This window comes from Candidatus Ulvibacter alkanivorans (genome assembly GCF_003333325.1).
Lineage (GTDB): Bacteria > Bacteroidota > Bacteroidia > Flavobacteriales > Flavobacteriaceae > Ulvibacter_A > Ulvibacter_A alkanivorans.
Genome location: NZ_QOLC01000051.1, coordinates 1 through 115,343 on the forward strand (window position 1 = coordinate 1; position 115,343 = coordinate 115,343).

Annotated in this window: 110 protein-coding genes and 1 tRNA gene (1 of these 111 running past the window's edge); 74 read left to right on the plus strand and 37 right to left on the minus strand. The window is 41.1% G+C overall.

What is annotated here, in order from left to right; translation table 11 throughout:
* A partial coding sequence (locus DWA30_RS03275; RefSeq protein ID WP_245933855.1) for a His/Gly/Thr/Pro-type tRNA ligase C-terminal domain-containing protein occupies nucleotides 1–334 on the plus strand: 334 nt, incomplete at its 5' end.
* Nucleotides 335–408: 74 nt separating this feature from the next.
* Entirely contained in the window at nucleotides 409–2,574 is a 2,166-nt protein-coding gene (locus DWA30_RS03280; RefSeq protein ID WP_114491106.1) for a T9SS type A sorting domain-containing protein, read from the plus strand.
* A gap of 72 nt (nucleotides 2,575–2,646) precedes the next feature.
* Here DWA30_RS03280 and DWA30_RS03285 read toward each other — a convergent pair whose 3' ends face one another.
* Together DWA30_RS03285 and DWA30_RS03290 are read right to left on the minus strand one after the other, a co-directional pair.
* Nucleotides 2,647–3,012 (minus strand): hypothetical protein, encoded by a 366-nt coding sequence (locus DWA30_RS03285; protein WP_114491108.1) that lies wholly within the window; start codon nucleotides 3,010–3,012, stop codon nucleotides 2,647–2,649.
* A 194-nt stretch (nucleotides 3,013–3,206) separates the two neighbouring features.
* Nucleotides 3,207–6,623, minus strand: coding sequence for a DUF8818 domain-containing protein (locus tag DWA30_RS03290; RefSeq protein WP_114491110.1), 3,417 nt, complete (start codon nucleotides 6,621–6,623; stop codon nucleotides 3,207–3,209).
* Between the two features lie 124 nt (nucleotides 6,624–6,747).
* Here DWA30_RS03290 and DWA30_RS03295 point away from each other — a divergent pair, with 124 nt between their 5' ends.
* From DWA30_RS03295 to DWA30_RS03305, 3 genes are read left to right on the plus strand one after another with little or no spacing between them, the layout of a single operon-like run.
* Nucleotides 6,748–7,512, plus strand: coding sequence for an exodeoxyribonuclease III (locus DWA30_RS03295; protein WP_114491112.1), 765 nt, complete (start codon nucleotides 6,748–6,750; stop codon nucleotides 7,510–7,512).
* Nucleotides 7,513–7,572: 60 nt separating this feature from the next.
* Entirely contained in the window at nucleotides 7,573–8,529 is a 957-nt protein-coding gene (locus DWA30_RS03300) for an OmpA family protein (protein WP_114491113.1), read from the plus strand.
* A 31-nt stretch (nucleotides 8,530–8,560) separates the two neighbouring features.
* A complete protein-coding gene (locus tag DWA30_RS03305) occupies nucleotides 8,561–9,598 on the plus strand; it encodes an NADP(H)-dependent aldo-keto reductase (protein WP_114491115.1) in 1,038 nt (345 codons plus the stop codon).
* Here DWA30_RS03305 and DWA30_RS03310 read toward each other — a convergent pair.
* From DWA30_RS03310 to panC, 7 genes are all read right to left on the minus strand, one after another.
* On the minus strand, nucleotides 9,595–10,959 hold the full coding sequence (locus DWA30_RS03310; RefSeq protein WP_114491117.1) for an acyl-CoA dehydrogenase family protein: 1,365 nt from the start codon (nucleotides 10,957–10,959) through the stop codon (nucleotides 9,595–9,597). The two genes, DWA30_RS03305 and DWA30_RS03310, sit on opposite strands and share 4 nt — an antisense overlap.
* Nucleotides 10,960–11,023: 64 nt before the next feature.
* On the minus strand, nucleotides 11,024–12,157 hold the full coding sequence (locus DWA30_RS03315; RefSeq protein ID WP_114491119.1) for a M23 family metallopeptidase: 1,134 nt from the start codon (nucleotides 12,155–12,157) through the stop codon (nucleotides 11,024–11,026).
* Nucleotides 12,158–12,216: 59 nt separating this feature from the next.
* Nucleotides 12,217–13,575: a DNA repair protein RadA gene (gene radA, locus DWA30_RS03320; RefSeq protein WP_114491120.1), complete on the minus strand. Its 1,359-nt coding sequence runs from the start codon at nucleotides 13,573–13,575 to the stop codon at nucleotides 12,217–12,219.
* A 267-nt stretch (nucleotides 13,576–13,842) separates the two neighbouring features.
* Nucleotides 13,843–14,991 carry an alpha/beta hydrolase gene (locus DWA30_RS03325; protein ID WP_114491121.1) on the minus strand — a complete coding sequence of 383 codons (1,149 nt, stop codon included), beginning with the start codon at nucleotides 14,989–14,991 and terminating at the stop codon, nucleotides 13,843–13,845.
* A 79-nt stretch (nucleotides 14,992–15,070) separates the two neighbouring features.
* Nucleotides 15,071–16,033 carry a lysylphosphatidylglycerol synthase transmembrane domain-containing protein gene (locus DWA30_RS03330; RefSeq protein ID WP_114491122.1) on the minus strand — a complete coding sequence of 321 codons (963 nt, stop codon included), beginning with the start codon at nucleotides 16,031–16,033 and terminating at the stop codon, nucleotides 15,071–15,073.
* A gap of 1 nt (nucleotide 16,034) precedes the next feature.
* Complete coding sequence (gene panD, locus DWA30_RS03335) at nucleotides 16,035–16,382, minus strand: aspartate 1-decarboxylase (protein ID WP_114491123.1); 348 nt, start codon at nucleotides 16,380–16,382, stop codon at nucleotides 16,035–16,037.
* Nucleotides 16,383–16,394: 12 nt separating this feature from the next.
* On the minus strand, nucleotides 16,395–17,240 hold the full coding sequence (gene panC, locus DWA30_RS03340) for a pantoate--beta-alanine ligase (RefSeq protein WP_114491124.1): 846 nt from the start codon (nucleotides 17,238–17,240) through the stop codon (nucleotides 16,395–16,397).
* 104 nt (nucleotides 17,241–17,344) lie between these two features.
* Between panC and DWA30_RS03345 the strand changes: the two genes are divergently transcribed.
* The 8 genes from DWA30_RS03345 (at nucleotide 17,345) to DWA30_RS03380 (ending at nucleotide 27,072) form a co-directional block, all read left to right on the plus strand.
* On the plus strand, nucleotides 17,345–18,154 hold the full coding sequence (locus tag DWA30_RS03345; RefSeq protein WP_114491125.1) for a glycogen/starch synthase: 810 nt from the start codon (nucleotides 17,345–17,347) through the stop codon (nucleotides 18,152–18,154).
* 126 nt (nucleotides 18,155–18,280) lie between these two features.
* Entirely contained in the window at nucleotides 18,281–19,825 is a 1,545-nt protein-coding gene (gene bamH, locus DWA30_RS03350; RefSeq protein ID WP_114491126.1) for a BamH family beta-barrel-assembly machinery protein, read from the plus strand.
* 10 nt (nucleotides 19,826–19,835) lie between these two features.
* Nucleotides 19,836–21,683 carry a glutamine--fructose-6-phosphate transaminase (isomerizing) gene (gene glmS / locus DWA30_RS03355; protein WP_114491127.1) on the plus strand — a complete coding sequence of 616 codons (1,848 nt, stop codon included), beginning with the start codon at nucleotides 19,836–19,838 and terminating at the stop codon, nucleotides 21,681–21,683.
* Between the two features lie 41 nt (nucleotides 21,684–21,724).
* On the plus strand, nucleotides 21,725–22,450 hold the full coding sequence (locus tag DWA30_RS03360; protein WP_114491128.1) for a sulfotransferase-like domain-containing protein: 726 nt from the start codon (nucleotides 21,725–21,727) through the stop codon (nucleotides 22,448–22,450).
* 2 nt (nucleotides 22,451–22,452) lie between these two features.
* Entirely contained in the window at nucleotides 22,453–23,346 is an 894-nt protein-coding gene (locus tag DWA30_RS03365) for an aminotransferase class IV (RefSeq protein WP_114491129.1), read from the plus strand.
* Between the two features lie 91 nt (nucleotides 23,347–23,437).
* Nucleotides 23,438–24,868: a choice-of-anchor B family protein gene (locus DWA30_RS03370; RefSeq protein WP_114491130.1), complete on the plus strand. Its 1,431-nt coding sequence runs from the start codon at nucleotides 23,438–23,440 to the stop codon at nucleotides 24,866–24,868.
* A gap of 363 nt (nucleotides 24,869–25,231) precedes the next feature.
* Nucleotides 25,232–26,737, plus strand: coding sequence for a F0F1 ATP synthase subunit beta (gene atpD, locus DWA30_RS03375; protein WP_114491131.1), 1,506 nt, complete (start codon nucleotides 25,232–25,234; stop codon nucleotides 26,735–26,737).
* 56 nt (nucleotides 26,738–26,793) lie between these two features.
* Nucleotides 26,794–27,072 carry a F0F1 ATP synthase subunit delta/epsilon gene (locus DWA30_RS03380; protein WP_114491132.1) on the plus strand — a complete coding sequence of 93 codons (279 nt, stop codon included), beginning with the start codon at nucleotides 26,794–26,796 and terminating at the stop codon, nucleotides 27,070–27,072.
* 353 nt (nucleotides 27,073–27,425) lie between these two features.
* Here DWA30_RS03380 and DWA30_RS03385 read toward each other — a convergent pair whose 3' ends face one another.
* Together DWA30_RS03385 and DWA30_RS03390 are read right to left on the minus strand one after the other, a co-directional pair.
* On the minus strand, nucleotides 27,426–27,965 hold the full coding sequence (locus DWA30_RS03385) for a GNAT family N-acetyltransferase (protein WP_114491133.1): 540 nt from the start codon (nucleotides 27,963–27,965) through the stop codon (nucleotides 27,426–27,428).
* A gap of 13 nt (nucleotides 27,966–27,978) precedes the next feature.
* Entirely contained in the window at nucleotides 27,979–28,410 is a 432-nt protein-coding gene (locus tag DWA30_RS03390; protein ID WP_114491134.1) for an MgtC/SapB family protein, read from the minus strand.
* A 142-nt stretch (nucleotides 28,411–28,552) separates the two neighbouring features.
* On the opposite strand from DWA30_RS03390, the gene DWA30_RS03395 reads away from it, so the two are divergent.
* Genes DWA30_RS03395 through bioA form a run of 3 tightly spaced genes read left to right on the plus strand, consistent with a single transcriptional unit; the run spans nucleotide 28,553 to nucleotide 31,684 of the window.
* On the plus strand, nucleotides 28,553–29,731 hold the full coding sequence (locus DWA30_RS03395; RefSeq protein WP_114491135.1) for an aminotransferase class I/II-fold pyridoxal phosphate-dependent enzyme: 1,179 nt from the start codon (nucleotides 28,553–28,555) through the stop codon (nucleotides 29,729–29,731).
* 25 nt (nucleotides 29,732–29,756) lie between these two features.
* The gene (bioD, locus tag DWA30_RS03400; protein WP_114491136.1) at nucleotides 29,757–30,389 is read left to right on the plus strand and encodes a dethiobiotin synthase; all 633 of its coding nucleotides are present in this window, start codon (nucleotides 29,757–29,759) and stop codon (nucleotides 30,387–30,389) included.
* A gap of 20 nt (nucleotides 30,390–30,409) precedes the next feature.
* A complete protein-coding gene (gene bioA, locus DWA30_RS03405) occupies nucleotides 30,410–31,684 on the plus strand; it encodes an adenosylmethionine--8-amino-7-oxononanoate transaminase (RefSeq protein WP_114491137.1) in 1,275 nt (424 codons plus the stop codon).
* On the opposite strand, the gene DWA30_RS03410 is transcribed toward bioA, so the two are convergent.
* Entirely contained in the window at nucleotides 31,673–32,110 is a 438-nt protein-coding gene (locus tag DWA30_RS03410; protein WP_114491138.1) for a cytochrome c oxidase assembly factor Coa1 family protein, read from the minus strand. The two genes, bioA and DWA30_RS03410, sit on opposite strands and share 12 nt — an antisense overlap.
* Before the next feature lie 64 nt (nucleotides 32,111–32,174).
* Here DWA30_RS03410 and DWA30_RS03415 point away from each other — a divergent pair, with 64 nt between their 5' ends.
* The 3 genes from DWA30_RS03415 to DWA30_RS03425 all read left to right on the plus strand — a co-directional run bounded on the left by DWA30_RS03415 (nucleotide 32,175) and on the right by DWA30_RS03425 (nucleotide 35,483).
* Nucleotides 32,175–33,338: a beta-ketoacyl synthase N-terminal-like domain-containing protein gene (locus DWA30_RS03415; RefSeq protein WP_114491139.1), complete on the plus strand. Its 1,164-nt coding sequence runs from the start codon at nucleotides 32,175–32,177 to the stop codon at nucleotides 33,336–33,338.
* Nucleotides 33,339–33,384: 46 nt separating this feature from the next.
* A complete protein-coding gene (gene bioB / locus DWA30_RS03420; protein ID WP_114491140.1) occupies nucleotides 33,385–34,473 on the plus strand; it encodes a biotin synthase BioB in 1,089 nt (362 codons plus the stop codon).
* A 146-nt stretch (nucleotides 34,474–34,619) separates the two neighbouring features.
* Nucleotides 34,620–35,483 (plus strand): cupin-like domain-containing protein, encoded by an 864-nt coding sequence (locus tag DWA30_RS03425; RefSeq protein WP_114491141.1) that lies wholly within the window; start codon nucleotides 34,620–34,622, stop codon nucleotides 35,481–35,483.
* Between the two features lie 4 nt (nucleotides 35,484–35,487).
* Here DWA30_RS03425 and DWA30_RS03430 read toward each other — a convergent pair whose 3' ends face one another.
* The 3 genes from DWA30_RS03430 to DWA30_RS03440 form a co-directional block, all read right to left on the minus strand.
* On the minus strand, nucleotides 35,488–35,961 hold the full coding sequence (locus DWA30_RS03430) for a regulatory protein RecX (protein ID WP_114491142.1): 474 nt from the start codon (nucleotides 35,959–35,961) through the stop codon (nucleotides 35,488–35,490).
* Nucleotides 35,962–36,168: 207 nt separating this feature from the next.
* A complete protein-coding gene (locus DWA30_RS03435) occupies nucleotides 36,169–37,719 on the minus strand; it encodes an Rne/Rng family ribonuclease (protein ID WP_114491143.1) in 1,551 nt (516 codons plus the stop codon).
* A 331-nt stretch (nucleotides 37,720–38,050) separates the two neighbouring features.
* A complete protein-coding gene (locus DWA30_RS03440) occupies nucleotides 38,051–38,341 on the minus strand; it encodes an HU family DNA-binding protein (RefSeq protein ID WP_114491144.1) in 291 nt (96 codons plus the stop codon).
* Between the two features lie 127 nt (nucleotides 38,342–38,468).
* Here DWA30_RS03440 and mutY point away from each other — a divergent pair, with 127 nt between their 5' ends.
* The 5 genes from mutY to DWA30_RS03465 all read left to right on the plus strand — a co-directional run bounded on the left by mutY (nucleotide 38,469) and on the right by DWA30_RS03465 (nucleotide 42,924).
* On the plus strand, nucleotides 38,469–39,536 hold the full coding sequence (gene mutY, locus DWA30_RS03445; protein WP_114491145.1) for an A/G-specific adenine glycosylase: 1,068 nt from the start codon (nucleotides 38,469–38,471) through the stop codon (nucleotides 39,534–39,536).
* Between the two features lie 62 nt (nucleotides 39,537–39,598).
* The gene (locus tag DWA30_RS03450) at nucleotides 39,599–40,060 is read left to right on the plus strand and encodes a single-stranded DNA-binding protein (protein WP_114491146.1); all 462 of its coding nucleotides are present in this window, start codon (nucleotides 39,599–39,601) and stop codon (nucleotides 40,058–40,060) included.
* Nucleotides 40,061–40,101: 41 nt separating this feature from the next.
* Nucleotides 40,102–41,421 (plus strand): gliding motility-associated protein GldE, encoded by a 1,320-nt coding sequence (locus DWA30_RS03455; protein ID WP_114491147.1) that lies wholly within the window; start codon nucleotides 40,102–40,104, stop codon nucleotides 41,419–41,421.
* Nucleotide 41,422: 1 nt separating this feature from the next.
* On the plus strand, nucleotides 41,423–41,977 hold the full coding sequence (gldD, locus tag DWA30_RS03460; protein WP_114491148.1) for a gliding motility lipoprotein GldD: 555 nt from the start codon (nucleotides 41,423–41,425) through the stop codon (nucleotides 41,975–41,977).
* A gap of 53 nt (nucleotides 41,978–42,030) precedes the next feature.
* Nucleotides 42,031–42,924 (plus strand): DMT family transporter, encoded by an 894-nt coding sequence (locus tag DWA30_RS03465; RefSeq protein ID WP_114491149.1) that lies wholly within the window; start codon nucleotides 42,031–42,033, stop codon nucleotides 42,922–42,924.
* A gap of 29 nt (nucleotides 42,925–42,953) precedes the next feature.
* Here the strand turns inward: DWA30_RS03465 and DWA30_RS03470 are convergent, their stop codons facing one another.
* On the minus strand, nucleotides 42,954–45,020 hold the full coding sequence (locus DWA30_RS03470; RefSeq protein ID WP_114491215.1) for a M16 family metallopeptidase: 2,067 nt from the start codon (nucleotides 45,018–45,020) through the stop codon (nucleotides 42,954–42,956).
* A 17-nt stretch (nucleotides 45,021–45,037) separates the two neighbouring features.
* Entirely contained in the window at nucleotides 45,038–46,357 is a 1,320-nt protein-coding gene (locus tag DWA30_RS03475) for a M16 family metallopeptidase (RefSeq protein ID WP_114491150.1), read from the minus strand.
* A gap of 307 nt (nucleotides 46,358–46,664) precedes the next feature.
* Between DWA30_RS03475 and DWA30_RS03480 the strand changes: the two genes are divergently transcribed.
* From DWA30_RS03480 to rpmA, 3 genes are all read left to right on the plus strand, one after another.
* Nucleotides 46,665–47,123 (plus strand): DUF4199 domain-containing protein, encoded by a 459-nt coding sequence (locus DWA30_RS03480; protein WP_114491151.1) that lies wholly within the window; start codon nucleotides 46,665–46,667, stop codon nucleotides 47,121–47,123.
* Between the two features lie 215 nt (nucleotides 47,124–47,338).
* Nucleotides 47,339–48,052, plus strand: coding sequence for a 50S ribosomal protein L21 (rplU, locus tag DWA30_RS03485; RefSeq protein WP_114491152.1), 714 nt, complete (start codon nucleotides 47,339–47,341; stop codon nucleotides 48,050–48,052).
* Between the two features lie 36 nt (nucleotides 48,053–48,088).
* On the plus strand, nucleotides 48,089–48,352 hold the full coding sequence (gene rpmA, locus DWA30_RS03490; RefSeq protein ID WP_114491153.1) for a 50S ribosomal protein L27: 264 nt from the start codon (nucleotides 48,089–48,091) through the stop codon (nucleotides 48,350–48,352).
* Nucleotides 48,353–48,405: 53 nt separating this feature from the next.
* Here rpmA and DWA30_RS03495 read toward each other — a convergent pair whose 3' ends face one another.
* Both DWA30_RS03495 and ahcY read right to left on the minus strand, forming a co-directional pair.
* Nucleotides 48,406–49,035, minus strand: a complete 630-nt coding sequence (locus tag DWA30_RS03495; RefSeq protein ID WP_210725382.1) for a transglutaminase domain-containing protein — start codon at nucleotides 49,033–49,035, stop codon at nucleotides 48,406–48,408.
* A 251-nt stretch (nucleotides 49,036–49,286) separates the two neighbouring features.
* The gene (gene ahcY, locus DWA30_RS03500; RefSeq protein ID WP_114491216.1) at nucleotides 49,287–50,603 is read right to left on the minus strand and encodes an adenosylhomocysteinase; all 1,317 of its coding nucleotides are present in this window, start codon (nucleotides 50,601–50,603) and stop codon (nucleotides 49,287–49,289) included.
* Nucleotides 50,604–50,685: 82 nt separating this feature from the next.
* Between ahcY and DWA30_RS03505 the strand changes: the two genes are divergently transcribed.
* The 8 genes from DWA30_RS03505 to DWA30_RS03540 all read left to right on the plus strand — a co-directional run bounded on the left by DWA30_RS03505 (nucleotide 50,686) and on the right by DWA30_RS03540 (nucleotide 57,805).
* Nucleotides 50,686–51,330, plus strand: coding sequence for a 4'-phosphopantetheinyl transferase family protein (locus tag DWA30_RS03505; RefSeq protein ID WP_114491155.1), 645 nt, complete (start codon nucleotides 50,686–50,688; stop codon nucleotides 51,328–51,330).
* Nucleotides 51,327–52,028, plus strand: a complete 702-nt coding sequence (locus DWA30_RS03510) for a phosphoglycerol geranylgeranyltransferase (RefSeq protein ID WP_114491156.1) — start codon at nucleotides 51,327–51,329, stop codon at nucleotides 52,026–52,028. Before DWA30_RS03505 ends, DWA30_RS03510 begins: the two co-directional genes overlap by 4 nt.
* Before the next feature lie 6 nt (nucleotides 52,029–52,034).
* Nucleotides 52,035–52,295, plus strand: coding sequence for a thiamine-binding protein (locus DWA30_RS03515; protein ID WP_114491157.1), 261 nt, complete (start codon nucleotides 52,035–52,037; stop codon nucleotides 52,293–52,295).
* Nucleotides 52,279–52,911 (plus strand): nicotinamide riboside transporter PnuC, encoded by a 633-nt coding sequence (gene pnuC / locus DWA30_RS03520; protein WP_114491158.1) that lies wholly within the window; start codon nucleotides 52,279–52,281, stop codon nucleotides 52,909–52,911. The genes DWA30_RS03515 and pnuC overlap by 17 nt, the downstream gene beginning before the upstream one ends.
* Complete coding sequence (locus tag DWA30_RS03525; RefSeq protein ID WP_114491159.1) at nucleotides 52,872–53,435, plus strand: AAA family ATPase; 564 nt, start codon at nucleotides 52,872–52,874, stop codon at nucleotides 53,433–53,435. Before pnuC ends, DWA30_RS03525 begins: the two co-directional genes overlap by 40 nt.
* Complete coding sequence (locus DWA30_RS03530; protein WP_114491160.1) at nucleotides 53,435–54,964, plus strand: DUF4301 family protein; 1,530 nt, start codon at nucleotides 53,435–53,437, stop codon at nucleotides 54,962–54,964. Before DWA30_RS03525 ends, DWA30_RS03530 begins: the two co-directional genes overlap by 1 nt.
* Nucleotides 54,964–55,368, plus strand: a complete 405-nt coding sequence (arfB, locus tag DWA30_RS03535) for an alternative ribosome rescue aminoacyl-tRNA hydrolase ArfB (protein WP_114491161.1) — start codon at nucleotides 54,964–54,966, stop codon at nucleotides 55,366–55,368. Before DWA30_RS03530 ends, arfB begins: the two co-directional genes overlap by 1 nt.
* A 259-nt stretch (nucleotides 55,369–55,627) precedes the next feature.
* The gene (locus DWA30_RS03540) at nucleotides 55,628–57,805 is read left to right on the plus strand and encodes a TonB-dependent receptor (protein WP_114491162.1); all 2,178 of its coding nucleotides are present in this window, start codon (nucleotides 55,628–55,630) and stop codon (nucleotides 57,803–57,805) included.
* On the opposite strand, the gene DWA30_RS03545 is transcribed toward DWA30_RS03540, so the two are convergent.
* Nucleotides 57,802–58,236 (minus strand): hypothetical protein, encoded by a 435-nt coding sequence (locus tag DWA30_RS03545; protein ID WP_114491163.1) that lies wholly within the window; start codon nucleotides 58,234–58,236, stop codon nucleotides 57,802–57,804. The genes DWA30_RS03540 and DWA30_RS03545 overlap by 4 nt on opposite strands.
* Nucleotides 58,237–58,428: 192 nt before the next feature.
* On the opposite strand from DWA30_RS03545, the gene greA reads away from it, so the two are divergent.
* The gene (gene greA / locus DWA30_RS03550; RefSeq protein WP_114491164.1) at nucleotides 58,429–58,905 is read left to right on the plus strand and encodes a transcription elongation factor GreA; all 477 of its coding nucleotides are present in this window, start codon (nucleotides 58,429–58,431) and stop codon (nucleotides 58,903–58,905) included.
* Between the two features lie 2 nt (nucleotides 58,906–58,907).
* A complete protein-coding gene (locus tag DWA30_RS03555) occupies nucleotides 58,908–59,300 on the plus strand; it encodes an HIT family protein (protein ID WP_114491165.1) in 393 nt (130 codons plus the stop codon).
* A 2-nt stretch (nucleotides 59,301–59,302) separates the two neighbouring features.
* Here DWA30_RS03555 and DWA30_RS03560 read toward each other — a convergent pair whose 3' ends face one another.
* A complete protein-coding gene (locus DWA30_RS03560; RefSeq protein WP_114491166.1) occupies nucleotides 59,303–59,647 on the minus strand; it encodes a hypothetical protein in 345 nt (114 codons plus the stop codon).
* A gap of 1 nt (nucleotide 59,648) precedes the next feature.
* The gene (locus tag DWA30_RS03565; protein WP_114491167.1) at nucleotides 59,649–60,812 is read right to left on the minus strand and encodes a sensor histidine kinase; all 1,164 of its coding nucleotides are present in this window, start codon (nucleotides 60,810–60,812) and stop codon (nucleotides 59,649–59,651) included.
* Nucleotides 60,813–60,912: 100 nt separating this feature from the next.
* Here DWA30_RS03565 and DWA30_RS03570 point away from each other — a divergent pair, with 100 nt between their 5' ends.
* The 8 genes from DWA30_RS03570 to DWA30_RS03605 all read left to right on the plus strand — a co-directional run bounded on the left by DWA30_RS03570 (nucleotide 60,913) and on the right by DWA30_RS03605 (nucleotide 67,362).
* Entirely contained in the window at nucleotides 60,913–61,797 is an 885-nt protein-coding gene (locus DWA30_RS03570) for a flavin reductase family protein (protein ID WP_114491168.1), read from the plus strand.
* Nucleotides 61,798–61,809: 12 nt separating this feature from the next.
* The gene (locus DWA30_RS03575) at nucleotides 61,810–62,541 is read left to right on the plus strand and encodes a class I SAM-dependent methyltransferase (RefSeq protein WP_168421728.1); all 732 of its coding nucleotides are present in this window, start codon (nucleotides 61,810–61,812) and stop codon (nucleotides 62,539–62,541) included.
* Nucleotides 62,542–62,564: 23 nt separating this feature from the next.
* Nucleotides 62,565–62,939, plus strand: coding sequence for a DUF3127 domain-containing protein (locus DWA30_RS03580; protein ID WP_114491170.1), 375 nt, complete (start codon nucleotides 62,565–62,567; stop codon nucleotides 62,937–62,939).
* 38 nt (nucleotides 62,940–62,977) lie between these two features.
* Nucleotides 62,978–64,354 (plus strand): short-chain fatty acid transporter, encoded by a 1,377-nt coding sequence (locus DWA30_RS03585; RefSeq protein WP_114491171.1) that lies wholly within the window; start codon nucleotides 62,978–62,980, stop codon nucleotides 64,352–64,354.
* Nucleotides 64,355–64,402: 48 nt separating this feature from the next.
* Nucleotides 64,403–65,047, plus strand: coding sequence for a leucyl/phenylalanyl-tRNA--protein transferase (gene aat, locus DWA30_RS03590; RefSeq protein WP_114491172.1), 645 nt, complete (start codon nucleotides 64,403–64,405; stop codon nucleotides 65,045–65,047).
* A 68-nt stretch (nucleotides 65,048–65,115) separates the two neighbouring features.
* Complete coding sequence (locus DWA30_RS13520) at nucleotides 65,116–65,874, plus strand: agmatine deiminase family protein (protein ID WP_114491173.1); 759 nt, start codon at nucleotides 65,116–65,118, stop codon at nucleotides 65,872–65,874.
* A complete protein-coding gene (locus tag DWA30_RS13525) occupies nucleotides 65,846–66,865 on the plus strand; it encodes an agmatine deiminase family protein (protein ID WP_114491174.1) in 1,020 nt (339 codons plus the stop codon). Before DWA30_RS13520 ends, DWA30_RS13525 begins: the two co-directional genes overlap by 29 nt.
* A 140-nt stretch (nucleotides 66,866–67,005) precedes the next feature.
* Nucleotides 67,006–67,362 carry a hypothetical protein gene (locus tag DWA30_RS03605; protein ID WP_114491175.1) on the plus strand — a complete coding sequence of 119 codons (357 nt, stop codon included), beginning with the start codon at nucleotides 67,006–67,008 and terminating at the stop codon, nucleotides 67,360–67,362.
* A gap of 10 nt (nucleotides 67,363–67,372) precedes the next feature.
* Here the strand turns inward: DWA30_RS03605 and DWA30_RS03610 are convergent, their stop codons facing one another.
* From DWA30_RS03610 to DWA30_RS03635, 6 genes are all read right to left on the minus strand, one after another.
* Nucleotides 67,373–67,954, minus strand: coding sequence for a DNA-3-methyladenine glycosylase I (locus DWA30_RS03610; protein WP_114491176.1), 582 nt, complete (start codon nucleotides 67,952–67,954; stop codon nucleotides 67,373–67,375).
* 45 nt (nucleotides 67,955–67,999) lie between these two features.
* On the minus strand, nucleotides 68,000–68,722 hold the full coding sequence (locus DWA30_RS03615) for a hypothetical protein (RefSeq protein WP_114491177.1): 723 nt from the start codon (nucleotides 68,720–68,722) through the stop codon (nucleotides 68,000–68,002).
* A 61-nt stretch (nucleotides 68,723–68,783) separates the two neighbouring features.
* Entirely contained in the window at nucleotides 68,784–69,473 is a 690-nt protein-coding gene (truB, locus tag DWA30_RS03620; protein ID WP_114491178.1) for a tRNA pseudouridine(55) synthase TruB, read from the minus strand.
* Complete coding sequence (locus DWA30_RS03625) at nucleotides 69,473–70,264, minus strand: undecaprenyl-diphosphate phosphatase (protein WP_114491179.1); 792 nt, start codon at nucleotides 70,262–70,264, stop codon at nucleotides 69,473–69,475. The genes truB and DWA30_RS03625 overlap by 1 nt, the downstream gene beginning before the upstream one ends.
* 3 nt (nucleotides 70,265–70,267) lie before the next feature.
* The gene (locus DWA30_RS13620; protein ID WP_245933856.1) at nucleotides 70,268–70,528 is read right to left on the minus strand and encodes a DUF3098 domain-containing protein; all 261 of its coding nucleotides are present in this window, start codon (nucleotides 70,526–70,528) and stop codon (nucleotides 70,268–70,270) included.
* A 132-nt stretch (nucleotides 70,529–70,660) separates the two neighbouring features.
* On the minus strand, nucleotides 70,661–71,539 hold the full coding sequence (locus DWA30_RS03635; protein WP_114491181.1) for a cell division protein FtsX: 879 nt from the start codon (nucleotides 71,537–71,539) through the stop codon (nucleotides 70,661–70,663).
* Nucleotides 71,540–71,692: 153 nt separating this feature from the next.
* On the opposite strand from DWA30_RS03635, the gene leuS reads away from it, so the two are divergent.
* Nucleotides 71,693–74,566, plus strand: coding sequence for a leucine--tRNA ligase (leuS, locus tag DWA30_RS03640; protein WP_114491182.1), 2,874 nt, complete (start codon nucleotides 71,693–71,695; stop codon nucleotides 74,564–74,566).
* Between the two features lie 56 nt (nucleotides 74,567–74,622).
* Entirely contained in the window at nucleotides 74,623–75,312 is a 690-nt protein-coding gene (locus DWA30_RS03645; protein WP_114491183.1) for a zinc metallopeptidase, read from the plus strand.
* Nucleotides 75,313–75,362: 50 nt separating this feature from the next.
* Here the strand turns inward: DWA30_RS03645 and DWA30_RS03650 are convergent, their stop codons facing one another.
* Nucleotides 75,363–76,733 carry a saccharopine dehydrogenase family protein gene (locus DWA30_RS03650; RefSeq protein WP_114491217.1) on the minus strand — a complete coding sequence of 457 codons (1,371 nt, stop codon included), beginning with the start codon at nucleotides 76,731–76,733 and terminating at the stop codon, nucleotides 75,363–75,365.
* A gap of 71 nt (nucleotides 76,734–76,804) precedes the next feature.
* On the opposite strand from DWA30_RS03650, the gene DWA30_RS03655 reads away from it, so the two are divergent.
* Nucleotides 76,805–77,200, plus strand: coding sequence for a DUF423 domain-containing protein (locus DWA30_RS03655; RefSeq protein WP_114491218.1), 396 nt, complete (start codon nucleotides 76,805–76,807; stop codon nucleotides 77,198–77,200).
* A 71-nt stretch (nucleotides 77,201–77,271) separates the two neighbouring features.
* Nucleotides 77,272–78,873 (plus strand): phosphoenolpyruvate carboxykinase (ATP), encoded by a 1,602-nt coding sequence (pckA, locus tag DWA30_RS03660; protein ID WP_114491184.1) that lies wholly within the window; start codon nucleotides 77,272–77,274, stop codon nucleotides 78,871–78,873.
* A gap of 213 nt (nucleotides 78,874–79,086) precedes the next feature.
* On the opposite strand, the gene DWA30_RS03665 is transcribed toward pckA, so the two are convergent.
* From DWA30_RS03665 to DWA30_RS03675, 3 genes are read right to left on the minus strand one after another with little or no spacing between them, the layout of a single operon-like run.
* On the minus strand, nucleotides 79,087–80,418 hold the full coding sequence (locus DWA30_RS03665; protein ID WP_114491185.1) for a sugar MFS transporter: 1,332 nt from the start codon (nucleotides 80,416–80,418) through the stop codon (nucleotides 79,087–79,089).
* An 8-nt stretch (nucleotides 80,419–80,426) separates the two neighbouring features.
* Complete coding sequence (locus DWA30_RS03670; protein WP_114491186.1) at nucleotides 80,427–81,446, minus strand: isoaspartyl peptidase/L-asparaginase family protein; 1,020 nt, start codon at nucleotides 81,444–81,446, stop codon at nucleotides 80,427–80,429.
* A gap of 3 nt (nucleotides 81,447–81,449) precedes the next feature.
* Entirely contained in the window at nucleotides 81,450–84,377 is a 2,928-nt protein-coding gene (locus tag DWA30_RS03675) for a GH92 family glycosyl hydrolase (RefSeq protein ID WP_114491187.1), read from the minus strand.
* A 106-nt stretch (nucleotides 84,378–84,483) separates the two neighbouring features.
* On the opposite strand from DWA30_RS03675, the gene DWA30_RS03680 reads away from it, so the two are divergent.
* The 3 genes from DWA30_RS03680 to DWA30_RS03690 all read left to right on the plus strand — a co-directional run bounded on the left by DWA30_RS03680 (nucleotide 84,484) and on the right by DWA30_RS03690 (nucleotide 87,706).
* Nucleotides 84,484–85,710 (plus strand): metallophosphoesterase, encoded by a 1,227-nt coding sequence (locus DWA30_RS03680; RefSeq protein ID WP_114491188.1) that lies wholly within the window; start codon nucleotides 84,484–84,486, stop codon nucleotides 85,708–85,710.
* A gap of 54 nt (nucleotides 85,711–85,764) precedes the next feature.
* Nucleotides 85,765–86,061, plus strand: a complete 297-nt coding sequence (locus DWA30_RS03685; protein WP_114491189.1) for a thioredoxin family protein — start codon at nucleotides 85,765–85,767, stop codon at nucleotides 86,059–86,061.
* A 205-nt stretch (nucleotides 86,062–86,266) separates the two neighbouring features.
* Complete coding sequence (locus tag DWA30_RS03690) at nucleotides 86,267–87,706, plus strand: phage tail-like protein (RefSeq protein WP_245933857.1); 1,440 nt, start codon at nucleotides 86,267–86,269, stop codon at nucleotides 87,704–87,706.
* Between the two features lie 3 nt (nucleotides 87,707–87,709).
* Here DWA30_RS03690 and DWA30_RS03695 read toward each other — a convergent pair whose 3' ends face one another.
* Together DWA30_RS03695 and DWA30_RS03700 are read right to left on the minus strand one after the other, a co-directional pair.
* Nucleotides 87,710–88,369 (minus strand): polysaccharide deacetylase family protein, encoded by a 660-nt coding sequence (locus DWA30_RS03695; RefSeq protein WP_114491190.1) that lies wholly within the window; start codon nucleotides 88,367–88,369, stop codon nucleotides 87,710–87,712.
* Nucleotides 88,370–88,376: 7 nt separating this feature from the next.
* Entirely contained in the window at nucleotides 88,377–91,673 is a 3,297-nt protein-coding gene (locus DWA30_RS03700) for a glycosyltransferase family 117 protein (RefSeq protein WP_114491191.1), read from the minus strand.
* 189 nt (nucleotides 91,674–91,862) lie between these two features.
* Here DWA30_RS03700 and DWA30_RS03705 point away from each other — a divergent pair.
* A tRNA-Gln gene (locus DWA30_RS03705) sits at nucleotides 91,863–91,935 on the plus strand.
* Between the two features lie 533 nt (nucleotides 91,936–92,468).
* Here DWA30_RS03705 and DWA30_RS03710 read toward each other — a convergent pair.
* Nucleotides 92,469–93,731, minus strand: a complete 1,263-nt coding sequence (locus tag DWA30_RS03710; protein ID WP_114491192.1) for an NAD(P)/FAD-dependent oxidoreductase — start codon at nucleotides 93,729–93,731, stop codon at nucleotides 92,469–92,471.
* A 101-nt stretch (nucleotides 93,732–93,832) separates the two neighbouring features.
* On the opposite strand from DWA30_RS03710, the gene flxA reads away from it, so the two are divergent.
* The 19 genes from flxA (at nucleotide 93,833) to flxY (ending at nucleotide 112,616) form a co-directional block, all read left to right on the plus strand.
* On the plus strand, nucleotides 93,833–95,359 hold the full coding sequence (gene flxA, locus DWA30_RS03715) for a flexirubin biosynthesis tyrosine ammonia-lyase FlxA (RefSeq protein WP_114491193.1): 1,527 nt from the start codon (nucleotides 93,833–93,835) through the stop codon (nucleotides 95,357–95,359).
* Nucleotides 95,360–95,370: 11 nt separating this feature from the next.
* On the plus strand, nucleotides 95,371–96,102 hold the full coding sequence (flxB, locus tag DWA30_RS03720) for a flexirubin biosynthesis SDR family reductase FlxB (protein ID WP_114491194.1): 732 nt from the start codon (nucleotides 95,371–95,373) through the stop codon (nucleotides 96,100–96,102).
* Between the two features lie 92 nt (nucleotides 96,103–96,194).
* Nucleotides 96,195–97,076 (plus strand): lysophospholipid acyltransferase family protein, encoded by an 882-nt coding sequence (locus DWA30_RS03725; RefSeq protein WP_114491195.1) that lies wholly within the window; start codon nucleotides 96,195–96,197, stop codon nucleotides 97,074–97,076.
* Nucleotides 97,076–97,537, plus strand: coding sequence for a hotdog family protein (locus DWA30_RS03730; RefSeq protein WP_114491196.1), 462 nt, complete (start codon nucleotides 97,076–97,078; stop codon nucleotides 97,535–97,537). Before DWA30_RS03725 ends, DWA30_RS03730 begins: the two co-directional genes overlap by 1 nt.
* A complete protein-coding gene (locus DWA30_RS03735) occupies nucleotides 97,534–97,971 on the plus strand; it encodes an acyl-CoA thioesterase (protein ID WP_114491197.1) in 438 nt (145 codons plus the stop codon). Before DWA30_RS03730 ends, DWA30_RS03735 begins: the two co-directional genes overlap by 4 nt.
* On the plus strand, nucleotides 97,964–99,115 hold the full coding sequence (locus DWA30_RS03740; RefSeq protein WP_114491198.1) for a beta-ketoacyl synthase N-terminal-like domain-containing protein: 1,152 nt from the start codon (nucleotides 97,964–97,966) through the stop codon (nucleotides 99,113–99,115). Before DWA30_RS03735 ends, DWA30_RS03740 begins: the two co-directional genes overlap by 8 nt.
* Nucleotides 99,116–99,126: 11 nt before the next feature.
* Nucleotides 99,127–100,206 carry a methyltransferase gene (locus DWA30_RS03745; protein WP_245933858.1) on the plus strand — a complete coding sequence of 360 codons (1,080 nt, stop codon included), beginning with the start codon at nucleotides 99,127–99,129 and terminating at the stop codon, nucleotides 100,204–100,206.
* Nucleotides 100,206–100,817, plus strand: coding sequence for a 3-oxoacyl-ACP synthase (locus DWA30_RS03750; protein WP_114491199.1), 612 nt, complete (start codon nucleotides 100,206–100,208; stop codon nucleotides 100,815–100,817). Before DWA30_RS03745 ends, DWA30_RS03750 begins: the two co-directional genes overlap by 1 nt.
* Nucleotides 100,810–101,067, plus strand: coding sequence for a phosphopantetheine-binding protein (locus tag DWA30_RS03755; protein WP_114491200.1), 258 nt, complete (start codon nucleotides 100,810–100,812; stop codon nucleotides 101,065–101,067). The genes DWA30_RS03750 and DWA30_RS03755 overlap by 8 nt, the downstream gene beginning before the upstream one ends.
* Nucleotides 101,045–102,265, plus strand: coding sequence for a beta-ketoacyl-[acyl-carrier-protein] synthase family protein (locus DWA30_RS03760; RefSeq protein WP_262510096.1), 1,221 nt, complete (start codon nucleotides 101,045–101,047; stop codon nucleotides 102,263–102,265). Before DWA30_RS03755 ends, DWA30_RS03760 begins: the two co-directional genes overlap by 23 nt.
* A complete protein-coding gene (locus tag DWA30_RS03765; protein WP_114491201.1) occupies nucleotides 102,262–103,290 on the plus strand; it encodes a beta-ketoacyl synthase chain length factor in 1,029 nt (342 codons plus the stop codon). Before DWA30_RS03760 ends, DWA30_RS03765 begins: the two co-directional genes overlap by 4 nt.
* Nucleotides 103,284–104,048, plus strand: coding sequence for a polysaccharide deacetylase family protein (locus DWA30_RS03770; protein ID WP_114491202.1), 765 nt, complete (start codon nucleotides 103,284–103,286; stop codon nucleotides 104,046–104,048). The genes DWA30_RS03765 and DWA30_RS03770 overlap by 7 nt, the downstream gene beginning before the upstream one ends.
* Nucleotides 104,038–104,670: a flexirubin biosynthesis/transport protein LolA2 gene (gene lolA2 / locus DWA30_RS03775; RefSeq protein ID WP_114491203.1), complete on the plus strand. Its 633-nt coding sequence runs from the start codon at nucleotides 104,038–104,040 to the stop codon at nucleotides 104,668–104,670. The genes DWA30_RS03770 and lolA2 overlap by 11 nt, the downstream gene beginning before the upstream one ends.
* An 11-nt stretch (nucleotides 104,671–104,681) precedes the next feature.
* On the plus strand, nucleotides 104,682–105,056 hold the full coding sequence (locus DWA30_RS03780) for an ApeI family dehydratase (protein WP_114491204.1): 375 nt from the start codon (nucleotides 104,682–104,684) through the stop codon (nucleotides 105,054–105,056).
* Nucleotides 105,057–105,101: 45 nt separating this feature from the next.
* On the plus strand, nucleotides 105,102–106,271 hold the full coding sequence (locus tag DWA30_RS03785) for a DUF2062 domain-containing protein (protein WP_245933859.1): 1,170 nt from the start codon (nucleotides 105,102–105,104) through the stop codon (nucleotides 106,269–106,271).
* Nucleotides 106,264–108,741: an MMPL family transporter gene (locus DWA30_RS03790; protein ID WP_114491206.1), complete on the plus strand. Its 2,478-nt coding sequence runs from the start codon at nucleotides 106,264–106,266 to the stop codon at nucleotides 108,739–108,741. Before DWA30_RS03785 ends, DWA30_RS03790 begins: the two co-directional genes overlap by 8 nt.
* 4 nt (nucleotides 108,742–108,745) lie before the next feature.
* The gene (locus DWA30_RS03795) at nucleotides 108,746–109,627 is read left to right on the plus strand and encodes a cupin-like domain-containing protein (RefSeq protein ID WP_114491207.1); all 882 of its coding nucleotides are present in this window, start codon (nucleotides 108,746–108,748) and stop codon (nucleotides 109,625–109,627) included.
* Complete coding sequence (locus DWA30_RS03800) at nucleotides 109,620–111,311, plus strand: C45 family peptidase (RefSeq protein WP_114491208.1); 1,692 nt, start codon at nucleotides 109,620–109,622, stop codon at nucleotides 111,309–111,311. The genes DWA30_RS03795 and DWA30_RS03800 overlap by 8 nt, the downstream gene beginning before the upstream one ends.
* A gap of 6 nt (nucleotides 111,312–111,317) precedes the next feature.
* Nucleotides 111,318–112,616 (plus strand): flexirubin biosynthesis putative acyl-CoA ligase FlxY, encoded by a 1,299-nt coding sequence (gene flxY, locus DWA30_RS03805; RefSeq protein ID WP_114491209.1) that lies wholly within the window; start codon nucleotides 111,318–111,320, stop codon nucleotides 112,614–112,616.
* On the opposite strand, the gene DWA30_RS03810 is transcribed toward flxY, so the two are convergent.
* Both DWA30_RS03810 and DWA30_RS03815 read right to left on the minus strand, forming a co-directional pair.
* Nucleotides 112,613–113,215 (minus strand): hypothetical protein, encoded by a 603-nt coding sequence (locus tag DWA30_RS03810; RefSeq protein ID WP_114491210.1) that lies wholly within the window; start codon nucleotides 113,213–113,215, stop codon nucleotides 112,613–112,615. The genes flxY and DWA30_RS03810 overlap by 4 nt on opposite strands.
* Nucleotides 113,215–114,036 (minus strand): universal stress protein, encoded by an 822-nt coding sequence (locus tag DWA30_RS03815; RefSeq protein WP_114491222.1) that lies wholly within the window; start codon nucleotides 114,034–114,036, stop codon nucleotides 113,215–113,217. Before DWA30_RS03815 ends, DWA30_RS03810 begins: the two co-directional genes overlap by 1 nt.
* A 157-nt stretch (nucleotides 114,037–114,193) precedes the next feature.
* Between DWA30_RS03815 and rimP the strand changes: the two genes are divergently transcribed.
* Nucleotides 114,194–114,661: a ribosome assembly cofactor RimP gene (gene rimP, locus DWA30_RS03820; RefSeq protein ID WP_114491211.1), complete on the plus strand. Its 468-nt coding sequence runs from the start codon at nucleotides 114,194–114,196 to the stop codon at nucleotides 114,659–114,661.
* 7 nt (nucleotides 114,662–114,668) lie between these two features.
* A protein-coding gene (nusA, locus tag DWA30_RS03825) for a transcription termination factor NusA (RefSeq protein ID WP_114491212.1) crosses the window boundary here: on the plus strand, nucleotides 114,669–115,343 show its 5' portion. Its footprint extends 558 nt past the window's final position; only the first 675 of its 1,233 coding nucleotides appear in the window; the start codon lies at nucleotides 114,669–114,671; its stop codon lies beyond the right edge, outside the window.

The window sequence follows — 115,343 nt, forward strand, 5'->3', positions numbered from 1 at the left end:
AGTTCTTAAAATCCCTCCGGTATTGGCTCCCGTTAAAGTGGCTGTGTTGCCTTTAATTAAAAGGGACGGACTCCCGGAAATGGCACAAGAGATTGTCGATGAATTACAGTGGGATTACAATGTGGTATATGATGAAAAAGATGCGGTAGGAAGACGGTATCGTAGACAAGATGCTGCTGGAACACCTTTTTGTGTCACGGTAGACCATCAAAGTCTAGAAGACAGAACGGTCACACTTCGGAATCGAGACTCAATGGAACAAGAACGCATCGCTATTGATGCGTTGCAAAAAACTCTTAAACCCTATCTGTCGTATAGGCTTTTAGCACAGTAGAATAATCACATTTTTCTTTTTTTAGTCAGCAGGATTCGTTAATTTTAACGACTTTTTAACTAAAAATTATCCTAATGAAACTAAAAAATTATTTTACTGCACTATTGGTGACAGTAGTTGCATTTTCAATGCAAGCACAGCAAAATGGTGCTGGTGGCGCTAGTGACTATGGGTTCTTAGCAGATCCTATAGTTGTTCCTAGTATTGCAGAACAGCTTCGAGATGGTACGTTTATCCCTGTAGATAATAATGACATTCGTGAAGCGAGACCCAAAAGAGCCTATGGTAACACGGTTGTGCCAGGAAAAGGTTCATCGGGACCGGATGAAGCCTTACAAACTAATCCGCCAACGCGTCAAGGAGGTGGTCCATTTCTAACTTTTGATGCCGATACGACTCCACAAGCCGGTGTAACCGATCCAACTGGAGCAACGGGACCTAACCACTATGTGGCAGCTTGGAACTTCGGTTTTAGAATTTTCGACAAGAGTGGAAACCCATTAACTCCAGAAGCTTCATTGGCTTCAATCTTCCCAGGAAACAATATTGGTGACCCAATCGTTATTTATGATGAAATGGCAGATCGATTCTTAATCACAGAATTTGATAACTCACCTAACGGATTCAACGTAGCGGTATCTCAAGGACCAGACCCTGTAAATGATGGTTGGTATGTTTATACTACAGGATTTGGAACAGGACAGTTTCCAGATTACACAAAGTTCTCTGTATGGCCAGATGCTTATTACGTAACTGCAAATATTGGTACAAGACGTGTATTTGCTGTAGAGCGTGAAAAAATGTTAGTTGGTGATCCCGCACAATTCCAGAGCTTTTTCTTAACTGGTATTAGCACTTTTGGTTTCTATAGCCCTCAAGGGTTTCACCATACCGGTGGATCACACCCAGAGCTAGGGAACTTTAGCGTTGTATATATGCAAGATGATGCTTGGTCTGGTGTGGCTAATGACCATCTTAAAATTTGGACAATTAACGTAGACTGGGAAACACCAGGAAACTCATCTATCTCGGCACCACAAGAAATTCCTGTGACCGACTTTATTGGTGTATTTGATGGAGGATCGTTCTCTAATCTATCTCAGCCTGCAGGACCCGATATTGATGCACTTCAGGCAACTATAATGAACCAAGCACAGTTTAGACAATTCGACGGATATAACTCTGCAGTATTTAATTTTGTAGTAGATACCGATCCAACCGCTGGCGAATTAGCCGGTGTACGTTGGTATGAGCTTCGTCAAGACGAGTCTGGGGACCCTTGGACCATCTTCCAAGAAGGTACGTATACAGCACCTGCTGGTCGAGATGCGTTTTCAGCTAGTATGGCGATGGATATCTACGGAAACATAGGCATGGCTTATAGTTCTGTAAGTACTACCGAGATGATCTCTATTCGTTACACAGGTCGTCTTAAAGATGACACTTCTGGAGATATGACTTTCGCCGAAGAATTAATTGCTCAGAGTACTCAAAATAACCCGGGTAACCGTTTTGCAGATTACGTACACCTTACGGTAGATCCGTCTAATGCAAAAGACTTCTGGCATATCGCAGAATATTTCAACCCGAACAGAAGAGACTATGTTGGAGCATTCAATTTTGGACCAGCACAGATTCCTGCTAATGATGTAGCGATTGTAGATATCCTACCAGATAGCGGAGAACTAACGGCTGCTGAAGATATTACCATTACGATCAAAAACTACGGAACAACTACTCAAACTACGATTCCTGTAAGTTACAGCGTAGATGGTGGTGCTCCTGTTGCTGAGGTTTATACCGGTTCTATCGCACCTGGTGCTACCGATACCTTTACGTTCAGTGTTCCTGCAGATCTTTCGATCATGGATCAATTATATCGTATAGAAACACTTACCGCCTTGGTAGGTGATGAGGCTCCGGATAATGATTACTATGCTGAGAATACTAGAAATGTTGCAGTACTTTCGGTAAGTGATCTTGAATTTGACAATGCTGAATTATTGGTAACTTCAACCGATAATAAGAATTTTGATATTTTGTTACAAACTACCTATGATGACGTATTGCCTTTAAGCGTATACGACATTAACGGTAAACTGTTGGTATTTAACAACCTTGTAAATCAAGGGAACAGATTCCAATATGACCTAAACATGTCATACATGTCAAGTGGTGTTTACTTAGTAAAAATTGGTAGTGGTGAAATTGAAAAGACCGCAAAGATTATTGTAAAATAATCTTTAATCAAGCCATAAAAAATAGAGCGAAGATTTATTTCTTCGCTCTTTTTAATTTATAAGGTGTCAAAATTACTTCGATCGCTGCTGTATGCTCTCAATAGAAACAGGACTGGCACCATTACATCTGTTTGCCATTCGCAGTCTTCTATACTTCACCCAAACTTTTTCTCCGTTACTTTGAAAAGATGTCTCAAGATTAATAGGGTCGAACAGCTCATCTTCCATATTCACCATTTTCAATACATACGGGCAACCTTCTTCATTAGAGGTCATAATTTCTGCTTTTTCGAAGCCGTTGGTCATCATAGCAGACGCGGTGCTTGTTTCCACAGCAGTGCTCGAAGCTTCAGTGGTGGAATCGGTACTGTTTTTTGTGCTATTACAAGCTATTGCAAGTATAAACAGTAATGCAAAACTGGTTTTTAAAAGTGTCATAATTAGGGTTTTAGTGTTTCTGAAAGTGTAAATTACAAATAATGTGCCGTTCCAATCCCTATTCTATGAAATCCTTAACGTTTCATCCCGCAATATTTCGTCAGTCGCCAAATGTTTTAAGGATAAAGATTTAGATTGCTTCAGTGGAGTAGTATAAGTGTAAAACGTACAACTTGCCACTTATTAGGGTTTAATTAAAAATAAGCTCGAAGCTGAATGCTACCTGTGTGAACTGCCTTTGAAGTTTCGCTTTTTCTTCCGAAGTAAGACAAATTCGCATCTAAGTATTTTGTGATCCGTTTTTGAAATAGTAAGCGCCAAGTAAAATTGGTACCGGGCTGTAGTCCTTCTAAAAGCTGATAGGCTACAGGAGAAAACGCATTGCCGGTATACGCATTATCAATGTAGTTGAACTCACCGTTAATAGAGATCTTTTCGGCATTCGTATACGAAAAGGATGTCCCCAACTTTTGCTGATTCAATTGTTCCATCTCACCCAGCATATTGTCTTTGTTCAAAAACTGATAGAACAGATCGAACCTTGTGTTGTTGTTCAGTAAGTACGAAATCTTCGGATTGATCTCATAGGTGTCTAATTCATAATTCCTGTTCTCAAAATTTTCAGACATGCTTTCATTCGTTCCTAAAGCGCCTTTTAAGGTAAGCAACCAGCTTTCCCAAATTTTATGATTAAAGGTGAGTTGATGACTTTTCAACGTGTTCTCTTGAAGTCCAAGTGAGATCAAATTACTGCTCGAACTGGAAACATAGGTGTAATTTGTTGTGAAATGTTGCTTACCGCGATTAAAAAACAACGCGTTCCTGAAATTGAGAGATAAACCTAACTGCGCATCGCCACCATCTTCAAACGGATTGATATTAAAGGCATCGTTCTCTCTTCGCACTTTACGATCTATGATATAGGAGGTCTGGTTATAGAATTTAGACAGCACTTTTAAAATGCCTGTTTTCGAATTCCATGATTGTGGATTTAAGGTGAGAATCTGGCTAAATTTATTCTCGCGTATCTTCAAGAAGATCTGGTTAGGTAATAAGATACGAACATATTCTGCTTGGTCTTGAAATTGGGCTACTTCAAACTCATCAAGCTCTTGTACGCCATTGTTGTTATAATCGATCCAAGTAAAAACACCTTGCCCGGGTTCAACCTCGATAAAAGTATATTCCTGTTGGGGAATAACACCGTTGTTCGATTCTAGTACGGTATTAAGACGCACGCCATTTTGCCATATCGATTGGTTGTATAAAAGACGCGAATTAAGCGATTGTTCATCGGGATCATCTCCGTCCTCATCCTTAAGCACCCTATAATTGGCAAATATGGCGAGCTGAGCTGTACTCGAATTTAAAAGTTTAGATTTAATATAAAAGGTGTTCGATGAATTAACACGTTGTAACGATTGCGAACGTAAACTATCTGTAACCCGATATTGATAGCCTCCCTCCACGAATACGTTTGTACTATCTCCAATTCCTGAAAATACTTCATAGGCACTAAAACGCTGACTTACCGGTGTAAGACTATCGCTTTTCATGCGCAATACTCTATTGTTTTCGGCCGCTATCTTTACCCCGGCCCATCCTTTTTTAAAGGAGTACGCACTTCTGTTATTTATTCTGAAAAACTTAGAGTCTAAAGAATCCCCTTTGCTTTCCAAATAACTTCCATAGGTTGCGATATTAAAGCGTTTCAGATTTACTTCGGAAGCCAATACATGACGTGTGCCGTTGAAGTTTTCAGAAAAATTCAAATGTTGGAATGCATAGCGACCCCCGCCATTTTTTGGCGATCTTACCTCGAGTCCGCCAATTAGAAATCGTTGATTACCCATAGGGTTGATCAAATTCCAATCACGTGCAAATTCCACATTGTACAAGCGCTCGATGGTCCTAAAATCTCTATTGATAAAATCTAATGAAGTAAAACCGTTTATCGTCAAGGTGTCGGCCGTAGTTAGCAACCGTTGCTGAGCCGCTAGCCTTCCTGCAAAACCACTATTGTTATTATCGTCAAGTTCAGAAAAAAGATTTAGGTCATTCTTACTTCCGGCCACCTCAAAATCGATCGTTGTCTTTTCTGAAGGATGATAACGCCCGTTTAATCCGCCAATCTGTAATTTTGTAGGAGCCTGCAATTGAATAATAGGTGCATAATTTCCTTGGGGTATGCCATTTAAGGGAGGTACATATTCAAAAACGCGACTAATCGCATTGTTGGTGCTAATAACATAATCTCCATTGTTCTCACCCACTAAAGTAAAGCGAACATTGAATAGCTCATCCTCAGGATTTGTAGAATACACGAAAATCTCCTCGCCCAATAAGATCTCCTTTCGATAGAGTACCTTATTCTCGTCGAAGGTATCTGGCACGGCAGAAGGGGCGGTCATTTGCTCCATATCATCTCCGGCAGCTTGTAGTATTGCTACTTGCTCTTCAGATAGGTTCTGCTGTAACGGCTGATTCTTAATATCATTTTCTGAATACACATAGGTACCAAGATCGAGCGTTTCACTTCGGTAGTTTCCGCCGCCATAACCAATAAATCGCGTAAAATTTCTGTCGGTAAATTGATATTCGACCGTAATTCGCATATTGGCTGTTATAGGATAGGTAGGATTAAATTTGATCTCCCCGGCATTGTAATCGATCACATAATCATTGGCTTCGCCTCGCTCGAGCAATAAGCCATTCACATAAACTCGTTCGCTGCCCGAAACAATTAGAATAAAAAGTTCTCCGTTAGGGCCTACCAGTTTATAAGGACCTTGATTGCCTTCTTGTCCAATAAATTCGCTACGTTGAAAAACGCCGCGAACCAAAGCTCCGGAAGCAAACGCACTTAATGTCGAACCGTCTTTATTGTTGAGCGTTCCTCCTAAAGAGATTCCTTGCACTTTTTTTGTAAAGTTGGCAAAGTAGCTGTTCGTGTTTTGAAGGTCCACATCTCCTGCCCGTATATTCCAGTTATCACTAAATAGTTCGATAAAGATTTGATCGAACTCATCTAAACTTTGCGAATAACCGCCTTCCTGGGTGGGAATATTAGCATCCTGTATGGAAGCTCGAATGGATACCTTATCGCTTAGCTTCCCTGTAATTTGTAGATCGAGTTCAGAATTTACCACGGCATTTTGGTTGTTACCTATGGTTACACCTCGCGAAATACTCCCAACCGTATTCAGCCCTTCGAAAGGAGTAAATCGATTTTCGGTATTGCGCTCTTGTAAAGAAATTAGTTTATCTGCAATCCCATCGCCCGCTACGATCACACTTGGATCGATCGCATAATAATCGCGCGTAAGAAAATTGGGATATCGCATATAATTAATAACGATCGAATCATTTTCTTGTTGAATGGCTTCGGAAAGTAGTACCGTTCCATTTTTATAATCTACGGTGTACAATAATGAATCGATGGCCCGACCCGAGCGATCGGTAATTGTGAAACGCGCCGGATTAATACTTACACTGTCAATGCGAATGGTATCCTGAACCAATACTCGCTTCGTCCTTAAGTTTGAAGAAACCTCCTGTGCATAACCGAGACTGGTTAATAAGAATAAAAGGAATAAGAGTTTGATCTTCATTATCTATACAACTTACGCGAATGGTATTTATTTTGTTGATTTCTTATGGAAAACCTTTCGCCATAAGGTAAACGTAAAAATACAATGTTATTTACTTTAGTGCTTTAAATAAAAACAACACATTTTGAAGATCATATCATACAATGTAAATGGAATACGAGCAGCCATACGAAAAGGTTTTCTCGATTGGTTACAGCAGGCAGATCCCGACGTAATTTGTATACAAGAGACCAAGGCAACAAAAGATCAAGTTGAAGTAGCCGAAATAGAAGCCGCCGGCTATCCCTATCACTACTGGTTTAGCGCACAAAAGAAGGGCTACAGTGGGGTGGCTATCTTTAGCAAGATAGAACCCAATAATGTTGCTTATGGTACCGGTATCGATTATATGGATTTTGAAGGGCGTAACATTCGTTTGGATTTTGAGGACGTCTCGGTCATGAGCTTATACCTTCCCAGTGGCACTAACATCGCTCGTCTAGACCACAAATTGGGTTATATGGCCGATTTTCAACAGTATATCGATGAACTTAAACAAGAAATTCCAAACTTGGTTATCTGTGGTGATTATAATATTTGTCATCAGCCAATAGACATACACGATCCGGTTCGCAATAAGAATGTATCCGGCTTCTTACCTGTAGAACGCGAATGGATTGGTAATTTTATTGATAGTGGCTTTATAGATTCGTTCCGATATTTCAACAAAGAGCCGCATCAATATACGTGGTGGAGTTATCGCGCCAATGCCAGAGCGAATAACAAAGGTTGGCGAATCGATTACAACATGGTTGCCGAACCGTTACAAGAAAATTTAAAACGCGCCGTTATATTACCCGAAGCCTATCACAGTGACCATTGTCCTTTGCTGGTAGAATTAGAATTTTAATGCAGTAGCGAGCTACTTTAAACAATTAAATTTGTGAAATAATCCAAATTCAAAACCAATATGATCGTTAAGAATATTTTCTTCGGAATGCTTATCGCTGTACTTTCAACTTCCTGTGTATCCTCAAAAATTTATGAAGATTTGCAGAAAAGATATGATACACTTGATGCCGAAAATAAAGACCTAATGTCACGCCTAGATGCCCTTGACGGGAATGCAGTAAACTACAGTCAGGAAAAACTTCAAAGAGAAATTGAACAGGCAAAAGCAGAAAACAGCAGACTTGCGATGGATTTAGATGCAGCCGAAAACAATTACAAGCGGTTAAAAAGTTCGTATGATGCATTGGAAGCAAACAGTTCTTCGGCCCTATCTGAAAACCTAGAACGAAACCGAAAATTACTAATTGAATTAGAAGAAAAAGAACGCGCGTTGGCACTAGAAAATAAACGTTTGCAACAACTTCAAAAAGACTTGGCAGCAAGATCGAAAAGAGTAGAAGAACTAGAAGGCATTATCGCAGCTAAGGATGCACAAATGCGTAACCTAAAAAATGCAATCTCGGCTGCACTCACCAATTTTGAAGGTAATGGTCTAACCGTAGAACAGCGCGATGGAAAAGTCTATGTGTCTATGGAAAACAAATTATTGTTCGATAGTGGTAGTTGGGCAGTGAATTCACGTGGTAGAGAAGCTGTAGTAGCGCTAGGAGAAGTGTTGGCAGACAATCCGGAGATCGCTGTACTCATTGAAGGTCACACCGATAATGTTCCCTATGGTGGAAATGGTAATATCAAGGATAATTGGGATCTGTCTACTAAACGGGCAACTGCTATAGTATCTATTCTTACCGAAAATGCCGGGATCCCAAAAGACAATCTAACTGCAGCCGGACGTGGTGAGTATGCGCCAATAGCTCCTAATACCACTTCCGAAGGAAAAGCAAAGAACAGAAGAATTGAAGTGGTTCTCACGCCAAAATTAGACGAAATAAATAGGCTGTTAAACGAAATATAACAGCCACAATGCACAGTAGCAGATACCTTATATGACCTATACCAACCTACCAAACACCAATTTAGATGTAAGTGAAATTTGCTTAGGCACCATGACTTGGGGCCAGCAAAATTCAGAATCTGAAGGACACGATCAACTAGACCTAGCGTTGGCTAATGGCATTAACTTTGTCGATACCGCCGAGATGTATTCGGTTCCGGGAAAGGCCGAAACCCAAGGAAGCACAGAACGCATTATTGGAACATGGTTTAAAAAAACCGGAAACCGTAACAAGATCGTACTTGCATCAAAAATCACAGGTCCTGCGCGTAATTTCGATCATATACGTACACCTTTAGACTTTAGCAAAGCGTCTCTTGAAGACGCCTTGAACAAGAGTCTAAAGCGCTTGCAAACCGATTATATAGATCTTTATCAGTTGCATTGGCCAGAACGTCCCGTAAATATATTTGGTGTGCGTGACTATCCGCATCATAGTGCGAACGAGACAGAGGATCGTTTTGCAGAAACGATAGAAAATTTAGAATCTTTTATTAAAGCAGGTAAGATTAGACATATTGGGGTATCGAATGAAACACCGTACGGACTTATGCGCTACATGGAAGAGGCGCGAAAGGGAGCTACAAAAATGGTTTCTGTGCAAAACGCATATAGTTTATTGAACCGTCGTGATGAAATTGGATTGACCGAGGTGCTTTTACATGAAAACGTGGGGTATCTTCCCTATTCACCGCTTGCTTTTGGTCAATTAACAGGAAAATATTTAAACGGTGCGAAACCGGCCAATGCACGAGTAACCTTGTTCCCTAATTATTCGCGTTATCAAGGGGAAGCTTCTTTTAAGGCTACAGAAAAGTACCAACAGATCGCATTAAAATATGACCTTAGTTTGACACAAATGGCACTCGCCTTTATCAGACAACAGCCATTCGTAACATCTACAATTATAGGAGCTACAACTACAGCCCAACTCATGGAAAACATACAAAGTGTGCATCTAACGCTTTCCGAAGAAATCCTAAAAGAGATCGAAGCGGTGCACGCAGCAATACCAAACCCGGCACCTTAGCTTACAAAGGCACTATACCCTGTGATCGCACGACCAACGATCAATGAGTTGATCTCCTTGGTGCCCTCATAACTGTAAATAGCTTCAGCATCGGCAACAAATCTAGCGACATCGTAATCGAGTAATATACCGTTGCCACCCATTACCTCGCGGGCGCGACTTACAACATCTCGAGTTCGCATGCTACAAAATACTTTAGCCAGTGAGGCATGCTCATCGGTTAGCAACTTTTGGTCCTGTAATTCTGAAAGTCTAAAGCAAAGTGTTTGCATTGCTGTTAGATTGGCAACCATTTCTACCAAATGATTTTGAATTAATTGGAATGAGGCTATGGGTCTTCCAAACTGCTCGCGTTTCTTGGTGTATTTTAAGGCACTTTCATAGGCCCCTCGAGAACAACCAACCGCTTGCCACGCCACGGCTGCACGAGTCATTTTTAGTACTTTGGCGGTATCTTTAAACGATTCACATTTTTGAAGTCGATCGCTTTCGGGGACGCGACAGTTGGTCATAGTGATCAAGGCATTTTGCACGGTGCGTAATGCCATTTTATCTTCCATTTTTTCAGCCTTAAACCCGGGATTCCCTTTTCGCACTAAGAATCCTTTAACTTGGTCGCTGGCTTCATCTCGCGCCCAAATAACGGTCACATCACTAAAGGTTGCATTTCCTATCCACTTTTTTTGACCGTTAAGCACCCATTCATCACCCTCTTGTCGGCATGTAGTACCTAATCCCCCGGCAACGGCAGAACCTACTTCGGGCTCGGTAAGACCGAAGGCACCGATAACCTCCATACGTTGCATCTTTGGCAACCACTCTTGTTTTTGAGCTTCGCTACCACACACGTAGATAGAGCCCATGGCTAAGCCACTATGTACCCCAAAGAAGGTGGAGATCGACACATCGATACGTGCTAATTCCATGGCGATGATACCTTCCATTAAAAAGGTTTGTTGGGTGGGTCCTACACCGTCGTACGCAATACCGCAGATATCTAATTTTGCCATCTTCGGAATAATCTCGAAGGGAAATTCGGCTCTGTTCCAATACTTGTTGGCAATAGGTTTTACTTCATCTTCCATAAAGTTGCGAACTTTTAACTGAAGCTCACGTTGTTCCGGACTTAATTTCAGACTAAGATCGTAAAAGTCCCCATCGATGGGCGGTAACTTGTGTTGTCCTTTCTTGCCTTGACTTTTAAGCATTTTCATCAATCCTTTTAGTTGACGATCGTCAAGTTCACCTACTGCCGCCATTACTTCCGGCAGGTCAATTTTTTCTGAGATCTTTCCGAGGGCATCCAGATCCACATCACGCATTAATGCAATAGTTTGTTTTATTTTTTTAAACAATGACATAACAGCTATTTTAGTTGATTACTAAAGGTAACTGCTCTTGTTGTTATTGATACACAAAGAAGTGTTAATTTGATGGAACTGGTGAAAGTAAGGATGTGTAAATAAACCCCTTAATAGCAGTAGTTGTGCTTATGTGATACCAATTCTGGTGTTTCCCTAAGATGAAAACCGTATCATTTTTTGGTAAAGAGGCCAATTGCTCGAAGCCAGTCGCCGGTCCGCTACGTAACTCCGATTTGTTCTTAAGAACGGTGCCTTTGCTTTCATTGAAAGGTGAATCTACTTCCGGGATTTCGGTCATTTTTATATAGGGCAACGGATTTACCGCTCCTGTATACCCTTTGTAAATGCCGAAATGAAGATGCGGTTTGGTGGTAACAGCGTTACCCGAATTCCCAACGAAACCTAAGGTATCACCGGTCTTCACTCTAAGTCCGTTAGTAGCGACAATACTGTCTAAGTGCGCATAATATAAGGACTTGCCAAACAAACCATCGCGCAGCCAGACTTGTTTGCCTCCCTTACCCCGTTCGCCCACCGAGGAGATTCTTCCATCGGTGACCGCGACTACCGGAGTACCGCGTTCGGCAAAAATATCGACTCCTTCGTGAAATCGTTTACCGCCTTCACGCGAATCGCCCCAGACGCTTTGAATGCTACTGTTATCTACGCCGCTAACAGGAAATTGATATACCGGCTTGGTATAAATTTTCAGAATATAGGAACCACTCACCCTTATTTCAGGTTGTACAGTGATCTTATAAGTGGTATACTCTTCGATCTCGTGAATGAGTTCTTGTGAATCGGGTTCTGAACTTTTAAGTAATTTTAGTTCTGTAATCGAATCGTTTACTGTTTGGAATAGATCGATAAAAACTCGAAGTGAATCGGGACTTGTAGTGGTTTCCACAAACAATCGCTGTCCTTCTACTAATTGGACGTTATAACTATGAACCAGTTGTTTTTCCGAGGTAAAAACTCCGCTTTCTGAATATGGCAACGTAATTTGAAGACTGTCTTGTAGGGCTATATCAAAAGTCTGATTCCAAGAAATAAACAGAGAATCTTCTTTACTAAATTCACGTGCATACACTTCTCTTGCCGACGGCTTGGTGACGACATCGGCTGCCTTTTGGATCTGATTACATCCGGAAGTGATAATAATTAGACAAAGAAAACAGAGGTGCAGCGGTTTCATAGCTACTAAAGATAACCCAAAATGTCGCAATAAAATGTTAGGGTGTTCCTTAAGAAGCGTTAAAACAAGTGGTGTACCACATCGTGCACTTTCGCTACCTTAATGATATTAATTGTGTATTGTTGTTTGGGCAGCTTACAATATTTAGAGATTACAATATTGCTAAAACCAAGTTTTTCGGCTTCCAATATTCGCTGATCGACTCTCGTCACTGGGCGAATTTCACCTGCCAATCCAATTTCTGCAGCAAAACAGGTGGTTTTGTCGATCGCAATATCTATGTTCGAAGAGAGTACAGCAGCAACCACTGCTAAATCGATGGCTGGGTCGTCTACGGTAATTCCGCCTGTAATATTTAAAAAAACATCCTTGGCCCCTAGTTTAAATCCGGCGCGTTTTTCTAAAACTGCCAAGATCATATTGAGGCGTTTGGCATTGTAACCGGTGGCACTGCGTTGAGGGGTGCCGTAGACCGCGCTGCTCACCAAGGCTTGTATCTCGATCATCAACGGTCTCATACCTTCGAGTGTTGCCGAAATTGCGGTGCCACTTAGGTCTTCTTCATTCTTCGATATCAAGATCTCCGAAGGGTTGCTCACTTCTCGTAAGCCGCCGCCTTGCATTTCGTATATGCCCAATTCGTTGGTGCTTCCGAAGCGATTCTTATTTGCACGTAAAATACGATAGATATGATTCCTATCCCCTTCAAATTGTAGCACCGTATCGACCATATGTTCTAGAATTTTAGGCCCGGCAATATGTCCGTCTTTGGTTATATGTCCAATCAAGATTACCGGAGTGCCTGTTTCTTTCGCAAATTTGATCAACTCGGTTGTAGTTTCACGTATTTGTGAAATACTGCCTGCGCTACTCTCGATATAATCGGTATGTAAGGTTTGTATAGAATCGATCACCACGATATCGGGATGTATATCGGAAATATTTCTAAAGATATCTTGGGTCTTGGTTTCGGTTAATATATAGCAGTGTTCGGCGTCTGGTTGGATTCTGTCGGCGCGCATTTTAATTTGCTGGGCGCTTTCCTCACCGGATATATATAGGGTTTTATAAGGCAATTGTAAGGCAACCTGTAACATCAAAGTGCTTTTTCCAATGCCCGGTTCGCCGCCTAATAAGGTTAATGACCCCGGTACCAGTCCGCCACCCAAGACTCGGTTCAATTCATTGTTCTTGGTGTTGAGACGTGCCTCCGATTGGTAGGAGATCTCTGAGATCTTTTGAGGTTTAGCTGCTCTTTTTGGGGTTGCTTCGGAAGTGTTCCAGCTCTTTTTTTCAGCTTTTTGAATTACTTCTTCGGCAATGGTATTCCACTCTTTACAGGAAGTACATTGGCCTTGCCATTTTGAGAATTGCGCTCCGCAATTCTGACAGAAGAATGTGGTTTTGGTCTTAGCCATAGGACTGCTAAATTATAAATAATTGATGGGAATGTAGCACGATTCTTCAGTAATAAAAGTAACAAATAATAAGTTGTTCTAAAGTGAACAATTTTGAAATTTTATTGAAAAATACGTTTTTCTACGTATTGAATATTTAGTGGTTGTGTGTTACATTTGAGGTTCTAAGAGCAAAAATAAAGGTTAAGATTTAGGGAGAAAATTTAACCATAAAGAACCCTCTAAAATTCATTTTTTAGAGGGTTTGTTCATTTATAAAGATTTCTTCTAATAGCCAAAATCGGTTTTGATCTTGTCGGCCCGGTCTAGCATGAGATCGATAGTAATAAAATCGACTTCTTCCTTGTCGAATGCACCTTGAAAAGTTCGCATTGCTTTTTTGGGATCACCGGTCTCTTCGTAATACCGTCCTAAATAATAATCACCGAGCACGGTATCTGGATAATCGCGTTTTGCCATAGTGGCGATTTCGCGTAAGGACTCCCATTGTTTTTTCTTTTCTGAAGCGGTTGCGGTAGCAATATAATCGTTGACACGTATCGGATTTGTCAATCCGAAGAGATTCTCTATGGTAGCGTATTTATCGATAAGGTATTGCGAAATTGGGGTGTCCAGCTTTAATAGAACGTCGTTGTATTCTTGTTTACTAATGGGTCGATACACAGAGAATATCTTCTCCATGGCATTTGGGATCCCTCGCCCAACCAAGGAGTAATGGGTAGCTCCCGGAAAATTATCGTACGAATAATTAAAAGTGTCGCTTTCGAGTCCGGCCAATCCTTTATTAAGCTCTTCACTTATTTCCATTAGATCTTTAATGTCGTCGGTTCCGGTAGCCAGATAATAAAAGATCTTGCTTTCAATTTCCGGTACACGTTGCGGTAGGCGTTCTGTCATCATAGGCGCGAGATCGGGACTAAAATTGATATAACCGTTAAATAATGGTGGGTCTTTGAATAGATAGTAGTTTATAAAGTTAGCCGTAAAATCATGTCCAATAGCGATAATAAATTTTGCGGTTCGATAGGAGTTATCGATATATGGGATCAATTCTAATCCAATAAACTCGAAGAAATCGGCGCCTTTATCGGCCGGTAAAAAGTTGGTGTCATCGTATTCGCAATCTTCATAGCGTTTATCGCCTTGCATGATTCCAACAACGATAGATTCGGGCATGTCTTCCCAATAACTGAAATAATCTACATTTCCTGCTACCGGTTCAAACAGGTAATCGGCGTCTAGCACCAATACGATAGGGTATACTTTTTCAGGATTTGCGTCGTAATTTCGGGGAAGTTGAATTTTCAACCTTCGACTTTCGCCTAATTTTGAAGAATTGAACTCTTCATAAATTATTTGAGCCGAAGCGGATATACTAAACAAGAAACAAACAGTGAGCAGTAAGATTTTTTTCATGAGTAGGATTTTTATGAAGCGAAAGATACTAAAATTTTAAAGCAGCAAATTCTTCCGAAGAAAAAAGCGTGACAATAAATTACTTCGATCTATTATAGATAGGTAAAAATAGAAATGACAACAGACCAAAGAACACAATGGAAGCAATATTAGAGGTCCAAACGATCCAACCAAAAGCCGTGCCGGTAGTTTCCGGAATACCAAAGACGAGGAGTATGCCCATAATTGCCGCAGGGTAGGTCCCGAATCCACTATTGGTAAAAGCAAAGGTGAAGCTTCCCACCACGAACGTAATTAAAATGGTGCCAAATGCAATGTTCGACGTCTCCTCAAGCGCAAAAAGAGCAGTATAAAAAGACAGTAAATAAAGCCCCCAAATAATAAAGGTTTGAAGAATAAATGCGCCTTTCTTCTTCATGGTGAGTATGCTTAGCATTCCATCCTTTAACCCAAAAATGAACTTTTTAATCCGTTGATTAATATTCGATCTGGAGTACTTAACAAATATCCCAAAAAACAACGGCAACAGGACCATAATGGTTAAACCAACATAAAGCACATTAACCGGTATGACCTCTTTTAGGTAAACGAATAATTCGTCAAATCGCATAAATAATGCAGCTACTGTAAAGATGAGTAAAAACAACAGATCGACCACTCGTTCTGAGATAATGGTGCCAAATCCTTTTTCGAATGGTACTTTCTCGTATTTATCTAAGATGATTCCTCGGGTTACTTCTCCACTCTTAGGGATAAAAATATTCATAAAATAGGCGATGGAGATCGCCATAAAATTATTGGCCAATTTTGGAGTATATCCCAAGGGTGCAAGCATAAAATTCCATCGGTATGCTCTAAAAAAGTGACTGGTAACGCTTAATAGCACAGAGAGCAGCACAAAAATGTAGTTCGCATCTTTGAAATGCTTCTTTACCTCCTCGATCTGCTCGGGGGTAAACGAATTGTAGGTATACCAAATTAGAAAAATCCCCAACCCCAAGGGGATGGCAATCTTTAAGAACTTGGCGAGGGATTTGTTCAAATTAAGTTAGTAAATTATCATCGTTAGGAAATACCAAGGCAGGCTTAAAAGATTTTGCTGCTTCCATTTCCATTATTGCATAGGTAATTAAAATAAGAATATCGCCTGGAGCTACTTTGCGTGCGGCGGCGCCATTTAGGGTGATCTCTCCACTTTTTCTAGGGCCTGGGATCGCATAGGTTTCAAGACGTTCGCCATTGTTGTTATTGACGATCTGCACCTTCTCTCCTTCAATTATATTTGCGGCATCCATAAGGTCTTCATCTATGGTGATACTACCAATGTAGTTGAGATCGGCCCCTGTTACTTTAACTCTATGGATCTTAGATTTTACAACGTGTATTTGCATGGGGCAAAGGTATTAATTTAAGGCTATATTATCAATTAATCTTACGTCTCCTGCGAAGGCCGCAATAAATGCTCGATACTTGTTTCCTGATCGCCTGCGTTCAACCGTTTTTAAGGTCTCGGCATTTGCAATTTCGAAATACTCTAAAGACAGTACCGAACTATCGTTAAATTGTTCGGATACCCATTGGTTTATTTGGTCGATAGATTGCTTTTTAAACCGTTCTTTTGCCTCGAACAAGGTCTTGGAGATTAGACCGGCGGCTTCAAATTGCGCTTTGGTAAGCCGTTTGTTTCGTGAACTCATGGCAAGACCATTGTTTTCTCGCACTATAGGACAGCCAACGATCTGCACCGGGAGTTTTTCAATTTGCACGAGTTTTTTTACAATTTGTAATTGTTGGTAGTCTTTTTCTCCAAAATAGGCCGCATCGGGTTGGACTATTCTGAATAAAATATTTAGCACCGTTCCCACGCCATCAAAATGACCCTGGCGATGCTTTCCTTCCATTTCATTGGCGATGCTTCCGAAGCGATACGTTTTAGCTACCACATGGTCGTTGTATAATACCGATGCTTCGGGAGCAAAGACGAACACTTTTCCTTGAAGGGTGTTAAGTAGATCGACGTCGACCTCTAACGTTCTGGGGTATTTGTCTAAATCGCCGGTGTTGTCGAATTGTGTCGGATTTACAAAAATGCTTACCACCACACAATCATTGGCCTCTAAGGCGGTCTTTACCAAGGACAGATGTCCCGAATGCAAAGCCCCCATGGTGGGTACAAAACCAATTCTTTTATTCTTTCTAAAGGGGAGCAACGCTTGAATTAACGATTCTCTCTTGGTATAAATACCCATAAAAGTGAATTAACAGGAAGCAAAATTAATATATTCACGACAATCTTCATAAAATTTCGTAATTTTGCGTGTTTTTAATTTCAACGCCAATAAAGTACAGTTTTATGAAAGATAAGAGAGTCTTGTATGTGTCATCTGAAGTAATTCCTTACCTGCCAGAGACCGAGATTTCTTCCATGTCGTTTGAAGCACCGCGAATGGTAAACAACAATAACGGGCAAATTCGAATTTTTATGCCTCGTTATGGTAATATTAATGAACGCAGACATCAATTGCACGAAGTAATTCGTTTAAGTGGGATGAATTTGGTCATTAACGATCTTGATATGCCTTTAATTATCAAGGTGGCGTCTATTCCTAAGGAGCGTATGCAGGTGTATTTTATAGATAATGAAGACTACTTTAAGCGCAAAGCAACCTATGCCGATGAAGACGGGAATTTGTTCCCCGATAATGACGAGCGTGCTATTTTCTTTGCAAAAGGAGTGATCGAAACCGTAAAAAAATTGAATTGGTCACCCGATATCATTCACGTGCATGGTTGGTTAGCTTCTTTTTTACCGTTATATCTTCGGAATTACTACGGAAACGAACCACTTTTTGAGAACAGTAAGATTGTCACTTCGGTGTATGGAACTGGTTTTGAAGGTGCCTTAGATGAAAAGGTCGTGGATAAGATCATGTTCGACGCTATCGATGAAGAAGCTGTTGCACACCTGAAGAATCCAAATTACGTGAACGTAATTAAAACGGCGGTCGATAATAGTGATGCTGCGATTATTGCTTCCGAAGAAATCCCTGAAGAACTAGAGTCGTACTTAAACGATATCGATAAACCGGTGCTAAAATACCATACGCTAGATGAGACTGAAGAAGCCTATTTAGACTTCTATCAAACCAAAGTATTATCCTAAGGAGACAAATTTTCTTCAGTAATTTTGAAATAAAAGGGCATTAATTTCGTCCTTATTAACAATATCACCTCTTTTATAAAATAAACACCTTGTTTTAAGGTTATAAGAAAGCTAATAGAACATTTAATGAACAGTAAATATATACTTCCAAAGATCGCTGTAGTTTTTGCCATGATATTGGCACTGTCTTCTTGCGAGGAGGATTTTTCTTCGATTGGAGCAGATGTTATTGGACTGCCCGACCTAGATGCTGAACCGGATATCGTAAGTTCAGTGGTAGCGTATAGTCGAAAGATGGCACCGGTACAAACAAACAACTTACCGGTTTACCAATTAGGAACCTATAACGATCCTGTTTACGGCAAGTCTACAGTAAAATTGTTAAGTCAGCTTACTTTAGAAGATGAAGGTCCAAGTTTTGGTTCCGATCCTATTATCGATAGTGTAGCGTTGTACATTCCATTTTTTAGCGAAGGTACACAGACTGCAGATGGCGTTAACTATGCGTTAGATTCTGTCTTCGGAAACGATAAAATAAACATTCGACTTTTCGAGTCGGGTTATTTGTTGCGTCAACTCGATCCGAATACGAATTTTGAAGAGCCTCAAAAATACTATTCAAATCAAGGGGATCTTTTTGAAAGTTTCTTACAAGAAGAGATCGCATTGATCGAAGATTTTCAGCCTAGCGAAGAAGGAATCATCTTCAATGCAGGTGTAGAGGGTGAAGAAGAATTATTGGCTCCGGGATTACGCGTATTATTGCCTACCGAATATTTTAAAGAGAAGATATTCGATCAAGAAGGAGAAGAAGTGTTATTGAATAATAATAACTTCGCTAATTACTTGCGAGGGCTCTATTTTAACATCGAATCTGATCTGGACGACACAAACTTATTTTTGTTCGACCTAGAAGATGCGAATATTACGATCTACTATACTATAGATGAACTCGATGACGATGGAAACCGTGAAGAACGCGAGTTTGAACTTAATTTCAACGGAGTAAATGTAAATGTGTTCGATAACGAACTAGCTCCACAAGTAGCGTCCGATCTCGAGAACCCAGATTTTAACAATGGAGAAGAAAAGTTGTATGTACGCGGCGGCAGCGGTGTATTCTCGATCATCGAACTATTTGGTGAAGACGCAGACAATAATGGTGTTGCAGACGAATTAGAACTGTTGCGAGAAAGAGAATTACTAATAAATGAAGCCAATCTTATTATTTATGTAGATCAAGATCAAGTAGAAGGAGGAGAAACCGAACCGGAACGATTACTAATTTACGATGCTAACAACAGTACAGTGTTGGTAGATTTTAATCAAGATCTTACTTCTTCCGAAGAACCATTAAATGCAGTAAATGTGCATTTAGGTCGATTGGACCGCGGTACCGATGAGAATGGCGACTTTTATAAACTTAGAATTACCAACCACGTTAGTAATTTAATAAATAGAGATTCTACCAATGTGCCGTTAGCACTTGTGGTATCTCAAAATGTGGTTCAACCCGGATTTCAAGACTTGAGAACCTCACAAGCACCAGGAATTTTTGAAATCCCTGCAAGTTCGGTCATTTCTCCCGAAGGCACTGTATTAATTGGAAACAATACTGCCAATGAGAATAAAAGATTAAAGCTCCAAATCTATTTTACAGAACCTAATTAAATAATCGCCTATGTGTGGTATCGTTGGATACATTGGAAACAGAGAAGCATATCCCGTAATCTTAAACGGATTAAAACGTTTGGAATACAGAGGATATGACAGTGCAGGAATAGCTTTGTACGACGGTTCTGATATTCAATTGTGCAAGACCCAAGGAAAGGTTTCCGACTTGGAAGCTAAAGTTGAAAAGTCCATTACTTCAAAAGGAAGCTTGGGAATAGGTCATACAAGATGGGCCACACACGGTGTGCCTAACGATGTTAATTCACATCCTCATTACTCGAACAGTGGAGACCTTGTTATAATTCATAATGGGATCATCGAAAATTATGGTTCTATTAAAAAAGAATTGATAAATCGAGGGTATACATTTACGTCAGATACCGATACAGAAGTATTGGTGAATTTGATCGAAGAGATCAAAAAGCAAGAAGATGTAAAGCTGGGGAAAGCAGTTCAGATCGCTTTAAATCAAGTAGTTGGTGCTTATGCCATTGCGTTGTTCGACCGAAACAAACCCGATGAGATCGTTGTAGCCAAGCTTGGCAGTCCCTTGGCCATTGGTATTGGTGAAGACGAATTTTTTGTGGCTAGTGACGCTTCTCCTTTTATCGAATTTACGAACAATGCCATCTATCTTAAAGATGAGGAAATGGCGATCATTCGTCGTGGTAGAGAGGTGAAGGTTAGAAATATCAAAGGTGATAAACTAGTTGCGCCTTACATTCAAGAATTGCAACTTAACCTTGAACAGATCGAAAAAGGGGGCTATGATCATTTTATGTTGAAAGAGATCAACGAACAGCCTTCAGTAATAAAAGATACCTATCGTGGTCGTCTATTAGCCGATCAAGGAATAATAAAATTAGGTGGATTAGAAGATTATATCTCAAAATTTACCAATGCAGATCGAATTATAATCGTAGCCTGTGGCACCTCTTGGCATGCAGGCTTAGTAGCAGAATATATCTTTGAGGATCTGGTGCGTATCCCCGTTGAGGTGGAATATGCATCTGAGTTCCGTTATAGAAATCCGATTATTACCGAAAAGGATGTGGTTATTGCAATCTCTCAGAGTGGAGAAACAGCAGATACGTTGGCGGCCATTAAGCTTGCCAAAGAAAAAGGCGCTTTTGTGTATGGAATATGTAACGTAGTAGGGTCAACGATCTCTCGCGAAACACATAGTGGAACTTACACCCACGCCGGTCCCGAAATTGGAGTGGCATCTACCAAAGCATTTACTACACAGATCACGGTACTTACTATGATCGCACTTAGGTTGGCAAAAGTAAAAGGGACTGTTTCACAAAGCGATTATATGCTTCACCTTCGTGAACTGGAGATGATTCCGTCTAAGGTTGAAAAAGCACTTCAAGAAGAAGACAATATTATCCAGATCGCCGAGATCTTTAAAGCAGCTAAGAATTTTCTTTACCTCGGAAGAGGTTATAATTTCCCGGTGGCCTTGGAAGGCGCATTGAAGTTAAAGGAAATCTCCTATATACATGCCGAAGGATATCCGGCGGCCGAAATGAAACACGGTCCTATAGCACTTATAGACGAGCAAATGCCGGTTGTTGTGATTGCAATAAACAGTAATCACTACGAAAAAGTGGTTAGTAACATTCAAGAGATCAAATCACGTAAGGGTAAGATCATCGCCGTAGTGACCGAAGGAGATACTGTTGTAAAAGAAATGGCCGATTATATAATGGAAGTGCCGGCAACACCCGAAGCACTTACGCCACTTGTTACGACAATCCCACTGCAATTGCTTTCGTATCATATCGCAGTTATGTTGGGTCGCGATGTAGACCAACCGCGAAATTTAGCGAAATCGGTTACTGTAGAGTAATTTACTTTTACACCTTCGTAAATTGATGTACTTTTATTCGAATGAATAAGGTCATCAATCTTATTTCCGGACCTAGAAATTTATCTACCGCTCTAATGTATTCCTTTGCACAACGCAAAGATTGTAATGTGTTGGATGAACCGTTTTATGGGTATTATCTAAACAATACGAGCGATCGAGTAGAACACCCTGCTCACGACCAGATCATTCGTACGATGGAGCTAGATGAAACTGCTATTGTCGAAGGCATCAATGCCTTGGCAGCGGTAAAGCATGTCTTTGTAAAAGGAATGGCACATCATTATTTGGCTGAGGATCCTCACTTTATTTTAAATTGGGATACTATTATCTTACTGCGTCATCCTAAAAAATTAATTGCTTCTTTTGCACGGGTTATTGATGCCCCGCAGATACAGGATATAGGCACTCGAAAAATAGCAGCCTTGTTTTCTTTTCTGAAAGCAAACGGAAAGATCCCTATAGTCATCGATAGCGATGAACTGCTGAAAGACCCTAAAAATTATCTAAAAAAGATATGTACACGATTGGATCTCCCATTTTCCGAAGCGATGCTTCAGTGGGAAAAGGGGGGGTTACCAGAGGATGGAATTTGGGCTTCGCATTGGTATAAGAACGTGCATGAATCCAACGGATTTAAGGTGCAAAAAAGTAGTTCGCAAGAATTGCCGGAACATCTAGAGCCCTTGTTGGCAGAGGCTATGCCTTATTACAACAGTTTAAAAGAACATATATTAAAAAACGATTAGCTATGCTTCAAAAATTTGATACTCGAAATAATGAAATTCAAGTGTATGTAAAAGACCGTTTGTACCCAAGGGCAGAAGCTAAAGTTTCGGTATTCGACAGTTCGGTGCAAGGAGGTGATGCCGTTTGGGAAGGCTTGCGTGTCTACCCGGAGGGTATCGTTTGCTTAGATCAACATTTAACCCGCTTGCAAGAAAGTGCAAAAACTTTAGCGTTTGTAGACATTCCTTCTAAAGAGGAGATCAAAAAAGCCATTAAACTAACGTTAGAGGCCAATGAAATGAATGATGATGTACACATTCGTCTCACATTAACACGTGGAGAAAAGATCACCAGTGGGATGGACCCAAGACTTAATCAAAACGGATCGTGCCTTATCGTATTGGCCGAATGGAAACCGCTAGTCTACGATAATTCTAGTGGTATAAAAGTGCTAAGTAGTAGTCAGCGTCGCAATGCTCCTCAATTCTTAGACAGTAAGATCCATCACAATAATTTGCTTAATAACATCATCGCGAAGATTCAGGCGAATGTGGCTGGAAAAGATGCGGGGCTTATGTTGGACGAGCGTGGTTTTGTTGCCGAATTGAACGGTAGCAACCTCTTTATGGTAAAGAATGAGAAGGTGTATACACCCTTTGCACATGCTTGCTTGCCCGGTATTACAAGGAGTACCGTGATCGAAATGTGTCAAGAAATGGGCGTTGCTGTTCAAGAAGCAGATTTGTCGTTGAGTGAGTTGATAAACGCAGATGGTGTTTTTGCTACGGGAACCATGGGCGAGCTTACACCGGTAGTGGAGATTGACGGTAGAGAAATATCTAAAAATGCTCCCCTTATGGAAAACGTATTAAGCTACTTCAAGCAGCAAATACGATCGCGATGTGAATCGCTTTAACAATGCTAAAATTTGGGTAGGGTTACTTTCTTCCTTTAAAAAGAAGTAGATTTACCTAAATCAATTATATCATATACTAGAAGCTCATTTTATGAAACAATTTTTCCTCCTTTTACTATTTTCATTTTCAATTAGTACTCAAGCTCAAACACCTTGTGTTGGTAATACGGCCGATGGTTTTCCGTGCGACGGTTACCTATTACAATCCAACCTACCTCTTACTACATTTAGCGCATCTTCAGGGAATGATTCATGGGGTTGGACAGACCCTTCCGACGGAAAAGAATACGTGCTTATGGGCTTAAATAATGGGACGGCCTTTATCGATATAAGTGATCCTGTAAATCCGGTGTATTTAGGAAAACTTCCTACCCACAGTTTTGACAGTCAGTGGCGAGATGTAAAAGTTTATAATAATCATGCTTTTATAGTGAGCGAGGCAGACAATCATGGGATGCAGGTATTCGATCTTACCCGACTGCGAACGGTCGTTAATCCACCTGTGGTCTTTACCGAAGATGGACATTACGACGGGTTTTTACGAGCGCATAATGTGGTGATAAACGAAGCTGAAGCCTATGCCTATGGTGTGGGTACTCAAACTTTTTCGGGGGGTCCTCACTTTGTAGATATTAGCGATCCCACCAATCCGGTGGCAGCCGGCGGTTTCTCCGGTTATGGATATTCTCACGATGCTCAGGTGGTTACCTATAACGGTCCCGATACTGATTATGCAGGACGAGAGATCTATGTTGGTAGTAATGAAGATGAGGTGGCCATTGTGGATGTGACCGACAAGAACAATCCGGTGGCAATTGCAAGCATAGGGTATTCGAATATCGGGTACACCCACCAAGGCTGGTTTACCGAAGATCAGCGATACTTTATTGTTGGGGACGAGTTGGATGAGTTGTTCTTTGGATTTATGACCCGAATCATCATCATGGATTTTACCGATCTTGATAATCCGCAGTTGCATTTCGAATACACCGGTACCACACAGGCGTCCGATCACAATTTATACGTGTTAGGAGATACGATGTACTTGGCCAACTACAGAGGGGGTATGCGCGTGTATGATATTTCGGATATCGAAAACCAGAACATTATCGAAACCGGTTATTTTGACACTTACCCACCCAACGACAATGCAGGTGCAAGTGTCGGTGACCCCGGTGCGTGGAATGTGTATCCCTACTTTCAGAGCAGCAATTTGATCGTTACTAATTACTCGGATAATGGTGGTATGTTCGTGGTGCGAGACGAGAGTATTTTAAGTGTTAATGAATCAGCAGCACTAAGTGCGACTATTTTTCCAAATCCAACTACAGATGCCTTTAGTATTCGATTAGATGCTATGCCTATTACCAAGGTGGTGGTGTATGATCTCTTCGGAAAGGTCTTATATGAAAATGACCAGATTAACGCTGCTTCTTATACCGTGGATATTGCCTCGTTCGCTTCAGGAATATATATGGTTAGGATCAATGATACCATTAGTGCCAAGATAAGCAAACAGTAGCCACGGAAGCGGTAGTGAGGGTTCGAGATCTTGAGCGTTCTTCTTAGTTACTTCCTACACAAAAGGAGTCGGGGCAGCGATTGCAGCTAGCTACCCTGCCCATGCCTGACCGATTTGGCAGGCAGGCTTGTAGCGCGAAAAGCGCGGTTGACTAAGACGAGGCGGTGAAGTATTCAAGAATTATTGAAGTTTGGGACGGCTTAGGCAAGCCCCCAAGATAAGGGTCGAGAATGGTTCAAAAAAAGCCATTAAAATATTCGTCATTTCCATTGTAAAATTTGAATAGAAAAAACTATCTTTGCACCGTTCAAAAACGGGGTAAGGAACAAAGCCTTATCCAACTAAAAATTAAACACCTACAACATGTCACAAGTTACAGGAAAAGTTGCACAGATAATTGGCCCGGTAGTGGACGTTGAGTTCGCGAATGGTGCTGAACTTCCAAAGATCTACGATTCTCTTGAAGTAGATAACAATGGAAATTTATTGATCCTTGAAGTACAATCTCACATTGGTGAAAACACGGTACGTACCATCTCTATGGACTCTACCGATGGTTTGAGCCGTGGTGTAGATGCAGTTGCAACCGGAGCGCCTATACAAATGCCAATTGGTGAAGAGGTATACGGTCGTTTATTTAACGTGATTGGTGATGCAATCGATGGAATTGGAAACTTGCCGAAATCTGGTGAGAACGGACTTCCAATTCACCGTGAAGCACCAAAATTTGAAGATCTATCAACTTCTACCGAAGTATTATTTACCGGTATTAAAGTAATCGATTTGATCGAGCCGTATGCAAAAGGAGGTAAGATTGGATTATTTGGAGGAGCCGGAGTAGGAAAAACGGTATTGATCCAGGAGTTGATTAACAATATTGCAAAGGGACACGGTGGTTTGTCTGTATTTGCAGGAGTAGGAGAGCGTACTCGTGAAGGAAATGACCTGCTTCGTGAGATGTTAGAGTCTGGAATTATCAAATATGGTGATGATTTCTTACACTCTATGGAAGAAGGCGGATGGGACTTGTCTAAAGTAGACAAGCAAGCGATGAAAGAAAGTAAGGCAACCTTCGTATTTGGACAGATGAACGAGCCTCCTGGAGCACGTGCTCGAGTGGCGTTATCTGGTTTGACCATTGCAGAATATTTCCGTGATGGAGCAGGTGACAGTCAAGGAAAAGATGTACTTTTCTTCGTTGATAATATTTTCCGATTTACACAAGCAGGTTCTGAGGTATCGGCACTATTAGGTCGTATGCCATCGGCGGTAGGATATCAGCCTACATTAGCAACCGAGATGGGAGCCATGCAGGAACGTATTACTTCTACCAAGAAAGGATCGATTACTTCGGTACAGGCGGTTTATGTACCTGCGGATGACCTTACCGATCCGGCACCGGCGACAACCTTTGCTCACTTGGATGCGACAACAGTATTGTCTCGTAAGATTGCAGAGCTTGGTATTTATCCTGCGGTAGACCCGTTAGATTCTACCTCTCGTATCTTAACGAAAGAGATCTTAGGTGATGAGCACTATGCCTGTGCACAACGCGTAAAAGAGTTGTTACAGCGCTATAAAGAATTACAAGATATTATTGCTATCCTTGGTATGGAGGAATTATCTGAAGAAGATAAAATGGCGGTAGGACGTGCACGTCGTGTGCAACGTTTCTTATCACAGCCTTTCCACGTAGCAGAGCAGTTTACAGGGATACCGGGTGTACTGGTAGATATTAAAGAGACCATCAAAGGATTTAACATGATCATGGATGGTGAACTAGATCACTTACCGGAAGCCGCTTTCAACCTTAAAGGGACTATCGAGGAAGCGATCGAGGCCGGTGAGAAAATGCTTGCTGAAGCCTAAGAAAATAAATTTTAATAGATTCTGAAACAAGTTCAGAACGACAAATAAATTTGTCTATGTACTTAGAAATTGTAACTCCTGAAGCATCTATCGTATCCGGCGAAGTTGAGTCGGTAACCGTACCTGGTGTGGAAGGACCTTTCCAGATGTTGAACAATCACGCAGCCATCGTCTCTTTATTGGGGCCCGGTTCGGTGAAATTCCGTGGAAACCCTACTATCGCCGAAGGCTTTGAAAAGAAGTTCGTAAAAGATGCCGATGGAAAATGGGTGATGGACATTCAAGGTGGAACAGTGGAATGTAAGGACAACAAAATTATAGTGCTAGCCGATTAAGGACTGCACTGTACTTATAAGAATAATCCCGAGCTATATGGCTCGGGATTTTTTTTTGGAGAAATGCTTCGCTTCGCTCTGAATGACAGAGGTATGTCATCTCGATCGTATGTGAGAGATCTTTTGATTTGTGCTTGTTATTGCTAGATTCTTCGCTACGCTCTGAATGACAAAGAGATTCTTCGCTACGCTCTGAATGACAAGAGATGCTTCGCTGTGCTCTGAATGACAGTGGTATGTCATCTCGAACGTATGTGAGAGATCTTTTGATTTGTGTTTGTTATTGTTAGATTCTTCGCTGTGCTCTGAATGACAAAGAGATTCATCGCTTCGCTCTGAATGACAATGTAGTGTTAATTAAGATAAATCAACCACCAGTTCTTTCCTTCTGCCCTATAACGCGATAGGGTCTTAAAACCAATGGCATTATGGGCTGCTAACGAACGCCGATTGTCTGTGTCTACTTCAGTGATGATCGTTTCAAATTTTGGAATCACCGCTATTCGCATCATTTCATAGAGTTTCCTGAAGATCCCTTGTCCGCGATACGCTTTCGCAATACAGATCTGTCCCATGATGATATAGTTGTTAATCGTGTCGTCTAATGCTATTACACGTTCAATCTCTTGGATCATGGGTTTAAGAATCTCGATCTCTTCGCCAAAATCTTTATGCATACATAGTGCATACCCCACAACCGTATCACCATCTTTTGCCAAAATATGAGCACAGCGCTCGTTCATTCTAGTTAGCAGGTCAAGTGTATGGTGAACAGTTACAAAGCCCTCTTGTTGCTTTTCTTCGGAAGAAAGCGCGGTAGGTAAATTTTCCTGTTGCAGTTCTAGTATTTGTTGCAGTTCCTCCGGATTAGTAACGCGCACGTAGTGTATCATGGTTACAAGCTATTTAGGACTCATCATCTTTATTTCTACTGATCTTATCATCTATAATTCCAAATAAATAATTGATTATCACGACCACCACGGTGAGTATGGCCAGCTCCCAATAGAGTCCGAAACCTGCCAAACATCCTGCCCCAGCACTGCACCAAATAGTGGCTGCTGTTGTAAGTCCGTGAATGTCTTTACCTCGTTGAATAATAGTTCCTGCACCTAAGAACCCTACGCCTATCACCACCTGACTTAATACACGGGTGCTGTCTACATAATCATCACCTATAAAGCGAACTGAAATCGCTACAAACACAGCTGCTCCCAACGCCACTAGCATATTAGTTTTGAGTCCGGCACTTTTGTTTTTAAACTCACGCTCTATCCCTATAAGTATTCCGGCCGCAATCGCACAGCCAATACGCAGCGCGAATTCGTACACTTCCATAATATTCTAATTTTAATTAAAGTTACTAAAAATCAATTGAAAATATACGCGTAGATCAAGTTGTGCCGAGCACTAAAAAAAAGCATTTTCAAAATGTTGTAACAGTATTAATGCTTACAATTAGCTTCACTATCTTTGAAATATGCTTCCGAAGAAACTTCAGAAAAAATTAGAAGAACGTAAAACAAATAATTCGTTACGCGAGTTACGTGCTCAAAGTGATCTAATTGACTTTTCCTCGAACGACTATTTGGGTTTTAGCAAATCGAAAGCGATCTATAAACGAGCTGCCACTTTATTAAAAGAGCACGATTTAAGGTGTAATGGCGCTACCGGTTCACGACTGCTCACAGGAAATCATGCCCTATACCGCAAGGCGGAAGAATTCATTGCAAACTTTCACGAGAGTGAGGCGGCCCTAATCTACAATAGTGGCTATGATGCGAACGTAGGATTTTTTAGCAGTGTCCCCCAACGGGATGACCTAATTTTGTTCGACGAGCTTTGTCATGCATCAATTCGGGACGGAATTAGAATGAGTGCGGCAAAAGCTTTTAAATTTAAACACAACGACCTACAGCAGTTGCAGCAGTTGCTGGCACAGCAGGGCTCTAAAGAAAAAACTGGGCTTAACCAACGAGAGACCTACGTGGTTACAGAATCTATTTTCTCTATGGATGGTGATGCGCCCGATCTTAACGCATTGGTTTCTTGTTGCAATGAATACGATTGTAAATTGATACTAGATGAAGCGCATGCAGTTGGGGTGTGTGGGGAAAATGGTGCTGGCTTGGTCCAACAGTTACAATTGTCGCAAGCTGTTTTCGCTCGTATAATTACCTTCGGAAAGGCCTTAGGTTGTCATGGAGCAGCTGTACTGTGTAATTCGCATTTGAAATCGTACCTCGTTAATTTTAGCAGAAGTTTTATATACTCTACCGCTCTGCCTCCACATTCGGTGGCTACTATATTAGCTGCTTATGAAGCATTGAAAACAAGCAAAGCACATACCAACTTACAACAGGTATTAGGGCTATTTAGATCGAAATTAAACGAAAACGGACTCTCACCTTATTTTATCGAAAGTTCGGCTGCCATTCACAGCTGTGTGATACAAGGCAATGAGCAGGTCAAACAAATCGCGTTGCAACTTCAAAATGATGGTTTCGATATCAAGCCTATAATGAGTCCTACCGTACCTAAAGGACAAGAGCGACTTCGAATTTGCTTGCATAGTCATACAACCGAAAGTGAGCTCAACGCCTTGTTTAAAGCGCTGAAAAGTGCATTAAAAAACCTTGCTCCAATTCAATTAGATTAAATGTTGAGCCTGTATCTTTGCAGGTATGAATACAACTTATTTCATAACCGGAATTTCGACCGAAGTAGGTAAAACAGTTGCTTCGGCCATACTTACCGAGGCCCTTCAAGCAGATTACTGGAAGCCGGTGCAAGCAGGGGAGTTGGACAATACAGATACCAATAAAGTGCAACGATTGGTTTCTAATTCTAAGACCGTTTTTCACGAAAGTGCGTTTAATTTAACTGCACCGATGAGTCCGCACGCAGCTGCCGAAATCGACGGCGTATCACTTTCAGCAAAAAAAATAAAACGCCCAAAGACCGAGAACAACTTGATCGTGGAAGGAGCCGGCGGATTACTAGTGCCTTTAAATGCTTCGGAAACTATCATGGACCTTATTCATCCGGCCGATCGAGTGATAGTGGTGTCTAGACATTATTTAGGAAGTATAAATCATACGTTATTAACGGTCGAACAACTCAAGCAACGTAATTTTGATGTCTTCGGAATTATTTTCAGTGGTGATGAACATCCTAGCAGCGAATCGATCATTGCCAAAATGAGTGGTGTAAAGATCCTAGGACGCATTTCAGAAGAACCTTATTTTGATGAGAATGTGATTCGCGAATATGCCGAACTTTTTAGATCGAAGTTTAGCAAGACCAAAGACAAATAAATTTCTAGAAACTCAAATAAATGGCGAGCAAAAGTTTACAGCAGCGCGATCAAGCACATATTTGGCACCCTTTGACGCAACATCAAACCAGTGATGCACCTATTGGGATCGTTCAAGCGAAGGGAGCAGTGCTTTATGATGAGGAAGGAAATGAATATATAGACGGTATCGCGTCTTGGTATACTGCTATGTACGGCCATTGCAATCCGCAGATCACCTCTCGGGTATCACAGCAGTTGCTCACATTAGATCAGGTTGTTTTTACCGGTTTTACTCATGCCCCTGCGGTCGAACTATCTGAAAAACTTATTGCAATTCTTCCATCGGATCAACAAAAAATATTCTTTAACGATAATGGATCTACGGCAGTGGAGGCTGCTATTAAGATGGCATTGCAATATCATTTTAATCAAGGGCAAAAGCGAACTACACTTATTGCTTTCGAAAATGGCTTTCACGGCGATACATTTGGCGCAATGAGTGTTTCGGGCCTTTCGGTGTATAACGGTCCGTTCGAAGACTTTTTTTTAGAAGTAGTGCGAATTCCTGTTCCTACTAACCATAATGTGAAAAAAGTAGTGTCTCAATTAAAGCATTTGATCGACACTCAACCGTGTGCGGCCTTTGTTTACGAACCGCTGGTACAAGGTGCCGCAGGCATGAAATTTCACGAGGCGGCAGCACTAGAGGAGCTGTTAAAGGTGTGCAAAGCAAATGACGTTTTATGTATAGCCGACGAAGTAATGACCGGGTTTGGAAAAACCGGCGTGCATTTCGCGTCTAACGTTTTGAATACTCAACCCGATATTATGTGTTTGAGCAAGGCTCTAACTGCCGGCATGGCCGCTATGGGAATTACAAGTTGCACGCAGGCTGTTTATGATGCGTTCTTAGATGACGCCGTTGAAAAAGGGTTTCTTCATGCGCATACCTATAGTGCAAATCCGTTAGCCTGTTCGGCTGCGATCGCGGGGATCGATCTGTTAACTTCGGAAGACATTCAAGATGCAATTCGACGGATAGCAGGACGACATCGCTCATTTTCAGAAAAAATAAAAGCACATCCAAAGGTTGAAGGCGTGCGTTGTAAGGGAGTCATTCTTGCGTTGGAATTAGACGTTAGTATGGAGCGCTATGGTTCGGTACGAAATCAATTGTTTCGGCATTTTATGGATGCAGGTGTGTTTTTACGACCGTTGGGGAATACCATCTATGTACTCCCACCTTATGTTATTACCGATGCACAATTAGATAAGATCTACCAGAGTATAGAGCAGAGCTTTTTATTGTTCTAAGGCCGGAGTTTCTTCTAATAGATCGACAGTTTCGCCTGTACCGGCTGCTTCGAAGCGTAGTGTTTCATATTCCCAATCATCGTTGGTCGTGCTGCCTAACACATGTATAATTCCGGCACCATTTGGGCCTTTAACCGGAATTTCGAAATCGGCCGTGCCATCTCCATTCGTATAATTAATATTGCCGCGAATCATTCCGTCTGCTTCAATGGGTTCTCCCAAAATTTCGACGGCTCGTTCATTTTGAGCTATTCTAGTAAAGGCTTCCTGATAAGGCTCAGATTCAGAAAAGATAGAAGTGACTCCAACAAAGACGGTGCCTACAAAAGCGATTATCAACACTATAAATAATAGGCAACCACTAACAGGAACAGCCCATTTCCAGTTTCTACCGAACCAATTTTTGCGACGAATATTTTCTTCCATTTAATGAAGCTTAGACTCGGTTCTAAACGGTAGAACCGTTATTTTTGCTCCAAAGTACAAAAAATTGCAGCATAAAATATCAATTAACGGCATTGGCAGTATTTCTGCTTTAGGAACCAGTTCGCGTACCGTGTGGGATACGTACAAGAAAGGGCAGCCGTTATTTCATAAAAAAGCACTGCAAGATGACATTAGACCGGTTTGGGTTTCTGAAATTACTTCGGAAGCAACCTCGGAGCTCTTAAAACTTCAGCAAAAAAATACGTCCTACAGCAAACTAGATCGGTCGGTGTTATTGGCAATGCTCGCTACGAACAACGCCATTGGTTCTTATGATTTTCAAAATAAGAACGTGGCGATCAACATTGGTTCCTCACGTGGTGCTACAGGTCTTTTTGAAAAATATCATACCGATTATCTCACGAATAAACAAGTGTCTGCCTATACCTCTCCTACAACTACATTGGGAAATATATCTTCCTGGGTGGCACAGGAGCTTGGAGTGGAAAGTCTTCATATAGATCATTCGGTAACTTGTTCTACCGCTATGCATGCACTGTTAAACGGGATAGCATGGTTGCAATCTGAAATGGCCGATGTCTTTATTGCAGGCGGAAGTGAATCGGCATTAACTCCGTTCACTTTAGCCCAAATGCAGGCATTGAAGTTATATTCGAACCTAGCACATGATTTTGCGTGCGAGTCGATGCGTTTTCAGAAAAAGAAAAATACCATGGTACTGGGGGAAGCTGCCGGTGTAGCTGTTCTAGAAAGAGGGGTATCTGATGCTAGTATGGCAGTCATAGAAGGCTTCGGATTTGCTTCGGAAACCTTAGAACATGGAAGTTCGATATCGAAGAATGCCGATTGTTTTCAGCGATCAATGAAACGAGCCCTCGACAAAGCGGAACTTGAGACCGTAGATGTCGTCATCTTACATGCACCAGGAACGGTTAAAGGTGATATGGCCGAAAAAAATGCGATCGAGAATGTATTTGAAGCTAGGTTGCCATTACTGACCTCCAACAAGTGGATGTTGGGGCATACATTTGCAGCTTCAGGAATGATGAGTATAGAAATGGGGATACATATGTTACAACATAATTCATTTATAGAGAACCCATTTTATGCAAATGCCAGGCACCTTCCGAAGGAATTAAAAACCATCATGATCAATGCGGTTGGATTTGGTGGAAATGCTGTTAGTATAATTCTCTCTAAACCTTAAGGGGAAACCGTTATTTTAATTATTTTTGAAATCATCACACGATTCTATGAGTACGATAAAACACAACTGGACCAAAGAAGAAATACTAGAAATTTACAACAAGCCAATGATGGAGTTGCTTTACGAAGCAGCATCTGTTCATCGCGAATATCACGACCCTAATCAGGTACAGGTATCTACCTTGTTGTCTATAAAAACCGGAGGCTGTCCCGAAGATTGTGGGTATTGTCCGCAGGCCGCACGTTACCACACCGATATTGAAGGGAACGATCTAATGACCGTTTCGCATGTAAAAGCACAAGCATTACGTGCAAAGGCATCGGGAAGTTCGCGTGTTTGTATGGGCGCTGCCTGGCGAAATGTAAAGGACGGGGAAGAGTTCGACCAAGTCTTGGAAATGGTGCGTACCATCAATAAATTAGATATGGAAGTGTGTTGTACCTTGGGGATGATCACCGAGAATCAAGCGCAACGTCTAGCTGAAGCAGGATTGTATGCTTATAATCACAATTTAGATACCTCAGAAGACTATTACAAAGATGTAATCTCAACACGAGCCTATCAAGACCGTATGGATACCATTGGAAACGTACGTAAGACCAATGTTACTGTTTGTAGCGGAGGAATTATAGGAATGGGAGAAGCCGTGGAAGATCGCGCTGGAATGCTGGTAGCCTTGGCGTCCTTAAGTCCGCAACCCGAAAGTGTACCCATTAATGCTTTGGTAGCTGTACCCGGAACACCAATGGAGGAAATAGAACCGATATCGATTTGGGAAATGATTCGTATGGTGGCTACTACCCGTATTGTTATGCCGCAAACCCAAGTGCGACTTTCTGCCGGAAGAACCGATATGAGCCGTGAAGGTCAGGCAATGTGCTTCTTCGCAGGGGCTAATTCGATCTTTGCAGGAGATAAATTGTTAACGACTCCTAATCCCGATGTGAACGAGGATATGGAGATGTTCAAATTACTTGGACTACAACCTCAAAAACCTTTTGTGAAAAAGTCGCAGCCGGAAACGGTAGAAGCACAAGATTCGAAACACCTACCCTTGGGAGAAAAACCTCGCTGGTCACGACCCGGTCATGTAATTGAACGTAACGAGGCTGCCAAGGTAAAAGCAAAAAGATAATATAAGTTAAATAGCGTCGTGTACTATAAAAGTTGGCCGCCGCCAACTTTTTGTATTGAATTGGTGTCTGGATTGGTTATAATGCGATATTCATTCAATGGAACTAAATTGTTTAGTTTTGTACCTTAGATTTGTTACACAATTGCATGCAATTACAGGAGATAGACAGAGTAGAGACCATTAGTAAGGAAGATTTTCTTACGAAGTACTTTAAACCACAAAAACCGGTAGTGATTGAGCGTTTTGTGGAGGATTGGCCTGCTGTAAAGAAATGGGATCTTGACTATATGGCCGAGGTAGCAGGCGATAAGGAGGTACCGCTCTACGACGATCGCCCGGTAACACATGAGGACGGATTTAACGAGCCGCATGCTAAGATGAACATGCGGGATTATATCGCGTTGTTAAAGCGAGAACCCACCAAGTATCGTATTTTTCTTTGGAATATCCTTAAGGAGGTTCCGAAGTTACAAAACGATTTTTCATATCCCGACTTTGGCATTAGGCTTATGAAAGGGCTTCCTATGTTGTTCTTTGGGGGTACCGATTCGTATACTTTTATGCACTATGATATTGATCTTGCCAATATCTTTCATTTTCATTTCCACGGAAAGAAAGAGGTGATCTTGTTCGATCAAGATCAAAACGATTATCTATATAAGATTCCACATTCGTTAATAACGCGAGAAGACATCAACTTTGCCGATCCCGATTACCAGAAATGGCCGGCACTGAAGCAGGCGAAAGGTTTTAAAACACACCTTGAACACGGAGAAGTCTTGTATATGCCGGAAGGTTATTGGCACTATATGCGCTATATTACCCCCGGTTTTTCTATGAGCCTTAGAGCGATTGCCCGCAACCCTAAGAATTTAGGGAAAGCGATTTATAATATATTCTGGATGCGTCATTTCGACAACTTGATGCGACGTTGGAAGGGCCAAGAATGGATAGATCGTAAAAATGAAAAAGCGATCACAAGAACCCATAAGAAGTTAGGTCTTTCGTAAACGATTACCTAATTTCACGTACCGTTTCGTATACCATTTCCGATTCCCATCCGCGATACAGCAGATAATCGGCTAATTTTTTCTTTTTCTTCTGAAGGTTCTTCTCGGTAACTAATTGACCAAGTCGTTTCTTAACTAAGGCATCGAACGTTGCGTAATACTCGCTTTCCGGAATTTCTTTTAGCGCCAATGAAATATTGTACTTAGAAATATCACGAAATTTCAATTCTCGAACAATGCGTCGCTTGCCCCATTTCTTTGTTCGGAACTTACCACGAGCAAAGGCTTGAGCGAAACGCGTTTCGTTGAGGTAGTTATTAGTAATAAGGTGATGGATGATCTGGTCGCACGCTTCGGGGATCATGCGTAATTGTTTTAATTTTTGAAGCACTTCTTTATGGCAGCGCTCACGATAGGCACAATAGCGTTCCATTCGCGCTTTGGCTTCATCTACCGTATATGTTTTATGCGTTTGCATGTAGCGAAGATAGCTAATCTCATGACTTTTTGCAGCTGATATGTGCAGATGAAGTTTGCGTTAAGGAATGAGGGAAGCTATCGTGTAGCCCCGAATGCCTGACCCGCCAGTGGCGGGTAACGCCCAAAAAAACAAAAAGAAGATTGCCAAAATTTGGACATAAAAAAACCCTCTTTAGCTACAAGAAGTAACTTTGGAGGGTTTAATTTATTTGATCTCCTCGCCGCTTTTGTCGACAAAGTGATACTCAAGATACGTGTAAGCATCGCGTGGTTGAATTTTTACCCATTTTTTGTGCTCCATAAACCATTTGGTGCGCACAGATGGAAAACCTTTGGTTAAAAAGGCCGCTATAAAAGGATGCGTATGTAACGTGATCTTTTTATAGTCTTTTTTGAAGATCCTTTTTAGATCTTCGGTAATGCGTTGAACAACGATAATAGGCGCTTCGATCTCTCCGGATTCTCCAATAACGTTATTAGGATCCTCTTCTCGAGTTTTGATATTCATCTCGGGCCGTACCCGTTGTCTGGTAATTTGAATTAAGCCAAATTTACTTGGCGGCAAAATTTTATGTTTTGCTCTATCGTCTTTCATTTCATCGCGAAGATGATTGTACAGTTTCTTGCGGTTTGCAGCGCTTCCCATATCGATGAAGTCTACTACAATGATCCCGCCCATGTCTCTTAGTCGCAATTGTCTCGCTACCTCAGAGGCTGCGATCAAATTAACTTCTAGGGCAGTGTCTTCTTGATTCTTAGATTTATTGCTACGGTTACCACTGTTCACGTCTATAACATGCATGGCTTCTGTATGCTCTATCACCAAATAGGCACCTTTGCTACCTGAGACGGTTCTTCCGAAAGAAGTTTTTATTTGACGTTCAATTCCAAATTTTTCAAAAATTGGAACTTTCGAGTCGTAATGTTTAACGATATTATCTTGATTAGGTGCAATTTCTTGCACATAATCCTTTATTTGCAAGTAGAGTGTTTCATCGTCGATATGTATTGCCGAAAATGAATCATTGAATACATCTCTAATAATCGATGCTCCTCTGTCTAACTCGCTTAGCACCTTGCTTGGGTGGTGCGCTCCCTGTAGCTTTTTACACATCGCTGTCCAGCGATCCATGAGATTTTGTAAATCTCTATCCAGTTCTGCTACTTTTTTGCCATCTGCTACAGTGCGTATAATAACGCCAAATCCTTTGGGCCGTATGCTTGTGATCAAGCGTTTTAGCCTTTCTTTTTCTTCTTTAGATTCGATCTTTTGAGAGATCGAAATACGATCAGAAAAGGGAACCAATACTATATAACGTCCGGCTATAGAAAGCTCGGAGCTTATACGTGGTCCTTTAGTGGAAATAGGTTCTTTTACAATTTGTACCAGAATAGATTGATTGGATTTTAATGCATGGTTAATGCCTCCATTTTTATCAATCTCTTTTTCAAATGGGAATTCTTTTAAAGAATAGTCTTTAAGTTTACCTGTGCTTACACGTTTTACGAATTTCAACAAAGAAAGAACTTTGGGGCCTAAGTCGTGATAGTGCAAAAATGCATCTTTCTCGTAACCAACATTAACAAATGCGGCATTTAGACCAGGAACAGTTTTTCGGATCTTGGCGATAAAAATATCACCTACCGTAAACTTGTTATCCTCTTCTTCTTTGTGTAATTCAAGTAGTTTTCCATCTTTAGTAAGGGCAAAATCAACTTCTTGTGAACTGGATCTTATGAATAATTCGTAGCTCACTTGTCATTAATTTTTGTCCGCCTGAGGCGGATGGATTAAACAATATTTTATCACAGGTTTTTTGTTATTCCACATTACTGCGGAAATAAACCCGTCGAAATCATACTAGTTTTAAGGTATTAAACCAAATGATCTCATTTTCAAAGAACGTTTTTTGAATGCTACCAACAAAAAAAGTAGTTGGAAACTACTTTTTCTTGTGGCGGTTCGCGCGTCTTCTTTTCTTGCGCTTATGCGTTGCTACCTTATGTCTTTTTCTTTTTTTACCACTAGGCATATTAATTTTTGTTTAAATGTCCCGCGAAAAACGCGGGACGGATTATTATTCTAATTATTTTACTTCGACGTTCGTCTTAACTCCTTCTACAAAGATTTTTGCAGGCTTAAATGCAGGGATGTTGTGTGCAGGAATCTTGATCGTTGTGTTTTTTGAAATGTTACGACCGGTTTTTTCAGCTCTTTTCTTGATAATAAAGCTTCCAAATCCTCTTAGGTATACATTATCACCACCTTCTAATGAGTTTTTTACTTCTTCCATAAAGGTTTCTATAGTAGCTTGAACATCTCCTTTTTCCATTCCTAATTTTTCTGAAATATTCGCTACGATATCTGCTTTCGTCATTCTTCTTTTTTTTAATTAATACTAAATAGGTTTATTTTTTTCAAGAGGGCAAATATAAGAATTTTAAAATCAAATACTCAAACCTTAATTGGTTAAATGATAAATAGATAAGTATTATTTTTGGCCTATGACAAAAAACAGTGGTTTTTTTAGTAAAAAACTCATAATCTGGTACTTAGAGCACAAAAGAGACTTGCCTTGGCGTGAAACTAAAGCCCCGTACTTTATTTGGCTTTCAGAAATTATGCTTCAACAAACCCGTGTAAATCAAGGGTTGCCGTATTATTTAAAATTTATTAAGGCGTTTCCTACAATTAAAGCGTTGGCAGACGCTTCTGAAGATCAAGTTTTAAAACTTTGGCAAGGACTGGGCTATTATTCACGGGCAAGAAACCTGCATAGTACCGCAAAATATATTGCCTATGAGTGCGATGGGGTCTTTCCACAAAACTATGACGACTTATTGGCACTAAAAGGTGTTGGCGATTACACGGCCAGTGCAATTGCTTCAATTTGTTTTGACGCACCAACAGCAGTAGTAGACGGGAACGTGTACCGAGTGCTTTCAAGGGTCTTCGGAATTGAAACTCCTATTAATACGACCCAAGGAATAAAGGAATTTAAAACCTTGGCCCAACAGCTGTTAGATTATAACGATCCGGGAACTTATAATCAAGCGATCATGGAATTTGGTGCGGGCTACTGTGTGCCTCAAAATCCCCATTGCGACCAATGTATCTTTGCATCAAACTGTGAAGCTTACAGCGCAAAAAAGGTGTCGCAACTACCGGTCAAGTTAAAGAAATCTCGTGTTAAAAAACGATACTTTAATTATATTGTTTTGCTTTCTGAAAACGAAAAGACCCAATTAGAACAGCGAAATCAAAAAGGAATTTGGCAGCAGTTATTTGAATTTCCCTTGATCGAAACAACTGCTGAAGCTACGGCAGAAGCGTTAATGGCCACGAAGCGTTATAAAGAACTGTCTAAGAAGTATAATATAGAATCGCTATCGCTGTATAATGAGGAAGTGGTAGTGCACAAATTATCGCATCAGCATTTATACACCCGATTTTGGATCGCAGAAGTTTCAGAAGAAATTGAATTGAACACAGCTATTTCGAAGGTTACAGATTATGCCGTCCCGGTTTTGATCGCTAATTTTATTTCAGAATTTTCAGTCTTTAAAAATTGAAAAATTAGCTATATTTAAAACACATAGTATACATTTGTATAAACAGATAAATTTCTATTAACATGAGTGGAACATTAAATAAAGTGATGCTAATTGGGCATACGGGAGATGAAGTGAAAATGCATTATTTTGAGGGAGGTGGCAGTATTGGAAGATTCCCCTTGGCAACCAACGAAAGCTATACCAATAGAACCACAGGTGAACGTGTAACCAACACAGAATGGCACAATATCGTAGTTCGTAATAAAGGTGCCGAGATCTGTGAAAAATATTTAAACAAAGGTGATAAAGTTTATATTGAAGGAAGATTAAAAACCCGAAAGTGGCAAGACGATCAAGGAAACGACCGGTATAGTACCGAAGTGCATTGCACCGATTTTACCTTCTTGACCCCAAAAAGCGATAGCGGAATGGGACAGCAAGAATCGACAGGCAATGCAAATACATCGCAAGCGAAGCCTGCTACTCAAAATGAGCCGGCAGAAAGACCTATTGGCGATGAAGATGACGATCTGCCATTTTAATGTTTAACCTGCGCACAAACAAGTACGCATAACAGACCATTTTGGATACGGAACCTCCGAGTTTATTATTTACTGCATTATTTACGTATACGCAAATTACGAGTAGCGTCGTATTAGTTATATTGTTGGCGTGTTCTGCCATGATCTCGGGTGCCGAGGTCGCATTCTTTTCATTGACTTCATCCGATTTTGAAGCAAATGGTGAGCGTACACGATCCAAAAAATTAGAGATCGTTCAAAAGTTGCTTGCCAGACCAAAGAAGTTATTGGCCACTATCTTGGTGTCTAATAACTTTATCAACATTGCGATCGTACTGCTGTTCGACTCGTTGACCGATGTGTTATTCGCAACTATCGATTCTGTTTTCTTCGGAATCAGTCTCCGATTTATCCTAGAGGTTGGTGTTGTGACCTTCCTCATCTTACTTTTTGGTGAAATACTGCCAAAGATTTATGCCAGTAGAAATAAAGTGCTGTTTGCGACTTTTATGGCATACCCACTTAATGTACTCGATTATTTACTAAGTCCGGTGAGTCTGCCCATGCGCTCGGTGACGCTGTATATGCAAGGAAGGTTCGGGAAGCAAAGGTCGAATATTAGTGTCGATCAATTATCGCAAGCCCTAGAGCTAACTTCCGAAGAGACGACAACTCTGGAAGAACAAAAGATTCTACAAGGTATTGTTACGTTTGGAACCATGGATACCAAGCAAGTGATGAAACCACGTATGGATATCTTCGCGCTAAATGAAGAAATGGGTTATAAAGAAATTTTACCCGAAATCATCGCTCATGGCTATTCGCGCATCCCTGTTTATAAGGATAATATAGATTCTATTACGGGAATCTTATACGTAAAGGACCTTATGCCCTATATCGACCGGAAGAACCTCGATTGGCAGAATTTGAAACGCGAAGCGTATTTTGTTCCTGAGAATAAAAAACTGGACGATCTTCTAAATGAATTCAAAGACATGAAAATGCATCTCGCTATTGTTGTGGATGAGTATGGAGGGACTAGCGGACTTATTTCTTTGGAAGACATTATTGAAGAGATCGTGGGTGAAATAAGTGATGAGTTTGACGATGAAGATCTTATCTTTTCCAAACTGGATGATCAAAATTATATTTTTGAAGGAAAGACGCCTCTAAAAGATTTTTATCGCGTTATTAAATTGGAGGATCCTCAAGACTTTGAAGATGTAAAAGGTGAGGCCGAAACCTTGGCAGGGTTCCTCTTGGAGATTAGCCGTGGATTTCCGAAGAAAGACGAGATAATAAGCTTCCACCAATATTCGTTTACCATTGAAGCGTTCGATAACAAACGCATTAAACAAATTAAATTATCGATAAATCTATAATATGCGGCTACTCCTTATATTATTCATAATTATTGGAGTCTCATCTTGTAAAGAAGAGACAGTTGTGAAACCCAGTGCGCAGTTACGTCTCGAGTATCCCGTTCAAGAATATGAAATGATCGATAGCGATTGTGCCTATGGTTTTATGAAAAATGTACATGCAGCTATTGAAATGAAGGCCAATTGCGGGATGAACATTAGCTATCCCAATATGAGTGCTACCATATATTTATCGTATCGTGAGATTGATGATAATTTAGACTCGTTGTTGTACGATGCACAAAAACTTACCTACGACCACACCATAAAAGCCCAAGGAATTATCGAGCAACCACGAGTGGATTCGGTGAGTAATGTCTTCGGAATGCTTTATATGATCAACGGAAATGCCGCCACCCAATCACAATTTTATGTAACCGATAGTGTGCAGCATTTTGTGAATGGCGCGGTTTACTTTGAAGCCAAACCCAATTTCGATTCGCTCTATCCGGCTGTGATGTATCTACGCGAAGATGTTCGCCGAATCATGGAAACCATTCGTTGGAAGAATAAATAACCTTTTTTTAAGAGGTCACTGTAATTATATTTCACATTTTTGTGCCTTCTACAATGAAAGGCATCGAAAAAAAGTGGATCTATCTTATCATTCTCTCCATTATATGGGGAAGCTCGTTCATACTTATTAAAAAAGCACTTGTAGGGTTAAGTCCGTTACAATTGGGTGCTTTGCGCACTATTTTTGCCGCTGTTTTCCTACTAGTTATCGGTGCTTATAAGCTAAAGCAAATCCGGAGGCCTGAGTGGAAATGGATTGCTATTTCTGCCTTCGTTGGTACGTTTATCCCAGCTTTTTTATTTGCTTTTGCTGAAACTGAGATCGATAGTGCAATTGCTTCTGTACTTAATTCAACCACACCCATTATGACATTGCTTTTAGGGGCGTTGCTGTTTGCCATTGGTTTTACAAGAAGACAGTTGTTGGGTGTTATTGTAGGATTGTTGGGTAGTGTCGTATTAATTTGGAGTGGTGCTGAAATGAATGAAGGACAAAATTATTGGTATGCAGCACTTATTTTGGCAGCCTCGGTTTGCTATGCTATTAATGTAAATATCATTAAAAGATATTTGCAGGAAGTACCTGCCATGGCGATTACCGTAGGACATTTTATAGTCATTCTTTTTCCGGCAATTGGAGTGTTGCTCTATTCCGACTTTTTTTCCGAAGCAACCTTTCAAAAACCTCAATTGTACGAGTCTATTGGTTATTTGGCCATACTCGCAATTTTTGGGACGGGATTGGCAAAGATCGTTTTTAATAGTTTGGTTCAGATGAGTACGCCGGTATTTGCTACTTCGGTAACGTATACAATTCCTATTGTGGCATTGCTCTGGGGATTGTTAGATGGAGAACGATTTAACCTTTGGCAACTACTGGGAGCCTGCCTTATTATTCTTGGTGTGTTTCTTTCTAACAGACGCAATAAAAAAGCCCGACCAAATTAGCCGGGCTTATTTACTTTTTAAACCTTCTATTATTCAAAATCGGCGTCGGTAACACCTTCATTTATTTTAATAGCGGTTATTGTAAATTTTAACTCTTGTGGTCCAAATGACTGTGAAATGGTATGCGGGAATTTAATGCCCTCCACCTCGTTATAGTTAGAATAATTGGTTGAAGTTGTTACTTCATTGCCATTTTGTGACTGTGTCGTAGTTTCTTTCACTTTAAGACCGGTCTCTACATCGTAGAAAGCCGATTTAGAGTCACCGAAAGACACGACATATGCGTCTTTTCCGTCTACTGCTTCAATTCCTTCTAACTTAGCGTTGGTCGCTTTCAACTCCATAAACGGTTGTGATTCTACCAGTGCTGCTTTGTTTTGATCTTCCGTATAATCAATTCGTTGGCCTTGTGCCATGATATACCCTTTTTCACCGTCAAAAATGATCTTTTGCATTGGGTTACCGCCAACAGATACCACTAAAGACGATTGACTCTTGGTCGTGTTTTTCATCTCTAGTCCAAGCTTCATTCCTTGCATTTCTGCGGAAGCTTGATATAGTATTGTTTCTACTGCTTTCACCTTGTCACGGCCTCCAATAGCATCTATGTACTTGTTGATCACTGTTTGTGCGGTTAGACTTGGGTCCAATTGCTTATTGTAGTCCGGTTCCGGGATCGGATTACCAAATTTATCGAAATAGTTGATCGGGATCGATTTACCACTAGGACCTTTAAGATTCTTTAAAGAAGGAATGACTTCGCTACCCTTACCAACGATGACAATACGCAGGTTCTCATCCTTAAAATATTTATCGGCCGCACGTTTTACATCGGCTGCTGTTACCGCATTAATATTTTTAAGATAGTTCTTGTAAAAATCTTTAGAAAGGTCTTGTGTTTTCGTTTGTAGTGCGTAGTTAGCTATAGTTTCCGGACGCTCTAAGGCCAGAACAAAATCTCCCGTGAATTTCGCCTTAGTATTTACCAGTTTTTGGCGATCTACTTCATTCTCGGTCATGTACCTGATCTCACGAATTAGTTCTACCACGGCGCTGTCGGTCACTGCATTTCGCACGCTGGCCGTAGCCGCAAATCGAGTAATGTCCTTATCTGCACCAATGCTTGAATAGGAGCCATAGGTCCATCCTTTGTCCTCTCGTAGGTTAAGGAACAATCTGCCTTCACCGCCACCACCAAGGATCTTGTTGGCAACCAATGCTGCAAAATAATCTGGGTCCGACATTTTAAGGTCCACCAAGTTCTCAACAGTAATTTCTGACTGTACTGCGTTCGGCATATCGATAAAGTTTACCTGTGTGTACTGAACGTTTTGAGGTGTTGTGTAACTAATGTTTGGAACAACGCTCGCATTCCAGTCGGCAAAATGAGTATTCACTAACCGTTCTACATTGTTCTTCTTAACATCACCCACCACTACTAGGTAGGCGTTGCTTGGTGAAAAGTAATCGGAATAGAAGTTTTTAACATCGTTCAAGCTCAATTTCTCGACTTTTTCGATGGTCGTAAATTCTCCCTTTGGATGATTGCTTCCATACAAAAGTGCGGCTGTTACTCTTCCTGAGACATTGGTAACACTTTTTTCCTGCGATCGCAAATTTTCGAGTAACAGGTCCTTTTGTTTTTGGAATTCTTCTTCGGTCAATAACGGATTCTTGATCGCGTCTGCCATTAACTCCAAAATACGAGGAAAATATTTTGACAACGAACTAGCGAATGCACTTTCGGAACCAAAACTGATGTTAGCTCCTAAATAATCGATCTCTTCGTTAAATTCATCTTTAGATATCGATGATGTCCCATTTCCCATCATCGAGGCAAACAGAGAGGCGACGCCTGCTTTTTCTCCAGAGGCATGCATTGGGTTGTCTAGCAACAATTGTACTCTTACTCGAGGTAATTTGTTGTTCTCTACCACTAAAACCTCCATGCCGTTATTCAACTTAAAAGTTTGTGGCTTTTGCAAATTAATTGTAGGTGCAGGGCCGGGTTTCGGCTGCTTGCTTCGATCTATTTGAGCGGTTGCAAGTGTCGTTAAAAAAACAGTTGCAAATAGTAAACTTATATATTTTTTCATTGTTCTCTTTTTCAATTTTATTGTTTAGCAGATTCCGGTAAATATTCCAAACGCAAACGTTGGTTTGGTTGTAAATACCGCTGTGCTACTTCTTGAATTTCTTCTCTGGTAATACTTCTATAGATATCGTTGGTCTTATTTATAAGGCTCGTGTCTCCATAGAACACGTGATAGTCTGCCAATGAATTTGCGATACCGGCAAGTGTCGAATTCGCATTCACGAATCGGTTCTCGTAGATATTCTGAAGTTTTTCATACTCTCGTTCAGAAATAAGTTCGGTTTGAAGCCGTACGATCTCTTCATCTATTTCCTCGGTCAGTGTTTCGAGTGACGTATCATTAAGCGGTAAGGCTAAGGTGATATAGGTTCCATAGTCTTCCTGACTAAAATTAATTGCCCCAACTTGAAAAGCCTGTTTTTGATCATCGACTAATTTCTTATACAAGCGAGAACTCTTTCCATCGCTTAAGATAGAAGAAATCATATCTAGCACGTAGGCATCGCGCTCGGTCATTCCGGGTGTTCGATATGCGTGGATCAACATCGGAATTTGAATGTTAGGATCGTAGTACTTGGCATTGATTTGCTTTGTTATAGGCGGTTCTTCAATATCAATTTCCGGAACCGGAGCTCCTTTAGGAATGGACCCAAAATAATCATTGATTAATTTCTTGACATTGCTTTTATCGATATCGCCTGCTACGACAAGTGTCGCATTGTTAGGAACATAAAACTTATCGTTAAAAGCACGGAACTCTTCCAACGTTGCAGCATCCAGATCCTCCATAGAACCAATGGTCGTCCATTGGTAAGGATGCACTTTAAACATATTCTCTTTTACTGCTTTTAAGACATTTCCATAAGGCTGGTTGTCTACTCGCAGTCGTTTCTCTTCCTTTACCACTTCATTTTGAGTGTCTACCCCAATCTGATTGATAATGGGATGCAACATACGTTCGCTTTCCATCCAAAGGGCTAATTCCACATTGTTCGACGGAAATATTTCATAGTAATAAGTGCGGTCGTCGGTAGTGTTCGCATTATTGCTCCCTCCATGGGAAGAAACAATTTCAAACCACTTTCCTCTTTCTATGTTTTCGGTACCTTCAAATAACAGATGCTCGAAGAAATGAGCAAATCCTGAGCGTCCCGGTGCTTCGTTCTTGGCACCCACATGGTACATTACAGAGGTAACAACCACAGGTACGGTATTGTCTTGATGTAAGATAACGTGTAGTCCATTATCTAGATCGTATTCTTCAAATTCTACTTGCTGCGCTTGTATTCCTAATACAAAACTGCATACAGCCAGTAAGCTTAAAATTGTGTTTTTCATGTATGGTTTTTATTAAATTTTTATGTTAGACATCTTTTTGTCGAGATTGTTACGTTATGCGGTCTTAAATTACGAATTTGGTAGCGTCTGTTCAAGCCATAGTGCTACTTTAAGAAGGATTTAGCATTTTTTCTATTGCTTCGGAAGCAGTCGTCGAAGCGATTATAAGATGATTAAAACCAGTAGATTGATTTTTTTAGAATCATTTCTGAAGCTGTATACGTGCTTTTAGAAAATAAAAGTTAACAAACTCTTTAGAGGGGACAAACTATTATTTTGTAATTTTAACATAATAAAACCAACAACAATGATTAAGATTTATACCAAATACGGAATTATTACCGCCATATTATTAATAGCTTATTTTCTAATTTCTAAATTCGTAGGATTACACGAGTATCCGGTGTTTAGTGCTCTTAACGGTGTTATTTTCGGTGTTGGTATTTTGTGGGCAATGAAAAAGTACAAAGGTGAAACCGCTCGATTCAAATATCAAAAAGGATTTCAAACAGGACTGTTTACCGGAGGTATTGCGACTGTTCTCTTTGCCATATTCATGGCGATCTACATCTTTATGATCGATACGCAGTTTGCGAACTCGGTACTCGATTCTTACGGTTTAAATTATAATAAAGGATCCCTTATCATGATCATTTCATTGGTGATCATGGGCTTTTCTACCTCCTTGGTACTTTCGTTAGCGTTTATGCAGTTGCTTAAGCAATCGTGGAATACGCCCGAAGGAAAACGAAATACAATGAAGTAGATTCCACCACGGCAAATCGAATAAAACTTCTTTTAGCTTGTCATTAACACAAGCTGTGTGCTTTACAGTTAAAAATAACATTCTAAACACTTTGCTGTTTCCCTTTTTAAAATTATATTTGCACCCCTCTTACGCAAATTTTTTTGTAAAGAGTTAGTGGTTGTCTGTAATAGGGCAGTCTTTTATAAACAAAACATTTAATTAAACGTTACGCTATGTATGCAATTGTAGAGATAGCAGGGCAGCAATTTAAAGTTGCGAAAGACCAAAAAGTCTTTGTGAATCGTTTAGCTACTGAAGAAGGTAAAAAGGTCGAATTCGACAACGTTCTTTTAGTAGGTAATGGCGATGACATTACTATTGGCGCCCCGGCTATAAGCGGCGCTCTTGTTGGAGCAAAAGTCGTTAGACACCTTAAAGGTGATAAAGTAATCGTTTTCAAGAAGAAACGAAGAAAAGGGTATCGAGTAAAGAATGGTCACAGACAAGCATTATCTGAGATCGTAATTGAAAGTATTGCAGCTTCCGGAGCAAAGAAATCTACTGCTTCTAAAGAAAAAGCAGCACTGGCTAAGAAAGCTGAACCTAAAAAAGCAGCTCCAAAGAAAGAAGCAGCTGCAAAGCCAAAAGCGACCGAAACTAAAAAAGCACCTGCTAAAAAGGCAAGTCCTAAGAAAGCAGACGATCTTAAAAAGATCGAAGGTGTAGGACCTAAGGCAATGGAAGCGATGGTAGCCGCAGGATTAGATACTTTTGCTAAGGTTGCGAAAGCAACTCCCGAGGCAATTGCTACTATCTTAAGCGATGCTAGCTCACGCTTGGCGCATTTAGTAACCGATACATGGCCCGAACAAGCACAACTTGCTGCCGATGGTAAGTGGGATGAGCTTAAGGACCTACAAGAAAAATTGGACGGCGGAAGAAAATAATTCTGCTGAAGTTTAATCATATAAAACCGAAACAAGATGGCTCATAAAAAAGGAGTTGGTAGTTCTAAGAACGGTAGAGAATCAGAATCGAAACGCTTAGGTGTGAAGATCTTTGGTGGACAAGAAGCTGTTGCTGGAAATATCATCGTAAGACAACGAGGATATACGCATCATCCAGGTGAGAATGTATATGGTGGAAAAGACCATACATTACACGCCAGAGTTGACGGTGTAGTACAATTCACAAAGAAAAAAGACAATAAATCGTACGTTTCTATTATTCCAAACGCAGAAGCTTAAGATTGTATTGAACCGATACTAAAAGCCCTTACCAATTTTGGTTAGGGCTTTTTTTATGGCAAACTTTCAAATCTTGCCCTGGAAATTGGCGATTCTAATAGCATCCACTTAGGGTCCTGCGGGTAGTGAGTATACACAAAATAGGCAGGGTTGGTCTTAAACCAATACATGTCGGGTTCGCTGCCTTTTGCATGACTTCTCGCATAGGTAATATCCAATAAATACCAAGTTCCGTCGAGTCGAACGGCATTCCACGAGTGATCCGGTTGTTTCTTAATGCTTTTTTGGTTGCCGTATTTTTTACTATATCCGTGAATGACCTTACTTTCTATATTGAGTTGTGCACATAGTTCGCTAAATAGAAAGGCATACCCGCCACACAGTGCTTTTTTTCGGGAGACCACTTGCTGTATCAATTGGGTTTTTGAAGCGTAGAACTTTTTTTGTAGCTCGGGGTTGTGGCGCAATTCATGGTCGTATGCAATATGTTTTGCGATCCAAGTATAGAGCGCACGTGCTTTCTCGGTGTCGGTACGGCTATTTTTGGTAATTCGTTTGGCCAGTTCTTTTGTCGTTGTTCTTACTTCGGAATGGGTCGTATTTCGATGTTTGGTTATTTGGGCCGAAACGGAAGTCCCTAGTAATAACAAACATAACATCACTACAAATCTAATAGAAATCACTATCGCTAAATTTATTAGATAACGCAGCAGTGTTTTATTTATTAAGTGGCACTGTGTTAAAATAGTATGCGATAGCGATAGCAGCGGCATCCTCGCTTGGCCGTAGCGACCAAGCGTGATATAGCGAATAGCGCGGTCGCCAAGGCATTTGGCCTTGGCGAATTGCCCAAGAACAAAAAACCCCACCAAAAGGCAGGGTTCGTTTGTTTTTAATGGTTTCGCAAGGATGTTTCCTATGGCGCTACCACTATCTAGTATCTGTAATACTCAGGTTTATAAGGTCCTTCCACTTCTACACCAATATATTCGGCTTGCTCGGGGCGAAGTTCGGTAAGCTCAACACCAATGCGTTCTAAGTGTAATTTTGCCACTTTTTCATCTAGGTGTTTTGGCAACATATATACTTTGTTTTCGTAATTGTCGCTGTTCTTCCACAATTCGATCTGCGCCAAGGTTTGGTTGGTAAACGAGTTACTCATTACAAAACTTGGATGCCCGGTGGCACAACCAAGATTTACCAAACGGCCTTCTGCCAAGAGGATAATATCTTTGCCATCGATGGTGTATTTGTCTACTTGCGGCTTGATCTCAACTTTAGATTCACCGTAGTTGTCATTAAGCCAAGCTACTGCGATCTCATTGTCGAAATGACCAATGTTACACACGATGGTCTTGTCTTTCATTGCTTTAAAGTGCTCTCCGGTTACTATGTCTTTGTTTCCGGTAGTGGTGATCACGATGTCTGCTTTATCTAGTACTGTTTCCAGGCGTTTTACTTCAAAGCCGTCCATGGCAGCTTGCAATGCACAAATTGGATCGATCTCGGTTACGGTTACGATAGACCCTGCTCCTTTAAAAGAAGCGGCAGTTCCTTTACCTACATCTCCATACCCACATACGACTACGCGTTTTCCGGCCAACATGACATCGGTGGCACGTCTTACGGCATCTACTGCACTTTCGCGACATCCATATTTGTTATCGAACTTAGATTTTGTCACACTGTCGTTCACGTTTATTGCCGGCATTACCAAGGTGCCTTTTTTCATACGTTCGTAAAGACGGTGTACTCCTGTTGTGGTTTCTTCGGAAAGGCCACGGATGCCCGAAGCTAGTTCTGGGTATTTGTCGAACACCATATTGGTAAGATCACCACCATCGTCTAAGATCATGTTAAGTGGCTTGCGCTCTTCACCAAAGAAGAGGGTTTGTTCGATACACCAGTCGAATTCTTCTTCTGTCATTCCTTTCCAGGCGTACACAGGAATACCTGCGGCTGCGATAGCGGCTGCCGCTTGATCTTGTGTAGAAAAGATATTACATGAGCTCCACGTAACTTCGGCACCCAGTTCGATCAAGGTTTCGATAAGCACTGCGGTTTGAATGGTCATGTGTAAACAACCGGCGATACGAGCTCCTTTTAAAGGCTGCTCGTTCTTGTATTCTTCACGCAAGGACATTAGACCCGGCATCTCTGCTTCTGCCAGTTCAATTTCTTTACGTCCCCAGTCGGCCAAGGAGATATCTTTTACTTTATATGCTGTGTAAGGCACTGTTTTAGTTGACATATTCATATATTTGAATTTATAATAATTGCTGTTCCGAATTTTATTTCGGACTGCAAAAGTACGGAATATCCATCACATTTATATGCCACTTTACAAAACTATAACAGTAAATCCTACAACTAAAGTCCTCATTTGGAAGATAGAAGAATCGTATGACGCACTTTCTGAAGGAATCGAGCTAACTTCGCATTGTAGGCAACGGGTAGATGGTATGAAAAGTGACCTGCATCGCCGCGGATTTATGAGCGTGCGTCATTTGCTTGCTTCGGAAGGCTATACCGATCACGACCTTTATTACGATCGTGATGGAAAGCCGCACTTAAATGGTGATAAACATATTTCGATCACGCATTCGTTTGTTTTTTCGGCCATTATTATTAGCGATATAGAGGTTGGAATCGATATTGAAAAGCAGCGTTCTAAGATCTTAAAGATCGCACATAAGTTTACACCTATTGAAGAGTATCGCACCATTGCCAATGAAGACGCGCTTATGCGAAAATTGACCATGGTTTGGGGTGCGAAAGAATCGTTGTACAAGAGTTTTGCCAAACCAGGTGTGAGTTTTCTACAGCATATTTATGTAGAAGACTTTCGGTTGGACGATATGCGCTCAACGGCAGAGGTGTCGTTCGAAGATGTGTCGCTGTCGTACGACATTTATTTTTTAGAGTTTGAAGAGTTTACGTGTGCCTATGCCCTTATTTCTGAAGATGCAGCGGTATGAGAGAAACGCATTACCAACACATCTACAGTTTAGTTTCCGAAGGAAGAAAAGGACTTGCTATTTTAATAGATCCCGATAAGTTCAATGCTTCGGAAACCGCCGAATTCTTAGCGCGTATCCCGACAGAAACCACTCATTTGTTTGTAGGTGGCAGCACCGTTGCCAACGGGCAAACAGAAGCTACCGTAACTGCATTGAAAGGGCATTCGAAGCTTCCTGTATTTCTATTCCCCGGTGATCATACACAAATCACCGCAAAAGCAGACGCCCTTCTATTCTTATCGCTATTATCGGGCAGGAACGCCGAATATTTGGTGGGTCAGCAGGTAAAATCAATTTCACGAATCAAGCGGTCTCAATTGGAAATTATCGCAACCGGTTATTTGTTGTTGGATGGTGGGAACGAATCGGCCGTGGCTAGAGTAAGCAACACGCGGCCTATGCCGCAGGACGATATAGATACTATTGTGAACACTGCTTTGGCCGGACAGTATATGGGCGCTAAACTTATTTATTTGGAAGCCGGTAGTGGAGCTCATGTCCCGGTTTCTGAAAACGTTATACGCGCGGTCAAGAAAGCACTCACCATTCCGTTGATCGTAGGCGGAGGAATTAGAACAAATTCGCAAAAGCACGTGGCCTACACTGCCGGAGCCGATCTGGTAGTCATGGGAACCGCATTTGAAAAAATGAATTAACATACTATGAAAATTTCAGTAGAATTAACACTCACACCCATTCAGGACGATTATGAGCCTGTAATAATCAATTTTATAAAATCGCTACGAGCCTCCGGACTAACGGTGTTAGAGAACCCATTGAGTACCCAAGTATTCGGTGACTACGATGCAGTAATGAAGGTGTTACAAACAGAAATGAAAACGGCTTTGGTAGCCATGGACCGCGGATTGTTATATATGAAGATTGTATCATCGGATCGCAGTGACTATGAGCCCCATTTTTGAGTATTTTTTTGGACAATATGCCGAGTACGAGACCTATCAGATCGTATTAGAGATCGTAGCCGTACTTTTCGGGATCATATCGGCATGGTGCTCGAAACGTAACAGTATTTGGGTGTATCCTACAGGTATTGTTAGTACCTCGATATTTGTTTACTTGTTGTGGCAATGGGAGCTGTTGGGTGATATGCTCATCAACGTCTATTATTTTACAATGAGTGTGTACGGATGGTATGTATGGACACGAAAAGTGAGTCCGAATTCGTATACCCCAATCACTTGGGCGACGAAACGAGAACATGCCATATCCTTAGGGATCTTTTTTGGTGCGATCGTATTTGTATATGTGGTGTATGAGCTGTTCGAAAAATGGACGAGTTGGACGGCCTATGTCGATACATTGACCACTGGACTTTTCTTTGTTGGAATGTGGTTGTTAGCACGAAGGAAAGTTGAAAATTGGTTGTACTTGCTCGCGGGGAATATAATTAGTGTGCCGTTGTATTTTTATAAAGGGTACACCATAAGCAGTATGCTCTACGTTATTTTTGTAATCATATCGGTGTTAGGCTATTTTGCATGGAAGAAAAACTTACACAAAGACACAGTAATTGCATAAAGGTTGTGCTTTTTGGTCCCGAATCGACCGGAAAAACTACGTTGGCCAAACAATTGGCTCAGCATTTTCAAACCGAATGGGTGCCCGAATATATGCGTGAATACCTTCAGAAGAAATGGGATGAATCTAAAGAAATATGCGCCATTGAGGATCTAATCCCTATTGCTGAAGGGCAAATGCAAGCGGAGAACTGTGCGGCTACTCGAGTAAACGAGCTTTTAATTTGCGACACTAACTTACTGGAGCTGAAGGTGTATTCTGAATATTATTACGATGGCTATTGTCCTAAACCCATTGCTGAAGCTTCCGAAGCTAACAACTACGACCTCTATCTTCTTACTAATATTGATGTGCCTTGGGAATTCGATGATCTGCGCGATAGACCCGATGACAGGTCAACGCTATTCCGTATTTTTGAAGCCGAACTAAAAAAAGGGAGAACCCCTTACCATATTATTAGCGGTTCTAAACAAGAACGTTTCGATCTTGCTGTGAACCTCATACAAAAGTTGCTATCTAAATAATGCTAACGAAGAAAGACCTACGACAAATAAAAGAGCACGGACTTAAAGTAGATACGGTTGTTAAACAACTGGAAACATTTCAACGAGGCATACCGCCAGCCCATATAGTTACCGCAGCATCTGTTGGCAACGGGATAGAGGTTATTCAAAAGAACGATCAGAACAAGCTGGTGGATCTTTACGAAAAAGAGAAAGAGTCGCTAGAGATCGTAAAGTTTGTGCCTGCATCGGGAGCCGCGACCCGTATGTTCAAGTTCTTACATGAGTTTCTGAATGATTTCGACCCTAAGGAGGAATCGCTGTCAAAATATCTTAAACGAAAAGACAACGATGCGCTCAACACTTTTTTCAACTCCTTAAAAGAATTTCCATTTGTAAATGAGGTGCGGAAAAAGATCCGTGAGAATTATCCGGATTATAAAAAGTCGAACAAAGGACAGCGATGTTTTTATTTTGTGTCGACATTATTGGAGTCCCAAGGGCTCAATTTTAGTAATCTGCCCAAGGGATTAATTCCGTTTCACAAATACAAAAAGTATTACACGACGGCTTTCGAAGAACAGTTGTATGAAGCTGCCTTTTATGCTGCGACTCGAGGAGAGGCCCATTTACATTTTACTTTTTCTGAAAAACATGTACCGTATTTTAAGGAAGAATTTGAGTCCATCAAAAATCGTGTTACAAAAAAAACCAAGACCGAATTTCATATTTCGTATTCCTTTCAGAAAAAAGAAACCGATACTATAGCAGTAAATACCAACAATAAACCCTTTCGAGATGCTGATGAAAATTTGATCTTTAGGCCCTCGGGACACGGTGCTTTGTTGGAAAACCTAAACGATGTTGACGCCGATATTGTTTTTGTAAAGAATATTGACAATGTCGTTGCTGAAGACTATGTGGAAGAGATGGCTTTCTACAAAAAAGTGTTGGCAGGTAAATTACTGTGGCTTCAGAATAAGATCTTTACGTATCTGGAAAAATTGGAACTGGAAGATGTTGATGTTGCGCTATTAAAGGAGGTAAAATCGTTCTTATGGAATGAATTAAGTATTAAGGACATCCCAGAAGAACGTACCCAACTCATGTATATTCTAGTTCGTCCATTGCGAGTGTGTGGCGTCGTTAAAAACACAGGAGCCCCGGGTGGTGGGCCGTTTTGGGTAAAGAATGAGTACGGGAACACGAGCTTGCAAATTGTAGAGATGTCTCAGATCGATACTTCAGATCCGCACCAACGCGCTATCGTAAATGAGGCTACGCATTTTAATCCGGTCGATATAGTTTGTGGTGTACGCGACTGCAATGGGGAGGCATTCGATCTTAAAAAATATAGCGATCCTCACAGCGGATTTATTACCGACAAATCGATAGATGGAAAACCGCTAAAAGCACTCGAATTGCCCGGATTGTGGAACGGAGCTATGGCAAAGTGGAATACGGCTTTTGTAGAAGTACCCCTAAAGACCTTTAATCCGGTGAAGACGGTGAACGACCTTTTAAAACCGGCACACCGACCTAAAATGTAATGCAAACATCCACCATTATTCGAGAACTCACCTTTAAAGGGATTCGTAGCAGCGGTCCGGGTGGTCAGCATGTTAATAAGACTTCATCTAAGGTGGAGGTTCGATTTAATATAATGACTTCGGAAGGCTTACAGGATTCTGAAAAAGAACGATTACTGTCCAAATTATCCTCACGACTAACTTCCGAAGGGGAGTTAATAATGCAATGCGGAGAATCTCGCAGTCAACACAGGAATAAGGCCATAGTGATAGAGCGCTTGCTCGAACTGCTAAAGGAGCAACTTACCGTTAAAAAGAAACGCAAAAAAACGAAACCATCGAAGCGGGCTATCGAGCGTCGGCTTCAGAATAAAAAAAAGAACGCCCTCAAAAAATCGAATCGTAAGCCTCCTTCTATCGATTAAAAAATTTGTGATTTAATAGTGCTAGATTGACCAAATTTGTATTTTTGCACCACATCTCAAAGGGGTGCCGTAAAAAGCTGAGATTATACCCAATGAACCTGGGCAGGTAATGCTGCTAAGGGAATACGATGCTCACAAGCATCTTCGTTGTTATACCCCTATTGCGTCTTAAGGATCCAATAGGTTTTTTTATACAACTATTTTAATAACCAAACTCAAGAATAAGACCCCTTTTATTCGTAACAAAACCAATGTACGAATGAAACGTATTTTTTTATCCATCTTATTTTTAGCAGCTACAACTTGTACGCTAGCGCAAGAGAAAACAACAGACAGTACTAAAGTAGAAGCATTAGAAGAGGTGCTTATTAAATCGGTACGCGTAGATGCCGATTCACCTATCACGCATTCTAATCTTGACAAAGAAGAACTGGAAAAGCGTAATTTGGGACAAGATATCCCGTATATGCTTTCGTATTTGCCCTCGGTAGTTACAACCAGTGATGCCGGTGCGGGAATTGGATATACCTATATTCGAGTTCGAGGTAGTGATGCCTCACGAGTGAATGTAACTTTAAATGGAATTCCATTTAACGATGCTGAAAGTCAAGGAACTTTCTTTGTGAATCTGCCCGATTTTACATCATCGGTTCAAAATTTACAACTGCAGCGTGGCGTAGGGACCAGTACGAATGGGTCTGGTGCTTTTGGAGCCAGCTTGAACATTCTTACCGATGGTGTTTCTGAAACGGCCTATGGTGAGATTTCAAATGCTGTGGGCTCCTATAACACTCGAAAACACAATGTGAAATTTAGCACAGGCTTGTTGAACAACCGTATTGAAATTGCCGGGCGATTGTCTACCATTCAGTCTGATGGGTATATAGACCGGGCGAGCTCCGATCTTAAATCCTATTTTTTACATGCTGCTTACTTAGATAGAAATACGTTGATAAAAGCATTGGCCTTTGGCGGAAGAGAAGAAACCTATCAAGCCTATTTTGGGATTGACGCCGAAACGTTGGCCAACGACCGCACCTTTAATCCTGCCGGGATGTACACCGATGAAGACGGTAATGTAAAGTTCTATGATAATGAAGTAGACAATTATGCACAAGATCATTATCAGTTGTTGTGGAACCAACGATACAACAATAAATGGAGCTCGAATGTGTCCTTAAATTATACCTACGGAAGAGGATATTTTGAACAATATAAAGAGGATGAGGATTTTGAAACCTATAATTTCGATCCCATAGAAATAGGTGGAGAAACGATTAATACCACCGATCTAATTCGTCGCCGTTGGCTAGATAATGATTTCTATGCTGTAAATGCCAATGTAAACTATAAAGATAACGATGTTGAGGTAAGCAGTGGTGCGTTTTTTAGCACTTACAGTGGCGATCATTTTGGTGAGGTGATCTGGGCACAGTTCGCCGGTGGGAGTGAGATTAGAGATCGCTATTACTTTGGTGTAGGTGATAAGAATGAGTTTACCGTTTTTACAAAGGCCACATGGCGTATTGATGACCAATGGAGTGTTTTTGGAGATTTGCAAGGACGATTTATTAGTTATGAAACCAGTGGAACTACTTCCGATCTTATTACCTTGAATGTAGACCAGTCGTATTCGTTCTTCAATCCGAAGGCGGGAGCATCGTTTCAGTTAAATGAAAAGAACCAATTCTATGCTTCCTACGGAAGAGCAAATAGGGAGCCGCGACGTAGCGATTTTGAACAAGGCATCTTTACTGCCGAAAAATTAGATGACATTGAGTTGGGGTGGCGCTACGCTTCCGAAGCAACCAATATAAGCACCAACTTGTTCTACATGGATTATACCGATCAATTAGTGCTTACGGGAGCGATCGATGATGTTGGTGCACCAATTCGAGAGACAAGTGGAGAGAGCTACCGAATAGGACTAGAAGTAGATGCTGAAATTCGTTTGAGCCAATCATTTACAGTGCGACCTAATATAGCATTAAGCAGTAATAAGAATGTAGATTTTGTATTTCAACGTGATGGAGAACTGGTGAACTTAGGGAATACCAATATTTCGTATTCACCCGAAATCGTTGCCGGAAATATAGTTGAATATAGACCTATTCCTAATCTGCAATTCGCTTTGTTGTCTAAGTATGTTGGAGAGCAGTTTATGGGGAATATAGACAGTGAGGTATCTAAATTAGACAGCTATTTTATTAATGACCTCAATATAGTTTATGAGTTAAGAGAAGTGCCGTTCGTCGACTCCATCTTGTTAAACGGTTTGGTAAACAACCTCTTTAATGTGGAGTATGTGTCTAACGGATATTTCTTTACGTTCGATGATGATTTTAGCGAGCCGGGGACCATTACCACGATTGAAGGTGCCGGATTCTACCCGCAAGCTACTATCAACTTCTTGGTGGGAGCCACTGTTCGGTTCTAGTTAGTAATACGAACTGTATTGCCCGTGCGTACCGCACGGTATTGCTGCATAGGGTATTTTGAAGGATCTGTTCTATGTTCACCGGTGACGATGTTGTATTCGTTGTCATCGGTGGTACAGGGACACGTTGCAATTGGAGCTTCAATTTCCATACGAGAACAATTATTTGGCGGGTGATTAGGATCGGTGAGATCGAAGGCCGTATAGAGTTCATTGTTCACGTTGTAAACCACTATTCCTCGAATTCCTTGCTGATTTATAATCACGCTATTACCGGGAAAATTTAACGGATTGTATTGTGGGAGATTTAGATTTAGGGTAAGGCTCACCAACGGATCGATGAGATTTGGGTTGTCTTCACGGTCATCGTCATTATTAGAGCAGGCTGTTAAAACGAGTGCCGCCACCACTATTAGGTATCTAATATTCATATTTTAAAAGAAATTTCGGTCAAAAGTACGATAAAATGTACAACAACTAATTTTTTGTATATTTGTGTAACGAAATCCCGTCACGCATGGGATTTTTTGTGTTTTATTCTGAAGTAGCCTCGTCGTTAAAAGGAGCATTCTTCAGAACTAAAAATGAAATGGAATGCTGTTTAGCATATAAACGATGAAGTTATGAGTAAAGTATCTTATTACACAGAAGAAGGACTAAAAAAACTACGTGAAGAATTAAATCAGTTAAAAGATGTAGAACGTCCTAAGGCGTCACAAGCTATTGCTGAAGCTAGAGATAAAGGAGATTTAAGTGAGAATGCTGAATACGATGCCGCTAAAGAGGCGCAGGGTATGTTAGAAATGCGCATATCTAAACTTGAAGAGGTAGTTGCCAATGCCAGAGTGATAGACGAGTCTCAATTAGATACGTCTAAGGTCTTGGTGCATTCTAAAGTAAAAATCAAGAATTTAACCAATAATGCCGAAATGATCTACAAGTTAGTAGCCCAAAGCGAAGCCGATCTCAAATCGGGAAAAATTTCGGTAGACTCTCCTATAGGAAAAGGATTGCTTGGTAAAAAAGTAGGGGAGATCGCAGAGATCCAAGTACCTAATGGGGTAATGAAGTTCGAGATCCTAGAAATTTCAAGAAGTTAATTATGGCGACCGTATTTACAAAGATCATTAACGGAGAAATTCCCAGCTATAAGATAGCTGAAGATGAAAATTTTATTGCCTTTCTGGATATTAATCCAAACGCAAAAGGCCATACGCTATGTGTACCCAAACAAGAAGTAGATAAAATTTTCGATCTGGGAGAGCACGTGTATCTTCAATTGATGCAGTTCTCGAGAAAAGTCGCATTGGCCCTTCGGAAAGCAGTGCCATGTGAACGTGTTGGAATGGCTGTTATCGGCTTGGAAGTTCCTCATGTGCATGTGCATCTAATTCCAATCAATGAAATGAAAGATATGACCTTCGATCATAAGGTCACCTTAAGCGAAGCCGAGTTTAAAGAATTGGCAGCCGAAATTTCAAGTCATATTTCCTAGTCTTACCTAAGAATAACAAAATAAACGATCGCAATTAACACGAGAAGATCGGCTACAATGATCACGTAGGCGAGTGGCTTTAATTTGATCCCTTGGTGTTCGGGAACAGCAAGCTTTTTATGATAGTCGTTTACACGCTCAATATCTTCGGTCCAGTTAACCGGGTAGACCGCAGAATTACAATTATGGCAATACAGTGATCCGTTTACATTCTTTTCAGATTTTGAATATAGCGGAGTATCCTTGATTTGTTGCGTAAACGTAAATTCGAGTCCGTCGTTCGCATAACAAATTGGACAATTATTTGAAATAGTGGCCGTATGTACCACTTTTGAGGTTGCTTCCATATTATTGTTGTAATCGTAAGGCGATTTCCATAGTGGTTCCTTTTCCGGGGGTACTTCTAAGAACGCGGATTTTACCGTTATGGTATTCTTCAATAATTCGTTTTACAAGTGAAAGACCTAATCCCCAGCCTCTTTTTTTGGTGGTATAGCCCGGACTAAAGACACGTTTAAAACTACGTTTAGGTATTCCTTTTCCTGTGTCGCTAACTCGAATCAAGGCATTCTTCGAAGTATGTTCTACCGTTATCGTAATGGTTCCTTTTCCCTTCATCGCATCGATCCCGTTTTTAACCAGGTTTTCAATCGTCCATGAATACAATTGTGGGTTGAGATCGACATACAATGGTTTGTCTGTTAATTCCAGTTGAAATTCAATTAGTTTAGAACTGCGACTTTGTAAATAGGAAAATGCTTCTTTGGTTTCGTCTACGATGTTGGTTCGTTTTAAGGTGGGTAAAGACCCAATCTTCGAGAATCGTTCGGTAATGGTTTCGAGTCGAGCGATATCTTTTTCCATCTCTTGTATGTACTCTTGGTTTACTTGCTCTGTTTTTAGGATCTCTGTCCATCCAACTAAGGAAGAAAGTGGCGTACCAATTTGATGAGCCGTTTCTTTGGCCATACCTGCCCAAAGTTTATTTTGTTCTGCCGATTTAGACGTTTTGTAGAAAAAGTATAACACGGCCGCAGAAAGCAGTAAAATTAAAATAAGGACAGCAGGATAGTATTTAAGTTTATTGATAATGGGTGAGTTTCCGTAGTAAATAGTAGTGAGTATCTCACCATTATAGGTTAATTGTAACGGTTTGTATTCTTTAGCAAATTGATTGGCATAAGCAATTCGTTTGTTTCGCAACTTGACAGAGTCATTTGTTTTTTCTACGATATTCCTAGCATCATAGCTGTCTGAACTATGCGTATACAATATCATTGGGGTAGTTGTATTGCTCGAAAGCGCTTTGAGAACGGTCTCGCTTACCTCGGCGCTATTACTGAGATGAATAGCTTCCAATTCTTGTTGCGCGCTTGCCCATACTTGCATCTTATCACGTTCGTTCTGTTTTAACTGATTAAAAAACGCATATGTATTCCACAGTATAAGCGTGATTATAAAAAGAAATAGAATAATAAAGAGCCAGCGATTAACAGCCTTTTTGTTTTGCATGTAGTGTTTTCGTTTTCAGATTTAAATATAAAGGAATTATGTTAATATTATTGTGTGATCAAATTTTTAAACCCATGATACTTTGGGTACATTTGCAGCTATGATTTCTATCGACCCTAAGGATATTAGTACTGGTAAACTTCATGGCTATCTGCTTGGCGCCGTTTCTCCTAGACCCATTTGTTTTGCGAGTACGATCGACGGTAAAGGCAACGTGAATTTGTCACCGTTTAGTTTCTTCAACGTGTTTAGTGCAAATCCGCCGATCATGATATTCTCTCCGGCGCGGAGGGTGCGAAATAATACGACCAAGCATACACTTGAAAACGCTTTGGAGACCAAAGAAGTTGTGATCAATATTGTAAGTTACGATATGGTACAACAAATGTCACTATCATCGACCGAATACGATAAAGGAATCAACGAATTTACAAAAGCGGGCTTTAATGCAATCGCTTCCGATCTTGTAAAACCCCCACGAGTTGCCGAAGCACCTGTTCAATTCGAATGTAAGGTGAACGAAGTGGTCGCACTTGGTGATAATGGAGGAGCCGGGAATTTGGTAATATGCGAGGTAATAAAACTACATATAGCTGAATCTATTTTAGATGGAGATGGCAGGATCGATCCTGAGAAACTCGATGCCGTGGCGCGTATGGGAGGCAATTGGTACAGCCGTGCGAAAGAAGGAATGTTCGAAGTGCCAAAGCCACTGTCTACGATAGGAATTGGAGTTGATGCACTGCCGGAACGAATTAGGAACAGTAGGGTGCTTACCGGAAATGATCTTGGTATGCTAGGAAATATAGAGGCACTACCAACAGCAGCAGTTGTTACTGATTTTTTAAATGCTTCGGAAGAAAACAAGTCGTTGATAGCATCAGGAAATACAGAGCAAATACATAAAAAAGCGCAGCAATTGCTTTGCGACGGAAATCTGTCCGAAGCATGGAAGCTGCTAGCAGCTCACGAAAGCAATACGTAACAAGCCATGTATGTGCAACTTAAAAATTGGGCTAAGAAAATAGTTCCAAACCAATGGCTTCGAAAGCACGAAGGATTTTTAAGAGGCTTGATCGCGCTACAATATAAAGGCAAAACCTACCAATGTAATGTGTGTGGATATGCCTTACGAGCGTTCATTGAATTAGAAGATAAGGGTAAATTGTGTCCCAATTGTGGGAGCTTGGCGCGTACGCGTTATTTGTGGCAATTCCTCTTAGATGCGATCGGACTAAAAGATAAGGTCGTCTTGCATTTTTCACCACCGAAGAAGATCTCACAACGACTTAAAAGAAGTGGTGTGAAGGAGTATGTCACGACAGATTTTGAAAATGAATTTACAGCCGATAAACAGCTTAATATTGAAGAAATTGATGAGCGTGACGCCGTTTACGATCTTATTATTTGTTTTCATGTTTTAGAACATATCGAGAACGATCGTAAAGCGATGGCCGAATTATATCGAATTCTGAAACCCGGAGGTAGGTGTTTGGTGCAAACCCCTTTTAAAGAGGGAGCAATATACGAGGATGCCGATATAAGCACTCCGGAAGCACGATTGAAGCACTTCGGGCAAGAAGATCACGTTCGGGTCTATTCGGTTAACGGATTGGAACAACGGCTACAGTCGGTCGGATTTAAAGTAACCCGTCATACAAATACGGCAGCGGCAACCAATTTTCATGGGTTTCCGAAGCAATTAACACTATTAATAGCAGAAAAATAATACATAAATTAAATTAGAATCGAATGGAAGTACAAGGAAAGATAAAAATGATAGATGATACTAAAACTTACGGGAACAATGGTTTTAGAAAAAGAGAGATGGTGGTGACCACCGAAGAACAATATCCGCAGCAAATCATGATCGAGTTTGTTCAAGATAAAACAGATTTGCTGAACAACTTTAAAGTGGGCCAAAATGTAAAGGTGAGCATTAACCTAAGAGGTCGCGAATGGACTAATCCGCAAGGAGAAACTAAATATTTTAATTCCATTCAAGGATGGCGCATAGAAAATATAGATCAGTCGGTTTCTTCCAATATGCCACCAATGCCCCCAGCCGATGCATTTGAGCCTGCAAACGACTTGAACGAAGAAGATCACGACGATCTGCCATTCTAAAAATCTGAAATTGCCAGCATACTGGCTACATTAGATAGATGAATATCACCAAAGCCATTGAAACGGTCTTTAATCGATTTTTGCCATCACCATTCGCGATCGCAATTATCTTAACGATGGTTACAATGGCTTTGGCATTGTGTTTTACGAACGCTCCTGCCGATCAAAATCATTTTCTGGCCATACTGTCGTTCTGGGAAAACGGTATATGGAACAACGCCTTGCTTGTTTTCGCCTACCAAATGATGCTCATCTTGGTACTTGGCCACATTTTGGTGCTAAGCAAACCAATGAGCAAGGCGATAGAAAAGCTTACCAATTTGGTAAGTAATACTTCGAATGCCGTCTTGCTCGTGAGCATTACTACCTTGCTCGTTTCCTTCTTTAATTGGGGACTTGGATTGATCTTTGGCGCGATCATGGCTCGCAAAGTTGCAGAAGCAGCACAATTGCGTAATTTCAGTATAAATTATCCATTGGTAGGTGCTTCAGGATATGTTGGTCTAATGATCTGGCACGGGGGCATTAGCGGGTCTGCTCCATTAAAAGTGGCCGAGGCAGGACATCTCGCCAGTTTAATGTCGGGCATTAGCGATCCTACTATTCAAGCACAATTGCCTACGGCTATTTCATTTAGTGAGACAGTTTTTAGTGTACCCAATTTACTGTTGTTCGGAGTATTGCTAGTGCTAATCCCGGGATTTCTATACCTGCTTTCTAAAAGAGTAAGTGTATCAAAAATAAACTTGCCAATTTACAACAACACAACAGAAGAGAAGCAAACAGTTATTGGCGCCGACCGATTAGACCATTCAAAATACTTGGGAGCGATCTTCGGAATTCTTATCCTAATTGCGTTTGCCTATCAATATGCCGGAAACCTTACAGAGCTTGCTATCACCCCTAATCTTCTTAACTTTTTTATGTTGGGATTAGGACTCTTGCTACACGGAAGCTTTGCTTCATTTCTTAGAGCACTCCAAGAAGCGATATCGGGTGCTGCAGGAATCTTGATCCAATTTCCTTTATATTTTGGTATCATGGGAATCATGCGCGATAGCGGAATGGTAGTTCAAATATCCGACTTCTTTGTTTCGATCGCCACGCCACTTACTTTACCAATCTTTACTTTTTTTAGTGCTGGCCTTGTAAACGTATTTGTGCCAAGTGGTGGAGGACAGTGGGCCGTCCAAGGTCCTATTGTGGTAGAGTCGGCATTAAAGCTAGGCGTGCCGCTGCCAAAGGCGATCATGGCCTTGGCCTATGGAGATCAGATCACCAATATGCTGCAGCCCTTTTGGGCATTGCCATTGCTCGCTATAACCCGATTAAAAGCCAAAGAAATTTTGCCGTATACCGTTCTTATTATGATCTTAGGAGCGATCGTCTTTCTTAGTGGTTTATTAATTTTTTAATTGTAATGGTTGTTTCTGAAAGACCCTTGAATTACCAATTTTAAATAAATGCATTTTCTCAGTTCTTCTGAAATTTATTTTCCTTCCCCTTCTGAAGCTTCAGAAGAAGGTCTGTTGGCCATTGGTGGTGATTTGTCTGAAGCACGAATCCTACTCGCATACCAATCGGGTATATTTCCATGGTACGAGGCGACACAACCTATTTTATGGTGGAGTCCGGATCCGAGAATGGTACTGTTTCCGAAGCAATTCAAGGTATCTAAAAGCCTTCAGAAAAAAGTAGACAAAAACTATTTTAAGGTCACTTTTAATACACAGTTCGAGCAGGTAATACGAAAGTGCGCAAGTGTTCCGCGCAAAGAACAAGACGGTACGTGGATCTCAGAAGCCATGATAAAGGCATATATTAAGCTACATCGTAAGGGACATGCGTATTCGGTTGAGGTATGGCGTTCGTCGAAGTTGGTAGGAGGGCTTTACGGTATTGATCTTCCCAAACAAGGCGTATTTTGTGGAGAGAGTATGTTCAGTGAAGAATCGGATGCGTCTAAAGTTGGTTTTTATCATCTTGTAGCGCAGTTACAAGAAAAAAACTATTCGTTGATCGATTGTCAAGTGTACTCTGAGCACTTGGAACGACTGGGAGCGAAAGAAATTTCCCGTGATCGATTCTTAGCGTATTTGAAGTGTTAAGTTTTTAAATAAGCAAGCCTAAAAGGCTAAAAATAAGTATATTCGTTTCCTCAAATCCAGTTTTTACGATGAAATTACATTACACTAAAGTGCTACTTGTCATGTTATTGACGGTATGTACTACTTTTTCTTTTGGGCAGCAAAATGAAATATTGCCTGCAAATCTAACTCCTTCCGAAGAAGGAATCCTTACCCAATACGAGTTTACAAACTCACGCATTACGCCACCACCGGCCGGACCGGTACGAACAATGGCCGAATGGGAAGAAGTAGAATATCTAGTACTTACATGGCAACCAAGTTTTCCAAATATATTACGTCAAATCGTTGCAGCTGCCGTAAATGAGTGTAATGTGATTATTGTTACTCAAAATGAAGCTACAGTTTCTTCCTACCTAACTTCTAACGGAATCGATATTAGCAATGTTACTTTCTTGGACGTTCCATGGAACAGCATTTGGATTCGTGATTATGCAGGAAATACGGTGTATAGCGATGACGTTGGGCAACGCAACTTGGTAGATTGGATCTATAACAGGCCTAGACCCGATGATGATGTAATTCCTGCCGCACATGCCAGCTTATTGGGCCTTCCTTTTTATGCAACCGACTCGGGCACCAACGATCTGGTGAATACCGGAGGTAACTTTATGTCGGATGGCCTCGGAAATGCCTTTGCATCAGAATTAGTATTAGATGAAAATGCTGCGGGCAATCCTTATGGTGTTTCTGCAAAGACGGAAGCACAGATAGACGATATCATGTTCAACTATATGGGCATAGAGAACTATATAAAAAATGACCCCACTTCCCTACGATGTAATTAATCATATCGACATGCATATGAAGTTGTTGGACGAAGAAACGTTATTGGTGGCCGAATATCCTACTGGAGTAGCCGATGGCCCACAGATAGAAGCCAATATCGACTACGTACTATCTAATTTTCAGTCGGCATTTGGAACTCCATTTAAGGTGAAAAGAATTGACTCACCACCAAGTGAAGGCGGTAATTACCCGGATAATGGAGGATATTATCGAAATTATACCAATGCGGTATTTATTAATAAAACAATTCTTATTCCAACCTATCGGCCGGAAGTCGATGGGCCTGCACTGGCGCAATGGGAAGAAATGATGCCGGGATACAATATTGTGGGAATAGATGTGGATAATCAAGGTGAAAACTTGATCTCTCAAGTAGGGGCGATACACTGTATAACACACACCATTGGCGTAGCCGATCCATTATTGATCGTGCACCAACCTATTGCAGAAGCAGGCGCAGGTAGTAATGTGTCCATAGACGCTTTGATTAAACACGAATCGGATATTAGTGAAGCGAGTGTTTTCTGGAGACAAGAAGGAGATACCAACTTTTCGGAAGTTGCGATGAGTTTTGTAAGTGAAGACAATTGGACGGTCGATTTAAGTATTCCTTCGGAAGCGATAGACATTGAATATTATATTACTGCCGAATCAAATTCGGGTAAGACCATGAGTAGACCTATGGTAGCGCCGGAAGGATTCTGGACCATGAACGTTGCCAATCTTGGAGTTAACGACCTTGCAGCACAATCGATCTCAGCACCATATCCTAATCCGACAACGGGAGAAGTGCGATTTGATCTGGACCAAATCGACGGACCGGTACTTGTCACGGTTCACAATCTGTTGGGTCAAAAACTAGATGAGATAACTATAGATTCAGGAAGAGGAACAATGAAATTGCAATTAAATCGAACTTGGCAAGGAACTTTATTTATAACCTTTGAAGGTGATTTTGGTCGTGTTACTAAGAAAGTAATTAAAATATAATTGTTTAAATTAGATATAATAATTAAAGATTTTAGCAGTTTTAAGACACTGTGCCGCAGATATTTGTATTTTATCGAATATTTTTGGTACTTAGCTACTGATAAACCATCTTTGGTAAGATAATTCTTACAATTAATAGTATGAAATTAAAGCACCTACTTTTCCTTTTCGCCCTAGTCATTTTCACATTTTCAAGTGTCGCGCAGGTTCAAACCAAAACTTCTACCGATGTCAATAAGGACGTAGACGTAACAAAGGTGTACGAGCAGGTGGTAAAAGAAGGCTATGGAACGCCTCTTATTTATAAAGATCTGGCAAATGCTTATTATTTTAAAAGCAATTATGCCATGGCTAGAAAATGGTATGAAAAATTGTTTTCGGTGGAACCACCGACTGACGAAACCTTAAAGTTTCGATACAAGCAGTCACTAAAGGCATTGAACGCAAATATTGAAAAGAATAAATACCTATCGGCGCCAGCTGTAGGAACTAACTAGAATACTAGCACTAATGCAATTGCGTACCCGTTACTTCCTTATGTCGAAAACAACTAGTTAAATGGTCGTTCACCATGCCCGTGGCTTGCATATGTGCATAAATAACGGTCGAACCTACAAATTTGAATCCGTGTTTCTTAAGATCCTTACTAATGGCATCACTTAAGGGTGTGTTTGCCGGAACGTCTTCCATTTTTTTGTAGTTATTCTGAATGGGTTTTCCATCTACAAAATCCCATATGTATTTACTAAAACTACCAAACTCCTTTTGAATATGTATAAAGGCTTGTGCATTGCTTACGGCCGAGCGTACTTTTAACTTGTTTCTAATGATACCGGGATCTTGAAGCAAACTAGCGATCTTGGGTTCATTGTAGGCTGCAATTTTCTGATAGTCGAAATCATCAAAGGCCTTTCGGAAATTCTCCCGCTTTCGTAAAATAGTGATCCAACTAAGTCCGGCTTGGAAGGTTTCCAAGAGTAAAAATTCGAATAATGTAGCATCATCGTATACCGGTACTCCCCATTCGGTATCGTGATAACTAACATACAGTGGATCATCTCCACACCACGGACAGCGTTCTCGTTTCATATTTTATGTTCGAATTCCGAAGGTACTAAGATTTGCAGCATTTGCTTAATACTGCCCCGGAAAATTGTAGGTAATAGTACCTAATTGTTTGTCTTTAGCGCTATTGGTAGTAAAGCGAGCGTCATTGGCATATTCTAATGCGCTCTCGATCAAGCAGCCATTGGTGGTCGTAGATAGGTTCTTGTTGTAGGTAGCCCTTGTGATCTTTCCCAAAGCGTTCACTTCTATAGAAATAACGATCTTTCCGCCACCTTCGCAAGTATATACGGGATTGGGCAGATCGATAGCAGTACGGCCAACAAGCCGATAACTTATAGTTGTTCTGCGATTGGCACCTCGGTTTATAACGGTTTCATTAGAAGATTCGTCTCCATTAGAAAGTCGTTCACGGGTTTCAATAATTTTTTCTTTCGCTTTTTCTATGCCCGCTTCGTTATTTGTTGCATTCGATTCGGCGATGGCTCGGTCGATCTCGGCTAACTTTCCTTCGATAGTTTCGGTAGGATCTTCCCTAAGATTTTCAGCATCATTTATAAATTCCTCCGCTTCATTGTACGCACGATTGGTTTCAACGGTCGTCTTTTCCGGAGTCATTATGGCCAGTTCTTCCTCTTCCAAGAGTAGCTCTTCGGCTTTATATACTACATCGTAGTTCTCTAGTGGTACTTCTTCATAATTTCCCAATTTTATACTGTAAAGCACTAAGAAAAGAATTCCGAAGAGAAGAGAAGTGATTAGAAATGCTCGATATGAATAGTTCCAATTCATGATTGCAAGTACTGAAATTTTAGCGGAAAAACCTTACAAACTGCTGAAAATTAAGGCTTTTTTAACTGGATAATGCGTTTTCGAAGGCTTCTATGGTCGTGCTGTCGGCTACATGGAAACTACCAATTTTAGTGCGTCTTAGACTTGACAGGTGCCCTCCATTATTTAAGGCGCGACCCAAATCATGTGCTAGGGATCGAATATAAGTTCCTTTACTGCACACGACTCTAAAATCGACTTGCGGTAGTTCGATCCGTGTGATCTCAAAAGAGGATATTCGTACGGTTCGCTTCGGAATGTCAACATCTTCGCCTGCACGTGCAAATTCATACAATCGTTTTCCGTCTTTTTTTAATGCAGAAAACACCGGCGGTTGTTGTTGTATCTCGCCTACAAACTGTTGGGCGGTTGATTTAATTTTCTCTGAAGTCACTTCGGAAAGTGAATAGGTGGCATCAATTTCGGTCTCTAGATCATAACTGGGAGTCGTAGCGCCCAAGGTAATAGTGCCGGTGTATTCCTTTTCTTGCGCTTGAAAGCTTTCGATCTTTTTGGTGAACTTTCCGGTACATAAAATAAGTAAGCCGGTAGCCAACGGATCTAAAGTACCGGCATGTCCTACTTTAATTTTTTTAATGTCAAATTGTTTTCTAATTAACCACCGAACTTTATTGACCACCTGAAATGAGGTCCAACCCAAAGGTTTATCGATAAGGAGTACTTGCCCCGATTTGTAGTCATCTGCTGTCATTATAAAATACTCACTAAAATGGCAAGCATGCCTATGAATACACAATATACTGCGAAATAACGCAGTTTACTCTTCCTAACCAGTGCGATCATCCAAGTACAAGCGATCAAGCCGCAAATAAATGCGGCTGCAAATCCAAGTCCGAGCACCGTAAAATTTGTAGATACGGTTGTGAGTTCTCCGCTTAGAAGGTCTTTTGCGATCTTTCCGAAGATCAAAGGCACGACCATAAGGAACGAAAATCGCGCAGCCTTACTTTTGTCGTTTCCAAGCAACACCGAGGTCGATATTGTCGCGCCGCTCCTGGAAATTCCGGGTAGCATGGCGATTGCCTGTGCGATACCAATAATAAATGCGTTTCCATAGCTAACATGTTTGCCTGTATTCTTTGCACGATCTGCCAGCCAAAGTAATATGGCGGTCACGATCAACATGGCGCCAACAAAAGCAATGTTCCCGCCAAAAAAGGCTTCTAATTGGGCCTCGAACAGCAAACCGACAATCACAGCCGGCAGCATAGAAACAAGAATCTTAACGGTAAATTGAGTTTCTTCGTTCCAAGTAAACTTTAGAAGTCCGCCCACAATCGCTACCACATCCTTTCGGAATACGACAATGGTACTTAACGCTGTAGCAAAATGGAGCACTACGGTAAATAGAAGGCTTTCTTCGGGCAGGGAGGTATCTCCCAAGATCGCTTTTCCTAATTCGAGATGTCCACTGGAAGAAACCGGTAGAAATTCGGTAAACCCTTGAATTATTCCAAGGAGAATGGCTTCCCAAGCATCCATGTGTTAATCTTTCTTTTTTGGATTGAGCAAGATCGCGTAGACCTCAATACCGAAACCTATAAGCACCAAAGCCGGTGCAAGACGAATACGGCGCCAACTGTAAATTTCCGGATTGAATACTGTAGGATCGTCACTGCCACCACCGGTCATTAGTATAAATCCGAGAGCAATAAAAGCAATTCCTATAAGCATGAACTTATAGTTTTCTCGTTCAAAAATAAATTCTGTTTTCTTCGCTTCTTCTCGTCGTTTCTTTTCTCCCAAAATATAAATTTTACGAATTTAAAAGTATAGTTTTTTAGGCAATGTATTTACAGCTTCCTCCAAACTAATAGGAATAAGTGCAAGGTAGCTTTTTTATTTAAATGCGCATTTCCTAGTACGCTTTGAATGCTATTAATAGTACAGCTCATCGGTTCTCAGATTTAAGAATCGTTGAGTTGCAAAAAAGGTGCTTATCCAAGTAATAACAAATCCCATTAAAAATATGAATGCGAACAGAACGATTAGTAACACCTTGTCTTCTAGTAATTGCAATTCGGAAAAATTCTGGTTTAAATAATACAGGACAATCCCCATTCCAATCATTGCTATGACCGCTCCTATCATCCCTAACTTTACACTTTTCCAAATAAACGGTAGTCGAATAAACCGTTTGGTCGCGCCAACCATTTGCATGGTCTTAATCGTAAACCGCTTGGCGTAAACCGATAAACGAATAGAGCTATTAATTAAGAGTACGGCAATAAAGGTAAATACCCCACTAATAATGAGTATCCAGAGGCTGATCTTTTTTACATTGTCGTTCAACAGCTCGATCAAGGGTTTGTCGTACACCACTTCGTCAACAAAATCTTTGGTCATGATCTCATTACTGATCTCTTCCAATTTTGCCGGAGACACATAATCGGCCAAAACATGCACGTCTATGCTGTTCTGCAAAGGGTTATACCCAAGAAACTCCATATAATTCTCGCCAATGGTGGCGCTGTGTTCTTCGGCTGCTTGTTCTTTCGAAATAAATTCAGCCGATTTGGTATATTCGGCTAAAGCTAAGCTTTGTTTTAGTTGTGTGATCTCTACTTCTTTCGCGCTATCTTTTAAGTATACCGTGAGCGCTATCTTCTCTTTGAAATGGTCTCCTACTTTCTTAGTGTTTAATACCAACAGCCCCAAAAGTCCTAGTAAGAATAAGACTAATGAGATACTAATCACCACCGAAAAATAGGAAGAGATCAATCTGCGTTTTTGGTATTTTTCGAAAGAAGACGCCATAGGTTTTGTTGAATTACAGCTGTAAAAATACAAGGAATTTTACACCTAATACATAACAACGTTTAAACTTTTGTCTTTCGTACAATAGCCGTAAATTTGCCCCCGCACTTCTTCTCCCGTTGTAAGCGGTGCTTTACTTTTAATTTTTCTTTAATGAGTAGTTATCACTTTAACGATATTGAGGCCAAATGGCAAGCAAATTGGGCTAAGAACAACACGTTTAAAGCAAAAAATCCATCCGATTCCAATGCTGAACTTCCACCTAGTTACTATGTGCTAGATATGTTCCCCTATCCCTCGGGAGCCGGTTTACATGTAGGCCATCCCTTGGGTTATATTGCCAGCGATGTGTATGCCAGATACAAGCGACATAAAGGATTTAATGTATTACACCCTATGGGCTACGACAGCTTTGGGTTACCGGCAGAACAGTATGCCATTCAAACGGGACAGCATCCGGCCGAAACTACGAAGGTAAATATTGAAGGCGGTGTCGATAAAAGTGGAAAACAGATAGAAGGATACCGAAGACAATTAGATAGAATTGGATTTTCGTTCGATTGGAGTAGGGAAGTGCGCACCTCCAATCCGGAGTATTACAAATGGACGCAATGGATCTTTATTCAGCTTTTCGAGAGCTGGTACGACGAAAAACAAGACAAGGCTAGGCCTATTTCTGACTTGATTTCTATCTTTTCTTCGGAAGGAAACACAACGGTACAAGCGACCTGTGATGCCAATACCGAATCCTTTACTGCCGAAGAATGGACAAATCTTTCCGAAGCAGCACAACAAAAGATATTACTTAAATACCGACTTACCTACTTGGCGGAAACAGAAGTGAATTGGTGTCCACAATTAGGAACAGTCCTGGCAAATGATGAGATCGTAAATGGTGTGTCAGAACGCGGGGGATATCCTGTCGTTCGTAAGAAAATGAAGCAATGGAGCATGCGAATTACAGCCTACGCCCAACGCTTGTTAGACGGATTGCAGACCATAGATTGGCCACAGCCGCTAAAAGATTCTCAAACCAACTGGATTGGTCGAAGTGAAGGAGCTAGTGTAACTTTTTCGGTAAAAGATCACGATGCCACCATCGATGTTTTTACCACACGTCCCGACACTATTTTTGGAGTGAGTTTTATGACTCTTGCGCCCGAACATGAGCTGGTTGGCGAAATCACTTCCGAAGCACAACAACAAGCCGTTAACGAATATATCGAAGCTACAGCTAAACGTAGCGAACGAGAACGTATGGCCGATGTAAAGACCATTAGTGGTGTTTTTACAGGCGCCTATGCGATCCACCCTTTTTCCGGAAAGGAAATTCCTATTTGGATTGGCGACTATGTTTTGGCAGGGTATGGGACCGGAGCGGTCATGAGTGTTCCATGTGGCGATCAACGTGATTACGATTTTGCCAAACACTTTGCTATCGAGATCCCGAATATTTTTAAAGGGGTCGATATTTCCGAAGCAGCCTTTGCAGATAAAGAAAATACGATAATTACCAATAGTGACTTTCTAAACGACCTTTCGTACAAGGAGGCGACAAAAAAAGCGATTGAAGCCTTAGAAGCCAAAGGCCATGGAACCGGCAAGATAAACTATAGATTGCGCGATGCCGTTTTTTCAAGGCAGCGCTATTGGGGAGAGCCATTTCCCGTGTATTACAAGAATGGACTGCCACAAATGATCGCATTGGAACATTTGCCGCTAACCTTACCTGAGGTCGAAAAATACCTACCGACCGAAGATGGGGAACCACCACTGGGTCGAGCTGATGTATGGGCTTGGGACACCAAGGCGAACAAGGTTGTGGCCAATACACTCGTTGATGATGAGACAGTATTTCCACTAGAATTAAATACCATGCCGGGATGGGCAGGGAGTAGTTGTTATATGTTTCGATATATGGATCCAAACAATTCTGATGCCCTAGCCGCAACCGAAGCGATGAGGTATTGGGATAGTGTCGATTTGTATGTAGGCGGAAGCGAACACGCAACCGGCCATTTATTATACAGTCGTTTCTGGGTAAAATTTCTTTACGATCGTGGACATCTGCTGGTAGACGAGCCTATTAAAAAATTGATCAACCAAGGGATGATCTTGGGTGAAAGTGCCTTTGTGCATAGAGTGGAGGGTGAGCATAAATTGGTTTCGGCAGGTCTTGCGAACAACTATAATACACAACCCATTCATGCAGATGTTTCGTTAGTGAATACTTCAAACGAGTTGGATGTAGCTGCCTTCAAACAATGGCGCACTGAATTTGAGGATGCGGAGTTTATAACCGAAGGAGAGGGTACATTTAAAGTGAGCCGCGAGGTCGAAAAAATGTCAAAATCGAAATACAACGTGGTAAGCCCCGATGAGATTTGCGACCGATATGGAGCCGACACCTTGCGAATGTACGAGATGTTCTTGGGGCCATTAGAGCAAGCGAAGCCTTGGAATACCGCTGGGATCACAGGGGTGCATAGTTTTCTTAAAAAATTATGGAAATTGTATCACAACGGTGCAAACAATAGCTTTCAAGTAACCGACAAACCTGCTTCAAAAGACAGCTTAAAGACCTTGCATAAAACGATTAAAAAAGTAGAAGAAGATATAGAAAACTTTAGTTTTAACACTTCTGTGTCTACTTTTATGATTGCGGTTAATGAACTTGGTGCGCAAAAGTGTAATTCGAAAGAAGTTTTACAGCCTTTATTGGTGCTTATTTCACCGTATGCGCCCCATATAGCCGAAGAACTTTGGAACAAGCTAGGGCATCCCGAGAGTATTGCCACAGCACAATTTCCAGTATTCGACGAGAAACATTTGGTAGAAAGTAGTAAGGAGTATCCAATTTCTTTTAATGGAAAGATGCGATTTACACTCGAACTACCGTTGGATATGAGCAAAGATGACATTGAGGCTGCCGTAATGGCACATGAGAAGACTGCCCATTATCTCGAAGGTCGCAGCCCGAAAAAGGTAATTGTAGTGCCCGGAAAGATTGTCAATATCGTGGGATAACTTTAGCATACTTTTTGCATTTCAATTTGTACTTTTAATTTTCAAATAAAGAACAAATGATAGGGTATTATATATTAGCGGGAATCATCTTTTTGGTGAGCATGTACGTAAGCAACAGACTAAAAAGTAAGTTTAAGAAGTATTCCCAAACTCATTTACAGAACGGCATGAGTGGTAAAGAGATCGCAGAGAAAATGCTTTCTGATAATGGAATCCACGATGTAAAAGTAATCTCGGTGCAAGGAAAGTTGACCGATCACTACAATCCGGCAAATAAAACAGTAAACCTTAGTGAGCAGGTTTATATGCAGCGTAATGCTGCCGCTGCTGCCGTGGCTGCTCATGAGTGTGGTCATGCAATACAACATGCCACAGCGTATAGTTGGTTAAAGCTACGATCGGCCATCGTGCCTGCAGTAAGTGTTTCGAGCAAGCTGTCTAATTTTGTAATTATGGCAGGATTGGTATTGTCGGTATCCGGTTCACTGCTGGGAAATACGATATTCTTAATAGGAATTATATTATTTGCAGCGACCACCGTTTTCGCGTTTATCACCTTGCCGGTAGAATTTGATGCAAGTAAAAGAGCGTTGGCATGGTTAGAAACCGAAAATATGGTTACACCACAAGAGCACGCCGGTGCCAAAGACGCACTAAAATGGGCGGCCCGAACCTACGTAGTTGCCGCAATTGGATCCTTAGCAACACTCTTATATTTTATAAGTATCTTTTTAGGAAGACGCTAATTGCTTCAGAAACAAGAATAAAATAGAGCCGCTTCCTAGAAGCGGTTTTTTTATCCGGCTACGTTATCGGGATTGTATCCTAAATAAGGGACTTCGGTCTCGTTAAAAGAAATGCCAAAGCTTTCTAACTCCTTGAGTATTGGGGTATATACCTCTTTAGTAATTGGAAGTTGTACGCCCGGCGTGGTTATTTCTTCATTTAATATTTTGAGTGCCGCAATGGCGACGGGAAGCCCAACGGTTTTTGCCATTGCCGTATGGGTTTGGTTTTCACCTTTAATGACCATATTACTGTCTATCTGTTTTTTCTCGCCATTTATTTCGTAGCCAAATTTATGATACATAACAATCATATCTTTATCTTCTTGTTGTAGTGTCCATTTGTCCTCAAGAATTCGCTGTAACGCTTTGGCCGGGGTTGCATCTTTTATTCCAATCGTTTTTTTGGCGTTAAAGATGTCTAGTTCTAACAGCTTTCCCCACATTAGGTCATCTTGATCGATTTTTAGATTATGACGTAGTTTAAGTTCTACGGAATCGGTTGGAGAATAGGGTAAGAATAGGTTTACAAAGTCACGATACGATAAGTCTTCAGAATTCGGAATGGTGTAGCTGTCATCGGTCATGCCAAGTTGCACGAACATATTCCATGCTTTACTGAAGCCCACGCGTCGAATGGTTCCGCGATATAAGGTCAATACATCTTCGAGCCCGTAAACGCTTCTGTACTTCAATGAATTTCGATTGGCATAGCCTTCAAACCGACCGTGGCCTTCAATCTCTAGGAACTCAGTTCTTCTAAAGAGTCGGTGATACGGTATGTATTTATACGTACCCTCTTGTATAAATTCGGCTGCGCCCCCTTGACCTGCCAGCACTACATTTCTTGGGTTCCAGGTAAACTTGTAATGCCATAAGTTGTCATCGCTTTCGGGCGCGACAAGTCCGCCGGTAAACGACTCGAACAACAACATTTTTCCCCCGTTATCGCGAATACGATCTATTAGTTGCATGGCGCTCATGTGGTCGATCCCAGGATCGAGTCCGATCTCGTTCATAAACACCAGTCCTTTTGCGGTTACTTTAGTGTCCAGCGATTGCATCTCGTCACTTATATAAGAGGCGGTCACCATATGTTTTCCAAATTCCAAACAATCTTTGGCTACTTCAATATGATAACGTGCGGGTAACATCGAAATTACCAGGTCACTGTTCTCGATAGCCTCCCGGCGTTGTCTTGAATTGAAAACATCTAATAGAATTCCGCGTCCGTTCGGGTGTCCTTCGGTAAATTTTTGCGCTTGTTGTATTGAAATATCACCAATGGTCAAGAACAGATCTTCGGCTTCCGATTTATCCAGTAAATAACGGATTAAGCTTGTGGCTGAGCGTCCTGCTCCAATGATCAAAATATTTCTCATACGTAGGTTTTTTGGTATCTTTGTGAAGGTTCGTTTACTAGGACGAAAATACAAATTTGAGTGCGGAACTTATGAAGATAAGCGAAAAAAAAATCATGCTATGGGCTGCTGTATTGGCAGCCACGACCATTGCTATAGGAGCTTTTGGAGCCCATGCGTTAGAACGTTTGGTTCCGGAAGATGCTGTAGCAAGTTTTGAGACCGGCGTGCGTTATCAAATGTACCACGCATTAGCATTGCTCGTAGTTGGAGTTGCTTCGCACATCTCGGTAGCCACCAAAAAATGGGTGTTCTTTTTCTTTGTCTTCGGAATACTATTATTTTCAGGATCTATCTATATATTGTCGTTAAAAACCGTGCTACCCTTTTCTCCTACTTTTTTAGGTCCGGTGACACCAATAGGGGGATTGTTGTTTATAGTAGGCTGGATACGATTGGCCTACGGATTGTTAACAAATAAGCGATAGAATTAAGGTTTTTTAACGGTGCTATCTATTTCAGATTTATTATTTTTGTGTCGCAACTATTAAAACAAGTTATGGTCGATAAAAACCAAACTGCGAAAACGATTTCAGTAGAGAACTACGGGATCAAGAATGCCACGGTTAAATACCAACTCTCCTCTCAAGAATTACACAACGAAACCCTTCAAAAAGGACAAGGAAAAGAAGCCAGCAGCGGTGCTCTTGCGGTTCATACCGGCGAGTTTACAGGCCGTTCTCCTAAAGATAGGTTTATTGTTAAAGACGATGTAACTCGAGATAAAGTGTGGTGGGGGAATATCAACATTCCCTTTCCTACCAATATGTTCGACGATCTTTACGACAAAGTTGTCGATTACTTAAGTGGAAAAGAAATTTATGTTCGCGATAGTTATGCCTGTGCCGACGATGACTATCGTTTAAACATTAGAGTGATCAATGAGTATCCTTGGTCGAATATGTTCGCGCATAATATGTTCCTACGTCCGACCGAAGCTGAATTAGCAAGTTTCGATCCGGAATGGACCATTATAAACGCGCCGGGCTTTATGGCCAACCCTGAAGTGGACGGAACACGTCAACATAACTTCGCGATTCTTAATTTCACTAAAAAAATCGCCTTGATCGGCGGTACAGGGTATACCGGTGAAATTAAAAAGGGAATCTTTTCAGCACTTAATTTTATACTACCTGTCGATAAGAACACTATGCCTATGCATTGTTCTGCAAATGTTGGTGAGAATGGAGAAACTGCTATTTTCTTCGGATTATCGGGAACCGGGAAAACAACATTGTCTGCAGACCCGAATCGTAAATTAATTGGTGATGATGAGCATGGGTGGACTAAAGACAATACCATTTTCAACTTTGAAGGAGGATGCTACGCCAAGGTGATCAATCTTTCCGAAGAGAACGAGCCGGATATCTATAAGGCTATAAAGCCGGGAGCTATCTTGGAGAATGTGATCATGGATGAAGATGGCAATGTAGATTTTGAAGATACTTCTATTACACAAAATACCCGAGTAAGTTACCCAATCTACCACATCGATAACATTCAAGAACCATCGATAGGGAAGAACCCAAAGAATATTTTCTTTTTAACTGCCGACGCGTTTGGTGTACTGCCTCCAATTTCTAAGCTTACACCGGGACAAGCGGCCTACCACTTTATTAGTGGTTATACTGCAAAAGTAGCCGGAACGGAAGAAGGGATCAATGAGCCTACACCTAGCTTTTCAGCTTGTTTTGGTGCACCATTCATGCCACTACATCCTACTAAATACGGTGAGATGTTAAGCAAGAAAATGAAAGATTCGGGGGTGAACGTTTGGTTGGTCAATACAGGATGGACCGGCGGACCTTATGGCGTTGGGAACAGAATGAAACTGAAATTTACGCGTGCCATGATTACAGCGGCACTTGAAGGGGAACTAAAGGAGGTATCCTATTTGGAACATCCGGTATTCGGACTTCAAGTACCACAATCTTGTCCAAATGTACCCGATGAGGTGTTGAACCCTAAAGATACTTGGAAGAACAAAAAAGCGTACGATATCCAAGCACAAGAATTGGCAAGCTCATTTAAAGACAACTTCAAAAAGTTTGAGGAATTTGCTAATGACGAAATATTGTCTGGAGCACCTCTTAAAGGATAGTCAATACAGATATTAATTAGAAAAAGGCTTCGTTAATCGAAGCCTTTTTTGTTGAAAATGACTTATATAAAATAGAAAAGCCATCACAGATGTGATGACTTTTCGCCCCAAATTTGATTAATACCCCCGAGGGTATCAACCTACTTATGTCCTACAAAAGTACAAAATTTATCGGTTGTTACTAAATTTAATTGTAAATACTGTACAACCTTATTATTTTCTAACGTGTCGTAAATTATTTGTTTTCAGTTTTTTATAACCAAAGTATAATATATACGCGTAACATGCTACTAATAAAAAGAGTGCGATCTTAAATCCGGCAACATCGCTAAAATATCCGTATAGAGGAGGAACGATTGCCCCACCCACAATGGCCATACACAAGAGTCCCGAGGCTTGTGGTTTTAAATCGCCCAGCCCTTCCAATGTGAGCGTAAAAATGGTTGGGAACATGATAGAATTGAACAAGCCCACACCTAAAATAGAAAGCATCGCTGTTAGTCCGTTTGTGTTCATCGAGATTAGAAGTAATGAGATGGCTAATAATGCAAAGGCTCCCAATACTTTAGCCGGAGCTAGGATCTTGGTTAAATAGGCTCCTATAAAGCGTCCTATCATTGCGCCTCCCCAATAAAATAGCACGAAGATGCCAACTAATGATTTAGGGTCGGAAGTTGAAAATTCTAATGTAAAGAAGGACGCAATGTTATTCGCAATGGTCATCATACTGCTATTTTCCGTAATAACGGCTGCCATGTTCATATCCATAAAGTACAAAACTAAATAGCTGCCTATGGCAACTTCGGCACCTACATATACAAAGATTCCGAAGAAACCCATCAAAGCGAACTTATTCTTCAATAAGCTGCCGTAACCACCTTTTGGTGCTTCTTGTAATAGCTTCGGAAGCTGTATAAATAGAAAGAGTAGCGCCAATAATCCAATAAAGGCAGCAATAAATAGAAATGGTTTTTGAACCGTGGCTGCTTCAGCAACAAAATAAGCCATCCTGTCGGCATCAGAAAGTACCGAAAGCTCTTCCGAAGTCATTATAGTATCACTCAACAAGAACACAGCACCAATCACCGGAGCAATGGTAGTTCCCAAGGAGTTAAATGCCTGCGACAAATTAAGTCGACTCGAAGCGCCGGCCTCTGTGCCTAAAACTGCGACGTACGGATTTGCCGCTACTTGTAAAACCGTTATCCCGGCCGCCAAAGTGAAATAGCCCAAAAGGAACACCCAAAATAAGCGATAGGACGCAGCCGGATAGAATAGCAAACATCCAATTGCCATGGTCGTTAACCCTAAAATAATGCCTTTTTTGTATCCAATCTTACTTAGTAAGGAACCCGCAGGCAGGGAGAATACGAAGAATGCGATAAAGAAGGCAAACTGCACCAATCCCGATTGAAAATTTGAAAGTTCAAAAACATCTTTTAATCTGGGAATTAAACTGTCTACCAAAACGGTGATAAATCCCCATAAAAAAAAGAGGACAGTGACGATAATAAATGCAGAACGATACCCTTTAGAAGTTGACATAGGCGGGATTATGATTTTTTATAGAAGTCGACGGCCACATTCTCATTCTTTCCGTCTTGATAGCGCATCATGGTAAACCCTTCGTGTATACAATAGGCACCGGTTTCACCTGCTTTGTTCATCGCGATATAGGCGACTTGAAAATCTTTGTAGCGATCATTTTTTTTAACGATGCGGTGTACAGCTTCTTCGCAAGCTTCTTGAGGCGACATTCCATTTCGCATTAATTCGACGATCAAGAAACTACCCACTGTTTTTAAAACCTCTTCTCCCATTCCTGTAGCCACGGCGCCACCTATTTCATTGTCTAGAAAAAGTCCGCTTCCTATGATGGGGGAATCGCCTACGCGTCCCTTCATTTTGTAGGAGAGACCGCTGGTGGTGCAAGCACCGGCGATGTCGCCGTTACCGTCCATAGTAAGCATACCAATAGTATCGTGATTTTCAATATTTATTAACGGTTTGTATTCGCTGGTCTTTAGCCATTCCTGCCAAGCTTCTTTAGATGCTTCGGTGAGCAGGTTTTCTTTTTCGAATCCGTTCGCTAAGGCAAATTCTTCCGCGCCTTCACCGGCTAGGATCACATGAGGCGTTTCTTCCATGACTTTGCGAGCCAATGCAGCTACATTGGTAATATGTGCTACACACAATACAGCCCCACAATCACCACTAGGGTCCATTACACAAGCATCAAGTGTAACATTACCTTCACGATCTGGGGCGCCCCCTTTACCCACGGTGGTGTTTTTTAGGTTTTCTTCCTCTACACTTACTCCTTTAATGGCAGCATCTAGGGCAGGATCACCATTTTTTAACGCAATACCAGCTGCTTCATTGGCTTTTGTAAAACCCCAGGTACATATAGCAATGGGTGTCGGTTTTTCTGTGTTTTTCATGGTGTCGACAGGGTTTTCTTTTGAATTTGCTTCGGAAGTTGATGAGGTATTATTACAAGCTAAAACTGTTGTGCCGGCTACCACGCCTAAACCGGAAAGCGATGCATTTTGAATAAAGGTTCTTCGTTTCATAGCTTAGTTGATTTCGATTTCGTCTATAAAGATCCATGCTGTACCGTCGTAAGGGGCTCCCAAATGCCAATCGGGAAGGTCTCCTAAGTTTTTCGCTATGATCTTTATATAGCGATACGGAGTCGTTGGTTGATCAAATTGTATCGTTTTAATACGTGTTTCTTCGGAAGGGGTTTCTGCTGCTATGCTACGTTCTCCCAATAGGGTAAAATTGGTGCCGTCATTAGAGACCAAACATTGTACTTGAGTAGGGTAGAAGATCCAGCTTCGCTGATCTTGCAAGAAATTAACGGCTATCGAGTTAATAGTTTTCGTAGTACCTAGATCTACTGTTGCGATCACATCGGTGTCTTGATATCCTTGCCAAGCACCGGTCCTAAAATCCTTCGCACCGCGAATTCCATCGATCAAGGCATCGTTCCCCCCACCGTTGTACTGATTGGCGTAGTTGGTTTCAAGAGATATACTTAGATTGGGATCGATCTTATAGAATTGAGTGCTAATCTCTGCACTTTTTGTATCCTCTTTTTTCGCAAACACGGTTAATTCGGCAGTTTCAGTAATAGTGATAGGCGATTCATATTTTTTGAATTCTGAATTATCTATGCTGTAAAAAATATCGGTCGCTGCAGTTGCAACAGCCAACGTTACTTTGGTTGTTTCCTTAAATGCCACTTCGCCGGAAGCAATATATGGAGCAGGAACAATTGTGTGATCTACAATGGCTGTTACCGGTTCTTCTCCTTCCGAAGTACCCCAAGAACTAGGTGAATGGGTCATAAAGAACTCCAAGGTCCCACCTTCCATTATTTCTGAATGTTCTAGATACGTTCGGGACAATTCGCTGCCATTAAGTTCGACCTTTTCGATATAATGGTTGGCATTAGAACGGTTATGGGCGACTATTGTAAACTGGGCTCCATTCTCCAAATTGATAGTGGCACGGTCTAGTAACGGACTTCCAATGATGTACTGGTTGCTTCCCGGTGTGACAGGATAAAAGCCCATGGCACTAAATACATACCAAGCGCTCATTTGTCCGCAATCCTCATTACCGCTAATTCCGTCGGGTTCGTTGGTATAAAGTTCGGTAAGAATTTGATGTACTTTTTCCTGTGTTTTATGCGGTTTGTTTACAAAGTTATAAAGATACGCCATGTGATGACTAGGTTCGTTCCCATGTGCGTATTGGCCTATTAGACCCGTAATATCTGCCTGATCACGACCAGAAGTTTGTGTTGCGGCGGTAAATAAGGTATCTAAATGCTCTTCCAATTTATCTTTTCCGCCCATAAGCGACATTAGTCCGCTAATATCCTGCGGAACGTACAAGCTGTATTGCCAGGCATTGGCTTCGGTATAATTAAAATTTACCTCATAAGGATCAAATGGTGCAAACCAAGTGTTTCTAAATCGGCCTCGCATAAACTTGGTTTCAGGATCGTAACTATTCTTGTAATATTGAGCTCTTTCAGAAAAAAGTCGGTAATCTTCATGCTGCCCCATTTCCTTGGCCATGGCCGCAATGGTCCAGTCGTCGTACGCGTATTCTAAGGTCTTAGAAACCGACTCGCTTTCCTCTTCTACCGGGATGTATCCAAATTTTTTGTAGGACGCTAGTCCTAAGTGCTGCTGCATGGCACTGTGTTTCATGGCGTTTAATGCTTTGTTTGCATCGTAAGACCTAATGCCTTTTAGGTACGCATCGGCGATCACAGGCACCGCATGATAACCAATCATGCAACCTGTATAATTGGCAGATAGGTCCCAAATAGGCATAATACCACCCTCATCATACTTAGCCAAGAAAGTGTTTATAAAATCGTTGGTTCGTTCGGTTTCGATGATCGTATACAATGGATGCGCTGCGCGATAGGTATCCCATAAAGAAAAGACAGTATAGTAGTCAAACGCAGTGGTGGAATGTACTTCCAAGTCCATGCCTCTATAGCGTCCATCCACATCTTGATACAAGTTTGGCGCCAACATAGTATGATACAAGGAAGTGTAAAAATTGATCTTGTCATCGTTAGATTGGGTTTCAACAATGATCTTTTCGAGTTGTCGTTCCCAGCTATTTTCGGCGGCTATTTTTAACTGCTCGAACGAACTATCTCCAATTTCTTCTTCTCTGTTTTTTTTAGCTCCTGCTTCGTCAACCGCCGAGATACCGATACTAACGTAAATAGGCTCGTTAGTCGGGTTGTCGAAAAGAAGACCTATTTTGGTAGTTTCTTCAGAAAAGGTTTGAGTGTTTTGCCCAAGTATAGTAAATGGTTTCGATGTCTTTAAATTAAAATAGAGTTGCTGTTCTTTGGCCCAAGCATCAGAAAAACGATAGCCTTGAACTTCGGTGTTAGACACTAGGGTGATGTTATGCTGAAGCAGCTTATCTCGATGTTCTAGGTCTAAGATCACAATTTGATTGTCGGCAGAGGGGTACACATACTTGTGTATACCGGCCCTTTTGGTAACGGTGAGGCCAACTTCAATATGGGTCGAATCTAAAGTGACTCCGTAGAATCCCGGCGTAGCAATTTCGTTATCGTGAGAAAAATGGGCGCGATATCCTTGCTTGCCATCTGCGCCATTATTGAATAACAAAGCATTGGTGGGCATTAATAAGATATCACCATAATCACTAACCCCGGTACCACTTAAATGCGTATGCGAAAAACCATAGATGTACGAATCGCTATAATGATATCCGCTGCATCCATCCCAACCATCTAGTCTAGTGTCCGGACTTAATTGCATCATTCCAAATGGAAGCGTTGCTCCCGGATAGGTATGTCCGTGGCCACCTGTACCTATAAACGGATTTACAAAGGATGTAAGTGATTTATCTTTTTGAGCAGGTTCTAGCCTTTGTTTTTCTGAACAACCTAGTAAAAGACCGAACAGTACTAACAAAACAAGGGTGTTTCTCATAATCTAAAAGTGAGCTCAAAAGATACAAAAACCGTTAAATAAAAGTGAATGTGGCCTACAACTTTTTAAAACCCCCTATCTTTAAAACCGTCAAAAATTTACCTGAATGCTTCGTTGGATCATTTTTATTGTTATTTATATTTTAGTAGACGTATATGCGTTTCAAGCGGTACGTTCCTTAACACGTAATAGTTGGTTACATGGCCTATATGTGTTAGTCTCCGTAGGGATTTTAGCCTTGTTCATTTATCAACTTAGTTATGGAAGCTCGCGTACAATGACACCGGAACGAATGTATATTTTCGGACTGTTCCTAGCTGTATTTATTCCGAAGCTAATACTCATCATTTTTATGTTTGGGGAAGATATTATTCGATTGTTCGTTGGGGTGTTCTCTAAATTAGCAGGCAGCGATGAAGGCTTCTATGTGCCATCTCGGAGGAAGTTTATTAGTACCATTGCGCTTGGTGTCGCGGCCATTCCTTTCGCCTCCTTGTTGTACGGCATGTATAAAGGAAAGTATAATTACAAAGTTTTAAGTTATGCGTTAGCGTTTGATGATCTGCCGGAGGAATTCGACGGATTTACACTTACGCAAATAAGTGATATCCATAGTGGAAGTTTTGATAATGCAAAAAAAATAGAATACGCTGTAGATCTTATCAACGAACAAAAAAGTGACATTATAGTATTTACGGGAGACCTCGTTAATAATGTAGCCGACGAGATGAACGATTGGAAAGCGCTCTTCGGAAGCTTACGCGCAAAAAACGGTGTGTATTCGGTCTTAGGGAATCACGATTATGGCGATTATGTGAATTGGGAAACAAAAGCTGAAAAAGAAGCGAATCTTTCAGCATTAAAAGACCTACAACAAGAAATGGGCTGGGACCTATTACTTAACGAGAATAGAACATTGACGCGCAATGGCGCTACCATTAAACTTATTGGCGTCGAAAACTGGGGCGCTGGAGGTTTTAAGAAAGCGGGAGATCTTGATAAAGCATGTGAGGGTGTTTCAGAAACCGATTTTAAAATTCTTATGAGTCATGATCCCTCCCATTGGAAAGAACAAGTAAAACAAGATCCTAGGAACATACAGCTCACATTAAGTGGTCATACACATGGAATGCAGTTTGGAATTGAAATTCCGGGTTGGTTCAAGTGGAGCCCGGTGAAATATAGATATGAAAATTGGGCAGGAATCTATGAGGAGTTTGGACGCTATATTAATGTAAACCGGGGCTTCGGATTTCTTGGTTACCCAGGTAGAGTGGGAATCTGGCCCGAGATCACTGTTATTAAACTGAAAAAGAAGACGAATACCGCATAATTTGTGGGAAATGCTATATTTGTAATTCCATTGTTCAAGTAACACTTTAGATAGATGTCAAAATTTGGAGAATTAATTGAAACCAAGGTTCCTGTACTGCTCGACTTTTATGCAGAATGGGATGAAGCTTGTAAGGGGATGCACCCGGTGCTACGCGATGTGGCAGCTGCCTTGGGTGATAAAGCTCGAGTAATCAAGATTGATATTGAGAAAAACAAAGAATTGGCCGAAGCGTTACGCGTAAAAGGACTCCCCACATTGATGATCTACAAAGGGGGTGAAATGAAATGGCGCCAAAGTGGTGAACAAGATGCTAATACGCTTATCGGCCTCGTTAAAGAATACGTATAACACCTCGTTATCCATAAATCCCTAAGGTTTAGGCATTTTATTTTAAAGCTGTGTCGAGAGCGACCTCATAGTCTTCTCGCAATCAGAGGGTTGTAGGAAATTCTTACACTTTAACACTATTTAGCCCTGATTTCTTCGACAAAAGTTGTATTTTTTAGATTAAATGTATTTATTTCGCACAAATTTTAATCTCACAAAAACAGCTATGAAAAAAATACTCCCCTCACAATCAGTGCCTAATATGGCGGTGCTCTTGGTTGTTAGTTTATTTCTTATCTCTTTTTCTACATTCGCTCAAGTAGGTATTGGAACAACAACACCAGACGCCTCATCAGTTTTAGATGTTTCATCTAACACCCAAGGGTTATTAGCACCAAGAATGTCTACTACCGATAGGACCAATATTTCGTCACCGGCCGAAGGATTGCTAGTCTTCGATACCGATGAAGATGCTTTCTTTTATTACGATACTACTTCTGGTTCTTGGATCGAAATGATCGCTAGTAAAGAAACTCGCGATAATTTTGTACTCGTTAAAAGTGAAGCCGACTTCCCGACGCCTTCAGGAGGTGTTATCACCTTAGACCCAAATACCTATTATGAGATCAATGGTCTTGTCACATTAAGTAACCCTATTAACTTAAATGACGCATATCTAGCCGGGCTAGACGCTAATGAAGATATACTGTTCTCTGCTGGAACCGTCTTTTCGGGCAACATGGGAGGAAGTATACGTAACATTACCATCGCCGGAGGCGGTACAGCGTTTAATATCACCGGTGGTTCCTCACTTTTATTGCAAAACACCATAGTTAGCGGAATGGCTAATGTAGGGACTATTTCTAATGTCGGACTCTATTTTTCAAACATAGTGCAGTATGTAGGCAATACGAATGGGATTACCTATAATAATATTGGTAGTTTACTTTTGAGCAACCAAGGCTGGTTTGGGAATAACGCAGGAACCTTCGAAACTTTTACCGGTTCGTTCGATCTTATTCAAAAGGTAAGTGGATTTAGTACTGTAAACGGTTCGGCTGTTGGTATAGATGTAAGTAACAATCCGGCTGTGACCGATGGTGTGATCATTGGTACCGCGTTCTCCGGTACTAGTACCACATTTATCGATAAATACACCACCAACACCTACCCGGGCTACAGTTTTACTAATAAATGGACGGTAGACTGCCCCGGTATCTCTAAAGAAAGTGATGACGATGCCACAGGAAATGTATATTATACCGCTGCTTCAGTTTATACAATTAGTAACAACAACGCGGCCAAAGTACAAGTAACAACAACGCCTACACGAATGCTTAGAACCTCTACCGATAACGGTTCCGGGGCGATGAGTAATCGATTGGTGTATGAAGGGTCTAAAACGCGTAATTTCATTGTAAATGCCGCACTTTCGTATACGGCCACAGGTGGAAGTCAATTCCGGTTTTCTATTTTTAAGAACGGTGTTGAGGTTCCGGGAACGAGTGTACTAATAAACACTTTGGTCACTAACCAAAACCAATCGGTAGCGATCTTAGGAACGGTAGACCTTAAGCCGAACGATTATATAGAAGTGTATGTTCAAAAAACATCTTCAGGAAACGAGAGTTTCTTAATACAGTCTTTTAGTATGTTGCTTATGTAGTACCTAGAGGCAGACAGCGTCCCATTGCTGCGACCCAATATAACTTAAAACCTTCGGTAATGTGTACTGAAGGTTTTTTTGTGCTTTTAGACTATCGTGAAAGACGATGATACTTCCGGGTTTAATGTAATTTTTTACATTCTCAAGACATTGTGCTTCGGAAACTTTTGTGCTGTAATCCATCGATAGTACATCCCACATTATGACCTGATACCCGTTTTTCCGAAGTAAAGAAACTTGCGCACTTGTAATTTTACCGTATGGCGGACGAAAAAGTTTAGTGGTATCTGAAGGCTTTAGATTGTCATTTGCTTGTATTACTTCTTTAAAAGTAGCTTCCGCTTTGTTTACATCTTCTAAATATGTATGGTTCTTCGTGTCCCAACCTTTAAGATGATGATATGTATGGTTTCCAATGCTATGGCCTTCAGAAATAATACGCGAAAAAAGTGCAGGTTGTTTCCGCACATTATCTCCAATACAAAAGAAGGTCGCTTTGGCATCCCATTCTTTGAGCTGATCCAGCACCCAAGGAGTGACTTCGGGTATGGGGCCGTCATCGAAAGTGAGATAGACCTTGTTCTCATTATTAGGAAGCGCCCATGTCACTTTAGGAAATAATCGTTGCAGTGCTTTGGGCGGGTGTACCAATAATTTTTTCAAGACATTTTTATTGTTCTAATTCAACATTTACATTGTCTTGAGCCACCGTGTCGAGTGGAAGATCGACATCGGGTTCTTCGATGACCTCTCTATCGAGGTCCATACCTTCATCGGGTGAATAGAAGTGTCTAAACAATTTTAAATAGTCATTGAACTTAGCAGCTTCGGCACGTGCGTATTCTTCAGAATCCATTACAATTAAGATGTCCACAAGACCGCGATAGCGTTCCATATCGCTAATAATTTCATCGGCAATTTCATACTGCTTTTGTACTTTCATACCGCTGTAGTACAACAGGTGTTCCTGATAGATTTGAGAAACTTCTTCATACAAGGCTCTTGCTTTTTCATTTTTACCGATCTCGTAATACCCTAATACGTATGGCTCTAACAACGAATAGAATGAGAAATACTTCACCGGCATTTTTTCCATGGCGAGATCGAAAACCTGTTCGGCCTTATCGTTCTTGCCTTCATTAATTAGTTTTTCTGCCAAACGAGCGAGATTGCTACGGTAGGTAATACCGTTTCTTCGCGTTTCTATATCGTGGTAAATATCCGGGCTACCGCTATTACCCCAATCCCAATTCATTACGATCTCAAACATTTTATCGCTATCCACACGTCCCATATCAAATGGGTTTCGTTGGTCTACAGGAGTTCTAATAGGTACGAGTTTATAAGTGACACCATCGAGTTGAAGATAATCCTTCATCCATAGATAGTCATCATCCCCAAATGCACCTCCACTAAAATATATGGGTCGCTCCCAGTTGTTGTTCGCGATCACGTCCAACATCGCCATTCGATTCTTGTACAAGATATTGCCGTTCAGTGTAATATCGATATACGGTACGATCTTGTCTGCATCCTTTTCAGGGACGATTCCGTTTCTAAGTACTGCTTCTTTATCTACTGGGATTCGTATCACTTTAGAAGGGAACGTATGTGCCATCTGACCGCTTTCAAGCTCTACTTGCGTAACTGGGCTGTCATTGGCCACCCAGTTCATCCAGGTCTTAATATCGATAGTGTCCTGTTTTGTTTGCTGATAGAAAAGGAAATCCCGAGTTCCGAAGGTATACTTATCGTGGGTTAATTGCATAGGCAACGGGTCGCTGTCGTACTGTTTGGTCTTCATATCATCGATATACCAATCGGTTTGGAACAAACTTGTATTTACAATACGAACGTCTTGTCGATAGCCTTCAATTCCTTGTGCATACCAAAGTGCAAACGTATCATTATCTCCAATGGTAAAGAGGATGGCGTTTTCATCTACCGAATCCAGATACATTTTTCCCATCGAATTTGCGGTATATCGGTTCGACCTGTCGTGATCGTCCCAATTTTGGGTCGCCAATAGCACTGGAGCGGCTAAGGTAGTTGCCGCCATAACAATAGGTAGGGCTAACTTGGGCTTTATGTACTCCTTTAGCATTTCGTACAGCGCATACACCCCAAAACCTATCCACATGGCAAACACATAGAAAGATCCAACCAAGGCATAATCCCGTTCTCGCGGTTCGAACGGACGCTCATTTAGATAAATTTTTAATGCCAAACCTGTAAATAAGAAGAAGACCAGCAACACCCAAAAATTCTTAGGATCGTTCTTAAAATGAAACACCAATCCTATGATACCAATAATTAGTGGTAGCATATAATAGGTATTGCGAGCTTTGTTGTTTTCTATATCGCTGGGTAGGTTTTCTTGAGACCCTAATCGTAGGCTGTCTAAGAAATTGATCCCACTAAGCCAATTACCGTGCAGATCGGTATACTGCCCTTGAATATCGTCTTGTCGCCCGGCAAAGTTCCACATAAAATAGCGCCAATACATATATCCAAATTGGTATTCGAACATAAACTTAATGTTCTGTGCGAAGGAAGGTTTCTGAATATCTAAATACAGCCCAAAATTCTTTAAAAAGGCATCGTAATCCTCTCCACTAACCAACCCCTCTTCGTAGGCCTGTTTAAACTTTGCGACCTCTTCCATCAAGCGAGGTTCACTTCTGTAATCGCTTTTTACAGAGAATTCTAAGCCATTGGTAAACTCTAAATAATTTGCGTTGTTCTCTATACTCCACATACGAGGCAAAAATGCTTTATGAGCGTCATCGGTATTCTGACTCGCATTTTTGTAATCGTTAACTATTACATATTTACCGGTTTTCTCGTCTTGCTCGTATTTTGGTTTGTCGTCCTTATAAGGGTTGTCCGGATCTAATCCTGCGTAGGCTTCGGTGAACAACGGTCCGTAGAATAAGTGTGTTTCAGGATATTGCTCTCGGTTGTAATAGGCGAGAAGTTCGCGTGCATTGTTTGGATTGTTCTCATTAATCACCGTACCTGCGTTAGCTCTTATGGGTAACATTAACCAGCTCGAAAAACCAATAAAAATAAAGAGGATGCACAGAATCAAGGTGTTGAATTGTGCATAACCACGCTTACGTGTGTAGCGTAAACCGTAATAGAACAAGGCAATAAAGACAAGACCGGCGATAATGGTACCCGAATTGAACGGCAACCCAATACTATTAATGAAAAAGATTTCCGAAGCACTAAAGAACTTCATGGTCATTGGCAGTAATAGCTTGAAAATGAAAAGCAAGATGGCAACCACGACCACATTCGCCACTATAAAATTTTTGAAGGTCACCGTTTTGTAATTCTTGAAGAAATACAAAAAGCCCATGGCCGGTATGGTAAGCAATCCCATAAAGTGAATTCCAAACGATAAACCGATAATAAAAGCTATTAAGATCACCCATCTATTGCCACGCGGATTGTTCATATCTCGTTCCCAACGCAAGGCGGCGTAGAACAAAACTGCCATCATAAAGGCGGCGGCGGCATATACCTCGGCCTCAACCGCATTAAACCAAAAACTATCGGTAAACGTAAAGGCTAACGATCCAACGGCAGCGCTACCCAAGATGGCCACGGCATTGTTGGTGTTGAGTTCTTGATTTTTGGCAACTAGGTTTCGCAGTAAGATGGTTAACGACCAAAACATAAACAGGATCGTAAATGCGCTGGCAAAAACAGACATGAGGTTAATCGTTAGTGCAATATTGGTTGGTTCCATTGCGAAAATGGAGAAAAAAGCACCAAGTAACTGATAAAGAGGCGCTCCCGGCGGGTGCCCAACTTCCAAATTACTGGAAGTAGTGATGTATTCTCCCGCATCCCAGAAGCTTGCAGTAGGTTCTACTGTGAGCCAATACGTTAGTAAAGCGATGGCAAAAACCGACCAGCCTAGGATATTATTCCATCTTGAAAAGTTAAAAGAACCCATATAAATGTCTTATTTTGGTAGTGCGAATTTAATAATAATATGTGGAGTCTGGCTATGAAATATTGCTAACGTATAATTTTAAAGAGTAGTATCTTATAAAAAGCCTTAAATTAGCATAGTTGTATTTTTTGCCGAAAAATGTTTGTACAACAGAAACTTTGTTTTAAATTTGCACCCGCATTATAGTATTGGCCTATGGTGTAACTGGCAACACGTCTGGTTTTGGTCCAGAAGAGTCTAGGTTCGAGCCCTAGTAGGCCAACAACATTGAAATCCCGATCCTTATCCGATCGGGATTTTTGTTTTATATGGTTACCACTTGTCCCTCATGGCCTACGGGACTGTAGGTGCCCGATTCAAAAAAGTTGTAATTTTTTAGACAACTTTTTTGAATCGGGCGTTCCCCACACTTTATCCCGATTGTACATTTTTTGAATCTGTGGTTCCTCGCTGCTTTTCCAAGTTGAGTTTTTTTGTATTGCTAAAGGTTGGGTTCGATGGTCCCTAATTCCCGAAGACTTTTTTGAATCGGGCGTTCCCCACCTACAATCTCGATCCTGCGTTTTACTTAGACCTTTGGGTCCGCGGTGCAATTGCCATTCAATTATTGTTATTTGTTGCTAAGATGGGTGGTAGTTCGTTATCAGGATCCGATTGCTTTTTGTCTGGGCGATCCCCGCTTTCGGCGGGTCGGGTCTTCGCTACTCGCTCTGCCGTTTACTTCCGGCAGGAGCTTATACAGGCCGCTCAACCCCTATCGCGCTTGACTGGCTATCAAAATTCTAAATATGGGTGCTAGGTGTTGTCCTTATTTGCAGCCTGCTCGAGATCGATCACATGAGCCACTGTTTTTACCAAACGGTGGTGATTCTTAACAAATGGATTGGATTGGTCCCATACATAGCCCGCCAAGACAGCACAGATCTGTCGTTTGATCTCCGGATTGCTATTGGATTGAAAAAATATTTTCTGAAGATTCCCGGTATACCATTCTGCTACATAGGTGCCGAAAACAGTTATTCCTTCTTTGATATAACCGCTATACTCCTTTTCCCAGTCTACCGTTATGCCTTGTAATTCTTTGGTAATAAGTTTCGCTGCCAACAAGCCCGATTCGGTGGCAAAGGTCACTCCGGACGAAAATACCGGATCTAAGAATTCGGCACTATTGCCGGTTAAAGCATAGCCATTGCCGTACAATTGTTTCACCGACTTCGAATAATTTTGAATCACCTTTGGCTCAAATAAAAAGTCCAACGCTTCAAAGCGGTCGTGATAGTGATTGGACATTTTTAACAGGGATCGTAATTTTTCCGAAGCACTTTCCGAAGTAGCCATAATAACATCCGTAGGGCCTACAAACCCTATGCTGGTAATTCCATTCGAAAAAGGAATCACCCATAACCAGGTATCGTCGGTAACCACATCGAAAGTGATCAAGGTGCCTTCGGTACCTTCAGGGCGTTCGGGTTCTTTTACATGGGTAAATATAGAACTGTGTTTAGGAAGACTCGAAGGGGCATTCAGATCAAGCATGCGAGGCAGCACCCTTCCGAAGCCACTGGCATCGATAATAAATGTAGAATGAATGGTTCGAGTAGTACCTTTTTCGTCTAAAACGGTAGTTGTAGAACTTCCATCTTCAGCAAATACAACATCGACCACTTCTGTATTAAAGTGAATATCCACACCTTTGGCTTGTAGGGTGTCGGTTAGTGTTTTATCGAAATGAGCTCTGGGAACTTGCCAGGTCCAATCCCAACCTTGCGTGTATTTGTCGCTAAAATCGAAATGGCACACCACATCTTTTTTAATAAATCGGGCGCCTCGCTTGACCTCGTATTGTTGGGCCTTTAGACTGTCTAACAACCCTACTTCTTCAAAATGGTCCATACAACGTGGTAACAAACTTTCGCCTATCACAAAACGAGGAAATACCGATTTTTCGACGACAGCTATCTCAATACCGTGGTTGTGTAGATACGCCGCAGCAACGCAGCCCGAAGGACCGGCTCCTATAATTAGCACATCGATTTTTAGATCTTTGTTCCGATTCAAAATAAAGCTGCTGAATTTATGTTAAATTTGCCATTCAAAATAACTACTTTACTTTTAGTTATAAATTATAAATTGCCAAAACTTTTTAGAAAACAACATACATGCTAAAAGACAAGGGGAACTTACAATTAGAAGATTTTTATGAAGTTGTTTTCAATAACGCCCAAGTCACTATTCCTTCAGAAGTCCTCAAAACAGTACAAGAGAGTTTCGATTTCCTAACAAGATTTTCAGAAAATAAGATCATTTACGGTGTCAACACAGGTTTTGGGCCTATGGCACAATACAAGATCGAAGACGCCAAACGTATCGAACTGCAATACAATTTAATTCGAAGCCACTCGTCGGGAAGTGGTAACCCAATACCGGCTAGCTATGTAAAAGCGGCTATGTTGGCACGATTAAATACACTAAGCATTGGTAATTCGGGTGTGCATACCTCTGTGATCGAGCTCATGACACAATTGATAAACCGAAATATTATTCCGGTGGTCTATGAGCATGGCGGAGTGGGAGCCAGTGGTGATCTTGTACAATTGGCGCATATCTCTTTGGTGTTAATTGGCGAAGGAGAAGTTTACTATAAAGGCGAACAACGAAAGACAAAAGCTGTTTTCGAAGAAGAAGGACTTAATCCTATCACCATCGCATTGCGCGAAGGCTTGGCATTGATGAATGGAACTTCCGTAATGAGTGGAGTAGGGATCGTTAATGTAATTCGTACGCGTAAATTATTACATTGGATGGTTTCTTGCGCTTCGGCAATCAATGAAATAGTGAAAGCCTACGACGACCATTTGTCGGCACCCTTGAATCAGGCGAAAAAACATTTGGGCCAACGGCAAATCGCACAAATGATGCGCGAGCATCTGGCCGACAGCAAACTAACTAGAAAGCGCGAGCATCACCTGTACAAAGATGTGGGTGATCATGCCGTATTTGAAGAGAAAGTTCAAGAATATTACTCGCTGCGCTGTGTTCCTCAAATTTTGGGTCCGGTGTTAGATACCCTAAACAATGTAGAAAAGATCTTGATCGAAGAAGTAAACTCTGCCAACGATAATCCTATTGTCGACATAGCGTCACAACAGGTATATCACGGCGGAAACTTCCACGGTGATTACGTCTCATTAGAAATGGATAAGCTTAAATTAGTGGTGACTAAAATGAGCGTGCTTGCCGAACGACAACTTAATTACTTGCTAAATCCGAAACTGAACGATATACTCCCTCCATTTGTAAATCTGGGCGAATTAGGATTAAATTTCGGTATGCAAGGGGTACAATTTACGGCAACTTCAACAACAGCCGAAAATCAGATGTTGTCAAATTCGATGTATGTGCATAGCATTCCAAATAATAACGACAATCAGGATGTGGTGAGCATGGGTGCCAATGCCGCACTCATTACAAAAAAGGTCATCGAGAATGCTTTTGAAGTTGTCGCAATAGAATTAATTACCATTACGCAAGCCATTGAATACTTAAAGGTCCAAGACAAGGTGTCTTCAAAGACCAAGCTCATGTACGACCAAATTCGCGAATTGGTGCCGGTACTTAAGAAAGATGTGGTCATGTATCGGTATGTCGCCAAGGTAAAGGCGTTTATTATGGCTTCGGAAAGATAACGATTCAAACTATGAAATACGCATTAGTTACAGGCGGTTCTAGAGGTATAGGTCGAGCAATTTGTGTTCAAATCGCAAAGGACACCTCTTATCATGTCCTTATCAATTACAACAAGAACAAAGAGGCTGCATTAGAAACGTTGGCTGCGGTAAAATCGGTTGGAGGCTCCGGGAGCCTGCTGGCCTTCGATGTAAGTGATGCTAGTTCGGTAGAAAAGGCGTTAAACGATTTTGAACAACAGCAGCCGGAGGCGATCATAGAAGTGTTGGTAAACAATGCCGGGCTAACCAAAGACGGACTCTTTGTTTGGATGCCTTCCGAAGATTGGCACAGTGTGATCGATACCAGTCTGCATGGTTTTTACCATGTAACACGTCAGCTTTTAGAAAAGATGGTGTTAAATCGCTTCGGAAGAATTGTAAATCTGGTTTCTGTTTCGGGATTAAAAGGAACCGCCGGACAAGCAAATTATGCTGCGGCCAAAGCCGGAGTTATTGGTGCAACGAAATCATTAGCCCAAGAAGTGGCCAAACGCAAGGTTACAGTAAATGCGGTTGCACCCGGATTTATCGCTACCGATATGACTGCTTCCATAAATGAAAAAGACGCAAAGAAACTCATTCCGGCAAACCGTTTTGGAACCGCCGAAGAAGTGGCTCATCTAGTATCCTTCTTGGTTTCAGAAAAGGCATCCTACATCACCGGTGAGGTGATAAATATTAACGGCGGACTCTATTCGTAACGAAGTTTCCGAAGTCATAAAAATTCCCGTAAGTTTGTGAGATCACACAAATTCACCTTCCACAACGGAAAATTAACTAAGGAATTCAACGCATGGCGGCAGAGTGGGACGGCAAATCGAGAGGAACAGTCTTTGGGTTCAAAGTGTTTGTATTCTTTATTAAAAATTTCGGAATACGCGCGGCCTATACATTAATGCATCTTCCCATCCCTTATTTTTGTTTGTTCTCCCGCAAAAATGTGCGCGGACTGTATTACTACTTCCATAAACGTCGCGGCTATTCTTGGTTAAAAAGCTCGATAAGCATCTACAAATCGTATTACGTCTTCGGCCAAACCTTAGTGGATAAGGTGGCAATTTCTTCAGGCTTACGAAAATCCTACACCTTCGAATTCGATGGAGAAGAGGTGTTGAACGAGGCCCTTGCACAGCAACAAGGAGGAATCCTAATAAGTGCGCATGTAGGTAATTTTGAATTGGCACAGTATTTCTTTGCCGAACGTCTTACAAATGCCTCAGTTAGTATCGTCATCACCGATCAGGAACATCAGGATATTAAGGAATACTTGGATCAATATTTAAAAAGAGAACGCACGCATTTTATCATTATTAAAGAGGATCTTTCGCATATCTTTGAGATAAATGCCGCACTTTCAGAAAATAGAATTATCTGTATTACCGGCGATCGTTATCTCGATGGCGCAAAATGTATGCGATCTACCTTATTGGGAAAAGAAGCAAAATTTCCTGTAGGTCCTTTTCATTTAGGGGCTAGATTACGTGTTCCGGTGCTGTTCGTGTATGTAATGCGGGAACCAAAACGACATTACCATTTATACGCACGACGTGTGGAAGTAAAGCCGAAAGATGCACAAGATCTTTTAAATAAATACACCGATCATGTGTCACGCGTATTGAATAAATATCCGTTACAGTGGTTTAATTTTTACGATTTTTGGGACGATATAGACTAATGGATCAACTCAATAACATACTAAAACTACCGCTTCAAGGAAAAGCACACATGGAACAGTTGCTTCCACATCGCGACCCTATGGTATTGGTCGATACGTTGGTCGAACATTCTGAAAACCGTGCCTTAGTGCACTTAACAGTTATGAATTCAACCCTATTTGTTTCCGAAGGAAAATTGGTGGCATCAGGCCTTATTGAACATATGGCCCAAGCTGCAGCGCTGCACGCCGGGTATACCAAGTATCAGCAAAATCTTCCTGCGCAAGAGGGCTATATCGCGGCGATTAAAGAAGTTGAAATCACTAAGGTGCCAGAAGTTGGTAATCGAATAGAGACCGAAGTACAATTGACCTTCTCCGCTGCAGAATTGTCCCAAGTGCAAGTTACAAGTCGTGTTGGTGATAACGTATTTGCCGCCGCAACTATGACCGTGATTACCAAAAAACAAGATGACCTATGAAAACAACCAAAACACAACTAACCGTTTCACATCCGATAAGGGTACGCTTCAACGAAACAGATTCGTTAGGCATTGTGTGGCATGGTAATTATTTGAGTTATTTTGAAGAAGGTCGCGAAGCATTTGGTCGGCAGTACGACCTAACCTATTTAGACATTCAAAACAAAGGCTTTGCGGTGCCTATAGTCGAGTCCACATTGTCTCACAAGAAACCATTACGATACGGTGATGTAGCCACCATAGAGACCACTTTTCTCGATTGCAAGGCTGCCAAACTAATGTTCAACTATACCATTTTTAATGCGTCAAAAGAAGTGGTGTGCACCGGCAAAACCACCCAGGTCTTCACCCGAACTTCAAATGGGGAACTAGCACTCCTAGTCCCTCAATTTTTAACCCAATGGAAGAAAAAAGTAGGTTTGTTACATGGGTAAGGTATATTTATCATACAACAACATTATATCGCCACTGGGTAGCGATAGTGTATCGGTTGTCGATGCTGTTCAGCAAGGCAGGTCCGGTTTAAAACGTATTAATGATCCTCGACTATCTCCAAACCCTTTTTATGGTTCGCGTATTTCTTCGGAAGAATTAAAAGATCATAAAAGCATTCCATCACCGTCGAAGTCATATACGCGACTGGAGACGCTTATGATCGCAGCTATCGATTCGGTATTGAAAGCTTCTAACTTAGAGCTAACGGACAGGGTAGGCCTCTTTATTGCTACTACTAAAGGAAACATCGATGTGTTAGACAAAGCACATCCCTTTTCCGAAGATAGGGCTTACTTAAATACGCTCGGAAAGGTCATTCAACATCACTTTAAATTTACCAACGAAGCACTTTTGGTGTCTAATGCTTGTGTTTCGGGTTTGTTAGCTGTGGTAATGGCAAAACGCTATATCGATCTTGGTGTTTACGATCATGTGATCGTCACGGGAGGCGATGTGTTGTCGAAATTTGTGTTGTCCGGATTTAGTGCGTTTCAGGCGATGAGCCATGAACAGTGTAAGCCATATGATCTAAACCGATCGGGGATCAATATTGGAGAGGCCATTGCAAGTCTGTTGGTCACTAAAGACACGCAATTGCTTAGCGATGACGCAGTGCAAATCCTTGGCGGGAGTTCTTGTAATGACGCCAATCATATTTCTGGTCCGTCGAGAACAGGTGAAGGCTTATACCGTAGTGTGCAGTCTGCCATGAAAGAAGCTAAAATACATACTGAAGCGATAGATTATATTGCTGCGCACGGAACGGCGACCCTATTCAATGACGAGATGGAATCCGTAGCTTTCGACCGATTAGGAATGAATTTAATTCCGCTCAACAGTTTAAAAGGCTATTTTGGACATACCATGGGTGCTTCAGGTCTAGTAGAGACCATTGTAGGGATGCATTCCCTTCATAGAAATACGTTATTCGCCTCTTTAGGATTTGAAGCGATAGGGGTTTCAAAACCCATACATGTAATTCCAGAGACCAAGCAAGTTCCCTTAACCACATTTCTAAAAACCAGTTCGGGATTTGGAGGCTGTAATACGGCGGCCATATTTCAGAAAATAAAAGAAAACTAACCACCACGCATATGAATAGTAATTCCTCAATAACCAAAAAACCGCTTCGTGCAATAGATGCACTAGCCGAAGCACAGAAGATTGCATTTGCCCCCTTTATATTTCAAACCACTGTATCCCTTCGGAATCTGGGTGTTTTTAATCTAATATTCGATAAAAGATCGAAAGGCGGCGTAACTATTGAAGAATTATCGACGGCCTTGTCACTTAGCACCTACGGCTTGGGAGTTTTACTTGAAATCGCAGAAAGCGCCGGTATCGTATTAAAAAATGAGGCTGAAAAATACGAACTAACCAAAACGGGCTATTTCCTAAATTATAACAAGACGGTAGACGTGAATATTAATTTTACGCAAGATGTTTGCTACAAAGGGCTTTTTTACTTGGAAGAAGCCATAAGAACAGGAAAACCGGCCGGCTTAAAAGAATTTGGTGATTGGAATACCATTTACGACGGCCTATCACAATTGGACCCGGAAGTACAACGATCATGGTTCGAATTCGACCATCATTATTCCGATGAGATCTTTGAACACGCACTCGAACGTGCCTTCGCTTCAAATCCTTCCAGCCTTTATGACGTAGGTGGGAACACCGGTAAATTTGCCATGCAATGTTGTGCATACAACAAGGATGTGAAGATCACAATTTTTGATCTTCCGGGGCAGTTAAAAAAAGCCTTAACAAATGTGGCTGATGCCGGATATGGGGAACGAGTAAACGGAGTGCCAATCGATTGGTTGGCTCCTAACCCACAAATGGTTTCCGGTGCCGATGTGATTTGGATGAGTCAGTTTTTAGACTGTTTTTCCGAAGAAGAGATCGTGAAAATACTATCGGTTTGTGTGCAAGCAATGGATGCAACGACCGAATTGTTTATCATAGAAACATTTACCGACCGACAGCAATTTGATAATGCGAAATTTGTGTTGGAAGCAACATCCTTATATTTTACGGCATTAGCGAATGGCAATAGTAAGATGTATTCGTCGACGGTATTCCTTCGACTTATTGAAAAGGCGGGGTTAAAAGTAATGGAGGACACCGCTTTAGGCGACTTCCACACCATGCTGGTTTGTAAAAAGCAATAATGAAGAACGACCATTTTATACAGGATTATATTCGTATCAAGGACAACCGCATCAAATTGGGTGAGAAAGTTCTATTTGAAAGCGATTCAAAAAGTTTTGCAGCTTTTGCAAAAGCGACGTACCAACATTTTAATGGTAAGTATCCTAAGTTCTTTAAAATGGACGCATTAAGTAAACTTGCATTCTTGGCCGCTGAGATCCTTTTATCAAATCAAAAATACGTGGACGAGAATACAGCCTTGGTATTTTCAAATAGAGCGGGTAGTTTAGACACCGACCGTAAACACCAAGAAACCATCGCAGACGCGAATAATTACTATCCCAGTCCGGCTGTTTTTGTGTATACACTGCCTAATATTTGTTTGGGGGAGATTAGTATTAAACATAAGCTACATTCCGAGAATAGTTTTTTTATATTTGACCACTTTAATGCAAACCATTTGTTTCAGTACAGCAGCGGTTTGTTACAAGCAAATAAAACAGCTTCAGTGCTGTGTGGATGGGTAGAAATGGACACCGAAAATTACGATGCATTTCTTTATCTTGTAGGAGAAAATGGGGCGCTTCCGCACACAACCGATGCTATTAATGAAGTGTATAACAATGAATGAACTAAAACAAGAGTTAAAAGCTCAAATTATAGAACAATTGAATTTAGAGGATATGACGGTTGCCGAAATTGAAGACGATGACGCGCTGTTTGGCGACGGATTAGGACTTGATTCCATTGACGCCCTCGAATTAATCGTTATGCTAGATAAAGATTACGGTATAAAATTAACCGATCCCCAACAAGGTAAAGAGATTTTTCAGTCAGTCAACGTATTAGCAAACTATATTGCCGAACACCGGACCAAATAATACCTCACAACCTCGGGTTGCGATCACCGGAATGGGAATCATTTCGGCCATCGGGAATTCGGTCGATGAAAATCTTAGCGCATTACTTGCTTCGGAAAGTGGGATTGGTACCATTCAACATATCAACACCAACCACAAACAGCAAATTCAAGTAGGAGAAGTGCGTTATAGCAATTCAGAGCTCGCTGAAATACTACAATTACCTTCAACGAACAATTACACTCGCACTGCCTTACTAGGTACGATCGCAGCAACAGAAGCCTTACAACAAGCCGGAAAGCTGAGCAATGCAAGTCGCGTCGGACTCATTTCGGCAACGACCGTTGGCGGGATGGACCAAACCGAACGTTATTATAAAGAATTCACAAGCCGCCCGGAAGTGCAACACTTTATTTCGAGTCACCACGCAGGCGATAGTACACAAAAAATTGCGACACAACTAGACATCACCGGTTATGTAACAACCATAAGTACGGCCTGTTCTTCGGCGGCAAACGCGATTATGCTTGGCGCTCGACTCATTCGAGCAGGAAAATTAGATCGTGTCGTAGTAGGCGGTGCCGATCCTTTGTCGAAGTTTACCATCAACGGATTTAAGTCGTTGATGATCTTAAGTGACGAAGCCTGTGCACCTTTCGATGCGAATCGCAAAGGGTTAAATTTAGGCGAAGGCGCAGCCTATCTGGTGTTAGAATCTGAAGAAATTGCTAAAAAACACCATCATTCTGTTTTGGCCTATGTGTCGGGCTACGGAAATGCCAACGATGCCTTTCATCAAACGGCTTCTTCAGAAACGGGCGAAGGTGCTTATTTAGCCATGAAACAAGCTATAAATTTGGCGGGTCTTACCACCAGCGATATCAGTTATGTTAATGCTCATGGTACGGCGACCCTTAATAATGATCTTTCAGAGAGCGTTGCGCTATCACGCTTGTTCGGGGAGCAGGTTCCAGCTTTTAGTTCTACAAAATCATTTACGGGACATACTTTGGCTGCAGCCGGTGGCTTAGAGGCAGTCTTTTCTGTGATGGCATTACAGCAACAGAAGATCTTTGCAAATTTGAATTGGGAAAATGCGATGCCCGAAACCAATTTACGACCCGTTACTAAATTGCAACAACAAACCCTTTCTCACGTATTGTCTAATTCCTTCGGATTTGGAGGAAATTGTTCCTCCTTGTTATTATCGAGATCATGAAAGGCTGTTTTATACATAGTGCTGTTTCGATCTCGCCGCAACTTACTTTCGATGCAGATGATCTGTTGTTCGAGATTCTTCCGAAGCAAGAACAGAAAATCACCGCTTATCACCCCGATTATAAAAAAATGATCGCGCCCGCTGCTTCGCGCAGAATGGCTCCCGGAGTAAAGATGGGAGTTGCCAGTGCATCGAAAGCACTAGAAATTGCTAATCTAAAATCACCAGAGGCTATAATCGTAGGTTCCGGGATGGGATGTATAGCCGACACCGAAAAATTCTTAGACGCTATCATTACCAACGACGAAGCCTTTATTAGTCCAACAGCCTTCATACAGTCTACCCATAATACAGTAGGGGCTCAAATTGCCTTAGGGCTAGAATGCAGAGCGTATAACAATACATTTGTTCATGGATCGGCCTCGTTCGAGTCGGCCTTAGCCGATGCACATCTCATGATCCAACAACAAGAAATTACAACGGCTTTGGTAGGAGGAGTAGACGAGTTGGGAACACAGTTTATCGATTATCAATTATTAATCGAAGCCAAAGAATCGCAACCGGTCAGGGTTCCTTTCGGGGAAGGCGCACACTTTTTTGTGATGTCCTCAGAACGTAACCCTCATGGTTTCGCGCAGGTAATGGACGTTGCACTTTTTGATACGATCGCCACTTCGGAAATTGAGGTGGAAGCACGTAGCTTCCTAGCATCGAATCAACTTTCCGAAGAAAATATTGACGCTGTAATCTTTGGAACAAATGGCGATGGCTATGATGTGTATTATGAGTTGTTGGCAAACACATTGTTTAGCAACCTTCCACAAATGAGCTACAAGCATGTAGGAGGAGAATATTATACGGCCTCCGGATTTGGTTTTTGGTTGGCCGCGAAAATGCTGAAACACCAACAATTCCCTGCTACTTTTCTTCGGAAAGGGACGGTCAAAAACACAGTGAACACTATTTTATTGTACAATCAATTTAAAGGAAAACAGCACAGTATTGTGCTGCTAAGAAGATGTTAAATCATAGAGCTACATCCTTTCTTGCGATCTTAGTCTTGTTAGTGCTGGCTATTGCGCATCAGTTTGTACCTCTATGGATGGGGTGGTATCTATTGGTGGCCTTGCTTTGGTTGGGAATCACTGTGTATGGCTCATTTACCCTGCGTTCTAATTATTTTTTAACTGCAGTTACTCAAGGTCCGAGTACCGCGAAAAAAGTGGCAATCACGTTCGATGACGGGCCCAACTCCACCTATACGCCACAAGTGTTGCAGTTGTTAGCGCAGTATAATGCAAAAGCAACTTTTTTTTGCATTGGGAAACGGTTGGAGTCGCAGATTGATCTTGCGAAACAGATGGTAGCAGCAGGACATGAATTGGGAAATCACTCTTATTCGCATTCTTGGTTTTTTGATTTCTTCGGAAAGAAACGCGTGACCAACGAACTTAAGAGGACCAATGCATTAGTGTCGGAAGTCTCCAAGCAATCCAATGATTTATTTAGACCGCCCTACGGAGTAACAAATCCCGCAATTGCGAAAGCTATTTCAGAAACCAATAACACAGTGGTGGGATGGAATGTGCGTTCTTTCGACACGGTTAGTAAGGACCCGAAAGCTGTGATCAACCGACTCACAAAAAAAGTACAACCCGGTGCAATCATCTTGTTGCATGATTCTCATGATCGCATTCAATCTATTTTGGAACATTTGTTGCTATTTTTGCAACAACAAGGTTACGAAATGGTAACCGTTAACGAGTTGCTGTATGATTCATAAGCATATTTTAATAGTACTCTTCACATTTTTATCGACCGCGATCGCAATTGGTCAAGAGGAACTTTCCGAAGAAGAACGAACTACTTTTAAAGAGAAAGTTCGGGAATCGGCACAAAACACAACTACTATCGTAAGTGATTTTAAGCAAACGAAACATGTAAGTGTCTTGGATAACGACATTGTTTCTAAAGGAAAATTGAAGTTTAAAGATCCTAATAAGGTAAAATGGAGTTATACCGAACCATTTGATAATACAGCGATCTTTAAGAACAATGCCTTGTATGTGATCGAGGAAGGAAAGACCAATACTATTGATCTCGGTGCTAACAAGATCTTTAAAAGCTTGAATAGTTTGATCGTACAAAGCATTAAAGGAGATATGTTCGACGAATCACAATTTGACATCACTTACTTCAAAACTTCGAATGGGTATCTAGTTCGATTTGCTCCTATTGAACGACGTTTACGACGGTACATCGCAGCTTTCGAATTGCAATTCACCAAAGACGATGCAACAGTTGTATCGGTGCGGCTAATAGAACCTAACAGTGATTTTACGCATATTGAATTTGTAGATCGAAAGCAGAATGTCGCAGTAGGTGATTCCGAATTTAAGCATTAATCCAATTTACCATGCCCCTATTAGATTTTTACACTGTTTTAGAAAAGGCGATAACAGAAGCAGGGCATGTAAAATATGTGATACAGTTAGACCCTGACCATTTAATTTTTGAAGGGCACTTTCCACAGCATCCTATCTTGCCCGGTGTGGCTATGCTCCAACTACTTAAAGAATTGGCAGAACAGCAATTAAATAATGAGTTGCATTTGCAGAGAGCGACGAATGTCAAGTTTTTAAGTTTAGTCAACCCCAAGATACATTCTATTCTGGTATGCAATCTCCACATAGATCGTCACCAAAACATGGTGAAGCTGAAAAATAGCATTACTTTTGAAGACGAAACTGTGGTACTAAAGTACAACGGCACCTATACAATAAACTCGTAGCCCTAACGAGGCACTTTTATGGAGCATGCTACAATTCATACAAAAATGAAGGCACTGCGCTGCTGCGTGGTAATTCCTACTTACAACAATCACAAAACACTGCCACAAGTGCTGGTTGGCGTGTTGCAATATACCAATGACATTGTCGTGGTTAACGATGGTTCTACCGACGATACAAAAAACATCCTTGCCAATTATCCACAAATAAAAACGCTGCATCTAGCAACCAACCGAGGAAAAGGCAACGCCCTCAAATTAGGATTTAAAAAGGCAGTTTCACTGGGTTTTGATTACGCCATTACTTTAGATAGTGATGGGCAGCATTTTCCTTCAGACATTCCTTCCTTCGTAAACAAACTAGCAGGTTCAAAGAATAAAGACATGTTGCTAATTGGCGATAGGAATATGAACGAATCCAATGTGTTGGCGCGTAGCAGGAAAGGAAACAGAGTGTCGGGATATTGGGTAAAAGCAGTAACAGGTCTGAATTTAAACGACACTCAGTCCGGCTTCCGACTATATCCAATTAAAAAGTTGGATCAATTGCGTTTTTTTAGAAGTACCCGCAAGTTTGAGTTCGAGGTAGAGGTGATCGTAAAAGCACATTGGGCGGGAGTTGCGGTTAAGAATATTCCAATAAATATCTTATACGATCAAGCCGAGCGCGTGTCTCACTTTAGGCCGTTTATGGATATTGCTCGTATCGTGATCTTGATCACCTGGTTTCTTTTGGTCAAACTTTTTTATATCCTTCCTCGAGAGCTCTACAGGAAGGCAAAAAAAAAAGGAATTAGAAGGTTCTTTGCCGAAGACCTTTTAGGAAGTAGCGATACGCCCAAAAAGAAAGCGTTGTCTATTGCCTTAGGGGTGTTTATCGGACTTTCACCTTTATGGGGATTTCACACGGTGATCGTTATCTTTTTAGCCATCCTTTTTAGGTTGAATAAAGTGATTGCCTTTGCTTTTTCGAATATTAGCTTGCCGCCTTTTATACCGCTTGTATTATTTTTAAGTGTGCAAACCGGAAACCTAGTCTTAGGAGAAGACACTGTATTTGCAATGGAACAATTACAAGACTTCGAAATGGTTCGTCATTTAAAGTCGTATATCGTTGGAAGCATTACCTTGTCGGTTTCTTCTGCCTTGATAACCGGTGTGATAAGTTATATCTTATTTTCCTTGTTTCAGCCTAACAAACAATTGAAGCGTGCCTAGTTATTTTTTACGTCAATATCGTTATTTTAAAGCACATCGTCCGTTGTTCTGGATACTGCTTATTCTCGCTTTTGCAGTCTTAGGCATACTGGCTAGCAAAATTTCTTTTGAGGAAGATATTACCAAGCTCATTCCTTCCAAAACTGAGAATCAACAGCTTCAAAAGGTCATGAAGACCATCGATTTTACCGATAAGATCGTGGTGAACATAGAACGAACCGACAGTGGAACGGTAGACGATCTTACTCAAATGGCTTCGCGATTTATTACAGAGATCGACAGTACTTCCGAAGCATTTATAAAAGGTATTCAAGGAAAGGTTGAAGAGGAAACCGCCTTAAAAACCTTAGACTTTGTTTATAAGAACCTACCACTGTTCTTGAACCAAACCGATTATCGTACTTTGGATGCTACACTGCATTCAGACAGTATTGCCAACCTATTAAAAGGGCATTATAAGACCTTGATTTCACCTTCGGGCATTGTTGCAAAAGAAACAGTGTTACGCGATCCGTTCGGGCTTTCGTTAGAAGGGTTGCAGCAATTAAAACAACTAGGGGTTGGTGATGATTTTATAATACACAATGGTTTTTTATTGAGTGCAGACAAACAAAATTTATTGTTGTTTATCACCCCTCAATTTGAATCGGGAGATTCGAATGCGAATCAGCAACTTGCGACCAATTTGTATTCGTTGCAAACGCAATTAAACGCCGATTACCAAAACAGCGCAACCATTTCTTATTATGGAGGGGGGCTTGTGGCAGCTGCAAACGCCCAACAAATAAAAACCGATATTCAATATACGGTTGGGATCGCACTTACCCTGCTACTGCTAATTTTTATAGGATTCTACCGCAAAATAACGATCCCAATGTTACTGCTGTTACCAACGGTCTTTGGAGCCTTGCTAGCCATCGCATTCCTTTATATTGTGCGCACGCAAATTTCGGCTATCTCCTTAGGCATAGGTTCGGTGTTGTTGGGTGTTACCTTAGATTATTCTTTGCATATATTAACCCATCTGCGCAATAATGAACGGGTAGAAACACTGTATGCAACTATTACCAATCCAATTCTATTAAGCAGTGTCACGACTGCCATTGCATTCTTGTGTTTGTTGTTTTTAAAGGCGCCTGCCCTGCAGGATTTAGGAATTTTCGCTGCGGTTAGTGTGATTGGCTCTGCCGTGTTTGCCTTGCTATTTATACCGCAATTGTATAGGAAGCCTCCAACTAAAAAAGTTGTGATTGCTTCGGAAACTGATACATACTCCATAAAACATCGCACAGTATTAGACAGGTTGGCGGCTTTCAATTTTCATAAGAGCAAGCTGGCTATTAGTGCCTTGTCGTTCCTTTTGATTCTAAGTGTATTTTTCTACGGAAAGGTCAGGTTTAATAACGATCTGTCACAACTTAATTACGAGCCTGAGCATTTGCAACAGGCACAACAAAAACTTGACGCCTTGACCGATGCGGGGGCGAAGTCGTTGTATGTGGTTTCCTTCGGAAATGATCTTCAGTCGGCTTTGGCGGTCAATGATTCTGTGTTTAGCATCTTACAGTCGTTAAAAGCGAACGGCACGATTCGAAGCTTTTCGTCGGTGGGGGCATTGGTAACGGCTGAAACAACACAACGCAGAAAAATTGATCATTGGAACACATTTTGGTCACCGGAACGCATAGACAGTACGAAAAAGTTGCTCATTTTAAATGGGGAACGCTTCGGATTTAAACCAACGACGTTTCAGCAGTTTTATAAAACACTCGAAGGTGATTTCTCTACCCGCTCTGTAGCCGACTATCGTGAACTAAATACCTTCGCGATCGATGATTTTATTACTTCCGAAGCAGCAATTACAACCATTATGTCTCCCGTAAAATTAGATGAAACCAATGTGCAAAAGGTCAAGGAGGTTTTTTCAGAAATACCACAACTCGTGCTTATAGATAGACAAGAATTGAATGAGGATCTACTAGGCAATCTAAAGGACGAATTTAATTCGCTAATCGTTTACAGCCTGTGCGCGGTGGTACTGTTATTAGTGCTTTTTTATCGAAATTGGCGTCTAACGCTGGTAACTGCGATCCCTATTTTGCTTTCTTGGTTTATTACCATAGGCGTTATGGGCGTGTTCAAATTCGACTTTAATATTTTCAATGTAATAATTTCAACCTTTATCTTTGGATTGGGAGTGGATTACAGTATTTTTATTACCAACGGTTTGCTACGAGAGAACACGACTAATTCAAACGCATTTATGACACATAAAACCTCTATTATACTGTCGGTTCTTACCACCATGTTGGGAGTGGGTGTGCTTGTTTTTGCAAAACATCCCGCTTTATATTCGTTGGCAGTAGTATCGATTATTGGGATAGGTACTACAATGTTGGTTGCTTTTATTTGTCAACCCATATTGTTTCAAGTTCTTGTAAAGGACCGGGCAACACAAATATCAAAATAAGCAGATGGGAACGATTAAGACCATTCCGATAGCGCGTGTAAAAAACATCACCAAAGAAACGTTTGTAAAAGAGTATTATAAGCCACAACGCCCTGTTCTTATTGAAGATCTCACCAGATCTTGGCCGGCCTATGAAAAATGGAACCTAGACTACATTCAAAGCTTGGCCGGAGACCAAATCGTACCACTATACAATAATGAACCTACCAAGGGTCGGAAAAAATCGGTTGTGCCTGCTAAAAAAATGAAACTGTATGACTATATAGAAATTTTAAAATCAGGTCCTACCGATCTTCGAATGTTCTTTTATAATGTGTTGCAGAAAATGCCCGAGCTGACCAAAGATTTTTCTTATCCGGATATAGGGCTGCCTTTCTTTAAAAAACTACCGGTGATGTTCTTTGGCGGAAAAGGTTCTAAGGTGTTGGCGCATTACGACATGGATTTGGCAGATCTGCTTCATGTACACTTTCATGGGGAGAAGACAGTAACGCTATTTCGTCCGGATCAAGCAAAATACCTATATAAAGTCCCTTTCACTGTACATAATTTGGAAACCATCGATATGGATAATCCCGATTTTACCAAATATCCCGCTTTGCAACAAGTAGAAGGGATCTCAGTAACTATGAAACACGGTGATGCCCTTTATATGCCAAGCGGATATTGGCACTATATCACCTATCTAAATGGGGGCTTTTCGATAACATTAAGAGCTTTCCCTCGCCATCCAAAAAAATTAGCCAAACTGTTCTCCAATTTGCTTTTTATGCGCAATTTCGAAAATATAATGAGGCGTACATTAGGACAAAAATGGATCGATTATAAAGAGAATAGAGTCGTTGCTCGATTAAATCGGCGTTACTCAAAACAACAGCATGATTAAAAAGTTTGCATCATTTTTACCCCTTCTTGCGTTGTTGCTTTCGTTACTGTTTGTTTCCTGCGGAATCAATAGGTCGCTAAAGCATCGTCCGGACCTTTCACAGTACAATAGTGAGGAACCCGTGAAGACGGTTGTAAATGATTCTACTTTTTTCGTCGGAAACAGTTTTCTTACTAAGAACCAACACGGGCTATGGGAAATGTATGTTGAAGGCGATGCCTTAGAACGCGGACTGCGAATGGGAAGTCTTACTGAAGCGTTACTGCAAAAGCAGGAAGCGGTGTTCTTAAATAAGGTGAACGAATTAGTACCGTCCCCATCCAAACAAAAATTTCTTCGGAAGTTCTTATCATGGTACAATCGAAAACTACACCTTCATATAACTCCCGAGTATCAAGCCGAGATCTATGGCGTTTCCAGATTTGCTTCCAACGAATTCAACGAAATTGCACCGCCCTACCTTAGGGCTATGTATCTACATGGAGCTCATGATATTGGTCACGCTTTGCAGGACTTGGCGTTGGTTGGTTGTACCTCTTTTGCGGTCTGGGACGATAAAAGCGCCGATGGGCAGTTGCTAATAGGCCGAAACTTTGATTTCTATGCAGGTGATGCTTTTGCCGAAGAGAAGATCATAGCATTTGTAAATCCGGAACACGGTTATAAATTTATGTCGGTGACCTGGGGTGGAATGATCGGAGTAGTTTCGGGTATGAACGAACACGGCCTCACGGTTACGATCAATGCAGGGAAATCGAAAATCCCCTTGGTCGCTAAAACACCCATATCGTTAGTGACACGAGAGATCTTACAGTATGCTACCACCATAGATGAGGCGATCGATATTGCCAAAAGGAGAGAAGTGTTTGTTTCCGAAGCCATTTTTATTGGAAGTGCCAAAGACGACCGCGCAGCGCTTATTGAAGTGGCCCCTAGGAAGTTTGGAGTGTATGAGGTCGAAAATTCGGCAAATCAATTGATCTGTTCAAATCATTTTCAAAGTGAAACCTATGTGAACGACCGCCGTAATCGCAAGACCATAGAAGAGAGTCACACCCAGTACCGATTTGATCGAATGGAAGAATTATTAGATAACGCCCAAAAGATCGATCCCGCTCTCGCAGTTTCTATTCTTCGGAACAAAAAAGGATTGAACGATAAAGATCTAGGGTATGGAAATGAAAAGGCGATCAATCAGTTATTAGCACATCACGGTATTGTTTTTCAACCGGAAGAGCGACGCGTATGGATATCCACAAATCCGTATCAATTAGGAGAATTTGTTGCTTACGACTTAGATGATGTCTTTGCCAATCGCAGCGGCAACCCTTCCGAAGTAAGCCTTTCTATACCTGCCGAAACCATTGCGCAAGATCCGTTCGTTGATAGCGACACTTTTGCTCAATACGAGGAATACCGTACACTTGAACGCAAATTTGAAAATGCATTGGACGGTGAGAGCCATACCTTAAAAACACAAGAAGCCGAACAACTCATCGCGCTCAACAGCGCTTATTGGAAGGCATATTACTTGGCCGGTCGTTATTATTACGATACAGAAAATTATGATCGTGCTGTAGAAAAATTATCGATTGCCGTACAAAAAGAAATACCTTCGCTGGCAGAATTGGAAGAGGTGGAAAAATACCTTCGGAAGGCGAAACGTAAACATTCTAACCAATAGGTGCTAATGAAAATACCAACTATTGAATTACGATCGAGAGCAGACATCAAGGCGTTTCAAGAAGAAAAATTGAAACACCTATTAGAATATCTGTTTGCGAATTCTCCCTACTATCAACGTATCTTTAAGCAGCATCAAATTGAGGTCTCGTCCATACGGTCGTTAGAAGATCTGCGAAAGATTCCGTTTACTACCAAGGACGATCTACAACACTACAACGAAGAATTTTTATGTGTATCACACAAAGAGATAATCGATTATGTGACTACTTCTGGTACTCTGGGCGAACCGGTTACTGTTGCATTAACGGACGCCGACCTCGACCGTCTTGCATATAATGAAGCTATTTCCTTTGCTTGTTCGGGTATTACTGCCAATGATACCATACAATTAATGACGACCATAGATCGTCGATTTATGGCCGGTCTCGCGTATTTCTTAGGGGCTCGAAAATTAGGCGCCGGTATTGTTCGTGTTGGCTCCGGTGTTCCCGAATTACAATGGGACAGTATTCTAAAATTTAATCCAACGTATTTGGTATGCGTTCCTTCTTTTCTTCTGAAACTGATCGACTACGCAAAGCAACATGATATTTCACTTTCAGAAACGAGTGTAAAAGCAGCCATTTGTATTGGTGAACCCATTCGTGAAGCCGACTTTGGTTTAAACCTGTTGGCTAACAATATTAAAGAAGCTTGGGATATCGAGCTATACGCTACTTATGCATCTACCGAAATGAGTACCGCATTTAATGAATGTGCAAGCCATCGCGGAGGTCACCAGCACCCGGAATTGATCATTACCGAAATAGTAGATGAGAATGATGTGCCTGTCGAGGAAGGGGTAGCCGGCGAATTAGTGATCACTACCTTAGGAGTTGAAGGAATGCCGTTACTCCGATTTAAGACCGGAGATATTGTGGAAGCACATACAGATGGTTGTGAGTGTGGTAGGAACACGCCTCGACTTGGTCCGGTTTTAGGGAGGAAACAGCAAATGATAAAGTATAAAGGAACCACCTTATATCCGCCGGCCCTTTACAATGTGTTACATCATTTTACCGAGATTGAAACCTTTGTAATAGAGTTGTTTCAAAACGAGCTCAACACCGATGAGATACGAATAAAGATTGCGGTCGAGCAACCTTCCGAAGCATTGACCCAAAAGATCATAGATCATTTTAGAGCTAAATTAAGAGTACGTCCCACCATAGCGTTTTGTACGGCAGCAGAAATAGACTCGATTCGACAACCGGCTATGAGCAGAAAACCTGTTTGGTTGATCGACACCCGAAACAAGCATTAATCGTTGATCGGAATACGCTCGCTCAACAGCCGCCATGTATATCCAAGATCACTAGTCTCATCTAGGTCAAAAACGGAATAGTACCTTAGCATGTAATTAGGATTTTCGGGATCTACGCGTATGGGAACCAAGGTGTCGCTCATATTGTCTTTATGGATCGCGAAGCTGTTCACAACCATAGACCATTGACCGTTTTTTAATTGATAGAGGTAATATTTGTTAAAGACGGGATCTTTTATTTTGGCCGTTACAAGCAAGAGGTCGCTTTCAAATTCGGGAAACCGCAGCATGCTCAAATTGGCACCATAGGTCTTTGGAATTTTGATGGTAGGTGCCTTATTCGATTCGAACGAAATGATCGCCAATCCGTTTCGTTTATCGATCTTTTCTACGAAGGCATAGAATGGAACATTGCCTGCTTCATAATTAGCGGTAACAGCACCTTTAGGTAAAACCGGTTTAATTGGGACCACCTCTACCTCGTCTTCGACCTCGGTTTCTTCTGTAGGGTCGTTGCCTATCACGTTCTTATTCTTTTGCGGCGGAGTGCCGCAATTTAGAAATAGTAGGCATATTCCAATTCGAAAGAGATGCTTCATTAGATCTTAAATGTGATCACTGGCATGTTAGCATGGTTTACCATATCTTCACTTATACTTCCGTTAAAGAAATGCGACAGTCCTTTACGACCATGGGTGCTCATACCCACTAATTGGGCATTGGTTTCTTTGGCGAAATTGAGAATTCCTTTTTCTACCGAATTGTCATTGTAAACATTTAAACTGTAATTTTCAACATTGGATCCTTTTACGAAATCCTGCATCATTTTCTGTGCTTCGGAAGAAGTTTTAAATCCGGCAGGCGTGTTCACATACAGTAAGTTGATCTTAGCCCCAACGGTCTTTGCAAATTTTTGAGCTTCCTCAAAACTTTTTTTACATTCTGAAGAGAAGTCGGTAGCAAAAACAAAATTGTCGACATCGAAAGAAGGGTGTTCGTTCTTTATAACGAGTACCGGGATTTTAGAAGTGCGAACAACTTTTTCTGTATTACTTCCAATAAACATTTCTTTAAATCCACTAGCTCCGTGTGAGCCCATGATGATCAATTCGATATCGTTGGTGCGTACGGCTTCGGAAATATCGTCGTAGATCTCTCCATGACCAATGGTCTGGTACACCGGTACATCTTGAAGAAATGGTTTTTTGAGGGTTTCTTCAAAGTGTTTTTCGGCCAATTTTATAAAGTACAACGCTTCGGGTAGACTTCCGGTACTTCCAGAATTAGCCAGGTGTAACGGCATTTCCATAGAGTGCAGCAAAAAAATCTCACTATCGTGTTTTTTTGCCATTTGAGCCGCTACTTTCAAGGCATTGTCTGCCTGCGGAGAGAAATCGGAAGGTACTAAAATTCGTTTCATACAAGATCTAATTTGAAGTTGGTTTAATAGCATTAAGGTACAAAAATAAATCAGGGCGCAGTCGTTTTTATAATCGTAAAATTTGTAGTATATTTGCAGCGAATTTGATATGCAACGAGTTGAGGGGACGGAAAGTCCCCTCTTTTTATAGCCAAAAATGATGCAGGAAAAAGTTTTACCATTGTTGGAGCAGGCCTTAGCCGATAATCCATCGCTGTTTTTAATTGATGTGAGAATTTCTGAAAATAATCAGATTCGCGTTATAATAGACGGTGATAATGGGGTGACTGTGGAAGATTGTATAGCCGTGAGTCGTGCCATAGAGCACAACCTCGATAGAGAGACCGAAGATTTTTCGTTAGAGGTGATGTCTGCGGGTGTTTCGGAACCGTTAACACTTCCGAGGCAATACAAAAAGAACGTAGGAAGAAAGCTAAAGGTGAAGACGGAAGCGGGTGAAACCATAGAAGGAGAACTCACCCAAAGTGATGAGGATACAGTAACCTTGCAGTGGAAGGCAAGAGAACCAAAACCGGTTGGAAAAGGAAAAGTAACCGTTCAAAAAGAAGCGGTGTTACCATATAAAGAGATTGTTGAAGCAAAAGTGATGATAACATTTAATTAATAATGACATGGAAAATTTAGCGTTAATTGATTCTTTTTCAGAATTCAAGGACGATAAACTGATTGATAGAGTAACGCTGATGGCGATACTTGAAGACGTTTTTAGAAACGCGTTAAAGAAGAAATATGGTAGTGATGACAATTTTGATATCATTATCAATCCCGATAAAGGAGATTTAGAGATCTGGAGAAACCGTGTGGTTGTTGCCGATGGTGAAGTAGAAGAGCCAAATGAAGAGATTTCTTTAACGGAAGCTCGTAAGATTGAAGCGGATTTTGAAATTGGTGAGGATGTTTCCGAAGAGGTAAAATTAATCGACCTTGGACGTCGTTCTATTTTGGCATTACGTCAAAATTTGATCTCCAAGATCCACGAACACGATAACACCAATATTTACAAGCAGTTTAAAGAACTGGAAGGAGAGATCTATACGGCCGAAGTTCATCACATTCGTCATCGTGCCGTAATTTTACTAGACGATGAAGGAAATGAGATCATTCTTCCGAAGGACAAACAAATTCCTTCCGACTTTTTTAGAAAAGGAGATAATGTTCGTGGAATTATTGAAAGTGTGGAACTTAAAGGGAACAAGCCGGCAATTATCATGTCGAGAGCAAACCCATTGTTCCTTGAAAAATTATTTGAACAAGAGATCCCGGAAGTGTTCGACGGACTTATTACC

Coding starts and splice junctions, on each gene's coding strand:
- pnuC (WP_114491158.1), top strand. CDS start 52,279: ATGAGCCCCATTTTTGAGTATTTTTTTGGACAATATGCCGAGTACGAG.
- DWA30_RS03615 (WP_114491177.1), bottom strand. CDS start 68,722: ATGAATTGGAACTATTCATATCGAGCATTTCTAATCACTTCTCTTCTC.
- DWA30_RS03385 (WP_114491133.1), bottom strand. CDS start 27,965: ATGATACACTACGTGCGCGTTACTAATCCGGAGGAACTGCAACAAATA.
- pckA (WP_114491184.1), top strand. CDS start 77,272: ATGGTCGATAAAAACCAAACTGCGAAAACGATTTCAGTAGAGAACTAC.
- DWA30_RS03545 (WP_114491163.1), bottom strand. CDS start 58,236: ATGAATATTAGATACCTAATAGTGGTGGCGGCACTCGTTTTAACAGCC.
- mutY (WP_114491145.1), top strand. CDS start 38,469: ATGACAAAAAACAGTGGTTTTTTTAGTAAAAAACTCATAATCTGGTAC.
- glmS (WP_114491127.1), top strand. CDS start 19,836: ATGTGTGGTATCGTTGGATACATTGGAAACAGAGAAGCATATCCCGTA.
- DWA30_RS03285 (WP_114491108.1), bottom strand. CDS start 3,012: ATGACACTTTTAAAAACCAGTTTTGCATTACTGTTTATACTTGCAATA.
- DWA30_RS03680 (WP_114491188.1), top strand. CDS start 84,484: ATGCTTCGTTGGATCATTTTTATTGTTATTTATATTTTAGTAGACGTA.
- DWA30_RS03740 (WP_114491198.1), top strand. CDS start 97,964: ATGGGTAAGGTATATTTATCATACAACAACATTATATCGCCACTGGGT.
- DWA30_RS03635 (WP_114491181.1), bottom strand. CDS start 71,539: ATGGCGTCTTCTTTCGAAAAATACCAAAAACGCAGATTGATCTCTTCC.
- DWA30_RS03690 (WP_245933857.1), top strand. CDS start 86,267: ATGAAAAAAATACTCCCCTCACAATCAGTGCCTAATATGGCGGTGCTC.
- DWA30_RS13520 (WP_114491173.1), top strand. CDS start 65,116: ATGAAATTACATTACACTAAAGTGCTACTTGTCATGTTATTGACGGTA.
- bioA (WP_114491137.1), top strand. CDS start 30,410: ATGGCGAGCAAAAGTTTACAGCAGCGCGATCAAGCACATATTTGGCAC.
- flxA (WP_114491193.1), top strand. CDS start 93,833: ATGCTAAAAGACAAGGGGAACTTACAATTAGAAGATTTTTATGAAGTT.
- DWA30_RS03510 (WP_114491156.1), top strand. CDS start 51,327: ATGAGAGAAACGCATTACCAACACATCTACAGTTTAGTTTCCGAAGGA.
- arfB (WP_114491161.1), top strand. CDS start 54,964: ATGCAAACATCCACCATTATTCGAGAACTCACCTTTAAAGGGATTCGT.
- rplU (WP_114491152.1), top strand. CDS start 47,339: ATGTATGCAATTGTAGAGATAGCAGGGCAGCAATTTAAAGTTGCGAAA.
- radA (WP_114491120.1), bottom strand. CDS start 13,575: ATGGCTAAGACCAAAACCACATTCTTCTGTCAGAATTGCGGAGCGCAA.
- aat (WP_114491172.1), top strand. CDS start 64,403: ATGCATTTTCTCAGTTCTTCTGAAATTTATTTTCCTTCCCCTTCTGAA.
- DWA30_RS03665 (WP_114491185.1), bottom strand. CDS start 80,418: ATGTCAACTTCTAAAGGGTATCGTTCTGCATTTATTATCGTCACTGTC.
- DWA30_RS03410 (WP_114491138.1), bottom strand. CDS start 32,110: ATGGAAGAAAATATTCGTCGCAAAAATTGGTTCGGTAGAAACTGGAAA.
- flxY (WP_114491209.1), top strand. CDS start 111,318: ATGAAAATACCAACTATTGAATTACGATCGAGAGCAGACATCAAGGCG.
- DWA30_RS03465 (WP_114491149.1), top strand. CDS start 42,031: ATGAAAGGCATCGAAAAAAAGTGGATCTATCTTATCATTCTCTCCATT.
- DWA30_RS03395 (WP_114491135.1), top strand. CDS start 28,553: ATGCTTCCGAAGAAACTTCAGAAAAAATTAGAAGAACGTAAAACAAAT.
- DWA30_RS03780 (WP_114491204.1), top strand. CDS start 104,682: ATGCCCCTATTAGATTTTTACACTGTTTTAGAAAAGGCGATAACAGAA.
- DWA30_RS03360 (WP_114491128.1), top strand. CDS start 21,725: ATGAATAAGGTCATCAATCTTATTTCCGGACCTAGAAATTTATCTACC.
- DWA30_RS03430 (WP_114491142.1), bottom strand. CDS start 35,961: ATGCAAACGCATAAAACATATACGGTAGATGAAGCCAAAGCGCGAATG.
- DWA30_RS03560 (WP_114491166.1), bottom strand. CDS start 59,647: ATGGAAGCAACCTCAAAAGTGGTACATACGGCCACTATTTCAAATAAT.
- DWA30_RS03450 (WP_114491146.1), top strand. CDS start 39,599: ATGAGTGGAACATTAAATAAAGTGATGCTAATTGGGCATACGGGAGAT.
- DWA30_RS03540 (WP_114491162.1), top strand. CDS start 55,628: ATGAAACGTATTTTTTTATCCATCTTATTTTTAGCAGCTACAACTTGT.
- flxB (WP_114491194.1), top strand. CDS start 95,371: ATGAAATACGCATTAGTTACAGGCGGTTCTAGAGGTATAGGTCGAGCA.
- rpmA (WP_114491153.1), top strand. CDS start 48,089: ATGGCTCATAAAAAAGGAGTTGGTAGTTCTAAGAACGGTAGAGAATCA.
- DWA30_RS03365 (WP_114491129.1), top strand. CDS start 22,453: ATGCTTCAAAAATTTGATACTCGAAATAATGAAATTCAAGTGTATGTA.
- DWA30_RS03675 (WP_114491187.1), bottom strand. CDS start 84,377: ATGAGAAACACCCTTGTTTTGTTAGTACTGTTCGGTCTTTTACTAGGT.
- DWA30_RS03795 (WP_114491207.1), top strand. CDS start 108,746: ATGGGAACGATTAAGACCATTCCGATAGCGCGTGTAAAAAACATCACC.
- DWA30_RS03475 (WP_114491150.1), bottom strand. CDS start 46,357: ATGAAAAACACAATTTTAAGCTTACTGGCTGTATGCAGTTTTGTATTA.
- DWA30_RS03425 (WP_114491141.1), top strand. CDS start 34,620: ATGCAATTACAGGAGATAGACAGAGTAGAGACCATTAGTAAGGAAGAT.
- DWA30_RS03735 (WP_114491197.1), top strand. CDS start 97,534: ATGAAAACAACCAAAACACAACTAACCGTTTCACATCCGATAAGGGTA.
- rimP (WP_114491211.1), top strand. CDS start 114,194: ATGATGCAGGAAAAAGTTTTACCATTGTTGGAGCAGGCCTTAGCCGAT.
- DWA30_RS03750 (WP_114491199.1), top strand. CDS start 100,206: ATGAAGAACGACCATTTTATACAGGATTATATTCGTATCAAGGACAAC.
- DWA30_RS03580 (WP_114491170.1), top strand. CDS start 62,565: ATGGAAGTACAAGGAAAGATAAAAATGATAGATGATACTAAAACTTAC.
- DWA30_RS03470 (WP_114491215.1), bottom strand. CDS start 45,020: ATGAAAAAATATATAAGTTTACTATTTGCAACTGTTTTTTTAACGACA.
- DWA30_RS03645 (WP_114491183.1), top strand. CDS start 74,623: ATGATAGGGTATTATATATTAGCGGGAATCATCTTTTTGGTGAGCATG.
- DWA30_RS03730 (WP_114491196.1), top strand. CDS start 97,076: ATGGATCAACTCAATAACATACTAAAACTACCGCTTCAAGGAAAAGCA.
- DWA30_RS03765 (WP_114491201.1), top strand. CDS start 102,262: ATGAAAGGCTGTTTTATACATAGTGCTGTTTCGATCTCGCCGCAACTT.
- DWA30_RS03785 (WP_245933859.1), top strand. CDS start 105,102: ATGAAGGCACTGCGCTGCTGCGTGGTAATTCCTACTTACAACAATCAC.
- DWA30_RS03570 (WP_114491168.1), top strand. CDS start 60,913: ATGATTTCTATCGACCCTAAGGATATTAGTACTGGTAAACTTCATGGC.
- bioD (WP_114491136.1), top strand. CDS start 29,757: ATGAATACAACTTATTTCATAACCGGAATTTCGACCGAAGTAGGTAAA.
- DWA30_RS03505 (WP_114491155.1), top strand. CDS start 50,686: ATGCCACTTTACAAAACTATAACAGTAAATCCTACAACTAAAGTCCTC.
- DWA30_RS03515 (WP_114491157.1), top strand. CDS start 52,035: ATGAAAATTTCAGTAGAATTAACACTCACACCCATTCAGGACGATTAT.
- DWA30_RS03685 (WP_114491189.1), top strand. CDS start 85,765: ATGTCAAAATTTGGAGAATTAATTGAAACCAAGGTTCCTGTACTGCTC.
- DWA30_RS03390 (WP_114491134.1), bottom strand. CDS start 28,410: ATGGAAGTGTACGAATTCGCGCTGCGTATTGGCTGTGCGATTGCGGCC.
- DWA30_RS03380 (WP_114491132.1), top strand. CDS start 26,794: ATGTACTTAGAAATTGTAACTCCTGAAGCATCTATCGTATCCGGCGAA.
- DWA30_RS03310 (WP_114491117.1), bottom strand. CDS start 10,959: ATGTCATTGTTTAAAAAAATAAAACAAACTATTGCATTAATGCGTGAT.
- gldD (WP_114491148.1), top strand. CDS start 41,423: ATGCGGCTACTCCTTATATTATTCATAATTATTGGAGTCTCATCTTGT.
- bamH (WP_114491126.1), top strand. CDS start 18,281: ATGAACAGTAAATATATACTTCCAAAGATCGCTGTAGTTTTTGCCATG.
- DWA30_RS03440 (WP_114491144.1), bottom strand. CDS start 38,341: ATGACGAAAGCAGATATCGTAGCGAATATTTCAGAAAAATTAGGAATG.
- DWA30_RS03325 (WP_114491121.1), bottom strand. CDS start 14,991: ATGAAAAAAATCTTACTGCTCACTGTTTGTTTCTTGTTTAGTATATCC.
- DWA30_RS03290 (WP_114491110.1), bottom strand. CDS start 6,623: ATGAAGATCAAACTCTTATTCCTTTTATTCTTATTAACCAGTCTCGGT.
- leuS (WP_114491182.1), top strand. CDS start 71,693: ATGAGTAGTTATCACTTTAACGATATTGAGGCCAAATGGCAAGCAAAT.
- DWA30_RS03655 (WP_114491218.1), top strand. CDS start 76,805: ATGAAGATAAGCGAAAAAAAAATCATGCTATGGGCTGCTGTATTGGCA.
- ahcY (WP_114491216.1), bottom strand. CDS start 50,603: ATGTCAACTAAAACAGTGCCTTACACAGCATATAAAGTAAAAGATATC.
- DWA30_RS03745 (WP_245933858.1), top strand. CDS start 99,127: ATGAATAGTAATTCCTCAATAACCAAAAAACCGCTTCGTGCAATAGAT.
- panD (WP_114491123.1), bottom strand. CDS start 16,382: ATGCAAATACACGTTGTAAAATCTAAGATCCATAGAGTTAAAGTAACA.
- DWA30_RS03810 (WP_114491210.1), bottom strand. CDS start 113,215: ATGAAGCATCTCTTTCGAATTGGAATATGCCTACTATTTCTAAATTGC.
- DWA30_RS03555 (WP_114491165.1), top strand. CDS start 58,908: ATGGCGACCGTATTTACAAAGATCATTAACGGAGAAATTCCCAGCTAT.
- DWA30_RS03725 (WP_114491195.1), top strand. CDS start 96,195: ATGGCGGCAGAGTGGGACGGCAAATCGAGAGGAACAGTCTTTGGGTTC.
- DWA30_RS03610 (WP_114491176.1), bottom strand. CDS start 67,954: ATGAAACGAGAACGCTGTCCGTGGTGTGGAGATGATCCACTGTATGTT.
- DWA30_RS03300 (WP_114491113.1), top strand. CDS start 7,573: ATGATCGTTAAGAATATTTTCTTCGGAATGCTTATCGCTGTACTTTCA.
- DWA30_RS03565 (WP_114491167.1), bottom strand. CDS start 60,812: ATGCAAAACAAAAAGGCTGTTAATCGCTGGCTCTTTATTATTCTATTT.
- atpD (WP_114491131.1), top strand. CDS start 25,232: ATGTCACAAGTTACAGGAAAAGTTGCACAGATAATTGGCCCGGTAGTG.
- DWA30_RS03525 (WP_114491159.1), top strand. CDS start 52,872: ATGGAAGAAAAACTTACACAAAGACACAGTAATTGCATAAAGGTTGTG.
- DWA30_RS03770 (WP_114491202.1), top strand. CDS start 103,284: ATGTTAAATCATAGAGCTACATCCTTTCTTGCGATCTTAGTCTTGTTA.
- DWA30_RS03370 (WP_114491130.1), top strand. CDS start 23,438: ATGAAACAATTTTTCCTCCTTTTACTATTTTCATTTTCAATTAGTACT.
- greA (WP_114491164.1), top strand. CDS start 58,429: ATGAGTAAAGTATCTTATTACACAGAAGAAGGACTAAAAAAACTACGT.
- DWA30_RS03800 (WP_114491208.1), top strand. CDS start 109,620: ATGATTAAAAAGTTTGCATCATTTTTACCCCTTCTTGCGTTGTTGCTT.
- DWA30_RS13525 (WP_114491174.1), top strand. CDS start 65,846: ATGACCCCACTTCCCTACGATGTAATTAATCATATCGACATGCATATG.
- DWA30_RS03755 (WP_114491200.1), top strand. CDS start 100,810: ATGAATGAACTAAAACAAGAGTTAAAAGCTCAAATTATAGAACAATTG.
- DWA30_RS03345 (WP_114491125.1), top strand. CDS start 17,345: ATGAAAGATAAGAGAGTCTTGTATGTGTCATCTGAAGTAATTCCTTAC.
- DWA30_RS03315 (WP_114491119.1), bottom strand. CDS start 12,157: ATGAAACCGCTGCACCTCTGTTTTCTTTGTCTAATTATTATCACTTCC.
- DWA30_RS03480 (WP_114491151.1), top strand. CDS start 46,665: ATGATTAAGATTTATACCAAATACGGAATTATTACCGCCATATTATTA.
- DWA30_RS03585 (WP_114491171.1), top strand. CDS start 62,978: ATGAATATCACCAAAGCCATTGAAACGGTCTTTAATCGATTTTTGCCA.
- DWA30_RS03530 (WP_114491160.1), top strand. CDS start 53,435: ATGCTAACGAAGAAAGACCTACGACAAATAAAAGAGCACGGACTTAAA.
- DWA30_RS03650 (WP_114491217.1), bottom strand. CDS start 76,733: ATGAGAAATATTTTGATCATTGGAGCAGGACGCTCAGCCACAAGCTTA.
- DWA30_RS03605 (WP_114491175.1), top strand. CDS start 67,006: ATGAAATTAAAGCACCTACTTTTCCTTTTCGCCCTAGTCATTTTCACA.
- DWA30_RS03280 (WP_114491106.1), top strand. CDS start 409: ATGAAACTAAAAAATTATTTTACTGCACTATTGGTGACAGTAGTTGCA.
- DWA30_RS03670 (WP_114491186.1), bottom strand. CDS start 81,446: ATGAAACGAAGAACCTTTATTCAAAATGCATCGCTTTCCGGTTTAGGC.
- panC (WP_114491124.1), bottom strand. CDS start 17,240: ATGGGTATTTATACCAAGAGAGAATCGTTAATTCAAGCGTTGCTCCCC.
- DWA30_RS03700 (WP_114491191.1), bottom strand. CDS start 91,673: ATGGGTTCTTTTAACTTTTCAAGATGGAATAATATCCTAGGCTGGTCG.
- lolA2 (WP_114491203.1), top strand. CDS start 104,038: ATGATTCATAAGCATATTTTAATAGTACTCTTCACATTTTTATCGACC.
- bioB (WP_114491140.1), top strand. CDS start 33,385: ATGAGTACGATAAAACACAACTGGACCAAAGAAGAAATACTAGAAATT.
- DWA30_RS03625 (WP_114491179.1), bottom strand. CDS start 70,264: ATGGATGCTTGGGAAGCCATTCTCCTTGGAATAATTCAAGGGTTTACC.
- truB (WP_114491178.1), bottom strand. CDS start 69,473: ATGACAGCAGATGACTACAAATCGGGGCAAGTACTCCTTATCGATAAA.
- DWA30_RS03815 (WP_114491222.1), bottom strand. CDS start 114,036: ATGAAACGAATTTTAGTACCTTCCGATTTCTCTCCGCAGGCAGACAAT.
- DWA30_RS03305 (WP_114491115.1), top strand. CDS start 8,561: ATGACCTATACCAACCTACCAAACACCAATTTAGATGTAAGTGAAATT.